101 protein-coding genes, 1 pseudogene and 1 riboswitch (2 of these 103 only partly in view) are annotated in these 114,982 nt (G+C 73.8%); of the genes and pseudogenes, 59 read left to right on the top strand and 43 right to left on the bottom strand.

The genetic code is table 11. The annotated features are described in order from the left end of the window. Positions 1-222: the 3' end of a tetratricopeptide repeat protein gene (locus tag GPA10_RS13465; protein ID WP_343040803.1), read on the top strand. It extends 2,643 nt beyond the left edge of the window; the window shows 222 of its 2,865 coding nt (coding positions 2,644-2,865); its start codon lies off the left edge, out of view; it ends in the stop codon at positions 220-222. Between the two features lie 6 nt (positions 223-228). Here GPA10_RS13465 and GPA10_RS13460 read toward each other — a convergent pair whose 3' ends face one another. Together GPA10_RS13460 and GPA10_RS13455 are read right to left on the bottom strand one after the other, a co-directional pair. Next, entirely contained in the window at positions 229-1,305 is a 1,077-nt protein-coding gene (locus GPA10_RS13460; protein ID WP_058852813.1) for a chitinase, read from the bottom strand. 75 nt (positions 1,306-1,380) lie between these two features. Next, positions 1,381-2,268: an MBL fold metallo-hydrolase gene (locus GPA10_RS13455; protein WP_157165704.1), complete on the bottom strand. Its 888-nt coding sequence runs from the start codon at positions 2,266-2,268 to the stop codon at positions 1,381-1,383. A gap of 171 nt (positions 2,269-2,439) precedes the next feature. Between GPA10_RS13455 and GPA10_RS42060 the strand changes: the two genes are divergently transcribed. The 14 genes from GPA10_RS42060 to GPA10_RS43680 all read left to right on the top strand — a co-directional run bounded on the left by GPA10_RS42060 (position 2,440) and on the right by GPA10_RS43680 (position 17,489). Then, positions 2,440-2,769 carry a hypothetical protein gene (locus tag GPA10_RS42060; RefSeq protein ID WP_157165703.1) on the top strand — a complete coding sequence of 110 codons (330 nt, stop codon included), beginning with the start codon at positions 2,440-2,442 and terminating at the stop codon, positions 2,767-2,769. Beyond that, a complete protein-coding gene (locus tag GPA10_RS13445; RefSeq protein WP_157165702.1) occupies positions 2,756-4,114 on the top strand; it encodes an amidase in 1,359 nt (452 codons plus the stop codon). Before GPA10_RS42060 ends, GPA10_RS13445 begins: the two co-directional genes overlap by 14 nt. A gap of 29 nt (positions 4,115-4,143) precedes the next feature. Next, positions 4,144-4,716, top strand: coding sequence for a TetR/AcrR family transcriptional regulator (locus GPA10_RS13440; protein WP_157165701.1), 573 nt, complete (start codon positions 4,144-4,146; stop codon positions 4,714-4,716). 457 nt (positions 4,717-5,173) lie between these two features. After that, positions 5,174-6,238 (top strand): tRNA (adenosine(37)-N6)-threonylcarbamoyltransferase complex transferase subunit TsaD, encoded by a 1,065-nt coding sequence (gene tsaD, locus GPA10_RS13435; protein WP_157165700.1) that lies wholly within the window; start codon positions 5,174-5,176, stop codon positions 6,236-6,238. After that, the gene (locus GPA10_RS13430; protein ID WP_157165699.1) at positions 6,238-6,810 is read left to right on the top strand and encodes a GNAT family N-acetyltransferase; all 573 of its coding nucleotides are present in this window, start codon (positions 6,238-6,240) and stop codon (positions 6,808-6,810) included. Before tsaD ends, GPA10_RS13430 begins: the two co-directional genes overlap by 1 nt. 51 nt (positions 6,811-6,861) lie before the next feature. Next, positions 6,862-9,522 (top strand): alanine--tRNA ligase, encoded by a 2,661-nt coding sequence (gene alaS, locus GPA10_RS13425; RefSeq protein ID WP_157165698.1) that lies wholly within the window; start codon positions 6,862-6,864, stop codon positions 9,520-9,522. Between the two features lie 90 nt (positions 9,523-9,612). After that, positions 9,613-9,791, top strand: a riboswitch (cobalamin riboswitch). A 372-nt stretch (positions 9,792-10,163) separates the two neighbouring features. Beyond that, on the top strand, positions 10,164-11,663 hold the full coding sequence (locus tag GPA10_RS13420) for a CoA-acylating methylmalonate-semialdehyde dehydrogenase (protein WP_157165697.1): 1,500 nt from the start codon (positions 10,164-10,166) through the stop codon (positions 11,661-11,663). 5 nt (positions 11,664-11,668) lie between these two features. Beyond that, positions 11,669-12,835 (top strand): acyl-CoA dehydrogenase family protein, encoded by a 1,167-nt coding sequence (locus GPA10_RS13415; protein ID WP_157165696.1) that lies wholly within the window; start codon positions 11,669-11,671, stop codon positions 12,833-12,835. Further along, positions 12,832-13,932: an enoyl-CoA hydratase/isomerase family protein gene (locus GPA10_RS13410; RefSeq protein ID WP_157165695.1), complete on the top strand. Its 1,101-nt coding sequence runs from the start codon at positions 12,832-12,834 to the stop codon at positions 13,930-13,932. The genes GPA10_RS13415 and GPA10_RS13410 overlap by 4 nt, the downstream gene beginning before the upstream one ends. Further along, positions 13,929-14,867 (top strand): 3-hydroxyisobutyrate dehydrogenase, encoded by a 939-nt coding sequence (gene mmsB / locus GPA10_RS13405; protein WP_343040777.1) that lies wholly within the window; start codon positions 13,929-13,931, stop codon positions 14,865-14,867. Before GPA10_RS13410 ends, mmsB begins: the two co-directional genes overlap by 4 nt. Beyond that, complete coding sequence (locus GPA10_RS13400) at positions 14,864-15,646, top strand: enoyl-CoA hydratase (RefSeq protein WP_157165694.1); 783 nt, start codon at positions 14,864-14,866, stop codon at positions 15,644-15,646. Before mmsB ends, GPA10_RS13400 begins: the two co-directional genes overlap by 4 nt. Positions 15,647-16,049: 403 nt before the next feature. After that, positions 16,050-16,220, top strand: a complete 171-nt coding sequence (locus tag GPA10_RS13395; protein ID WP_157165693.1) for a hypothetical protein — start codon at positions 16,050-16,052, stop codon at positions 16,218-16,220. Continuing rightward, on the top strand, positions 16,217-16,861 hold the full coding sequence (locus GPA10_RS13390) for a sigma-70 family RNA polymerase sigma factor (protein ID WP_058852824.1): 645 nt from the start codon (positions 16,217-16,219) through the stop codon (positions 16,859-16,861). The genes GPA10_RS13395 and GPA10_RS13390 overlap by 4 nt, the downstream gene beginning before the upstream one ends. A gap of 4 nt (positions 16,862-16,865) precedes the next feature. Beyond that, complete coding sequence (locus GPA10_RS43680; protein WP_157165692.1) at positions 16,866-17,489, top strand: hypothetical protein; 624 nt, start codon at positions 16,866-16,868, stop codon at positions 17,487-17,489. Between the two features lie 25 nt (positions 17,490-17,514). On the opposite strand, the gene GPA10_RS13380 is transcribed toward GPA10_RS43680, so the two are convergent. After that, entirely contained in the window at positions 17,515-20,529 is a 3,015-nt protein-coding gene (locus GPA10_RS13380; RefSeq protein ID WP_157165691.1) for an ABC transporter substrate-binding protein, read from the bottom strand. 255 nt (positions 20,530-20,784) lie between these two features. Between GPA10_RS13380 and GPA10_RS13375 the strand changes: the two genes are divergently transcribed. The 3 genes from GPA10_RS13375 (at position 20,785) to GPA10_RS13365 (ending at position 24,686) form a co-directional block, all read left to right on the top strand. Beyond that, complete coding sequence (locus GPA10_RS13375; RefSeq protein WP_157165690.1) at positions 20,785-23,499, top strand: glycosyl hydrolase family 65 domain-containing protein; 2,715 nt, start codon at positions 20,785-20,787, stop codon at positions 23,497-23,499. 26 nt (positions 23,500-23,525) lie between these two features. After that, a complete protein-coding gene (locus GPA10_RS13370; protein ID WP_157165689.1) occupies positions 23,526-24,299 on the top strand; it encodes a nucleoside/nucleotide kinase family protein in 774 nt (257 codons plus the stop codon). Positions 24,300-24,467: 168 nt separating this feature from the next. Further along, the gene (locus GPA10_RS13365; protein ID WP_157165688.1) at positions 24,468-24,686 is read left to right on the top strand and encodes a hypothetical protein; all 219 of its coding nucleotides are present in this window, start codon (positions 24,468-24,470) and stop codon (positions 24,684-24,686) included. Positions 24,687-24,716: 30 nt separating this feature from the next. Here the strand turns inward: GPA10_RS13365 and GPA10_RS13360 are convergent, their stop codons facing one another. Continuing rightward, complete coding sequence (locus tag GPA10_RS13360; RefSeq protein ID WP_058852830.1) at positions 24,717-25,130, bottom strand: hypothetical protein; 414 nt, start codon at positions 25,128-25,130, stop codon at positions 24,717-24,719. 156 nt (positions 25,131-25,286) lie between these two features. Beyond that, positions 25,287-25,535 (bottom strand): hypothetical protein, encoded by a 249-nt coding sequence (locus GPA10_RS13355; RefSeq protein ID WP_343040775.1) that lies wholly within the window; start codon positions 25,533-25,535, stop codon positions 25,287-25,289. A 419-nt stretch (positions 25,536-25,954) separates the two neighbouring features. Here GPA10_RS13355 and GPA10_RS42400 point away from each other — a divergent pair, with 419 nt between their 5' ends. Genes GPA10_RS42400 through GPA10_RS13330 form a run of 6 tightly spaced genes read left to right on the top strand, consistent with a single transcriptional unit; the run spans position 25,955 to position 29,958 of the window. Next, a complete protein-coding gene (locus tag GPA10_RS42400; protein WP_246259098.1) occupies positions 25,955-26,131 on the top strand; it encodes a hypothetical protein in 177 nt (58 codons plus the stop codon). Continuing rightward, positions 26,128-26,793 (top strand): MrpF/PhaF family protein, encoded by a 666-nt coding sequence (locus tag GPA10_RS43675; protein WP_343040773.1) that lies wholly within the window; start codon positions 26,128-26,130, stop codon positions 26,791-26,793. The genes GPA10_RS42400 and GPA10_RS43675 overlap by 4 nt, the downstream gene beginning before the upstream one ends. Then, the gene (locus GPA10_RS13345; RefSeq protein ID WP_343040771.1) at positions 26,786-27,061 is read left to right on the top strand and encodes a Na(+)/H(+) antiporter subunit B; all 276 of its coding nucleotides are present in this window, start codon (positions 26,786-26,788) and stop codon (positions 27,059-27,061) included. Before GPA10_RS43675 ends, GPA10_RS13345 begins: the two co-directional genes overlap by 8 nt. After that, positions 27,058-27,825 carry an MnhB domain-containing protein gene (locus GPA10_RS13340; RefSeq protein WP_343040770.1) on the top strand — a complete coding sequence of 256 codons (768 nt, stop codon included), beginning with the start codon at positions 27,058-27,060 and terminating at the stop codon, positions 27,823-27,825. Before GPA10_RS13345 ends, GPA10_RS13340 begins: the two co-directional genes overlap by 4 nt. 10 nt (positions 27,826-27,835) lie before the next feature. Continuing rightward, positions 27,836-28,183: a sodium:proton antiporter gene (locus GPA10_RS13335; RefSeq protein ID WP_157165687.1), complete on the top strand. Its 348-nt coding sequence runs from the start codon at positions 27,836-27,838 to the stop codon at positions 28,181-28,183. After that, a complete protein-coding gene (locus GPA10_RS13330; RefSeq protein ID WP_157165686.1) occupies positions 28,180-29,958 on the top strand; it encodes a complex I subunit 5 family protein in 1,779 nt (592 codons plus the stop codon). The genes GPA10_RS13335 and GPA10_RS13330 overlap by 4 nt, the downstream gene beginning before the upstream one ends. Before the next feature lie 261 nt (positions 29,959-30,219). On the opposite strand, the gene GPA10_RS13325 is transcribed toward GPA10_RS13330, so the two are convergent. Next, a complete protein-coding gene (locus GPA10_RS13325; protein WP_157165685.1) occupies positions 30,220-30,906 on the bottom strand; it encodes an HAD family hydrolase in 687 nt (228 codons plus the stop codon). 37 nt (positions 30,907-30,943) lie between these two features. On the opposite strand from GPA10_RS13325, the gene GPA10_RS13320 reads away from it, so the two are divergent. Then, positions 30,944-31,399 (top strand): GerW family sporulation protein, encoded by a 456-nt coding sequence (locus GPA10_RS13320; RefSeq protein WP_246259063.1) that lies wholly within the window; start codon positions 30,944-30,946, stop codon positions 31,397-31,399. 36 nt (positions 31,400-31,435) lie between these two features. On the opposite strand, the gene GPA10_RS13315 is transcribed toward GPA10_RS13320, so the two are convergent. Next, positions 31,436-31,918: an Lrp/AsnC family transcriptional regulator gene (locus tag GPA10_RS13315; RefSeq protein ID WP_157165822.1), complete on the bottom strand. Its 483-nt coding sequence runs from the start codon at positions 31,916-31,918 to the stop codon at positions 31,436-31,438. 174 nt (positions 31,919-32,092) lie between these two features. Here GPA10_RS13315 and GPA10_RS13310 point away from each other — a divergent pair, with 174 nt between their 5' ends. The 3 genes from GPA10_RS13310 to GPA10_RS13300 all read left to right on the top strand — a co-directional run bounded on the left by GPA10_RS13310 (position 32,093) and on the right by GPA10_RS13300 (position 35,811). Then, complete coding sequence (locus tag GPA10_RS13310) at positions 32,093-32,788, top strand: L,D-transpeptidase family protein (RefSeq protein ID WP_343040769.1); 696 nt, start codon at positions 32,093-32,095, stop codon at positions 32,786-32,788. Positions 32,789-33,064: 276 nt separating this feature from the next. Continuing rightward, positions 33,065-34,573 (top strand): FUSC family protein, encoded by a 1,509-nt coding sequence (locus GPA10_RS13305; RefSeq protein WP_157165684.1) that lies wholly within the window; start codon positions 33,065-33,067, stop codon positions 34,571-34,573. A gap of 149 nt (positions 34,574-34,722) precedes the next feature. Beyond that, a complete protein-coding gene (locus GPA10_RS13300; protein WP_157165683.1) occupies positions 34,723-35,811 on the top strand; it encodes a lactonase family protein in 1,089 nt (362 codons plus the stop codon). A 109-nt stretch (positions 35,812-35,920) separates the two neighbouring features. Here the strand turns inward: GPA10_RS13300 and GPA10_RS13295 are convergent, their stop codons facing one another. The 11 genes from GPA10_RS13295 to GPA10_RS13245 all read right to left on the bottom strand — a co-directional run bounded on the left by GPA10_RS13295 (position 35,921) and on the right by GPA10_RS13245 (position 46,505). Beyond that, the gene (locus GPA10_RS13295; protein ID WP_079087133.1) at positions 35,921-36,865 is read right to left on the bottom strand and encodes a sirohydrochlorin chelatase; all 945 of its coding nucleotides are present in this window, start codon (positions 36,863-36,865) and stop codon (positions 35,921-35,923) included. Positions 36,866-37,109: 244 nt separating this feature from the next. Further along, positions 37,110-38,087 (bottom strand): N-acetylglucosamine kinase, encoded by a 978-nt coding sequence (locus GPA10_RS13290; protein WP_241845685.1) that lies wholly within the window; start codon positions 38,085-38,087, stop codon positions 37,110-37,112. Further along, the gene (locus tag GPA10_RS13285) at positions 38,084-38,761 is read right to left on the bottom strand and encodes a uracil-DNA glycosylase (protein ID WP_058852842.1); all 678 of its coding nucleotides are present in this window, start codon (positions 38,759-38,761) and stop codon (positions 38,084-38,086) included. The genes GPA10_RS13290 and GPA10_RS13285 overlap by 4 nt, the downstream gene beginning before the upstream one ends. Positions 38,762-38,895: 134 nt before the next feature. Further along, complete coding sequence (locus GPA10_RS13280; protein ID WP_079087135.1) at positions 38,896-40,047, bottom strand: WD40/YVTN/BNR-like repeat-containing protein; 1,152 nt, start codon at positions 40,045-40,047, stop codon at positions 38,896-38,898. A gap of 58 nt (positions 40,048-40,105) precedes the next feature. Further along, the gene (gene mmuM, locus GPA10_RS13275; protein ID WP_157165681.1) at positions 40,106-41,044 is read right to left on the bottom strand and encodes a homocysteine S-methyltransferase; all 939 of its coding nucleotides are present in this window, start codon (positions 41,042-41,044) and stop codon (positions 40,106-40,108) included. A 297-nt stretch (positions 41,045-41,341) separates the two neighbouring features. Next, complete coding sequence (locus tag GPA10_RS13270; protein ID WP_058852845.1) at positions 41,342-41,641, bottom strand: hypothetical protein; 300 nt, start codon at positions 41,639-41,641, stop codon at positions 41,342-41,344. Further along, positions 41,638-42,039, bottom strand: a complete 402-nt coding sequence (locus tag GPA10_RS13265; protein WP_058852846.1) for an ArsR/SmtB family transcription factor — start codon at positions 42,037-42,039, stop codon at positions 41,638-41,640. Before GPA10_RS13265 ends, GPA10_RS13270 begins: the two co-directional genes overlap by 4 nt. 99 nt (positions 42,040-42,138) lie before the next feature. Continuing rightward, the gene (locus tag GPA10_RS13260) at positions 42,139-43,170 is read right to left on the bottom strand and encodes a hemolysin family protein (RefSeq protein ID WP_343040767.1); all 1,032 of its coding nucleotides are present in this window, start codon (positions 43,168-43,170) and stop codon (positions 42,139-42,141) included. Further along, positions 43,167-44,576 carry a hemolysin family protein gene (locus tag GPA10_RS13255; RefSeq protein WP_157165680.1) on the bottom strand — a complete coding sequence of 470 codons (1,410 nt, stop codon included), beginning with the start codon at positions 44,574-44,576 and terminating at the stop codon, positions 43,167-43,169. The genes GPA10_RS13260 and GPA10_RS13255 overlap by 4 nt, the downstream gene beginning before the upstream one ends. Before the next feature lie 261 nt (positions 44,577-44,837). Beyond that, the gene (locus tag GPA10_RS13250; RefSeq protein ID WP_343040766.1) at positions 44,838-45,818 is read right to left on the bottom strand and encodes a phosphotransferase family protein; all 981 of its coding nucleotides are present in this window, start codon (positions 45,816-45,818) and stop codon (positions 44,838-44,840) included. 111 nt (positions 45,819-45,929) lie between these two features. Further along, positions 45,930-46,505: a TerD family protein gene (locus GPA10_RS13245; protein ID WP_343040765.1), complete on the bottom strand. Its 576-nt coding sequence runs from the start codon at positions 46,503-46,505 to the stop codon at positions 45,930-45,932. Positions 46,506-46,787: 282 nt separating this feature from the next. On the opposite strand from GPA10_RS13245, the gene GPA10_RS13240 reads away from it, so the two are divergent. The 3 genes from GPA10_RS13240 (at position 46,788) to GPA10_RS13230 (ending at position 50,886) form a co-directional block, all read left to right on the top strand. Next, entirely contained in the window at positions 46,788-48,293 is a 1,506-nt protein-coding gene (locus tag GPA10_RS13240; RefSeq protein WP_157165679.1) for a hypothetical protein, read from the top strand. A 69-nt stretch (positions 48,294-48,362) separates the two neighbouring features. Then, positions 48,363-49,424 carry a caspase family protein gene (locus GPA10_RS13235; RefSeq protein ID WP_058847718.1) on the top strand — a complete coding sequence of 354 codons (1,062 nt, stop codon included), beginning with the start codon at positions 48,363-48,365 and terminating at the stop codon, positions 49,422-49,424. Continuing rightward, positions 49,411-50,886 carry a hypothetical protein gene (locus GPA10_RS13230; RefSeq protein ID WP_157165678.1) on the top strand — a complete coding sequence of 492 codons (1,476 nt, stop codon included), beginning with the start codon at positions 49,411-49,413 and terminating at the stop codon, positions 50,884-50,886. The genes GPA10_RS13235 and GPA10_RS13230 overlap by 14 nt, the downstream gene beginning before the upstream one ends. A 122-nt stretch (positions 50,887-51,008) precedes the next feature. On the opposite strand, the gene GPA10_RS13225 is transcribed toward GPA10_RS13230, so the two are convergent. The 4 genes from GPA10_RS13225 to GPA10_RS13210 form a co-directional block, all read right to left on the bottom strand. Further along, positions 51,009-51,230, bottom strand: coding sequence for a hypothetical protein (locus GPA10_RS13225; protein WP_157165677.1), 222 nt, complete (start codon positions 51,228-51,230; stop codon positions 51,009-51,011). 148 nt (positions 51,231-51,378) lie between these two features. Next, complete coding sequence (locus GPA10_RS13220; protein ID WP_157165676.1) at positions 51,379-52,230, bottom strand: AfsR/SARP family transcriptional regulator; 852 nt, start codon at positions 52,228-52,230, stop codon at positions 51,379-51,381. A gap of 113 nt (positions 52,231-52,343) precedes the next feature. Further along, entirely contained in the window at positions 52,344-55,196 is a 2,853-nt protein-coding gene (locus GPA10_RS13215) for a LuxR family transcriptional regulator (protein ID WP_058847722.1), read from the bottom strand. 169 nt (positions 55,197-55,365) lie between these two features. After that, positions 55,366-55,578: a hypothetical protein gene (locus GPA10_RS13210; protein WP_058847723.1), complete on the bottom strand. Its 213-nt coding sequence runs from the start codon at positions 55,576-55,578 to the stop codon at positions 55,366-55,368. A 540-nt stretch (positions 55,579-56,118) separates the two neighbouring features. Between GPA10_RS13210 and GPA10_RS13205 the strand changes: the two genes are divergently transcribed. The 5 genes and pseudogenes from GPA10_RS13205 (at position 56,119) to GPA10_RS13190 (ending at position 64,323) form a co-directional block, all read left to right on the top strand. Then, positions 56,119-59,367 carry an amidohydrolase family protein gene (locus GPA10_RS13205; RefSeq protein ID WP_425505738.1) on the top strand — a complete coding sequence of 1,083 codons (3,249 nt, stop codon included), beginning with the start codon at positions 56,119-56,121 and terminating at the stop codon, positions 59,365-59,367. A gap of 659 nt (positions 59,368-60,026) precedes the next feature. After that, positions 60,027-61,870 (top strand): annotated as a pseudogene (locus GPA10_RS43670) (prolyl oligopeptidase family serine peptidase). A 299-nt stretch (positions 61,871-62,169) separates the two neighbouring features. Beyond that, positions 62,170-62,445 (top strand): hypothetical protein, encoded by a 276-nt coding sequence (locus tag GPA10_RS42390; protein WP_246259062.1) that lies wholly within the window; start codon positions 62,170-62,172, stop codon positions 62,443-62,445. Beyond that, complete coding sequence (locus tag GPA10_RS13195) at positions 62,442-63,080, top strand: cytochrome P450 (protein ID WP_246259061.1); 639 nt, start codon at positions 62,442-62,444, stop codon at positions 63,078-63,080. Before GPA10_RS42390 ends, GPA10_RS13195 begins: the two co-directional genes overlap by 4 nt. Next, on the top strand, positions 63,073-64,323 hold the full coding sequence (locus GPA10_RS13190; RefSeq protein WP_157165674.1) for an MFS transporter: 1,251 nt from the start codon (positions 63,073-63,075) through the stop codon (positions 64,321-64,323). The genes GPA10_RS13195 and GPA10_RS13190 overlap by 8 nt, the downstream gene beginning before the upstream one ends. Before the next feature lie 33 nt (positions 64,324-64,356). Here GPA10_RS13190 and GPA10_RS13185 read toward each other — a convergent pair whose 3' ends face one another. Then, entirely contained in the window at positions 64,357-65,733 is a 1,377-nt protein-coding gene (locus tag GPA10_RS13185; protein ID WP_343040761.1) for an FAD-dependent oxidoreductase, read from the bottom strand. A 188-nt stretch (positions 65,734-65,921) separates the two neighbouring features. Further along, entirely contained in the window at positions 65,922-66,644 is a 723-nt protein-coding gene (locus GPA10_RS13180; protein WP_343040760.1) for a DUF305 domain-containing protein, read from the bottom strand. Positions 66,645-66,838: 194 nt separating this feature from the next. Between GPA10_RS13180 and GPA10_RS13175 the strand changes: the two genes are divergently transcribed. Next, complete coding sequence (locus tag GPA10_RS13175; protein ID WP_343040759.1) at positions 66,839-68,350, top strand: LVIVD repeat-containing protein; 1,512 nt, start codon at positions 66,839-66,841, stop codon at positions 68,348-68,350. A 76-nt stretch (positions 68,351-68,426) separates the two neighbouring features. On the opposite strand, the gene GPA10_RS13170 is transcribed toward GPA10_RS13175, so the two are convergent. Beyond that, a complete protein-coding gene (locus GPA10_RS13170; protein ID WP_157165672.1) occupies positions 68,427-69,113 on the bottom strand; it encodes a S1 family peptidase in 687 nt (228 codons plus the stop codon). 114 nt (positions 69,114-69,227) lie between these two features. Continuing rightward, complete coding sequence (locus GPA10_RS13165) at positions 69,228-72,098, bottom strand: hypothetical protein (RefSeq protein ID WP_157165671.1); 2,871 nt, start codon at positions 72,096-72,098, stop codon at positions 69,228-69,230. A gap of 192 nt (positions 72,099-72,290) precedes the next feature. On the opposite strand from GPA10_RS13165, the gene GPA10_RS13160 reads away from it, so the two are divergent. Continuing rightward, complete coding sequence (locus tag GPA10_RS13160) at positions 72,291-74,699, top strand: histidine kinase (RefSeq protein WP_157165670.1); 2,409 nt, start codon at positions 72,291-72,293, stop codon at positions 74,697-74,699. 326 nt (positions 74,700-75,025) lie between these two features. Further along, positions 75,026-75,694, top strand: a complete 669-nt coding sequence (locus tag GPA10_RS13155; RefSeq protein ID WP_157165669.1) for a response regulator transcription factor — start codon at positions 75,026-75,028, stop codon at positions 75,692-75,694. 72 nt (positions 75,695-75,766) lie between these two features. Here GPA10_RS13155 and GPA10_RS13150 read toward each other — a convergent pair whose 3' ends face one another. Then, complete coding sequence (locus GPA10_RS13150; RefSeq protein WP_058847737.1) at positions 75,767-77,332, bottom strand: alkaline phosphatase D family protein; 1,566 nt, start codon at positions 77,330-77,332, stop codon at positions 75,767-75,769. After that, positions 77,329-77,907 carry a phosphoesterase gene (locus tag GPA10_RS13145; protein WP_343040757.1) on the bottom strand — a complete coding sequence of 193 codons (579 nt, stop codon included), beginning with the start codon at positions 77,905-77,907 and terminating at the stop codon, positions 77,329-77,331. Before GPA10_RS13145 ends, GPA10_RS13150 begins: the two co-directional genes overlap by 4 nt. A 333-nt stretch (positions 77,908-78,240) precedes the next feature. Here GPA10_RS13145 and GPA10_RS13140 point away from each other — a divergent pair, with 333 nt between their 5' ends. From GPA10_RS13140 to GPA10_RS13130, 3 genes are all read left to right on the top strand, one after another. After that, on the top strand, positions 78,241-80,145 hold the full coding sequence (locus tag GPA10_RS13140) for a protein-arginine deiminase domain-containing protein (protein ID WP_157165812.1): 1,905 nt from the start codon (positions 78,241-78,243) through the stop codon (positions 80,143-80,145). Between the two features lie 273 nt (positions 80,146-80,418). Next, positions 80,419-81,063: a ClpP family protease gene (locus GPA10_RS13135; protein ID WP_058847740.1), complete on the top strand. Its 645-nt coding sequence runs from the start codon at positions 80,419-80,421 to the stop codon at positions 81,061-81,063. A 44-nt stretch (positions 81,064-81,107) separates the two neighbouring features. Continuing rightward, positions 81,108-81,713 (top strand): ClpP family protease, encoded by a 606-nt coding sequence (locus GPA10_RS13130; protein ID WP_157165811.1) that lies wholly within the window; start codon positions 81,108-81,110, stop codon positions 81,711-81,713. Here GPA10_RS13130 and GPA10_RS13125 read toward each other — a convergent pair. Both GPA10_RS13125 and GPA10_RS13120 read right to left on the bottom strand, forming a co-directional pair. Further along, positions 81,685-82,452: an NUDIX hydrolase gene (locus tag GPA10_RS13125; RefSeq protein ID WP_343040756.1), complete on the bottom strand. Its 768-nt coding sequence runs from the start codon at positions 82,450-82,452 to the stop codon at positions 81,685-81,687. The two genes, GPA10_RS13130 and GPA10_RS13125, sit on opposite strands and share 29 nt — an antisense overlap. A gap of 1 nt (position 82,453) precedes the next feature. After that, positions 82,454-82,906, bottom strand: a complete 453-nt coding sequence (locus GPA10_RS13120) for a helix-turn-helix domain-containing protein (protein WP_343040801.1) — start codon at positions 82,904-82,906, stop codon at positions 82,454-82,456. Between the two features lie 351 nt (positions 82,907-83,257). On the opposite strand from GPA10_RS13120, the gene GPA10_RS13115 reads away from it, so the two are divergent. Together GPA10_RS13115 and secD are read left to right on the top strand one after the other, a co-directional pair. Next, on the top strand, positions 83,258-83,686 hold the full coding sequence (locus GPA10_RS13115; RefSeq protein ID WP_157165668.1) for a hypothetical protein: 429 nt from the start codon (positions 83,258-83,260) through the stop codon (positions 83,684-83,686). 127 nt (positions 83,687-83,813) lie between these two features. Beyond that, positions 83,814-86,147 carry a protein translocase subunit SecD gene (gene secD, locus GPA10_RS13110; RefSeq protein WP_157165667.1) on the top strand — a complete coding sequence of 778 codons (2,334 nt, stop codon included), beginning with the start codon at positions 83,814-83,816 and terminating at the stop codon, positions 86,145-86,147. A gap of 304 nt (positions 86,148-86,451) precedes the next feature. Here secD and GPA10_RS13105 read toward each other — a convergent pair whose 3' ends face one another. Beyond that, positions 86,452-87,777, bottom strand: a complete 1,326-nt coding sequence (locus tag GPA10_RS13105) for a M64 family metallopeptidase (RefSeq protein WP_157165666.1) — start codon at positions 87,775-87,777, stop codon at positions 86,452-86,454. A gap of 287 nt (positions 87,778-88,064) precedes the next feature. Between GPA10_RS13105 and GPA10_RS13100 the strand changes: the two genes are divergently transcribed. After that, positions 88,065-89,456, top strand: a complete 1,392-nt coding sequence (locus GPA10_RS13100) for a helix-turn-helix domain-containing protein (RefSeq protein WP_343040755.1) — start codon at positions 88,065-88,067, stop codon at positions 89,454-89,456. Between the two features lie 101 nt (positions 89,457-89,557). Beyond that, the gene (locus GPA10_RS13095) at positions 89,558-90,562 is read left to right on the top strand and encodes an aldo/keto reductase (RefSeq protein WP_157165665.1); all 1,005 of its coding nucleotides are present in this window, start codon (positions 89,558-89,560) and stop codon (positions 90,560-90,562) included. A 61-nt stretch (positions 90,563-90,623) separates the two neighbouring features. Here the strand turns inward: GPA10_RS13095 and GPA10_RS13090 are convergent, their stop codons facing one another. The 3 genes from GPA10_RS13090 to GPA10_RS13080 form a co-directional block, all read right to left on the bottom strand. Continuing rightward, a complete protein-coding gene (locus tag GPA10_RS13090; RefSeq protein WP_157165664.1) occupies positions 90,624-91,097 on the bottom strand; it encodes a GNAT family N-acetyltransferase in 474 nt (157 codons plus the stop codon). Further along, complete coding sequence (locus GPA10_RS13085; protein ID WP_157165663.1) at positions 91,094-91,234, bottom strand: SAM-dependent methyltransferase; 141 nt, start codon at positions 91,232-91,234, stop codon at positions 91,094-91,096. Before GPA10_RS13085 ends, GPA10_RS13090 begins: the two co-directional genes overlap by 4 nt. 128 nt (positions 91,235-91,362) lie before the next feature. Continuing rightward, complete coding sequence (locus GPA10_RS13080) at positions 91,363-92,250, bottom strand: GntR family transcriptional regulator (RefSeq protein WP_157165662.1); 888 nt, start codon at positions 92,248-92,250, stop codon at positions 91,363-91,365. A 286-nt stretch (positions 92,251-92,536) separates the two neighbouring features. Here GPA10_RS13080 and GPA10_RS13075 point away from each other — a divergent pair, with 286 nt between their 5' ends. Further along, on the top strand, positions 92,537-93,172 hold the full coding sequence (locus GPA10_RS13075) for a GNAT family N-acetyltransferase (protein WP_157165661.1): 636 nt from the start codon (positions 92,537-92,539) through the stop codon (positions 93,170-93,172). Positions 93,173-93,379: 207 nt separating this feature from the next. Continuing rightward, positions 93,380-94,390, top strand: coding sequence for a cation diffusion facilitator family transporter (locus GPA10_RS13070; RefSeq protein ID WP_425505734.1), 1,011 nt, complete (start codon positions 93,380-93,382; stop codon positions 94,388-94,390). 47 nt (positions 94,391-94,437) lie between these two features. Here GPA10_RS13070 and GPA10_RS13065 read toward each other — a convergent pair whose 3' ends face one another. The 3 genes from GPA10_RS13065 to GPA10_RS13055 all read right to left on the bottom strand — a co-directional run bounded on the left by GPA10_RS13065 (position 94,438) and on the right by GPA10_RS13055 (position 96,836). After that, entirely contained in the window at positions 94,438-95,190 is a 753-nt protein-coding gene (locus GPA10_RS13065) for a LysE family transporter (protein ID WP_343040752.1), read from the bottom strand. Positions 95,191-95,398: 208 nt separating this feature from the next. Then, positions 95,399-96,091 carry a B3/B4 domain-containing protein gene (locus GPA10_RS13060; protein ID WP_343040751.1) on the bottom strand — a complete coding sequence of 231 codons (693 nt, stop codon included), beginning with the start codon at positions 96,089-96,091 and terminating at the stop codon, positions 95,399-95,401. 145 nt (positions 96,092-96,236) lie between these two features. After that, positions 96,237-96,836, bottom strand: a complete 600-nt coding sequence (locus tag GPA10_RS13055) for a LysE family translocator (RefSeq protein WP_157165660.1) — start codon at positions 96,834-96,836, stop codon at positions 96,237-96,239. Between the two features lie 238 nt (positions 96,837-97,074). Between GPA10_RS13055 and GPA10_RS13050 the strand changes: the two genes are divergently transcribed. Beyond that, positions 97,075-98,691: an aminotransferase-like domain-containing protein gene (locus GPA10_RS13050; protein WP_425505737.1), complete on the top strand. Its 1,617-nt coding sequence runs from the start codon at positions 97,075-97,077 to the stop codon at positions 98,689-98,691. 22 nt (positions 98,692-98,713) lie between these two features. Here GPA10_RS13050 and GPA10_RS13045 read toward each other — a convergent pair whose 3' ends face one another. Further along, positions 98,714-100,267 (bottom strand): bifunctional phosphatase PAP2/diacylglycerol kinase family protein, encoded by a 1,554-nt coding sequence (locus tag GPA10_RS13045; protein ID WP_157165659.1) that lies wholly within the window; start codon positions 100,265-100,267, stop codon positions 98,714-98,716. Positions 100,268-100,504: 237 nt separating this feature from the next. Further along, entirely contained in the window at positions 100,505-101,407 is a 903-nt protein-coding gene (locus GPA10_RS13040) for an NAD(P)-dependent oxidoreductase (RefSeq protein ID WP_343040800.1), read from the bottom strand. A gap of 195 nt (positions 101,408-101,602) precedes the next feature. Between GPA10_RS13040 and GPA10_RS13035 the strand changes: the two genes are divergently transcribed. The 6 genes from GPA10_RS13035 (at position 101,603) to GPA10_RS13010 (ending at position 108,170) form a co-directional block, all read left to right on the top strand. Further along, positions 101,603-102,163 (top strand): TetR/AcrR family transcriptional regulator, encoded by a 561-nt coding sequence (locus GPA10_RS13035; protein WP_157165803.1) that lies wholly within the window; start codon positions 101,603-101,605, stop codon positions 102,161-102,163. Between the two features lie 318 nt (positions 102,164-102,481). Then, positions 102,482-103,165, top strand: a complete 684-nt coding sequence (locus tag GPA10_RS13030; protein WP_058847755.1) for a helix-turn-helix transcriptional regulator — start codon at positions 102,482-102,484, stop codon at positions 103,163-103,165. 692 nt (positions 103,166-103,857) lie between these two features. Continuing rightward, positions 103,858-104,310, top strand: coding sequence for an NUDIX domain-containing protein (locus GPA10_RS13025; protein ID WP_063803550.1), 453 nt, complete (start codon positions 103,858-103,860; stop codon positions 104,308-104,310). Between the two features lie 520 nt (positions 104,311-104,830). Continuing rightward, positions 104,831-105,805: a helix-turn-helix transcriptional regulator gene (locus GPA10_RS13020; protein WP_157165657.1), complete on the top strand. Its 975-nt coding sequence runs from the start codon at positions 104,831-104,833 to the stop codon at positions 105,803-105,805. A 40-nt stretch (positions 105,806-105,845) separates the two neighbouring features. Beyond that, positions 105,846-106,712 (top strand): dioxygenase family protein, encoded by an 867-nt coding sequence (locus GPA10_RS13015; protein ID WP_079086305.1) that lies wholly within the window; start codon positions 105,846-105,848, stop codon positions 106,710-106,712. A 552-nt stretch (positions 106,713-107,264) separates the two neighbouring features. Next, positions 107,265-108,170: a glycoside hydrolase family 16 protein gene (locus GPA10_RS13010; RefSeq protein WP_058847757.1), complete on the top strand. Its 906-nt coding sequence runs from the start codon at positions 107,265-107,267 to the stop codon at positions 108,168-108,170. A 1-nt stretch (position 108,171) separates the two neighbouring features. Here GPA10_RS13010 and GPA10_RS13005 read toward each other — a convergent pair whose 3' ends face one another. The 4 genes from GPA10_RS13005 to GPA10_RS12990 form a co-directional block, all read right to left on the bottom strand. Further along, positions 108,172-108,399, bottom strand: coding sequence for a hypothetical protein (locus tag GPA10_RS13005; RefSeq protein WP_241844976.1), 228 nt, complete (start codon positions 108,397-108,399; stop codon positions 108,172-108,174). Positions 108,400-108,636: 237 nt separating this feature from the next. Further along, positions 108,637-109,038 (bottom strand): luciferase domain-containing protein, encoded by a 402-nt coding sequence (locus GPA10_RS41690; RefSeq protein ID WP_484600345.1) that lies wholly within the window; start codon positions 109,036-109,038, stop codon positions 108,637-108,639. Positions 109,039-109,398: 360 nt separating this feature from the next. Further along, positions 109,399-110,154: a chitinase gene (locus GPA10_RS12995; protein WP_157165656.1), complete on the bottom strand. Its 756-nt coding sequence runs from the start codon at positions 110,152-110,154 to the stop codon at positions 109,399-109,401. Between the two features lie 403 nt (positions 110,155-110,557). Then, positions 110,558-111,322 carry a calcium-binding protein gene (locus GPA10_RS12990; protein ID WP_157165655.1) on the bottom strand — a complete coding sequence of 255 codons (765 nt, stop codon included), beginning with the start codon at positions 111,320-111,322 and terminating at the stop codon, positions 110,558-110,560. A gap of 357 nt (positions 111,323-111,679) precedes the next feature. Here GPA10_RS12990 and GPA10_RS42385 point away from each other — a divergent pair, with 357 nt between their 5' ends. The 4 genes from GPA10_RS42385 to GPA10_RS12970 form a co-directional block, all read left to right on the top strand. Then, positions 111,680-113,842: a PP2C family protein-serine/threonine phosphatase gene (locus GPA10_RS42385; protein ID WP_343040748.1), complete on the top strand. Its 2,163-nt coding sequence runs from the start codon at positions 111,680-111,682 to the stop codon at positions 113,840-113,842. After that, on the top strand, positions 113,839-114,216 hold the full coding sequence (locus tag GPA10_RS12980; RefSeq protein WP_343040747.1) for an STAS domain-containing protein: 378 nt from the start codon (positions 113,839-113,841) through the stop codon (positions 114,214-114,216). Before GPA10_RS42385 ends, GPA10_RS12980 begins: the two co-directional genes overlap by 4 nt. Before the next feature lie 183 nt (positions 114,217-114,399). Further along, entirely contained in the window at positions 114,400-114,750 is a 351-nt protein-coding gene (locus GPA10_RS12975) for an STAS domain-containing protein (protein ID WP_157165654.1), read from the top strand. After that, positions 114,747-114,982 carry the 5' end (the start) of an ATP-binding protein gene (locus GPA10_RS12970; RefSeq protein WP_157165653.1) on the top strand. Its footprint extends 256 nt past the window's final position, so the window shows 236 of its 492 coding nt (coding positions 1-236); the start codon lies at positions 114,747-114,749; its stop codon lies off the right edge, out of view. The genes GPA10_RS12975 and GPA10_RS12970 overlap by 4 nt, the downstream gene beginning before the upstream one ends.

Genomic DNA, 114,982 nt, shown 5'->3' with positions numbered 1-114,982 from the left:
TGGTGGCTCGCACCGACGTCCGGCGAGCACGCGGACCAACTGGCGCAGGGCGTGGACACCCACGCCCTGCTGCTCACCGCCCTCGGCCGCACCGACGAGGCCACCGAGGCCCGCCGCCGTCTGCAGCGCTTCCGCTCCGGCGACCCGGCGCCCGGCGGCCCGACGGCGGGCGGCACTGGGGTGGCCTTCATGGGGGTGACGGGGGACCCGCCACCCCCATGAGGGGCGTCACCGTCCTTGCAGCGCCTTGACGTTGTCGCCGAACGTCCAGTTCCTCGAACCGTCCCAGTTGATGGACCAGGTCATCAGGCCCTTGAGGGCGCCGTTGTAGTTCCGCCAGGCCTGGCTCACGAGGCCGGGCGACATGTGGCCGCCGCCCGCGCCGGGCTGCGCGGGCAGTCCGGGAACCTGCTTGTCGTAGGGGACCTTGATGGTCGTGCCCTGGATGACCAGGCCCTTGTTGAGGCAGTCCGTCTGGGCGGTGAAGCCCTGGACGGTGCCCGCCGAGTAGGAGTCGCCGGAGCAGCCGTACATGCTGCCGTTGTAGTACTGCATGTTCAGCCACCACAGGCGGCCGTTGTCCGCGTACTTCTTGACGATGGGCAGGTACGCGCCCCAGATGGAGCCGTACACCACGCTGCCGCCGGTGACGTACGCGGTCTCCGGGGCCATCGTCAGACCGAAGTTGGGCGGCATCTTGGCGAGGACGCCGTCGATGATGCGGATGAGGTTGGTCTGCGACGGCGACAGCTGGTTGATGTTGCCGCTGCCGACGAGACCGGTCTCGATGTCGATGTCGATGCCGTCGAAGTTGTACTTCTTGAGGATCGGCACGACCGTCTCGACGAAGCGGTCCGCGACCTTGGCGGAGCTGAGGTCGATACCGGCCGCCGCGCCGCCGATGGACATCAGGATCGTGGCGCCGTCGGCCTTGGCCTGACACATCTCCTCGGGCGTGGAGACCTTCACCGTCGCGTCCATGCCGTCCTCCCAGAGGACGGTGCCGTCGGAACGGATCACGGGGAACGCCGCGTTGATGACGTTGTACCCGTGCTGCTTGATACGGGGATCGTTGATCTTGGTCCAACCGAACGGCGGGTGCACGCCGTTGGCGGCGCCGTCCCAGTTCTCCCAGTACCCCTGGAGCACCTTGCCCGCGGGTTTCGACTTCACCTCACAGGTGTCCGCCCGTGGAGCGGCGGGCGCTTTCGGCCCTGCCGCGTCCGGCACCGCGGCGGCGGGCAGCTGAGCCGCGAAGGCCAGCGCGAGGGCCGCTCCCAACAGACGTACCGTCCGACCGATCATCGCGTACTCCCTCGGGAGGCCTTGCTACGGATGGGAAGTGATGCGCCAAGACGGTAAGTAGGTATAGACCTTTCGTCAATAGGTCTGGGCCAATGCGGAGGTGAAGCGGAAGCTGTCACCCCGCGCGGTGACCCGGCCCGCGGTGGGTGCGGCGAAGTGGCTGCCGAGGAGCAGGGTTTCGGTGCCGGCCACCGAGCCGAGCAGGGCCCGCCGGGTCCGTTCGGCGCGTGCGGGGTCGATGTCCACGCAGGAGCCGATGCCGGGCCGGGCCAGCTGGACGGGGTGGTGGACGGCGTCGCCGGTGATCAGGGCGGTGCGGTCGTCGCCGCGCAGCTCGACGGCCACCTGTCCCGGGGTGTGGCCGGGGGCCGGCAGCAGGCGCAGGCCGGGCGCGACCTCGACCGGGCCCGACGCGACGTCCACCAGGTCGAGCAGGCCCGCGTCCCTGACCGGATGGACGGAGTCGCGGAACATCTGGCGCCGGGGCTCCTCCATGTCGGCGGCGGCCCAGTGGTCCCACTCCGTACGGGTCGTGAGATGCCGGGCGTTGGGGAAGGTGGGCACCCATGCGCCGCCCTCCGCGCGGGTGTTCCAGCCGACGTGGTCGGCGTGCAGATGCGTCAGGACGACCAGGTCGACCGACTCCGGCGGGAATCCGGCGTCGGTCAGCCGGGCGAGGTAGTCGGTGTCCAGGTCGTGCCAGGCCGGGTTGGCGCGGGGCTTGCCGTTGCCGATGCCGGTGTCGACGAGGACGCGGTGCCCGCCGGTCTCGATCGCGAAGCTGTGGCTGCTCAGGCGCAGCGTGCCCGCCTCGTCGGCGAAGTCGGGGTGCAGCCAGGGGGCGTCGGCGACGACCTCGGGGGTGGCGGCGGGCAGCAGCCAGGGGCCGGTCTCCGGCGGCAGGGGCACTTCGTCGACGCGGTGTGCGGTGATGCCGCCGAGCGTCCAGGTGGCAGAGGGCATGACGGGGCCTTTCAGGGCTGAGCCGGGGACGGGGCGGGGGAGCGGCCGAATAAAAGCTATTGCTTTGCGTTAAGTGACCTTAGGGGCTACGGTCATCTAACGCAAACGATTAGCTTTTATGTCGCCCGCCGAACAGCCCGCCCCTCGATCACCGAACCCGAGGACCCGCCCATGCCTCCCGAAGACCTCGCCCCCGAAGACCTCTCCTCCCAAGACCCCGAAGACCTCTCTTCCGAAGACCTCGCCCCTGAAGACGTCGCCCCCGACGAGCTCGCCCCTGACCAGGCCGCCCAGTGGGCGCGCCGCGCCGGACTCCCGCTGGAGCCCGGCCGCACGGACCTCGTGACCGCCACCGCGAACCACATCCACGCCGTCGTCTCCACCCTGCGGGAACTGGACTTCGGCGACGTCCCGCCCGCGTTCGACACCCCTCTCGTCCCGGTCGCCCCGCAGGCGCCGGGCACCCCGTCCGTCCCGGAGGCGCGCCATGAGGCCCTTTGAGCTGACCCTCGCCGACGCCGCCGCGGCGATCCGCGCGAAGGACCTGTCGCCCGTCGAGCTCACCGACTCCGTGCTGGCGCGCGCCGAGGAGGTCGAGGGGCGGCTGCACGCCTTCGTCGGCGTCCTGGCCGAACGGGCGCGCGCCGACGCGGCGCGCGCCGCACAGGAGATCGCGGCGGGCCGCTCGCGCGGACCGCTGCACGGCATTCCGATGGGCCTCAAGGACCTCGTCGACGTCAAGGGGCTGCCCACGACGGCGAGTTCGGCCGTCCGCGAGGGGCACGTCGCCGACGCGGACAGCACCGTCGCCACCCGGCTCGCGGACGCGGGCGCGGTGCTCCTCGGCAAGACCCACACCCACGAGTTCGCGTACGGCCTGACGACCCCGCAGTCCCGCAACGCCTGGGACACGGGCCGGGTCGCGGGCGGATCGAGCGGCGGCTCCGCGGTCGCCGTCGCGGCCGGTGCGGCCACCTTCGCGCTCGGCACGGACACCGGCGGCTCGATCCGGGTCCCCGCGTCCCTGAACGGCGTCGTCGGCCTCAAGCCGACCTACGGCCTGATACCCAGGGACGGCGTGACCTCGCTCTCGTGGTCCCTGGACCACGTCGGCCCCCTCGCCCGCACGGTCCGGGACGCGGACCTCGTCCTCGCCGCGCTGACCGGCCGTGGCGTCCCGTACGACTCCGACGGCGACCTGACCGGCCTGCGCGTCGGCGTCCCGCGCACCCACTACTTCGACCGGGTCGCCCCCGACGTCGAGGCCGCCGTACGGGAGGCGACCGAGCGGCTCCGCGACCTCGGCGCCGCACTCGTCGACGTGGAGATCCCGCTGACCCGCTACATCCAGGCGGTGCAGTGGGGCCTGATGATCCCGGAGGCCACCGCCTACCACGAGCGCACGCTCCGTACGACACCCGAGCTGTACGCCCCCGACGTGCGCGCGCTCCTGGAGGCGGGCGAACTCGTCCTCGCCGGGGACTACTTGCGCGCCCAGCGCGCCCGCACCCTGATGCGGCGCGCCTGGGCCCGGATGATGGAAGGGGTCGACGTCGTCGCGGCGCCCACCGTGCCGCTCACGGCCGCACGGGTGGACCAGCACTCCGTGCAGTGGGCCGACGGCTCCGTGGAGAGCGTGTCCGACAGCTATGTGCGGCTCTCCTCGCCCGCGAACATCACCGGCGCACCCGCCCTGACCGTGCCCGTCGGCCAGGACGGGGCGGGGCTGCCCATCGGCATGCAGCTGATCGGGCGCCCCCTGGAGGAGCGGACCGTGCTGCGGGTGGGCCGCGCGTACGAGGAGACGCGGACCGACGCGGGGCGGCTCGCCCCCGAGCCCCGTTGACGGCCCCGAGTCGGCGTTAAGGTGATCGAATGAGCCCGAAGCCCATGGCCCGACCCGGTGGGCGCAGCGCCCGCGTGCAGGCGTCCGTGCACGCCGCCGTGCGGGAGCTGGAGGCCGAGCAGGGCCGTGAGGCGCTGACGGTCCCGCTGGTCGCCGCGCGGGCGGGCGTGACCCCCTCCACGATCTACCGGCGCTGGGGCGACCTCCAGGAACTCCTGTCCGACGTCGCCGTGGAGCGGCTCAGACCCGACACGGAGCCCGCCGATCTCGGCGGGCTCCGCGCCGATCTGACGGCGTGGGCCGAGCAGTTCCTCGACGAGATGTCCTCCACCGCCGGGCGCGCCTACATCCGCGACGCGCTCCTCGGCGACCCGGACGGCGGCAACGCGGGGCAGTGCTCCGCCTACGCCGCCGCCCAGGTCGACCTCGTCCTCGACCGGGCCCGGGAGCGCGGCGAGAGCGGGTTCCCTGCGCGGGAGGCGGTCATGGACCACGTGGTCGCGCCGGTGATGTACCGGATCCTGTTCCGGCCCGACGGGTTGTCGGCGGAGTATGTCCGCCGCCTTGTGGCGTCGGCGCTCGACCGGTCCACCGGGCGGTGAGGTGGCGCCCCGTCAGGGGCGCGGGGAACTGCGCGGCCGGCCACGGAACAGCCGCGGACGCGTCTGCTCGGTCACTCGGCAGACGCGTCTGCGGCTTGTCGCGCGCTGAGCGCGCAGTTCCCCGCGCCCCTTACGGGGGGCGCGTACCGCCGCTCGGCCGCCGCCTCGCCGTCGACGGGGCGGCGGCACGGGCCGCCCCGGTTCGGCGGGGGGAGGGGACGGGGCCGAACGGCTGAGGCTTATTGCACATGGCTTGCAACTACTATGGATAGGCGGAAGGCCGCAAAGAATACGGAAAGTCGGCGGAGAGCCGAACGGTGCGGAGAGCGGAACGGCCTCGGAAGGCCGAACGGCCTCGGCAAGTCGAACGGCCTCGAAGTGTCGAACGGCCCGGCATGCCGAATGGCCTCGGAGGACCGAGAGCCGAACGGCGCCGGGAGAAACGGGAGAAACAGTCATGACCGCCCATCGGATCGTGCTCGGAATCGAGTCGTCCTGCGACGAGACGGGCGCGGGCCTCGTCCGGGACGGACAGCTGCTCGGGCACGCGGTGGCGTCCAGCATGGACGAGCACGCCCGCTTCGGCGGCGTCGTCCCCGAGATCGCGGCCCGCGCGCACGTGCACGCCCTCGGCCCGGTCGTCCGCACCGCCCTGGACCGCGCGGGTCTCGGCCTCGGCGACGTCGGCGCGGTCGCCGTCACCACCGGACCCGGCCTCTCCGGCGCCCTCCAGGTCGGCCTCGCGGGCGCCAAGGGACTCGCGTACGCCCTGGACGTGCCGCTGTACGGCGTGCACCACCTCGCCGGGCACGTCGCCGCCGACACCCTCGAACACGGCCCGCTGCCCGACCCCTGCGTGGTCCTCGTCGTCTCCGGCGGCCACACCTCCCTGCTCCTGGTCCGTGACCTGGCCCGCGATCCGATCGTCCACCTCGGCGACACCCTGGACGACGCGGCCGGCGAGTGCTTCGACAAGGTCGCCCGCGTCTTCGGCCTGCCCTACCCCGGCGGCCCCGCCGTCGACCGTGCCGCCCGCACCGGCTCCCCGGACGCCGTCTCCTTCCCGCGCCCGCTGACCGGGCCCCGCGACGACCCGTACGCCTTCTCCTTCTCCGGCCTGAAGACCGCCGCCGCCCGCTGGGCCGAGGGCCATGCCGAGGGGGCCCTGCCCGTGGCCGACGGCGCCGCCGCCCTCCAGGAGGCCGTGGCCGACGTCCTGACCCGCAAGGCCGTCGCCGCCTGCACCGCGCACGGTGTCGGCACCCTCGTCGTGGTCGGCGGGGTCGCCGCCAACTCCCGGGTGCGGGCCCTCGCCGAGGAGCGCTGCCGGGCCGCCGGGATCACCCTGCGGGTGCCGCCGCTCGGCCTGTGCACCGACAACGGCGCCATGATCGCCGCCGTCGGGGACCTGCTGGTGCGCGCGGGCGCCGAGCCCGCGCCCCTGGACGTGTCCATCGACCCCTCGGCGCCCCTGGAGCAGGCGGCGCTGCACCCGACCACCACGTTTGCGAGGGCCGCCTGATGACCACTGCCGTCCACCGCCTGCCGGGCCCCGGACTGCTCGACCACCGCGAGGGCATACGCGCCGTCTACGACGCGGCGTTCGCCGGACCGCCCTGGCACTCGGTCCCCGCCGACGCGGACGTCTATCTGGACCGCCTCGCGGGCGACGTGCACCGGTCCGGGTTCGCGTGCGCGGTGGCGCTCGACGGTGACCAGGTGCTCGGGTTCGCCACCTCCTGGACCTCCGACACACCGCTGCCCGGCAACCGCGCCTACCCCCGCGTCACCACCGCCCTCGGCGCCGTGCGCACCGGTGCGTGGCTGTGCGGCGGCCTGGAGGTCGACGAGCTCGCCGTCCTTCCCGGCGCGCACGGCCGCGGTCTCGGCCGTACGCTCCTCGAAGCGGTCACCCGCGACGCGCCCGAGGGCCGGAGCTGGCTGCTGACCTCCGTCCACGCCGACGCCACCGTCCGCTTCTACGAGCGGCTCGGCTGGCGGCAGGCCACCCGCCCCGCGCCGGACGGATACGGCACCGCCGTCTTCCTCGGCCCGCACCACCCCGCGCGGACCACCGCCGACCTGCCCCTGTAGCCGCCGCGGCTCTCCCCCCTCGCAGCCCTTCGAGACCGTCCGGAGCACCCCTTGCGCACCGCCGACATCCGCACCCGTTTCCTGGACTTCTTCGCCGAGCGCGGCCACACCGTCGTGCCCAGCGCCCCCCTTCCCACGCCCGACCCGACGCTGCTCTTCGTGAACGCGGGCATGGTGCCGTTCAAGCCGTATCTGACCGGGGAGGCGGCGCCCCCGTGGCCGCGGGCGACCAGCGTGCAGAAGTGCGTGCGCACCCTCGACATCGAGGAGGTCGGCAGGACGACCCGGCACGGCTCCTTCTTCCAGATGAACGGCAACTTCTCCTTCGGGGACTACTTCAAGGAAGACGCCGTCACCTTCGCCTGGGACCTGAGCACCCGCTCCGTCGCGGACGGCGGCTACGGACTCGACCCGGCGCGGATCTGGGTGACCGTGCACCACTCCGACGACGAGTCCCGCGCCCTGTGGCGGCGGATCGCCGGCCTGCCCGACGAGCGGATCGTGGCGCGCGGCGACGAGGACAACTTCTGGTCCATGGGCGTCCCCGGGCCGTGCGGTCCCTGCTCGGAGCTGTACTACGACCGGGGCCCCGCCCTCGGCCGCGCGGGCGGTCCCGCCGTCGACGAGGACCGGTACATGGAGTTCTGGAACCTCGTCTTCATGCAGTACGAGCGGGGCGCGGGCACCGGAAAGAGCGGCTACCCGATCCTCGGTGAACTCCCGCGCCGCAACATCGACACCGGCATGGGCCTGGAGCGCATGGCCACCCTCCTTCAGGGCGTCGACAACCTCTACGAGATCGACGAGACCCGGCCCGTCCTGGACCGCGCCGCCGCACTCGCGGGTGTCCGCTACGGCGCCGACCCGGCGGCCGACGTACGCCTGCGTGTCGTCGCCGACCACGTCCGCACCGCCTTGATGCTCCTCGCGGACGGCTCCGCCCCCGGCAACGAGGGCCGCGGCTACGTCCTGCGCCGCATCCTGCGCCGCGCCGTCCGCTCGATGCGCCAACTCGGCCACGAGGACCCCGCCCTGACCGATCTCCTCGCGGTCGCCCGCACCTGCATGGCGCCGAGTCACCCCGAGGTCGCCGAGGCCTTCGACCGCATCGCCGACCAGGCCGCAGGTGAGGAGGACGCCTTCCGCGCCACCCTCAAGCAGGGCACGACCGTCCTGGACACCGCCGTCACCCGGGTCAAGGCCGAAGGCCGCCGCCAACTGCCCGGGGCCCAGGCCTTCCTGCTGCACGACACCTACGGCTTCCCCATCGACCTCACCCTGGAGATGGCCGCCGAGCAGGGCGTCGAGGTCGACCGCGACGGGTTCACGGCCCTCATGCGCGAGCAGCGCGAACGGGCCCGCGCCGACGCCCGCGCCCGCAAGTCCGGCGGCGCGACCGACACCACCGCCCTGCGGTCCGTCCTGGACGAGCACGGGCCCACCGACTGGCGTGCCTGGGACACCCTGACCGCCGACGCCCGCGTGCTCGCCCTCCTCGGCGCCGCGGGCCCGGTGCCCGCCGCCCACGCCGGGGACATCGTCACCGCCGTCCTGGACCGCACCCCCTTCTACGCCGAGTCCGGCGGTCAGGACAGCGACGCCGGGCACCTCTCCGGCCCCTCCGTGGAGGCCGAGGTGCTCGACGTGCAGCGTCCGCTGCCCGGCCTCGTCGTCCACCAGGTGCGCGTCACCGCGGGCGAACTCGCCGTGGGCGACGCCGTGCACGCGGCCGTCGACCCCGAGTGGCGGCTGGGCGCCCGCCAGGCCCACTCCGGCACCCACGTCCTGCACGCCGCGCTGCGCGAGATCCTCGGTCCCACCGCCCTTCAGTCCGGCTCCTACAACCGCCCCGGCTACCTCCGTCTTGACTTCCCCTGGCGCGGCGGTCTGTCCGCCACCGTCCGCAGCGAGGTCGAGGAGGCGGCGAACCGCGCCCTGCGCCGCGACCTGCCCGTCGACGTACGCTGGATGACGCTGTCCGAGGCCAAGGAACTCGGCGCGCTCGCCCTGTTCGACGAGACGTACGGGGAGCAGGTGCGGGTCGTCGAGATCGGCGGCGCCTGGTCCCGCGAGCTGTGCGGCGGCACCCACGTCGCGCACGCCGCGCAGGTCGGCCTCGTCGCGCTGACCGCCGAGTCGTCCGTCGGCGCTGGTATGCGGCGCCTGGAGGCCGCGGTCGGCATCGAGGGCTTCGGCTACCTGGCCCGCGAACGCGACCTCGTCGCCCGAATCGCCGAGCAGGTGCAGGCCCCGCGCGCGGAACTCCCCGAGCGCGTCGCGGGCCTCCTCGACCGGCTCAAGGCCGCCGACCGCGAGAACCAGCGGCTGCGCCAGGCCGCGCTCGCGGGGCGCGCGGCCGACCTCGCCGCGCGGGCCACCGACGTGGCGGGCGCGCGGGTCGTCACCGCCACGACGGACGGCGACGCGGGCGCGGCCAGGACGCTGGCCCTTGAGGTCCGCGGCCGGCTCCCCGCGGACCGCCCCGGCGTGGCCGCCGTCGCCCTGACCACCGACAAGCCGGTCCTCGTCGTGGCCGTCAACAAGCCGGGCCGCGCCGCGGGCCTCACCGCGTCCGCCCTCGTCAAGCGGCTGCTCGGCGGCAGGGGCGGCGGCTCGGACGAGGTGGCGCAGGGCGGTGGCGTACCGACGGCACAGCTCGACGCGGCGCTGACGGGGCTCGCGGGGGCCGTACGGGAATCCCTCGGGGAGTAGCGCCCGCCACACGCGCGGAGACCTGACCGGAGCCTTGGGGAAACCGGGGCTCCGGCCAGGTGTGGACTTACTAGGAAGTCCAAGTATATCTTCGGTGGAGAAGCCCGCGGTGCAGGGAAGCCGGTGTGAGTCCGGCGCGGTCCCGCCACTGTGACCGGGGAGTGCGTTCTCGCGTGAGACAACGCCACTGACGGGGAAGCCCGTTGGGAAGGCGGGAGGGCGTGCGCCGATCCGGGAGTCAGGATACCGGCCGCGGGGTGTTCCGTGTTGTCCACGAGGATGGAGCAGACACGCATGGCCCCGGTGCGCACCCACGACCCCGGTGATCCCGCGATGCGAGCGGCAACCCCCGCTGTCTGACGGCGACTTCGCCGTTCGCGTCCCCTTCCTGTCCTGACGTACGGGCACGCCCACGCGTGCCGTGTCATGCCGTGTGCGCGTCGACGTCACGCCCTGTGCGCGTCGATGCACTCCGTGTGCGCGTCGACGTCACGCCGCGTCCGTGTCGACGTCACTCCGCGCGAGTGCCGCCGCGCGCCCGCGGCGTGTCGGCACCTGCCCGCGCATGCCCCCGTACGCCTCGACGGGCGGTCGGACGTGCCCGTCCTCGGAGACCGCACCTGACGAGAGAGCAGGCTTCCATGGTCCGTGAACTGACCCACTTCATCGGCGGCGAGCACACCCCGGGAACCTCGGGCGCGCTCGCCGACGTGTACGACCCCAACACCGGCGAGGTGCAGGCCCGCGTCCCGCTCGCGAGCCGCGCCGAGACCGAGGCGGCCGTCGCCGACGCGGCCGCGGCCCAGCACGAGTGGGGCGAGTGGAACCCGCAGCGCCGGGCCCGGGTCCTGCTCCGCTTCCTCCAGCTCGTCGACGGCGAACGCGACTCGCTCGCACGGCTGCTGTCGTCCGAGCACGGCAAGACCGTCGCCGACGCGCACGGCGACCTGCAGCGCGGCCTGGAGGTCGTGGAGTTCGCCGCGGGCATCCCGCACCTGCTCAAGGGCGAGTTCACGGACAACGCCGGAACCGGCATCGACGTGCACTCGCTGCGCCGCCCCGTCGGCGTCACCGCGGGCATCACCCCGTTCAACTTCCCCGCGATGATCCCGCTGTGGAAGGCCGCACCGGCCATCGCCTGCGGCAACGCCTTCATCCTCAAGCCCTCCGAACGCGACCCGTCCGTCCCGCTGCGGCTTGCCGAGCTCTTCCTGGAAGCGGGCCTGCCGCCCGGGATCCTGAACGTCGTCAACGGCGGCAAGGAAGCCGTCGACACTCTCTTGGAGGACCCGCGCGTCCAGGCGCTCGGCTTCGTCGGCTCGACCCCGGTCGCCGCGCACATCTACGCCACCGCCGCCGCCCACGGCAAGCGCGCCCAGTGCTTCGGCGGCGCCAAGAACCACATGATCGTGATGCCGGACGCCGACCTGGACCAGGCCGTGGACGCGCTGATCGGCGCCGGGTACGGCTCGGCGGGCGAGCGCTGCATGGCCATCTCCGTGGCCGTACCGGTCGGCGAGGCCACCGGCGACGCCCTCGTGGCCCGCCTCAAGGAACGTGTCGGCGCGCTGCGCATCGGCCGCTCCGACGACCCCGAGGCCGACTTCGGTCCCCTCGTCGGCCGCGAAGCCGTCGACCGCGTCCGCTCGTACGTCGACCTGGGCGTCGAGGAGGGCGCCGAACTCGTCGTGGACGGCCGGGGCTTCTCCCTGCCCGGACACGAGGGCGGATTCTTCGCCGGGGCCTCGCTCTTCGACCGCGTCACCCCCGACATGCGGATCCATCAGGAGGAGATCTTCGGCCCGGTCCTGTCCGTCGTCCGTGCCGCCGACTACGAGGAGGCGCTGCGGCTGCCCTCCGAGCACCCCTACGGCAACGGCGTCGCCCTGTTCACACGGGACGGCGACACCGCCCGCGACTTCACGCGCCGCGTCGACACCGGCATGATCGGCGTCAACGTCCCCATCCCGGTCCCCGTCGCGTACCACACCTTCGGCGGCTGGAAGCGCTCCGGTTTCGGCGACCTGAACCAGCACGGCCCGGACTCCATCCGCTTCTACACCCGCACCAAGACCGTCACCTCGCGCTGGCCCTCCGGGGCCAAGGAGGGCGCGAGCTTCACCATCCCGACGATGCGGTGAGCGGCATGACCAGCACACGTACGAACACCGGCACCCTGCTCACCGAGGACCAGCTCGCCATCGTCGAGACCACGCTCGACTTCGCCCAGGAACACCTCGCCCCGCACGCCCTCGCCTGGGACCAGGACAAGCACTTCCCCCTCGACGTCCTGCGCAAGGCCGCCGACCTCGGCCTCGGCGGCATGTACGTCGCCGAGGACGCGGGCGGCTCCGGGCTCACCCGTGCCGACGGCGTACTCGTCTTCGAGGCACTCGCCTCCGGCTGCCCGTCCATCGCCGGCTATCTGTCCATCCACAACATGGTCGCCTGGATGATCGACCGCTACGGCGACGAGAGTCAGCGCGCCCGCTGGCTGCACCCGCTGACCTCCATGGACCACCTCGGCAGCTACTGCCTCACCGAGCCCGGCGCGGGCTCGGACGCCGCCGCGCTCAGCACCCGCGCCGCACGCGACCGCGACACCTACGTCCTCAGCGGCGTCAAGCAGTTCATCTCCGGCGCGGGCGCGGCCCACGTGTACGTGGTGATGGCCAGGACCGGCGGGAGCGGGCCCGGCGGAATCTCCGCCTTCGTCGTCGAACGCGACGACCCCGGCCTCTCCTTCGGCCCGAACGAGCACAAGATGGGCTGGAACGCCCAGCCCACCCGGCAGGTCGTCCTCGACGAGGTGCGGGTGCCCGCCGACCGGCTGCTCGGCGCCGAGGGCGACGGCTTCCGCATCGCCATGAACGGCCTCAACGGCGGCCGCCTCGGCATCGCCGCCTGCTCCCTCGGCGGCGCCCGCAGCGCGCTCGACCGCAGCCTCACCCACCTCGCCGACCGCGAGGCGTTCGGCGCCCGGCTCCTGGACGCACAGGCCCTGCAGTTCCGGCTCGCCGACATGGCGACCGAACTGGCCGCCGCCCGCGCCCTGGTCCACCAGGCCGCCCGCGCCCTGGACGCGGGCGACGCGCAGGCGCCGCACCTGTGCGCCATGGCCAAACAGTTCGCCACCGACACCGGCCACTCGGTCGCCGACCGCGCCCTGCAACTCCACGGCGGCTACGGCTACCTCACCGAGTACGGCATCGAGAAGCTCGTCCGTGACCTGCGGGTCCACCGCATCCTGGAAGGAACGAACGAGATCATGCGCCTCATCGTGGCCCGCGGTCTGACGGGGGCACTGCGATGACCTCCCCACGGACCGCCACCGCGCCCCCAGACACCGACGACTGCGTGCTGCTGCGCACCGAGGGCCGCGCCGCGTACATCGTCCTCAACCGGCCGCGCGCCCTGAACGCCCTCACCCACGCCATGGTCCGCCGCATCGACTCGGCCCTGACCGCGTGGGAGACGGACCCCGCCGTGGAGGCCGTGGTCCTCACCGGCGCGGGGGAGCGCGGCCTGTGCGCGGGCGGTGACATCCGCGCCATCCACGACGACGCCCGCACCGGCGGGCGGGCCTCCGCGGACTTCTGGCGCGACGAGTACCGCCTCAACGCCCGTATCGCGCGCTATCCGAAGCCGTACGTGGCCGTGCTCGACGGCATCGTCATGGGCGGCGGCGTGGGCGTCTCGGCGCACGGCAGCGTCCGCGTCGTCACCGAACGCTCCCGGATCGCCCTGCCGGAGACGGGCATCGGCTTCGTCCCCGATGTCGGCTCCACCTACCTCCTCGGCCTCGCACCGGGCGAGCTCGGCACCCATCTCGCCCTCACCGGGCAGCAGGTGGGCGCCCACGACGCCCTGCTGTGCGGACTCGCCGACCACTTCGTGCCCGCCGAGCTGCTGCCGCGCCTGGTCGCGGACCTGGCGGCCGATCCGGTGCGCGAAGTCCTCGCCCGGTACGTGTCCGAGGCGCCCCCCGGCGTGCTCGCCGGGCAGCGGGAGTGGATCGACGCCTGCTATCCCGCGGAGCGGGTCGAGGACATCGTGGCCCGCCTCGCGTCGCACGGAGCGCGGGCCGCCGAGGAGACCGCGCGGACGCTGGGCACCAAGTCCCCGACGGCCCTGAAGGTGACACTGGCGGCCCTGCGGCGGGCCCGGCTGCTCGGGCCGCTGGAGCGGGTCCTCGAACAGGAGTACCGGGTGTCGTGTGCGGCCCTCGGCTCCGCCGACCTCGTGGAGGGCATCCGCGCCCAGGTCGTGGACAAGGACCGCACGCCCCGCTGGTCCCCGGCCACGCTCGCCGCCGTCACCGACGACGACGTCGCCCGCTACTTCGCCCCGCTCGGCCCGCGCGAACTCGCGCTCGCCGACGGCCACGCCGCACAGGAGGTGCCCTGGTGAGCTCCGTGATCGCCTTCGTCGGCCTCGGCCACATGGGCGGCCCCATGGCCGCCAACCTGGTCAAGGCGGGACACCGCGTCATCGGCCACGACCTGGTCCCCGACGCCCTGGAGGCCGCCGTGGCCGCCGGGGTCGAGGCCGCGCCGTCGGCCGCCGCGGCCGCCGCCGACGCGGACGTCGTCGTGACCATGCTGCCCGCGGGCCGGCATGTCCTCGCCCTCTACCAGGAGCAGGGCCTGCTCGCGGCGGCCCGGCCCGGCACGCTGTTCGTCGACTGCTCCACCATCGATGTCGCCGACGCCCGCGCGGCCCACCAGGCGACCGTGGCCGCGGGACACCGCGCCGTGGACGCGCCCGTCTCCGGCGGCGTGATGGGCGCCGAAGCGGCCACGCTCACCTTCATGGTGGGCGGCGACCCGACGGCCTTCGCGCAGGCCGAGCCGCTCCTGACGGCGATGGGCAAGAAGGCCGTGCACTGCGGTGCGGCGGGCGCCGGACAGGCCGCGAAGATCTGCAACAACATGATCCTCGGCGTCTCGATGATCGCCGTGAGCGAGGCGTTCGTCCTCGGCGAGAGCCTCGGCCTGTCCCACCAGGCGCTGTACGACGTGGCCTCCACCGCGTCCGGGCAGTGCTGGGCGCTGAGCGTCAACTGCCCGGTGCCGGGCCCCGTCCCAGGCTCGCCCGCCAACCGCGACTACCTCCCCGGCTTCGCCGCCCCTCTGATGGCTAAGGACCTGGGTCTGGCCGCGAACGCCGCGCGCGAGGGCGGCGTCGACGCCGAACTGGGCCTGCGCGCGGCGGCCCTGTACGCCGCCTTCGCCGAGGGCGGCGGCGCGGCCGAGGACTTCTCCGGGATCGTCCGCGCCATCAGGGAACGCTCCGGGCGGCGACCCGCCGCCGACACCCACGACAGGAAGGCGCGAAAGCGATGACGGACAGCCCGTACGAGACCATCCTCCTGGAGCGCAAGGGCCGCGTGGCCCTGCTCACCCTCAACCGCCCCAAGGCTCTCAACGCCCTCAACCTCCAGGTCATGAACGAGGTCGTGGCCGCCACCGAGGACCTGGACCGGGACCCGGAGGTCGGCTGCGTCGTCCTCACCGGTTCCGCGAAGGCGTTCGCGGCGGGCGCCGACATCAAGGAGATGTGTCCCCAGGGCTATCTGGACATGTACCTCAGTGACTGGTTCGCGGCGTGGGACCGGCTCGGCCGGGTGCGCACGCCGACGGTCGCCGCCGTGTCCGGCTACGCCCTCGGCGGCGGCTGCGAACTCGCCATGCTCTGCGACATCCTGCTCGCCTCCGACACCGCCGTCTTCGGCCAGCCCGAGATCAAACTCGGGGTGATCCCCGGCATCGGCGGCTCCCAGCGGCTGACCCGCGCGGTCGGCAAGGCCAAGGCGATGGAGCTGTGCCTGACGGGACGCACCATGGACGCGGTGGAGGCGGAGCGCGCGGGACTCGTCTCGCGTGTGGTCCCCGCCGGTGAACTCCTCGGTGAGGCGCTCGCGGTGGCCGACACCGTGGCGGGCATGTCCCTGCCGGTGGCGATGATGGCCAAGGAGTCGGTCGACAGGGCCTTCGAGACCACGCTCACCGAGGGTGTCCGCTTCGAACGCCGCCTGTTCCACGCGGTGTTCGCGACGGAGGACCAGAAGGAGGGCATGACGGCGTTCACGGAGAAGCGGGAGCCGCGCTTCAGGCACCGGTGAGGGAGGCGTCGACACGAGGATTTCCGCTGACGGCCGCCTGGTGTACGCATTACGGACGTTTGCCGGCACCAGGCGGCCCGGCCCGTCGCCGGGTCGATGTGACCTCCGTCACCTGTTCGATGTTCCCTCCGGGGTGTGGGTCGCCCCCTGTCGATGCGACGGTTGAACGTTACGGCTGCTCACGTACGGTGTCCGAACGGTAACTTAAGGGATTGGTCTACGCCTCTGCGTGGCGATGTGGTCACCTTGAGTCAGAAACTGATCGGGAACGGAGTGCACGTTTGACCCCCGCGATCCGAAATCCTGCCGTCGAGGACGCAGAGAGGTGTCCTTGAGCGTCAACCGCCCTACGCGCAGGGCGAGGTGACGCTGCGTGAGCAGGAGAGGACAGGTCCTCGGAACCGTGAACGATCTCTTGATGCTGCTGGCGGTCGCCACCGCCCTGCGCGTTTTCCTTCCCGACATCGGCATGGGCGTACGCCGGCTGCTGCGTGCCGGTGCCCGTGTCGGTGTCGCCGAACTGCTGCACACCTCCCCGCCCCCGCCCCGGGAGGAGGAGGGCCCGTCACGATGACAGCCTCCGAGGACAGCGACGCACAGCACACCCTTTCGACCTCCGTTGAGGACCTGAACGCCTTGCACGGCATCCACTACGAGATGCCGACGTCCCTGGACGCCTTCTTCCGCATGTACGCCAAGCCGCAACTGCGCTACGCGGCCACCGTGCTGGGCGACAAGAACGCGGCCCGGACCGTCGTGCACCGTCTCTACACCCACCTCGCCCTGAACTGGTCCGTGATCCTGCTCCAGGAGGGCGGCCCGGAGGCGTACGCCTGGCGCGCGCTGAAACTGCGCGTCGAGAGCCATCTGCGCATGAACCCCGGGCCCACCGCCGACGGACGCAGCACCGCGCCGGGCAACGCCCGAACCACGGCCGTCCACGAGGCGGTCCGCGCCACGCTCAACGCCATGCGCGCGCAACTGGCGGCCCTGGACTCGCCGCTCGGCCTCTACACCGCGATCGCCGCCCTGCCGGAACGCCAATTCGACGTCATCATCCTCCAGTACGTCCTCGGCTACCCCGCTCGGCGCGTCGCCAGCATCATGGGCATACACGCGAGCACCGTACGGGCGCACCGCCGCCAGGCGCGCAAGCGCATCGCCACGAAACTCGGCCTGGACCCGGACCTGGGTGACGACGAGGAGAAGGAGTAAGACCGTGCCGCGCACCATCGACGAGATCCTCCGCCGGGCCGCCGTCTCGGACGGCTTCGCCGACGAGGACCTGGACGACCTGCGACAGGAGGTCGTCCGTGACGTCACCGCCGTGCTGATGTTCGGCATCGGCCCCACCCCCGACGGCCAACTGCCCACTGCCCTCGCCCGAGCCGACGAGGATCTGCGGGCCCTGTCCACCGCCTTCCTCCACAGCGGCGACGCCGCCGCGCACCTGGCCAGGATCGCGGTCGTGCCCGACGACGCCGACGGCGCGCTGCGCTTCGGCTGTCTGCTCGACCTCGCCCGGCACCCGGAAGGCGCCCTGTGGTGGTGGCAGTTCGCCGCGGGCGCGGGCAACGCCACCGCCGCCTACTGCCTGCACCTGCTCCATCTGCGCCGCGGCGAGCTCCGCGACGCCGACCACTGGGCGCACCAGGCCCTCGACCTCGACGCCGACGTGCAACTGGCGCCGACGCCGTTCGTCCAGCGCCTGGCCGGCCACACCGAGGAACTGCGCAAGGCGGTCGACCGGCTGAAGGTCGACGTGGTCGACGGCGCCCAGTACCACCACCCCGACCAGCGCCTCGCGGCCCGGATCGAGGAGCTGGCCGACGCCGCCTGCTGACCCTGCCGCGCGGCGCGGGCCCCGCTCACCGGCGCCGTACGTACGCGTTCAGCGGTGACACCCCGTCCAGGTCGATCTGGAGCCCGCCGAGGGCCTTGGAGTAGAGCAGGGTGCGCGTCGGCACATAGACGGGTACGGCCGCCGCCTCCTCCATGAGGCGGCGGTCGACCGCCGACCACAGCCGGCCCGCGGACTCCACCGTCCCTGCGGCCCCCGCGGCCTTCATGGCGGTGTCCACGCCGGAGCTCTTCAACCGCGAGTAGTTCGACGTCGTCGGGTAGGAGAACGCGCCGTCGAAGTAGTCCGGCAGGAAGGAGGAGGCGACGGGCAGGCTGCCTCCCACCCCGATGCGGAACAGGTCGTACTTGCCCGCGCCCGCGTTGCCGTAGAACTTCGAGATGTCGGCCTGCTCGGTCTCGACCCGGAACCCGGCCCGCTCCAGGGCGGCCTCGACCACCTCGGCCCGGTCGGCGTCGGTGGGCGCCGCGTGCCCGAGCGTCAGCCGGTAGCCGACCTTGCCCGCCTCCTGGAGGAGCGACATCGCCTTGGCGGGGTCGCCGTGCGCGCCCGCCTCGTACAGATCGAAGGGGCGGGCGCCGCGCACACCCGGCGCCAGCAGGTTGTGGTGCACGGTGCCGCCCTCGTTGCTCGCCCTGAGGACGTCGTCGGAGGGCATGGCGGTGGCGATCGCCTGGCGCACCCTGCGGTCCTTAACCCGGCTCGTGTTGATGACGTAGGCCTGCACGAACGGGGAGGGGGCGGAGAGGCGCCGGGTGCTGTCCGGGACGCCGGCGAGGTCGTTCTTGCGGAGCGAACCGTTGAACGACATCACGGCCGCGTCAACTCCCGCCCCGGCCGTGCGCCGCGCGATCTGCTCCGTCATGACGTTGCTCTCGATGCGGTACGAGTCCGGGTAGGCGGTGCGCAGCGGGTCGGAGCCCGCGTCCCACTCGGGGTTGCGGGACAGGACGATGTCCTTGCCGGGCTTGCGGTCCCCGACCCGGTACGGGCCGGTGGCGGGCGGTGCCCCCGGGGCGGCACCGGTGCCGCCCGCGCCCGCGGGCACCGGTACGCCGCTTGGGCTCGCGAGGGCGACGTTGAAGTCCGGCCGGGCCCGGTCGAGACGGTAGACGACCGTGCGGTCGTCGGGGGCCGTGATGGCGCCGGGCGGCAGTGCGATCTGCTTGGTGCCGAGGTCGGCGGCGGTCTTGGGGCCCAGGATCCAGGTGTGCAGGGTCCGGTCACCGAGGACGAAGTCCTTGGCGAGGGTGCGTTCGACGGCGTGGACGAAGTCCTGCGCCCGGACGGGACGCCCGTCCTCGTACGTCACCCCGTCCTTGAGCGTGAACGTCCAGACCCGGCCGCCCTCGGAGGCGCGCCCGGCGTCCGTCGCCAGGTCGCCGACGAGCCTGACCGTGCCGTCGGGAAGCGTCTTGAGGCCCGTCAGGCTGCGGTACACCAGGCGGGCCATGATCCGGTCGGCGCCCGACCACATCTTTCCCGGGTCGGTGTCCGTCAGCTCGGTGGGTTCGAGGACGGTGACCTCGCCGCCCCTGCGGGCGCCGGTGACGGCGGGCGCGGGCCCCCGCGCGTCCTTCGCGGTGCCCGCGACCAGTGTCTCGGTCCTGGCCCGCGCGGCCACGGTGCCGGGCGCGCCGACGGGTTGGGCGCTGCTCGCACCGCCCTTCTCCTTCCCGCCTCCGCCGCCGTCCCCGTCGCCGCCTCCGCCTCCGCCGAACGCGTCGGTGAGGGTGAGCGCGGCGACCAGCGCCGCGGCGGTGACGGCGGCGCCTCCCGGGATCCACCAGGTGCGCCACAGGGGTCGTCGCGGTGGTGCGTGCGGGGGCGCCGTGGGCGCGGGCGGCGGAGCCGAAGGTCTGGGCGGGGGGAGGGGGTACGAGGTGGGGGGCCGGGGCGGGGTGCCGGCGCCGGTACCGAAGCCCGTGCCGGTCGCGGCCGAGGGCGCCGGGGAAAAGCCAGGGGAGCCCAGGGCGCCCGGGGCGGGGAACCCGGAGGTCGTGGGCGCGGGCCCGAAGGCCGCGGGCGCCGACAAATCGGGCTTCGACAAATCGGCCTTGGGCGAATCGGGCTCCGGCACACCAGGTTTCGACGGGCCGGGCTCCGGCAGGGCGTGCCGCGGCAGATCGTGCTCCGGCAGGGCCTGCCGCGGCAGGTCGGGGGCCGACGAGGACGGGCCGGGCACCGCCAGCGCTTCCAGGGCGATCCGTGCCTGCTCCGCGTCGGGCCTGTCGGCGGGCGGCTTCGCCAGCATGCGGCCCACGAGCTCGTCCCACGCGGGCGCGAGCTCCGGGCGCCGTACGGAGGGCCTGTCCGGGATCTCGTAGACGTGACAGTGCATCAGCGCGGCGGCCGACGGCGCGTCGAAGGGCGGGCTGCCGGTGAGCATCTCGTGGACCATGCAGCCGAGCGCGTACACATCGGTGCGCCCGTCGCCCGGAGCGCGCGTGAACCGCTCCGGGGCCATGTAGTGCAGCGTGCCGATGGGGGAGTCGGCGGTGCGGGTGAGATAGCCGCCGGCCCCGGTCGCCGCGTCGAGGAACTTGGCGATGCCGAAGTCGAGGACCTTCGCGGTCCCCTCGTCGGTGACCATCACGTTGGCCGGTTTGATGTCCCGGTGCACGATGCCCGCCCGGTGGGCGACGGCGAGCGCACGGCACACCTGCGCGGCTATGCGCGCCACGCGCCGGGGCGGCAGTCCGTGCCCGCCCGCGAGGAGTTCGGTCACCGTACGGCCGGAGAGCAGCGGCATCACGAGATACGGGATGTCCCCGTCCGTGCCGTGGTCGAAGACGGGCACGATGTACGAGCTGTCGAGCGCCGCCGCGGCCCGCCCCTCGCGGGCGAACAGCGCCAGCATGCGGTCGCGCTCCGCCGCCGACGTGTCCGGCGGCAGGCCGAGCAGCTTCACGGCCACCTCACGGTCCAGGCGCGCGTCCCTGGCCCGCCAGACCGCCCCCATGCCCCCCGCGCCGATCCGCTCCGTGAGCGCGTACCGACCGTCCAGGACTGTGCCCCGCATCCCCCACCCCACCGACCCCGACCAGGCGCGCCCCCGCGGGCGGCGAGGTCAATTTACCCGTGCCGCCGTCGACTTGGTGCACGGTCCCAAACCGGTCGTGGCGATCGTGGCGGACGGGGCAGGTGTGTCCGGGTACGGCCGCGTGGCGTAATTCCCACCTCTTTCCTTCGATACTTGAAAGTCATGTGCCGGTTATTGACGTGACTCGTTCACAAAATTTATGGTCCGTGGACCCTCACACCACGACGGAGAACAATGACGTACTCCTTGCCCGCCGCGCTGCTCGCCGGAGTGCTCGTCGCGGCGGTCCCACCGCCGGCCGCCTCCCAGGCAGGCGCCGCCTCCGCGGACCGCACCCCCACCGCCACCGAGTGCCGCAAGGGCGGCGGCTGGACGCTCGACAGCACCCGCGCCGACCCCGAGGACAGCCACCACGCCTACGTCGGCAACGGCTATCTGGGCCAGCGCGTGCCGCCGAACGGCACCGGCTACGACGCGAGCGGGGCCAAGACCGGCTGGCCGCTGTTCACGCCGCGCTACGACGGGTCCTTCGTGTCCGGCCTGTACGCGCACAACCAGCACACCGCAGAGAACCGGCAGGCCGTCGCCGCGCTGCCCACCTGGACGCCGCTCACCGTCACCACCGGCGGCGCGGACGGCGAGACCTTCAACTCTTCGACACCGCCGGGCCGTGTCTCCGCCTACCGCCAGAGCCTCATGATGCACTGCGGCATCGTCCGTACCAGCCTCACCTGGACCGCGTCCGACGGCCGCCGCACCGACCTCGCCTTCGACGTGCTCGCCGACCGCACCGACCCGCACGTGGGCGCCGTCCGCCTGACGATGCGACCGCACTGGAACGGCGCCGCGACCGTCACCGACCTCGTCGACGGGCGCGGCGCGCGGCGCGTGGCCCAGACCGGCGGCGGGGACCGGAACGGCCGCCACGGACCCGCCATGGACGTCGCGTTCCGCACCGACGGCACGAAGGTCGACGGCGCCGTCGCCTCCACCCTGCGCGCCGGACGCGGCGTGACCGGCGCCCGCGAGCACCGGGCGGGCCGGGCGGCGAAGCTCTCCAACCGGCAGTCGCTCACGCTGCCCGTACGCAGCGGACGGTCCTACGAGCTCACCAAGTACGTCGGCGTCGACACCGGCCTGACCTCCCGGTCCCCGCGCAGGGCCGCCACCGCCGCGGCACAGCGCGCCGCGGCCCGCGGCTGGGGCGCCCTCCTGCGGTCCCACACCGCCGCCTGGGCACGTCTGTGGCGCAGCGACATCGAGGTCCCCGGCCGCCGCGACATCCAGACCTGGCTGCGCTCCGCGCAGTACGGACTGCTCGCCAGTACCCGCGAGGGCGCCGCGAACAGCATCGCGCCCGCGGGCCTCACCAGCGACAACTACGCGGGCCTGGTGTTCTGGGACGCCGAGACGTGGATGTACCCCGGGCTCCTCGCGACCCGGCCCGCCCTCGCGAAGTCCGTGGTCGACTACCGTTACCGCACCCGCACGGCGGCCCGCGAGAACGCCCGCGACTTCGGGTACGAGGGCCTCTTCTACCCCTGGAACAGCGGCAGTTCCGGCGATCTCGCCAAGGAGTGCCACAGCGTGGACCCGCCGCACTGCCGCACCCAGATCCACCTCCAGTCCGACATCTCGCTGGCCACCTGGCAGTACTACCTCGCCACCAAGGACACCACGTGGCTGCGCGAACGCGGCTGGCCGGTGATGAAGGGCATCGCCGAGTTCTGGGCGGGCCGCGTCAGCCGCAACACCGACGGCAGCTACTCGATCAAGGACACCGCGGGACCCGACGAGTACAGCAACGGCGTCGACGACGCCGTGTTCACCAACGCGGGCGCCGTCACGTCCCTGCGCAACGCCACCCGCGCCGCACAGCTCCTCGGCGAGCGGGCACCCGCCGAGTGGAGCGCGATCGCCGAGAGGATCCGCATCCCGTACGACGCCGGACGCAAGGTCTTCGAGCAGTACGACGGCTACCGGGGCAGCCGGATAAAACAGGCCGACACGGTCCTGCTCATGTACCCGCTGGAGTGGCCCATGCCCGAGGGCGCCGGGGCCGCGACGCTCGACTACTACGCGGCACGCACCGACCCGGACGGACCGGCCATGACGGACTCCGTGCACGCCGTCGGCGCGGCGGGCATCGGCGAGCCGGGCTGCTCCACGTACACCTACATGGAGCGTTCGATTCGGCCGTTCGTCCGTGGCCCCTTCGCACAGTTCTCGGAGGCCCGCGGCGACAAGGCGGGCGCGGACGACCCGCTGTCGGGGTCCCCGGCGCACGACTTCCTCACCGGCAAGGGCGGCTTCCTCCAGACCTTCACCCACGGCCTCACCGGCATGCGACCGCGCGCGGACCGGCTGCGCCTCGACCCGATGCTGCCCCCGCAGCTCTCCGACGGCGTCACGCTGCGCGGCCTGGCCTGGCAGGGCCGCACGTACGACGTGGAGATCGGCGCCGAGCACACCACCGTCCGCCTCGCCTCCGGCGCGCCGATGACCCTCGACACCCCGCAGGGTGAGCAGACCGTCAGCGAGGGCTCACCCGCCGTCCTGAAGACCCGCCGGCCCGACCTCACCCCGACGGACAACAGGGCGCGCTGCAAGCCCGCCGAGGCGACATCGGAGGAGCCCGGCATGTACGCGGGCGCCGCGGTCGACGGCAACGCGGCCACCTCGTGGGTCCCCGACGCTGCCACCGGCACCCTGACCGCCGACCTCGGCAGGCCCGTACGGGTCCAGGAAGTCGCCCCGACGTGGACCGAGGTGAAGCCGGCGGCGTACAGGACGGAGGTGTCCCCCGACGGCCATCACTGGTACCCGGTGCGGTACGAGGAGACGCCGCGGCTCGTGCGGTACGCGCGGGTGACGGTGCACGGCGCGGCGGGCGCCGAGAAGCACCCGGGCATCGCGGAACTGGCGGTGCGCGAGGCCCCGTCGGGGTGAGTGCGCCCTACAGGTAGGTTGGGGCGATGACCAACGAACGGGGAGAAGTCCGCGACGCCCCACGGGGAGTCGTGCAGGAGTCGGCCTCCACCTGGCGCCAGCCGCTCCCGCCGCCGCTGTCGGCGGAGCGGGACGCGCTGGTCCAGGAGGTGGCCGGGCGCGTCCTCGCCCGCGGCGCCGCGGCGCCCGGCCCCGGCCGCCTCCTGGTCGGGGTCGACGGCTTCACGGCGGCGGGCAAGACCAGCTTCGGCCACGAACTGGCGCAGCGGATCAGCGCCACCGGGCGCCCCGTGCTGCGGGCGACCCTCGACGACTTCAAGAAGCCGTGGCGGGACCGGCACCTCTACGACCGGGAGAGCGGCGAGGGCTACTACCGCAACGCGTACGACTACGAGTCCGCCAAGCGACTCCTGCTCGACCCCTGCCGCTCCGAGGGCCCGGCCCGCTGCGCCCTGTGCGGCATCGACCCGCTCACCCAGGAGGACCACTCCGCGGACACCGTCCCCGTGCCCGCGGACGCCGTGCTGATCGTGGACGGCGTCTTCGCGTTCCGCCCGGAGATCAACGACTACTGGGACTTCCGCGTCTGGCTGGACGTCGACGGGGAGACGTCGGTGCGGCGGGGCGCCGCACGCGACCAGGACTGGGCGGGCTCCGACGCCGAGTCGATCCACCGCAACCGCTACCTGGTCGCCGAACGCATCTACCTCGACGAGGTCCGGCCGCTGCCGATGATGGACGTCGTCATCGACAACTCGGACTTCGCGCGGCCCCGCGTCGTCGGTCCTTGCGGCCGCTGAGGCTCCCGAGGCTCCCGCGGCCGCTGAGGCTCCCGAGGACCCGGACATCGACCCCGTACGAGGGACACCCCGCATACCCGGGGAGCGGTACGGGCAGCCATCTCGCCGCCCGTAAGCCCCCGGTGAGCACCTCGGGGGCCCAACTCCGCACGTGAACAAGGTGGTTCCATGCGCCGCACGCCGTCCCCACGCCGCTCCGTCGCCCTCGTCGTCGCCTCGCTCGCCGCTGTGACCGCGCTCGCCGCACCGGCCGCCGCCGGTGCCGTCGGGGCGGCACCGGCTTCGGTGGCGAGTCCGCTGCCGCCGCTGCCCGAGTCGCTGATCACCGAGGGGGTCACCGTCGAGGGCCCGCTCATCAACAACCTGGTGCTGCCCCTCGGCCGCTGACCGTCCACCGGCGCCGGGCCTGGCGGCGTGTCAGCGGTTCGACAAGCAGAGGTGGACGTCCTTCTCCTGGTCCCCGAAGGCCGAGCCCTCGTCGCTCACGGAGAACGCCGAGGCCAGGAAGGCGCGCATCCGGTCCACTCCCACATAGCCGCCCTGCACGTCGGCGGAGACCGGCCGGGACAGGGTGCCGGCCGAGCCGGGCGGGACGTCCTCGCCCGCCGCGGCGATGTCGAAGGTCTCGGTCCACACCGTGGCCTTCCCGCCGCCGTCTCCCGCCGTCGAACCGGACGCGCCGTCCGCGCCGCTCGCCCCGGCGGGGGCGTCCGCCGGAGCGCCCTGGGGGAAGGCCGTCCGCAGGAGGTCGAAGACCGCGGCCGCGTCCTCGGCGGAGCAGTCGCTGAGCTCCACCGTGACCGGTGCCGAGGACAGTTCCGTATCGCTCACCGCTCATCATTCCTTTCGTGGTGCGGGTACTCGTGGTGCGTGCGCTCGTGGTGCGCGCGGACACCGGGGTCCGCCCCCGGCCCAGCCGGTCGGAGCCGGTGAGCCGTGGGTGGGCCGGCCGGCGGCGGAGCGGAGCGCGCGCGTCCACGGCCGCGCCTAGTCCGCGGGCTCGTCCGGCACGGGACGGTCGGGTCCCGGACCGTGCGCGTGCGGGGCGCCGCGCCGTCCGGTGCCCGCCTCGTCCGTGTCGGGCACGTCGTCGTCGGTGTCCGGCGCGTTGCCCGTGGTCTCGGACTCGTCGTCCGGGTCCCAGGGGTCCTCGCCGTCCTGCGCCTGCTGATCGGGCAGGTCCCGCGGCACGGGCGGGCCGTCCTCACCGACGGACGGGGGGTTCTGCTCGCTCACGATGCTGCCTCCGTTCCTTCGCGTGGCCGTGGCCTTCGCCGGCGTACGTCTTCTCAGCGTGGCCTTCGTCGGCGTACGCCGCGCCTCGGTGGAGGCGGCTGCCTCCGGTCGCGGGGCGCAGGTACCCACGCCGTTCGCCGTGACACCTCCGACACCTTTGCCGCCTTTGACACCTGCGCTCCGATCACGGTGTACCGGCTGCCGTGATCCGGCCACACGAGGGTGCGCCGGTTGCGCGGGCGCCCCGCGGGTACCCGGCACGACCGGAGCCACGCGTCGAGCGTGGCGGGACCCGGGCGCAGTACGCCGGTGGTTTCATAACGGAAAGTCCGGCTAGTCACGTAGGTGACGTACGGGGCGGAGCGCGACAGTGCGGCAAGCGGAGTAGTGACTCCGCGCAGGGCGAGCGGAGGTGACGGGTGCGGCACACGGCTGCCACGGTGTTCGGGTTCGCCGCGTGGTGGCTGGCGCTCGGAGTCCTCTGGCTCCTCCTCGTCGGGCCCGTCGACGGCTTGGAGCTGGTGGTCGGTGCGGGTGTCGGCCTCCTCGGCGCGGTGGCCGCGCGGGCCGCACGGCACGCGGTGGACGACCGGTGAACGGCTGGCTGGCCGCCGCGGGCGTCCTCCTCGCGGGCGGAGTGGGGCCCACCGTGTGGGGCGTGGCCACGGGCCCTGTGCGACGTCGCGTCGTCGCCCAGAACACCGCCACGCTGCTGGTCTGCCTCGCCACGCTGCTCCTCGCGCAGGGGTACGCACGCCCCTCCTACGTGGATGTGGCGCTCGTGCTGGCGGTCCTCGGGCCCGTCGGCACCCTGGTGTACGCCCGGCTGCTCGCCGACGACCTCAGGGCGGAGCCCCCCTCGGGCCGCGCGGCCACCTGGGCGGCCGTCGCGCTCACCCCGCTCGTGGTGGTGCCGATGTGCGTGGCCGCGGGGCCGGGCAGGGCGGCGCTCAAGCTCCTGTTCATCGGAGGGCTGCTGGTGGCGGGCAACGTCGTGGCGGCGCGGGCGCTGCGGGGTGCGGGGCCCGCTGACGACGGGGGTGGCGCGGGTGGCGTCGGCGGCTCCGACGGTCCCGGCGGCTTCGGCGGTGCGGGTGGCGCCGACGGCGGGGGCGGCTTCGGCGGGGCGGGAGGCGTGGACGGCGGCGGCTCCGGCGGTGCGGGTGGCGCCGACGGCGGGGGCGGCTTCGGCGGGGCGGGAGGCGTGGACGGCCGGGGCGGCGAGGTGCGCGGTCCGGCGGGGGGCGTCCGTGGCTGACGCCCTCGTGGTGATCACGCTCGTGCTCGTAGCCGTCTCGGCGACCGCTGCGGTGGCCGTCCGGGACCCGGTGCGCCAGGCACTCGTCCTCTCCCTGCTCGGCCTGACCCTCGCCGCCCTCTTCACGGTGTTGCAGGCCCCCGACGTGGCCCTCTCCCAGATCGCGGTGGGCACGGCCCTGACACCCCTGCTGATCACCCTGGCGGTCCGCAAGGTGCGCAGGCGCCCGCACGAACGCGCCCGCGGGCCCCGGGGGCGGTCCGAGTGAGCCGCCGCCTGCGCGGGTGGGTCCTCGCCCTCGGCCTCGGGGGCCTGGGCGCGCTGCTCGTCGCCGCCTGCCTCGACCTCCCGGACTTCGGCGGCGAGCGGCACCCCTACGGCGACCGGGCGGTGCGCGCCGCGCTCTCCCGGCACACCGCCAACGTGGTGTCCTCCGTCAACTTCGACCTGCGGGCCTTCGACACCCTCGGCGAGGAGAGCATCCTGTTCGGCGCGGTGCTCGGCACGGTCGTCCTGCTGCGGCAGACCCGCGACGAACGGCAGGTGGAACCCGCCCCGGCCCGGGTCTCGCCGTCGGTGCGCCGCTACGCGCTCATCGCGCTGCCGCTCACCCTCGTGGTCGGCCTGTACGTCGTCGCCCACGGCCAGCTGAGCCCCGGCGGCGGCTTCCAGGGCGGCGTCGTGGCGGCCACCGCACTGCACCTGCTCTACATCGCCGTGGACTACCGTGCGCTGCGCCGGATCCGTCCCGTCCACCTCTACGCGGTCGTGGACGCCGCCGGGGAAGCGGCCTTCGTGGTGGTCGGCGCCGCCGCGCTGCTCGGCGGCTCCGCCTTCCTCGCCAACACCCTGCTGCCGTACGGCGAGTTCAACACCCTCGCCTCCGGCGGGACCGTGCCCCTCCTGAACGCGGCCATCGGCATGGAGGTCGCCGCCGCGGTGGTGGTCCTGCTCGCCGGATTCCTGGACCAGGCGGTGGAGATCGAGGACGGGCCGTCCGCCGGGCGGCCGACCACCGGAACCAGGGAGTGAATGCGTCGTGATGTCCGTCCTGCCGTACCTGGTCGCGGCGTGGATCTTCCTCGTGGGCTGCTACGGCCTCGCGACCAGCCGCAACCTCATCCACGCCGTGGGCTGCCTCGTTGTGTGCCAGTCGGCCACGTACGTCCTGCTCCTCGCCGTCGGCTACCGCGACGGCGGCACCGCACCCGTCCACTCCGACCTGGAACCGGGTTCCCGGCCCCTGGTGGACCCCGTCGTGCAGGCCCTCGCCCTCACCGACGTCGTCGTCGGCGCCACCGTCACCGCGCTGCTGCTCGCCCTGGTCGTCCAAGTCGCCAAGCGGCACGGCACGGTGGACCCCGACGAACTGTCCGAGCTGCGCGGATGAGCCGTCTGCTGCCGCTGATCGTGGCGCTGCCCCTGTTCGGGGCCGCCGTCCTCGTCGCCGCCGGGCGGGGACTGCCGCGGATCGGGGCCGAGATCCTGGGCTGCGTGTTCGCCGCGGCCACCGCGGGCCTGGCCCTCGGCGCCCTCGCCCTCTCGTCGTCGCCCGTCGTCACCTGGGTGGGCGGCTGGACGCCGCGCGACGGCACGAGCGTGGGCATCGTCCTGCGCGGCGACCGCATGGCACTCGGCCTCGCGGCGCTGGTGTCCCTCCTCGTCGTCGCCGTGCTCGCCTACTCGTGGCGTTACTTCGACGAGCCGCCCGTGCGGCAGGCCGGGACGTTCCCGGCCCTCGTGCTGCTCTTCGAAGCGGGCATGTGCGGCTTCGTCCTCACCGGCGACCTCTTCAACGCCTTCGTGTTCTTCGAGCTGATGAGCGTCATCGCCTACGCCCTGACGGGCTACCGGGTCGAGGAGGCCAAGGCCGTGCAGGGCGCGCTGACCTTCGGCGTCGTCAACTCCCTCGGCGCCTACGCGACGCTGATGGGCATCGCCCTGCTGTACGCGCGCACCGGGGAGCTGGGCATGGAGGCGATCGGCGCCCGGCTCGACGCGCGGGGCGGGCCCGACGCCCTGGTCCTCGCGGCGTTCGTGCTGATCCTCACGGGCCTGCTGGTGAAGGCCGCGGCGGTGCCCTTCCATTTCTGGCTGCCCGACGCCCACGCGGTGGCGCCCACCCCGGTGTGCATGCTGCTCTCGGGCGTGATGGTCGAACTCGGCGTGTACGGGGCGGGACGGGTGTACTGGACGGTGTTCGCGGGCCCCGGCGGGGTGCCTGCCGCCGACGCCGAACGGGCCCTGGTGGCCCTCGGCGCGGTGACGGCGGTCGTGGGGGCCGTGATGTGCTGGCAGCAGCGGCACGTGAAGCGCCTCCTCGCGTACTCGACGGTCGCCCACACGGGCCTCTTCCTCGTCGGCGTCGGGGTGCTCACACCGGAGTCGACGTCGGGCGTCGCCGTGTACGTCCTCGGACACGCGGGCGTGAAGGCCGCGCTGTTCGCCTGCGCGGGCATCCTGCTCGACCGCTACGGCAGCATCGACGAGCACGAACTGCACGGCCGCGCCGGTGAACTGCCCGCCGTCGCCGTCCTCTTCGTCGCCGGCGCCCTGGCCCTCGCCGGGCTGCCGCCGTTCGGCTCCGGCCTCGGCAAGGCGGTCACCGAGCACGCGGCGGGCATCCCGCTCACCGTGGTGTTCGTGCTGGTCTCGGCGGTGACCGGGGGAGCGCTGCTGCGCGTCGCCGCACGGGTCTTCGCCGGGGCCGGGCCGCGGCCCGCGGACGGTTCCGCGGACGGTTCCGCGTACGAGACCAGCGGCGAGCACGAGGAGCCGGAGACGCGGGGGCTGCTGCGCCGGGTCCCCGACACCATGCTCGCCGTGCCGTGCGCGCTGCTCGCCGCGTCCCTCGTGACCGGCCTCCTGCCGTCGCTCGCCGCCGGGGCCGCGCACGCCGCCGACCAGGCCCTGCCGCACGTCGCCGGGCCCACGCCCGCACCGCACTGGACCACGTCGGGCATCCTGCTCGGCCTCCTGCCCGCGGCCCTCGCCGTAGCCCTCGCCGCCACGGCCGTCCTGCGCCCGGCCCGCCCGGGAACGAGGGACCTCGCCGGGCCGCTGCGCCGCCTGCACTCCGGCCATGTCGGCGACTACGTGGCCTGGCTGCTCGTGGGGGCGGCGGTGCTGGGGGCGCTGGCGCTGCCGGGGGTGGTGGCGGGCTGAGGCACTTGGCGGTGCGGGGTGGGCGTGGCGTGCGACGCGTTGTGGTGCGGCGTGGCGTGGCGGGGTGCGGTGCGGCGTGGCGTGGCGTGGCGTGGTGCAGCGTGGCTATGTGCGGTGTGGCGGGGTGCGGTGCGGCGGGGTGCGGTGCGACGCGGCGAAGGCGTCGTTTCCCGCGTCGACGCCCCCGCTGCCGGCTCCGCGTCGCCGCTCCCGCTACCGGCCCCGCGTCGACGCCCCCGCCGCCGCCCAGGCCGGCGCCGCCTACGCCTCCGCGGCCAGCCAGTCCAGCGCGGCCTGTGCCGTGAACTCCTCCTGCCCGCCCCGGAACAGCAGGTCCGCCGAGGCGAAGGCCGGGTCGTCGGCCTGTGCGGCGACATAGGGAACGGCGACGCACCGCATGCCCGCGGCCCGTGCGGCGAGCGCGCCCGGCGCGGCGTCCTCCAGGACCACGCAGTCGGCGGGATCGGAGCCGAGGAGCGCGGCGGCCGCGAGGAACACGTCGGGCGCGGGCTTGCCGCGGGCGACCTCGTCGGCCGAGACGAGCGTGGTCAGGCGGGCGTCCAGGCCGGTGCCCGCGAGGATCGCCTCGATGGCCGCGCGCGAGGACCCGGACGCCACCGCCATCGGCACCCCCGCCTCGGCCAGCGCCTCCACGAACTTCGCCATCTGCGGGAAGACGCGGGTGGACGCGCCCGCGAGGGCCAGATAGCGCTGGTTCTTCTCCGCGAGCAGATCGGCGAGCGGCGCGCTCAGGCCGTACCGCTCCTTCCACTGCGCGACGGTCTCCTGGGTGGAGATGCCGACGTACGTCTCGTGGGCCGCCCACGTGAAGTCGGAGATGCCGTGCTCGGCGAGCAGTTGCCGACCCGCTTCGAAGTAGTTCGGCTCGCTGTCCACGAGCGTTCCGTCGAGATCGAAGATGACCGAGGTGTGGTTCAGGGTGCGCATGTGTCCAGCATGCCTGGCGGTGCCTATCGTGTGGGCCATGAGATCGCGTCGTGTGAAGAAGACCGGCCGCGCAGGGCAGTTGGCGCGGGGCCAGGAGATGCCGTGGGCCGGGACGCCCGCTGCCGAGGCCGCCGTCGCCCTGATGGAGCGCCTGACCGAGGAACTGGGGACCCGGTCGTCGACCGTCGTCCACGGCGAGCCCGTCACCGCCGGGGGCGTGACCGTCGTACCCGTCGCCGAGGTGGGCTTCGGCTTCGGCGGCGGCGCGGGGCCCGCGGCCTCAGCGGGCGGGGACGCGGGCGAGGAGACGGGTGCGGGCATCGTGGGCGGCGGCGTCCGGGCCCGGCCCCGCGGCTTCATCGAGATCAAGGACGGGACCGCCACGTACCGGCCGCTGCGCAGCCCCTGGTGGGATGCGGCCGTGCCGCTCGCCGCCTTCGCGGCGGGCGCCGCGCTCCCGGTCCTCCTGCGCCGCCTGACCCGCCACCGCTGAGACCGCGGGCCCCGCCCCCGAGGCGGGGGCCTTGCCTCACTTCTCCGCGGCCGCGGCCCGCCCCATCGACTCGACCAGCGGCAGCAGCCGGTGCGGAACCCGCTCGCGCAGAGCCATCTCGGTCCGGGTGCGCACCACCCCGGGCAGCTGGATCAGACGCTGGATGACGTCCTCCAGGTGGCCGTTGTCCCGGGCGACGACCCGGGTCAGGAGGTCGCCGCCGCCGGTCATGGAGAACGCCTCGACGATCTCCGGGACGGCCGCGAGCGCGTCGCCCACCTCGTCCAGATGCCCCTGGGTGACCTCGATGTGCACGAAGGCGAGCACGGGGTGGCCGAGGGCCGCGGGGGAGAGCCTCGGCCCCGTGCCCGTGATGACCCCCTCGCGCTCCAGGCGGTCGAGGCGGGCCTGGAGCGTGCCGCGGGCGACGCCCAGGATGCGCGCGTACTCCCGCACGCTGGTGCGCGGCTGCTCCAGGAGGAGCCGCAGGATGCGGGTGTCGAGTTCGTCGACGGCCATGGTGCGGGTCTCCCGGGTACGCGAGTCGATCACGGGTGACCGTACCAACGGCCAGGTACCGCCGCTGGACCGCTGTTACGCACCTGTTTCACTTCTCACTGCAACGAGTCGTCCACTTCCGCTGTCTAGCAGGCGAACAGTGACGTACGTCGACATATTGAGGAGTGGACCGCAGTGGGGGACATACGCAGACGAGGAATCGTCGCCCTGGGGATCACCGCGCTGGTGGCCCCGCTCACGGTGGCCCTGGGGAGCACCACCGCACAGGCCGCGTCGTGCTCGGCGGGGACGGGCCCGTACCAGAAGAAGGTCGAGAAGTTCCTCGGCCGCCCGGTGGACGGTCGGCAGTCGACCGCCGACTGCAAGGCGGTCAAGGCTTTCCAGACGAAGCACTCCATCACCCCGAACGCGGGCTATGCGGGAGCTGTGACCTGGGGCGTCATGGATCTCATGAACAAGCAGAAGGCGGCGGGCAGCAACCCGAACAAGGCGGGCAAGTGTCCCGTCAACAAGGGCCGTATCGCCTGTGTCGACCTGACCCGGCAGCTCAGCTGGATCCAGGACGGCAAGACCCTCAAGTACGGCCCGGTGCCGGTGCGCACCGGCCGCAACGGATACGAGACCCGCACCGGCCTGAAGAAGGTCTACTGGCGGGACATCGACCACGTGTCGAGCCTGTACCACGTGCCGATGCCCTACAGCCAGTTCTTCGACGGCGGCCAGGCCTTCCACTCGGTCGGCATCAGCGTCTGGGCCCCGCCCGGATCGCACGGCTGCGTGAACATGACCAAGACGGTCGCCAAGAAGTACTGGAGCATGCTCCGCAACGGCGACGACGTCTTCGTCTACGGCCGCAAGCCCGGGACCTGAGGTTCCGGCAGCTCCGGGCACTCCGGGAGATCCGCCCGGACCGACCCTGGGGACCCGGTGCGTCGACGTGGCCGTTGGCCCGACGACGCACCGGCCCCCGGGCCCCGGACTGGGCCAATGGCCCAGTCGTGCGAGCCCGGGTTGAGCCACCGGGCCTCTGAATGGTCTGATGGTTCTGTCGATGGCGCTGCGGGATCTCCGCGGCGCCTTATTCATGTGCGCACGCGTGTCCGCGTGGGGCCGTGACCGCCGGAACCGCAGAGGGGTGGCAACGCTTTGCTGAAGTCGATGTTCGTGGCTCCGGACCCGGGGCGGCTGCGGTTGCGCAGCGCCACCCGAGCCGTCCTCGGCATCTCGCTGGCGGTCGCGGTCTGCGCCCTGATCGGCCACACGCTGGTCGCGGCGATCATCGCCGGGCTCGCCGCGCTGCTCGCGCTCTTCACCGTCCTCGACACGACGGTCCGCGCCCAGGCGGTCACCACCGCGCTGCTGCCCGTCGTGGGCTTCCCCGTCCTCGCGCTCGCCGCGCTCCTGCACGACCACCCGGTGGCGCGCGACCTGACGTTCCTCGCGGTCATGGGGGCCGGTGTGTACGCGCGCCGCTGGGGGCCGCGGGGCCACTCCCTCGGTGTGTTCGCGTTCATGACCTTCTTCGCGGCACAGTTCCTGCACACGGAGTTCGCGCAACTGCCCGACCTCTACGGAGCGATCGGCGTCGCGCTGCTCGCGTCGTCCACGGTCCGCTTCGGGCTGTGGTGCTACGAGCGGCGCCTGCCGGCCCCGGTGGTGCCGGTGCTCGCCGCGCGCAGGGGGCTCGCGCGGGCCACGACCCGGCAGGCCGTCCAGGCGACCCTCGGCGGTGCCGTCGCCCTCGTCGTCGGCCACCAGCTCTCCGGGGACCGCTGGTACTGGGCCGTCGGCGCCACCTGGTGGATCTTTGTGAACACCGTGTCGCGCGGCGAGACCCTGGTCCGCGGCTTCCGCCGGGTCCTCGGCACGCTGATCGGCATCGCCGTGGGCGCCGCCGTGGTGCTGCCGCTGCACGGTGCCCTGGTGCCGACCGCCGTCCTCGTCGCCGTCTGCGTCTTCGGGATCTTCTACACCGCCGCCGTCTCGTACACGTGGATGATGCTGTCGGTGACCGTGATGGCGGGCGGCCTCTACGGCCTGCTCGGCGTCCTCGACCCGGGGCTGCTCGCGCTGCGGCTCCTGGAGACCGGGGCCGGTGCGCTCGGCGCGGTGCTCGCCGTGCTGCTCGTGCTGCCCGTCACCACCCACGACACGACGACCGCCTGGATCGAGCGAGCCGTGCGCACCGTGCACGCCTGCACCCGGGAGGCCGCGGCGCGCCTCTCCGGCTCGGCCACGGCGGACCCGGCCCCGCACGTCGCCGAGCTGGAGCTGACGCTCGCCCGGGTACGGCTCTCGCTCGCGCCCCTCGTGCACCCGCTCAGCCCGCTGCGCGCGCGGCGGGCCCGTGCGCACCAGGTCATCGCGCTGCTCGACGAGTGCGCGGAGCAGGCACGGAGCCTGACCGCCATCGCCGCCGACCCCGAGGCCGCCCACGACGACCGGCTCGCCGCCGCCTGCGCGCGGGTCGAAGCCGCCGTGGAAGCCCTGATCGCCTCCGAGGAGGCGCTGGTCGGTCCCGCCGCCCCCGCCGCCGTGAAGCACGCGGGCGTCACCGAACCCGCCCTCGCCCATATGCACCGCCTGGAGCACGCGCTGCTGGAACTCGCCGCACCGGTGCGCAGCGCGCCGCGCAGACGCCTCATCGGCGCCTGAGGCCCGGATCGGGAGCCCTGGGCCCGCCCGGGAGTCCGAGGCGCGGCCCCGGAGACCCAGGCCCGGCCCCGGAGATTTGAGGCCCGCCCCCGGAACCGGCGGCCCCGACCGCCTCCCAGTGGTCCAGACCAGCTGCTAGCGTCACCTCCATGGCGCCGCCAGGACGCGGCGCCCGAGGGGCGAACCGAGAGGGGAATGCAGTGGTCGGGCAGGAGCGGCGGGCGTACATCGGGTCCTTCACGCAGGCGGGAGGGCCGGGCATCGTCACCGCGGCGTTCGACGCCGGGTCCGGCGCGCTGACCGTCCTGGGGGCGTCGGACGCCGTCGCCGACCCCTCGTACCTGGCGCTCTCGGCGGACGGCGGCACCCTCTACGCGGTGAGCGAGAGCGCCGAGGGAGCTGTCGCCGCGTTCCGTACGGCGGGCGACACCGTGCGTCCGCTCGGCGCGCCGGTGTCCGTGCGGGCCGCGGGGCCCACCCACCTCGCCGTGCACGAGGGCCTCGTCCACACCGCGAACTACGGCTCCGGCAGCGTCACCAGCGTGCCCGTCGCCGACGACGGAAGCCTGGCCGCCGCGGCGGCGGGCGTGGTGGAGCACCAGGGGTCAGGGCCGGACACGGACCGCCAGGAAGGCCCGCACGCCCACCAGGTGCTGCCCGACCCGAGCGGCCGCTGGATCCTGAGCGTCGATCTCGGCACCGACTCCGTGCGGGTCTGCGCGCCGGGCGACGCCGGGCTCACCGTGCGGCACGAGGTCGCGCTGCGGCCCGGCACCGGGCCGCGGCACCTCGCCTTCCACCCCGGCGGCCGCTTCGCGTACGTCCTGAACGAGCTCACGCCCACCCTCACCGTGTGCTCCTGGGACCCTGACGGCGGCACGCTCCGGCCGCTCGCCGAGACGTCCGTGCTCTCCGGGGAGCCCGACGGCGACGCCTACCCCTCGGAGGTGGTCGTCGCACCCGACGGCCGCTTCCTGTGGACGGCGACCCGCGGCGTGGACGTCATCTCCGTGTTCGCCCTGGACGACGCGGGCGCCACCGCCCGTCTGACGGCCTCCGTGGACTGCGGCGGCGCCTGGCCCCGTGACCTGGCCGTCGACCCCTCAGGGCGCTTCCTGTACGCCGCCAACGAGCGATCCGGGGACGTCACCTGGTTCGCCGTGGACGAGGACAGCGGGCTGCCCCGGATCGCCGGGGCGATCGGGGTCCCGGCGGCGAGCTGCGTGGTCTTCGCCTGAGCGCGCGGCGGCCGGCGCCCGCGCACCTGCGCGCGAGAGCCCGCCCCGGATCCGGAGCGGGCCCTCTCACATCGCGCGGTGGTGCCGTGGTGCGTCCGGCCCGCGTGCGTCAGCGCACCGGCACCCCGGAGGGCTGCGGCGGCGTGATGCCGAGCGCCGTCGTGTACTTCGACAGGGCCAGCTTGCCGATCGCCGGGTAGGCGCCGAGCGGCTCGGCGACGGCGCAGCCCGCCTCCTTCGCTGCCGTCTCAAGCAGGCTCGCGTCGATCTCGGGGCCGATCAGGTACGGGGCGAGGGCCAGCTGGGCCGAGCCCGAGCCGCGCAGCTGCTCCGCGATCGCGGCGACCGAGCCGTCCTCGTCCAGGGCGGCGGCCATCACCGGCACCGCGAGGCGGGCGGCGAGCAGCATGCCGGTGATCCCGGCGGCCTGCACGGCCTCGTCGCCGCCGACCGTGGCGAGGACGATGCCGTCCGCCGCGGTCGCGACCGTGAACAGTCGGGCCCGGTCCGCGCGGGACAGACCCGCCTCGGACAGGCGCACGTGCAGCGCCTCGGCGAGCAGCGGGTGCGGGCCGAGGACGTCGGTCAGCTCGGCCGCGGCGCGGCTGTCCATCACGGCCTGCCGGATGCGGCGCATCAGCGCGTTGTCGGGGCCCGCGAGCAGGGGCACCACGACGGCGACGGGACCCTCGGGGCGGCGGGCGTCCTCGACGCCGGCGGCCAGCGCCTGCTCGTAGCGCGCGGTGCGCTCGGCGGCGGTGCGCGCGAGCACGGCCTGCAGCGTGGGGAACTCGGCCGACGGGCCGGCGTCGGCGTCCGTCCCGTCGACGTAGCCGATCCTGGCGTCGAGGCCGGGCAGCTCGGAGCGGGCGATGGAGGCGACTTCCTCGGCGAGGCCGCGCGTGCCGGTGCTGGGGACGCCCGGCACGGCGAGGACGAGCGCCGGCGCGCCCTCGGGAGCCGCGACGGGCTCCGGGCGGCGGTGCCGGCCCGGCTGACGGGGGCGCGGCATTCGTACGGGCAGGCCCGATGCGGGCCCAGTGGGGGAGCTCATGGCGCCGCATGCTACTGGCTTGCGGGGCTCCGCTGTTCGGGGAGGGTGCAGGTCAGCGGTATTAGTCCGCTTTGTCGGGTGGGTGGGGAGAGGGCCCTGCGGCGCGAGGTGATTTGTGTGTTTGGTGTGGTCGTACGTGACGTGCGAAGCGGGCGGAATCCGTGCTTCGGTGCGCGGTGCTCCGGGCGCCCCGGGGGTCGTACGCCGGTGCGCGCGACCGCCCCGCCCCCCGTCGGGTGCCGGGTCACTCCGCCACGTACAGCAGGCGCGGGTCCCGGGGCAGCGCAAGGGTGTTCGCCGCGAGGTCGGTGGCGATGCGGACGGCGCCGTCGAGGGGGTCGCCGGCGGCCGGGACGCGGCGGGCGTGCGGGAGACGTTCCGTCAGGCGGGCCTCCAGCGGCTCCATGAGCGGGGCGCCGAGTTTCAACAGGCCGCCGGTCAGGGAGATATCGCAGGCCCCGCCGGGCGGGCAGGCCGCGACCGCCGTGTCCGCGATGTGTCCGGCGGCCTCCCGCAGGACACCGGCGGCCACGGGGTCGCCGTCCGCCGCGCACCGCCCCACCTCGGGTGCGAACGAGGCGAGCACGGCGGGCCGGTCCGCCCGCGGATACACCTGCGCGGGCAGGTCCGCCAGCGGGCCGCCGAATACCTTCTCGGCGCGGGCGCGCAGCGCGGCCGAGCCGCCGCGGCGCCCGTCGAGGTCCCGCATCGCCGCCTCCAGGCCGGCCCGGCCGATCCAGGCGCCGCTGCCGCAGTCGCCGAGCAGATGGCCCCACCCGTCGACCCGCCGCCAGCCCGTCAGATCGGTGCCCATGGCGATCAGGCCGGTGCCCGCGGCGACGACGGCGCCGGGCCGCGCGCCGAGGGCGCCCGCGTAGCCGGTCACGGCGTCGGCGGCGAGCGCCACCCGCCGCACCCCGAACACCTCGGCGAGCGCGCCGGGCAACCGGGCGCGCAGGTCGTCGCCGAGCGTCGCGAGGCCGGCCGCACCGACGGCCGCCGCGACGATCCGCCCGCCGCCCGTCGCGCCCAGCAACTGCCGGACCATGGGCGCGAGTTGCTCCATCATGTGGCTGGCGTCGATGCCGTCGGCTCCGGTGCGCACCGGAGCCTGCGACCGTACCGGAGCGCACGGCGGCAGGGCGCCGTCCGCCCCGCCGAGGACGGCCCGCAGCCCAGAACCGCCGGAGTCCACACCGAGGACGAGCGCCCGCTCCGTCACGGCAGCCGCCAGTCCACCGGCTCGGCGCCCTGCCGCGCCAGCAGGTCGTTGACGCGGCTGAACGGCCGCGACCCGAAGAAGCCGCGGTCCGCCGACATGGGCGAGGGGTGCGAGGACTCCACCGACGGCAGCTCGCCGAGCAGCGGCCGCAGATTCCGGGCGTCGCGGCCCCACAGGATCGACACCATCGGCCGGCCGCGCGCGGCGAGCGCCCTGATCGCCTGTTCGGTGACCTGCTCCCAGCCCTTGCCGCGGTGCGCCGCGGGCTTCCGCGGGGCGGTCGTGAGCGCCCTGTTGAGCAGCAGCACGCCCTGCCGTGTCCACGGCGTCAGATCGCCGTTCGACGGCTGGGGCAGGCCCAGGTCGCTGTTCAGCTCGCGATAGATGTTGATCAGGCTGCCGGGCAGCGGTCTGACGTCGGGCGCCACCGAGAAGGACAGACCGACCGCGTGCCCGGGTGTGGGGTACGGGTCCTGTCCGACGATCAGCACGCGCACCTCGTCGAACGGCTGCTGGAAGGCGCGCAGCACATTCGCTCCGGACGGCAGATAGGTGCGGCCCGCGGCGATCTCCGCGCGCAGGAAGTCACCCATGGAGGCGATCTGTTCGGCCACCGGCTCCAGGGCCTTGGCCCAGCCGGCTTCGACGATTTCATGCAAAGGTCGTGGTGCCACGGAGCGTCACTCTACTGCCGTACGCACCGCGCCGATCAACCGATGGCCGAACCCCTTCACCGGACGGGCCGCCCGGCCCTTCACCGGACGGGCCGCCCGGAGCGGCACGGGTCACTCCGGGACGGCGGTACGGGTCACTCCAGGACGGCGGCGCGCACGCACAGGACATCCGGCAGGTGTGAGGTCAGTTGCTCCCAGGTGTCGCCGTCGTCCGCGGAGGCGTACACCTCGCCGTTGCGGTTGCCGAAGTAGATGCCCGCCGGGTCCGCGCCGTCCGTGCACATGGCGTCCCGGAGCACCACTCCGAAGTGGTCGCCCTGGGGCAGGCCTTCGGTGAGCGGCTCCCAGCTCTTGCCCGCGTCCGCCGTGCGGTAGACGCGACAGCGCCGGTCGGCGGGGACGCGGTCCGCGTCGGCGGTGATCGGGAACACGTACGCCGTGTCGCCCCGGTGCGGGTGGGCGACCGCCGCGAAGCCGAAGTCCGATGGCAGACCCTCGCCGATATCCGTCCAGTGGGCGCCGGAGTCGTCGCTGCGGTACACCCCCCAGTGGTTCTGAAGATACAGGCGGTCCGGGTCCGCCGCGTCCCTGGTGACCTTGTGCACGCACTGGCCGAGCTCCGGGTCCGGATCCGGCATGAACACCGCGGAGACGCCGGAGTTGGAGGGCCGCCAGCTCGCGCCGCCGTCCTCGGTGCGGAACACGCCCGCCGCGGACACGGCCACCGTGACGGCGGCCGGGTCGCGGGCGTCGGTGAGGATGGTGTGCAGCCCCTCGCCGCCGCCTCCCGGCTGCCACTGCGAGCGCGACGGGTGCTCCCAGAGCGGGCGGACGAGCGTGAAGCTCTCGCCGCGGTCCTCGGAGCGGTACAGCGCGGCGGGCTCCGTGCCCGCGTACACCACGTCGGGTTCCGCGGCGGCCGGGTGGAGCTGCCACACCCGCTCCAGGGAGGCGCCGGTGTCCTTCGGGAACTTCACCGCGGGTTTGCGCGGCTCCGTCCAGGTCCGCCCCAGGTCGTCGGAGTGGAACACCGACGGCCCCCAGTGCGCGCTGTCGCCGCCGACGAGGAGGCGGGGGGCCGGGCCGCGGGTGTCGATGGCGACCGAATAGATCGCCTGCGCGTTGAAGTACGGACCGTCGTCGAACTGCCACGTGCCGTGCGTGCGGCGGGCGACGAACAGGCCTTTTCGGGTTCCCACGGTGAGCAGGACATCAGCCATGGCTTGCACCTTTCGGACGACTCGGACGGCGCTGTCTCGAATACGGCTCAGTCTGCACCCAGCCACTGACAACGACCCTCCTGAACCGCGTCCGCGCAGGTCAGGGCGCAGGTCAGGGCGCAGGTCAGCCGTGCAGCTCGCGGGCGAGGTCGGCGATCGCCCCGGGCCGCACCCGGCAGCAGCCGCCGACGAGCCGTGCCCCCTCGGCGCGCAGGGCGGCCAGCCGCCGCGGATCGAAGCGGTCCGGGCCCCGCCAGGAGCGGGACGCGTCGTCCCACGTCTCGCCCGAGTTGGGATAGACCACGACGGGCCTGCCCGTGACGCGGGCGGCCAGGGGGACGGCGGCTTCCGCGTCACGCGGGTCGCAGCAGTTCACTCCCACCGCGACGACCTCGTCGGCCTCGGCGGCGAGCGCGAACGCCTCGGTGAGCGGCTGACCGGCACGGGTGCGGGAGCCGGCCACGGTGTACGACAGCCAGACGGGCACACCGAGGCCGCGCGCCGCCCGCAGCAGGGCACGGGCCTCGTCGGTGTCGGGCACGGTCTCCAGGGCGAGGACGTCGGGCGCCGCGTCGGACAGGATCTCCAGGCGGGGCCGGTGGAAGCGCTCCAGGTCGGCCACCGACAGGCCGTAGCGGCCGCGGTACTCGGAGCCGTCGGCGAGCATCGCCCCGTACGGACCCGCCGACGCAGCGACCCACAGGGGGCGGTCCGCGTCCGTCGCCGCCGCGGCCTCGCGGGCGAGGGTGACGCTCAGCCGCAGCAGCTCCGCCGTGCTGACCACGTCGACGCCGTGGCGTGCGAAGCCCTCGAACGTGGCCTGGTAGCTCGCCGTGGTCACGACGTCGGCGCCCGCCTCGTAGTACGTCCGGTGCGCCGCCCGTACCGCGTCGGGCTCCTCGGCGAGCAGCCGCGCCGACCACAGGGAGTCGGACAGGTCGTGGCCCGCGGCCTCCAACTGGTTGGACAGGCCGCCGTCGAGGACCAGGGCGCCGCGGGCGAGGGCCGCGGCGAACCCGTCGCCCCCGCCGGTCCCCGACCCGGGGCTCGCCACGTCGTTCATACTCCTGACGGTAGCCGAGACGCGGTGAGCGGGAACTGACGGGCGGCCTGCCGACCCTCGCCGTCCGGCGTGGACACCGGCGGCTCCGCCGTCGCGCACACGTCCTGCGGTCGCCACGTCCCGCGCTCGGGGGCGGCGGGCACGGAAGCGGCACCCCGACGGAGGCTTCGCCGCCGACGGGGTCGCGCCGCTCAGCGGCGCGCGGTCCCTGGCCTGCGCGGTGCCTCAGGAAGATGCTGGTCCGCCCAGGTACGGCCGGGAGTTGCCGCTCCCGGCCGTACCTGGGTGGAGGGCGTGCTACTCGATCTCGCGCATCATCTTCTCCATCGAGCCGACGGAGCGGCGGGTCTGCGCCAGCTCCTCCCGGGTCTGCTGCAACTCCTCCAGGGAGCGCTTGTGCAGCGCGACATTGTCCTCCAGCAACTGTCCGTACCGCAGGGCGAGTTCTCTGTACTGCTCCTCGCGGGCCGCGAGCATCCGGGCCCGCCAGGTGGCGGCGAGCTGCCAGACGAACACGATCGCCAGCAGGAAGAACCCGGCGGCGCCGACGCCGCCGACCCACTCCGCGTCGGCGAGCGTCACCTGTTGTCCGTTCACTTCATGACCTCTTTGTCCTCGGCACCGTCGGCCATCGGCCGGTCCCCGGCGTCCTCGTCTTCCTCCGGCCCGACCCGCTTGACCGTGAGCGTCTCGACGGCGGACGCGACGGTGTCCGGCGTCAACTCGTAGAGGAACGGGGCGACGTGGAAGTACTTGACCGTCCTGCCGTCCGCCGCCGTCTCCAGGGACCCGATGACGAGCCCGACGGCCTCCAGGCGCTGCAGATGCATGTGCAGCAGCGGTCGCCCCATCCCGATCTCGCGGGCCAGCGCGCTGACGTAGTTCCGACGGGCCGTCAGCGCCGCGACGATCCGCATGCGGTGCGGATTGCCCAGCGCCGTCAGGACCTTCAGAAGCTGGTCACCGGTCGGTCCCTGATGCGGGACCTCGGCCATCGCCGCCCCTCTCCCTCATACCTGTCAGATAAGGCTGACAGCGGCACGGAAGACCTGTCAAAGGTTCCTGACACATCTCAGGGTCGGATGGGGGACATCTCAGGGGCGCTCCGGGGAGGCCTCGGTCCTGAGGTAGCGGGCGAGGAGGTCGTCCAGGGTGACCATGCCGGTCAGACGGCCCGAGTCGTCGCAGACCAGGGCGAGCGAGGCCCGCCGGTGGCGCAGTTGCTCGACCGCGTGGGCGAGCGTGGTGTCCGCCGGGAGTTCGGGCAGCGGGCGGGCCAGGTCCCGGGCGCTGGTGCCGCGGCCCCGGGCGCGGGCCACCAGGGCGTCCCGGGCGTGCACGGAGCCGAGTACGGTGCCGCCGTCGCGGACGAGCAGCCGGGTGCGGTCGTGCTCGGCCGCCGTGCGCAGGACCTCGTCGGAGCACGCGTCCGCCTCGACGCCGACGATGTCCGTGGCCGGGGTCTGGAGGTCGCCCACCGGCGTGAGCGGCTCGGTGAGGGAGCGGGTGATCAGCTCGGAGTCGTCCTCGCTGATCAGGCCGAGGCGCCGGGACTCGGCGACGAGATGGGTGAGCTGCTCGCGGTTGTGCACGGAGGCCAGCTCGTCGCGCGGCTCGACCCGGCACAGGCGCACCAGGCCGTTGCTCATCCGGTTGAGTACCCCGATGAGCGGCCGTACGACGGCCACCGTCGCACGGAAGGCCGGGGTGAGCAGCATCGCGGACCGCTCCGGGTGGGCGATGGCCCACGACTTGGGCGCCATCTCGCCGAGCACCATGTGCAGGAACACCACGACGATCATCGCGACGGCGAAGGAGACGCCGTAGCTCAGACCGGTCGGCAGGCCCAGGCGGTGCAGCAGCGGGTCGAGTTCGTGGGAGATGGCGGGCTTGGAGAGGGAGCCCAGGCCGAGGGTGCAGACGGTGATGCCGAGTTGGGCGCCCGCCAGCATCAGGGACAGCTCCCGCATACCGGCGAGGACCGCCTTGGCGCCGCGCCTGCCCTCGGCCGCCGCCTTCTCCACGCGGTGGCGGCGGGCGGCGACGAGGGCGAACTCGGCGGCGACGAAGAAGCCGCTGCCGATCAGGAGCAGGACGGTGACGAACACCGCAAGGGGGAAACTCACGAGCGGTCCTCGTCTCCTTCGGCCCGCGCGTCCTCCCGACGGGCCCGCCCGTCGTCTCCGTGGGCTCGCGCGCCCGGGTGCCGCTCCGCGTCCGGCAGCAGCTCCAGGCGCACCCGCGCGGGCACGTGCCGGTCCAGGGCGCACACGTCGATGGCCACCCGGGCCGTGCCGGAGCCGTCGGCCGGGCGCAGCGTGAGGCGGTCGCCGACGGCGGGGAAGCGGCCGAGCCGGTCCACGACGAGGCCCGCCACGGTGTCGTAGTCGTCCTCCTCGGGCAGGTGGATGCCGGTGGCGCCGGCCACTTCGTCCAGGCGCCGGCCCGCGTCCACCAGCCAGCCGCCGCCGTCGCGCACGGCGACCCGCACCACTTCGTCGCTCTCGTCGGCGATGTCGCCGACGAGCTCCTCGGCGATGTCCTCGTACGTGACGATGCCCGCGACCCCGCCGTGCTCGTCGAGGACGACGGCGAACTCGTCGTCGCGCGCCCGCATCTGCCGGACGGCCCCCGGCAGCTCCAGCGTGTCGGGGAGCAGCAAGGGCGGCCGGGCGAGGGCGGCGGCGGTGACGTCCGGCAGGTCGTGCCCGCCCGTCCGCATCAGCTCGCGTACGCCGAGGACGCCGGTGACGTCGTCGGGGTGGTCGCCGAGCACCGGGTAGTTGGAGTGGCCGTGCCGGGCGATGAGGCCGACGGCTTCGGCGACGCTCGCGTCCTCGCGTACGAAGACGGTGTCGACGCGCGGCACCATCACCTCGTCCAGGGTGCGGTCGGAGAACTCCAGGGCGTGGCCGAGGAGGTCGGCGGTGTCCTTGGGCAGCTCGCCGCGTTCGTGGGACTCGCCGATGAGGTGGCCGAGCTCCTCCAGGGACGCGCCGTGGTGCAGCTCCTCCACGGGCTCGATGCCCACGCGGCGGAGCAGCCGGTTCGCGGCCCCGTCGAAGATGCGCACCACCGGGCCGACGACCTTCAGATAGGCGAGCGTGGAGGCGGCGAGGGACATGGCGAGGCGTTCGGGCACGGCGATGGCGAGGTTCTTCGGCGCCAGCTCGCCGAGGACCATCTGGATCACGGTGGCGAGGACGAAGGCGAGCACGACCGAGACGCCGGTGACGGCGCCCGCGGGCAGGCCGATGCCGGTCAGGACCGGCTTGAGCAGCGTGGACACGGACGGCTCCGCAAGGAAGCCGACGACGAGTCCGGTGACCGTGATCCCGAGCTGGGCCCCGGAGAGCATGAAGGAGAGCCGCTCCAGGACCTTCAGGGCGCGGTCGGCGCGCCGGTCGCCCGCCTCGGCCGCACGGGCGAGCGCGAGGCGGTCCGCGGAGACGTAGGCGAATTCCTGGGCGACGAAATAGCCGGTGCCCGCGGTCAGGACGAGAACGGCGAGCAGGCCGAGCACGGCACTCATCGGACACCACCCCGCCGGGTGCCGGGTCCCGCCGTCCCGGCTCGGCGCGCGGTTCCGGCCGGGGCGGCCGGGCGGCTGCTGCCGGCCGGAGAGCAACGGTGTGGTCGGTGTGGTCGGGGACAGTGCCCCGGGGGGTCCGGGTCCGTCGGGGAGGCGGACAAAGGGTGGCTCCTCGTGCATCGTCTGTGCCGATGCAACGATTCTGATCCCGCCCGAGTTCCCCCGCTACCGCTACCGCTACCGCTACCGCTACCGCTACCGCTACCGCAGCGGCGTCTGCCGCTGCCCCAGGACGTCGGGCGGTTCCTCCAGTTCCTCGTACAGCTCCGCCAGCGCGGTGTGGTCGTCGGCGGTGCCGGTGTGCGGTCCGGCGAACCAGTCCGTGTACTCGGCGATCTCGGAGAGCCGCCAGTCGAGCGCGAAGAGGTCGATCATCGCGGGGTCGGGGCGGAGCAGGTCGCCCGCGCCCGCGGCGAGCAGGTCGGGGTGGTCGCGTTCGCGGGGCGCGAGGGCCAGGGACTCCCAGTCGACCAGCTTCAGGCCACCGGACGTCAGGACCTGGTTGGCGTGGTGCGGCTCGCCGTGCGTCGGCACCCAGGTGTCGTGCCGGGACCGCGCGACATCAGCGAGCTCCAGATAGCGGCTGCTCCAGCGCTCGATCGCGTCCCCGCGCGCGGCGAGCGCGCGCCGCGCCCGCTCCGCCAGCGGCCCGGACGTCCAGGGGCGTGCGGTGCGCTCGCGCAGCTCGCCGGCGAAGCCGGGGCCGATCAGCGGCGCCCAGGCGCGCAGCCCGGCGGGCGGCACGGCGTGGTGCAGCGCGGCCAGCGCCGCCACGACCTTGCGCACGTGGGCGGGCGCGCCCGCCTGCTCCTGGGTCGGCGTCCGGCCCTCTAGCCAGGGCGTCACGGAGAGCGACCCGGCCCCGTCCTCCCGGCCCTCCCCGCCCTTCACGTCCACCGTGAAGCGCCCGGACCGGGTGGGCAGCGGCGCGCACACCACGTCCACGCCCGCGGCCGCCAGCGCGGCGGCCCCCGCGTACGCGGCCTCCAGTGAATCCCCGGTGTGCCGGCGCCCCGGCCGGTCGAGGGTCACGAACAGGGTCGTGGTGCCGTCGGACACCCGCCAGTGGTACGCGCCGAACCCCCAGGGCAGATGGGTGGCCTCGGTGGCCGCGGGCAGCCAGTGCGCGGCGACGGTCCGCGCGATCGCCGTGTCGTCGATGAAGGAGGGGCGGGAGAGCACGGGACTTCCTTCCGGGGCGGGTGTGCCGGGGCGGGGCGGACATGCGAGGACCGGCTCAGCCGATGGTGGATGAGCCGGTCCGGTGGCCGGTGGTACGGCGCGCGACGGGTGTCAGACGTTGACGCCGAAGTCCGAGGCGATGCCGCGCAGGCCGCTGGCGTAGCCCTGGCCGACGGCGCGGAACTTCCACTCGGCGCCGTGCCGGTAGAGCTCGCCGAAGACCATCGCGGTCTCGGTGGAGGCGTCCTCGGAGAGGTCGTAGCGGGCGATCTCCTGGTTGTCGGCCTGGTTGACCACGCGGATGAACGCGTTGCGGACCTGGCCGAAGCTCTGCCCGCGGTTCTCCGCGTCGTGGATGGAGACCGGGAACACGATCTTCGTGATGTTGGCCGGGACACCGGCGAGGTTCACCTTGACGGCTTCGTCGTCGCCCTCGCCCTCACCGGTGAGGTTGTCACCGGTGTGCTCGACGGAGCCGTCGGGGCTCGTGAGGTTGTTGTAGAAGATGAAGTGCTGGTCGTCGACGACCTTCCCGGACTCACCGACCAGCAGGGCCGACGCGTCCAGGTCGTAGTCGGTGCCCGTCGTGGTCCGCACGTCCCAGCCGAGGCCCACCAGTACGGCCGTCAGACCCGGCGCCTCCTTGCTCAGCGAAACGTTGCCGCCCTTGGACAGGGAAACTCCCACTGCACACCCTCCGTTGCCGTCGCGTTCTGTTCGCCATGCGTTGTGCTGTTGCGTCCTGCTGAAGTGTGACCTACGCGTGCGCGTGCGTCGCGTACGCGTCGTCCTCGGCAAGGACGCGGACCGCGGCCCCCCGGTTGCCTTCCTTGGGGTAATCCCCGGGACCGCCCCCGGGGACGCGGGGCGCGCCGGGGTTCTACGGTGGCCCGGCCAGGAGCGGCAGGAGTCGGGGGACTTCTGCGAGGGGGGCTCCTGCCGAGCGGCTATCAGGCCGGAGGTCCGGACATGCATTCTTCCCGCAGGCGCTGCATCCACAGCGGAACGAGCGGACGGCTCGCCTCGACCAGCACCGACGACATCGACGCCCTCGTGGCGGGGCTCAAGGACCGGCCGCGGGTCGTCCTGCACTTCCACGGCGGACTCATCGACGACCAGCTGGGGTTCGCGACCGCCGAGCGGCTGGCACCGGTGTACGAGGACGCGGGGGCCGAGCCCGTGTTCTTCGTGTGGAGCAGCGGCCTCCTGGAGACCCTGGCGGGCAACCTGCCCCGCATCATCGAGGAGAGCGTCTTCCAGACCCTCCTGAGCCGCGTCACCCGCTACGCCGCGGGGCTGGTCCTCCAGCGGCCCGGTCAGCGCACGGCCGGCTCGCTGTCCGCGCCGCCCGCGAAGGCCGTCGCCGCCGAACTGGCCCTGCTGCGCACCGGACAGGAACCGTACGCCCGCCATCCCGTGCCCGCGGAGGTGCCGCCGCTCGGCGACGGCGAACGCGTCCGCATCACCGCCGAACTGTCGGCGGACTCCGAACTCGCCGACCGCAACCGGGAGATCGTGGGCTCGGTCCTGCGTTCGGCACCCGGGACGACCGCCGCGCGTGACATCGACGGGGGGCGCGCGGCGGTCGCCACACTCATGTCACCGGACGTGGTGGCCGAACTCGCCGCGGAGGCGGAGGCGGGCGGCAACCGCCGGGCCCTGGTGACCTCCGCGCTCCTCGTGCGCAAGACGGTGCGGGTGATCGGCGCCGTCGTGAGGCGGTTCCGCGACCGCACCGACCACGGGCTCTACCCGACCGTCGTCGAGGAGATCCTCCGGGAGTTCTACCTGGCCAACGTGGGCGCCGCCATCTGGGACGCCATGAAGCGGCAGACGGCCGACACCTTCGCCGAGGCCCCGGAGGTGCGGGCCGGGCGCTACTTCCTCGACCGCTTCAGCGCGCTCCTCGCGTCCGGCACCCGGCCCCAGGTGACCGTCGTCGGGCACAGCGCGGGCGCCGTCTTCATCGGCAATCTCCTCGACGACCTCGCCCGCAGGCGCGCCGCCGCCGACGACCCGCTGCCCGCCGACTTCCGCGTCCGCGACGTCGTGCTCCTCGCGCCCGCCTGCACGGTGTCCCACCTGGTGCCCGCCGTCCGGCAGCAGAGCGACCTCTTCGACCGGCTGCGGATGTTCACCATGACCGACGAGGCCGAGCGCGACGACCAGCTCCTTCCGGTGCTGTACCCGCGCTCGCTCCTCTACTTCATCTCCGGCGTCCTGGAGCGCGGCCCCGAGGGGCGGTCCGCGCTCGCCCCGATCGCCGGGATGCAGCACTGGTACACGAGCAAAGGCGCCTTCGGTGAGCGGGACTCCGCCGACCTGCGGGCCTTCCTCGGGTCCGACGCGCGGCGCACCGTCTGGTCGCCCGTCGAGGGCGGCGAACCCGGGCTGAACTCGGGCGCCCGCTCGCACATCGCGTTCGACCACGACCCCGCGACGCTGGCCAGTCTCGCCCGGATGCTCGCCGACTGACGGGGTCGGCACGGACGGACCCGCGCGGCCGCACCCGGCCGCCGCCGGGCCCACAAAGGGGGAAGCCCGATGAACGACCTGCACTACGCCGTGGTCGTCGGCATCAACCGCTATCCGGCGATCACCGACCTGCAAGGCGCCCGTGGCGACGCGACCCGGTTCCGCGACTGGCTCGTGGACCCGGCGGGCGGCGGCGTCCCGGAGGCGAACGTCGCGCTCGTCACCGCCACCGAGCACGACGAGAGCAAAGCCGACGTCCTGAGCGCCGTCCCGACCCGCGAGAACGTCAACCAGGCCCTGTACCGGACCAACACGGCCGTCCGCGCCGCTGTCGAGGGCGACGCGGCCGCCTGGGCCGACACCCGTCTGTACGTCTTCCTCGCGGGACACGGCATCGCCCCGTTCGGCGGCGACGCCGCGCTGCTCATGGCCAACGCCGCGCTCGACCTGCTCGGCAACCACATCGCCGTGCGCCCGTACCTGGCGTGGTACGAGTCCGCGTCGCCGTTCCACGAGATCGTGATCTTCGCGGACTGCTGCCGGACCCGCTTCGGCGGTGTCGCCGCCTTCGGGCCGCCGTTCACCGACACGACGGAGGCCCCCGACAAGGTGGAGTGCTTCGTCGGCTACGCGTCGGCGCTCGGCGACCCGGCCTACGAACAGCAGGAGTCCGCGCCGGACCGGTCCCGCGGCCACTTCACCTCGGCCCTCCTGGAAGGACTGCGCGGGGCGGGCGGCGGCACCGTCACGCCCGAGGGCCGGGTGACGTCCGACAGCCTCGCGCCCTACGTGCGTCAGCACGTACTCGACCGCACCCGGAACGAACCGGTGCCCCAGGAGGCCCGGTTCCTGCGCGAGACCAGCACGCCGATCGTCCTCGCCGAGGGGCTGCGGGGCGTCGGGTCGTATCCGGTGACGCTGCGCTTCCCGGCGGGGTTCAGGGGCCGGGTGGAGCTGCGGGGGCGCGGCATCACCGGTCCGCGCTGGGTGACGATCGAGGGCGCGGACCATGTGGAGTCGCTCGTGCCCGGGTTCTACAAGGCGGTGCCCGAGAGCGTCATGGCGCCGGACTTCACGGACGGCGGATTCTTCGAGGTCATGACCGGGGGTGGCAGCGTTGTCCAGTTCTGAGCAGCGGCGGGAACAGCGGGAGCAGGCGGCACGGCCGGAGCCGCAAGAGGAGCAGGAGCGGTCCGAGCGGCGGGAGGAAGTGCCGTTCGTCGTCATCCCGGACACCCCGTCGGTCCTCATCACCGTGACCGACGAGACGCTGCACGAGGTCGCGCACGGCATGGGCACCATCGAGACGACCGTGGCGCCCGGCATCTACCGCATCGAGCAGCGCTTCGCGGGCGCGGTGAGCTCGCGCTTCGTCGAGGTCGGCGAGGACGCCCGCACCGAGCGCCTCGCGCTGCCCCGCATCGCGGCGCCCGAACCTGTCGAGCGGACGGTCACCGCGCAGGCGGCACACCGCGAGGCCGCGCTGCGGTGGAGCAGGAAGTCCACCCACCGGCGGGGCGAGCCCTCGCTGATGGTGCTCCTGCGCACCCTGCGGCGCGGCTGGCGGCTCGACCCGTACGCCCTGGAGGTCACCGCCGCGGACGGCGGGGCCGTGGACGGCGGCGAGGACGGCTGGCAGGTGGACCCGCAGCAGGGCTGGGCCGCCTGGAGCGGCCGGGTGCAGCCGGGCGGCTACCGGCTGCGGCGGCGCGGGCCCGCCGGCGACGGTCTGCCGCTGGCCCAGGCGCTGTGGGTGTCGCGGGGCTGGAGCACGCTCGTGTTCGTCAGCAGCGGTCCGCACGGTCCGCAGCCGCAGCACGCGACGGTGGAGATGACTCCGCTCGGCACCGGCTGGAGCCCGGCGGACGAAACGCTGAGCCTCGCCCGCGAGGCGGCGTTCTCCGGTCTGCGCCAGGGCCTGGACCTGACGTCGGACCAGCAGCTGTTCCCGATGCTGGACTCGGAGCGGATCGACCCGTTCCTCGGCATCGTGGGCGCGCACGCCATGCTGCTCGACCACCGTCCCGACCTGCGCCGCGTGGACGAACTCGTCCGCCGCCTCGCACCCCATGTGCCCGGCCACCCGGACGTCGCCGCCCTGCGCACCCTCCTGGAAGGGCCGTCCGCGCAGGTCGCGTCGCCGCCGATGCTGGCCGCCTCCTGCCGGCTCCTCATCCGGGCGGACGGCACCGACCCCGGAGTGATCAAGGACGGTTCGCCGGCGGAGCAGGCCGCCGAGCACCTGGTGGGCCGCGGGGTGTGGACGACCTGGCTGGAGGAGGAGCGGCGGCCGGTGTCGGCGGACCGCGGGGGGCCCGGTACGTGGGGCGCGGGGGAGCACACGTCCGGGTCCCGGCCGCCGGTCGCCGACGCCGCGAGCCGCGTCCAGGCCTACGTACGCGAGATCGCGGACCTGACGGGCAAGCCCGTGGGCGAGGTCCTGCGGGACGTGTCGCGGGACGAGCTGTGCCGCAGGACCGGGCTGCCGCACAAGCCGGTCGAGCGGGCCATCGAGCAACTGCGGAAGGCGGAGGCGGAGCCGGAGCCGGGCCCAGGGCGGGAGCCGTGGGAGCCGGAGCGCGCGCCGGAGTGAGAGCGCCCCGGGGCCGGGAGGAACGGGGGTTCGCCCGGCCCGCGGGGACCGGGGCCGTCGCGAGCCCCGTCGGGGCCGTCCCGGGCTCCAGGAAACGAGGGCAAGTCCCCGGAGTACCAGGACTACCAGGGGAAGGCGGAGGGGCCGGGCGGCTCGGGGGAGCCCGGCCCCTCCTCGACGTGCACGGGCGGCCTCTTCGACGTGCGCGGCGGCGGCCCCTCGACGTGCACGGGTGGCCGTGCGGGCCCGCACGAGAGGCGGGCCCGCGAACGTTCCTCGGGCACCCCGTCCAGGGCGTGAGCGATCGCTGAGGTGGTGGCCGCGACAGCCAGCGCGTCGCTCAACCAGGGGAGTTCCCCCTTCTCCCCGCATCCTGGACGGGGCACGTCCCATCGTGACGGGCGGGCGTCACCGCAGCGTCACGCCTTCCGGGGGCGTAAATGCATACCGTGCCGTATTGGCGCACACCCTGTCGCACCAGCCCACACCCCGTCACACCAGCGCGTGCCGCAGCATCGCCGAGAACTGGCCCGACGGCTCCACGCCCAGCTCCCCGAGCAGCAGTTCGCGGAACGTCTCGTACTGCCGTACCGCCTCCGTCAGATTGTGCTCGGCGAGGTGCACGGACACGACGGCGCGGTGGGCGCTCTCGCGCAGCGGGTCGACGCGGGTGCTCTCCAGGGCGGCCTCCAGGGCGGGCGCGTACTGGCCGCGGGCGAGGAGCCGGGCCGACAGGGCCTCCAGGGCGTGCAGCCGTAGCTGATGCAGCCGCTCCCGCTCGAAGGCCACCCAGTCCTGCTGCCACCCGGGCAGCAGCTCCCGGCCCCCCAGCAGGACCTGGTAGATCGTCAGCATCCGGGAACGCCCCGCCGGAGACGGGTCGGCGGCCAGGACCTGGCGCGCGGCCAGGGTGAGGTCCGCCACGTCCACGCGCACCCTGCCGCTGAGCGAGAGCGTCCCGTCGCGCGCGTCCGTGATCGCCGAACCCGCGCCGTTCAGACGCCACATGGCGGTGCGCAGGCTGGCGCGGGCGCGCGTCTCGGTGACGTCGGGCCACAGCGTGCCGGCGAGTGCGGAGCGCGTCGCGGCACCGCACAGCGCGAGCCGCGCGAGCATCTGCTGGCCGCTCGCGGGCACTTCCAGCTGCTCGGCGGCGCGGGCGTCGAGACAGCCGGGGTTGTCCGGGCAGTCGGCCGAGCAGCGCCCCCGCGCGCCCGCGCCGCCGGGACCCGGTGGTCCGCAGGCGGTCTCGGCGCTCTCCCTGGTCAGAAGAAAACCACCGAGCAGCCGCAGCCGCAGCACCGGCCGTTCGTCGCCGGCCGTGCCCTGGATGATGCAGACCATCGGGCCACCTCCCGTGGGCTCCCGCGTTCGCCCTGCCCCTACCGGCACGAAGGTAGGCGCGGCGCGGCCCGTGCGCCTCGGGGGCCGTACCGGGGTTTTCCCCGGGTGCCCGCTCAGCCCGCGGACGGCGCCGACGGGGACCCGGTGTGCGGTCCGAGGCGCCGCACTAGGCCGATCCGGGAGCTGATGCCGAGCTTCGCGTAGGTGTGGCCCAGGTGGTACTCGATGGTCTTGACGCTCAGCGCGAGCGTGGTGGCGATCTGGCGGTTGGTGAGTCCCTGCGCGGCGAGGCGCGCCACCGCGAGTTCCTGCGGGGTGAGCGCCCCGTCCAGGCCCTCGTCACCGGCGTGCCGGTCCCGCTCGTCGGCCGGCAGGTCAGGGGCGGCACGGCCGCAGGCGGTCAGCTCCCGTACGCACCGCGCCCGGTAGGGCTGCGCGCCGAGCGCCGTCATCGTCGTGTACGCGGCCTGCAACTGGGCGATCGCCAGGGACCTGCGGCCGATGCGGCGCAGGAACGCGCCGTGGTCGAGTTCGACGCGGGCCCGCGCGAACGGCAGCGGCGCCTGCGCCGCGTGGTCCTGCGCCCGCGCGAACGCGGCCTGCGCGCGCTGCGTGTGGCGCCGCGCCGCGGCCAGGTTGCCCCGGACCCGCGCGGCCGCCGCGAGCGAGGCGTGCCGGCCGCGCGTCCGCGCCCGCTCCTCGAACGGGGCGAGCACCTCCTCCGCCTCGTCGAGCTCGCCCAGCTGCACCAGCGCGTCGACGAGCAGCGGCTGCCAGTCCACCACGCCCGGCTCGTTCACCCCGTCCTGCTCGGCGAACCGCAGCAGCGGACGCACCGCCTCCACGACCTCCCGCGGCTCGCCGCGGGCGTCGGCCAGGCACCCGCGGGCGCGCACCGCGTACGCGAAGGCGACGGGCGTCTCGGCGCCGCCGGGCACGTCGAGGGCGGTCCGCAGATGCTCCGCCGCTCGCTCCCAGACGCCGCGCGCGGCCAGGATCTGGGCGGCCACGCCGTGCGTGACCGGCTTCAGCCACGACTGGTCGGTGTCGTCGGCGATGGAGGCGGCCGACTCGGCGTGGATCAGCGCCTCGTCCCACTCGCCGAGCCGGTGCAGCGTCTGGGCAAGGGCGGAGGCGGAGAGCAGCCGCAGCGGCACCGTCGTCGTCCGGCAGTTGGCGACGGCGCCGAGGAGGTCACGGCGCGCGCCGTGCAGATCGTCCGACCACAGCCGCAACTGCCCCCGGGCGAGCAGCAGATCGATGCTCTTCAGCGGCACGACCATCGGGTCGGGCAGGCCGGCCGCGAGCGCGATGCCGTCCTTGGCCCGGCCGCTGAGGCCGAGGGCGATGAGGTGGTTGAAGCGCAGCATGCGGCTCGGGCCCTGCGCGGTGGACAGGCGCTGCGCGCGCTCCGCCCACTGCGCGGCAACCGCCGCGCGCCCGCACATCACGGCGGCGTAGCTCAACTGCTCGGCGGCGCGCGCCGCGAGGGACGGGTCCTGCTCCCGGTCGCACTGCTCCCAGGCGTCCACGAGCAGCGTCCAGGCCTCATCCGTACGGCCCTGCACCCGCGCCACATAGCCGCGTACGTAGCCGCGCAGCGCCGGGTCGGAGCAGTCGGGGAGGCCGCCCGCGAGCTCCGCCGCCTCCTGGACCCGGCCGTCGAGCAGCAGCGCCTCCACGGCCTCGACGGCGAGGCGGTCCCGCTCGCGGGGGCTCGTGGCCGCGCGGGACGCGTGCCGCAGATGGGTGCCCGCGACGGCCCACTGGCCGGTGGCGGCCTCCCGGCGCGCGCAGGCGGCGAGGGCGTCGGCGAGCTGCTCGTCGGGTCCGGTGGCGGCGAGCACGCGGTGGCGCAGCCGGGTGTATTCGTCGTCGACCAGTTCGGCGGCCCGGGTGTGCAGGGCGGCGCGCTGGGCGGGCCCGATGTCCTGATAGACGGCCGCGTGCACCAGCGGATGCGGGAAGGCGACCTCGGGTGCCACCCCCGCGGGCGTCTCGCGCAGCAGACCGGCCCGCACGGCCCGTTCGAGTGCGGGCAGCGGCTGCGCCACGCGGGCCAGCCGGGCGGCGCTGCCGAGCCGGCAGCCGATCCCGAGCACGCTCACCGCCTGCACCAGGCGCTGGGTGCTCGGACCGCACCCGGCGAGGTTGGCGAGGACCAGCATGGCGTACGAGCGCGGCGCGGGCAGCGGCGTCGTCACGTCGAGCAGCACGGCGGACGGCACCTGGTCCAGCAGGGCGCGGGCGTGCAGCGGGTTGCCGTGGGTGTGGTCGTGCAGCCGCAGCGACGCGGAGTGGGGCAGCCGGGCCACGCCGAGGCGGGTGCTGAGCGCGGACAGCTCGCCGGGGGTCAGCCCGTCCAGGGCGAGACGGCGGGTGCGGGCGTCGGTGAGCAGCCTGCGCAGGCCGTCGGGCAGCTCGGGCACCTGCGGGTCGCGCAGCGCGACGATCGCGAGGACCCGGTCGTGGCGCAGCCGGCGCAGCGCGAACGTGAGCGCGTTCAGGGACTCGGGGTCCGCCCAGTGCGCGTCGTCGACGACCAGGACCACGGGGCCCTTGCCCTGCACCTCGCTCAGCAGGTCGAGCAGGCCGAAGCCGGCGGCGAGCGGCGGCAGGTTCGCGTGCAGCGACTGCGGTATCCGCACCAGCCCGGCCAGGGTCTCCGGCACCGGCAGCGGGCTCTGCCCGACGAGCTGGGCGAGCACCCCGCACGGCAGCGCGCTCTCGTTCTCCTCACCGCTCGCGTGCAGCACACAGGTGCCGTGCACCGAGTCGAGGAACCGGCGCACGAGCGCCGTCTTGCCGATCCCGCCGGGCCCTTCGAGCAGGACGAGGCGGGGTGTGCCCGTGCACACGTCCGCGAAGTCCTGCTGCAAGGACGCCAGTTCACGGGCGCGGCCGCAGAAGGCGTCGCCGGGCGCGGCGGAGTGGAAGAGGTCGTGCGGTGCGTCCTCCGGTGTCATCGCTGCCCCCGCGCGTCGGCACCCGCCGCGGGTGACCGGAATGAGACGGTGACCCGTGCCGGACGCATGGAACCTGGCCAGGACACCACGATGCTGGGCGACCAGCGCTCCGCACAAGGCGAATTCCGCCCTCCGCCCGCGCTTGTCGGCCGCCGTGGCGCATTCGGGGTCAGGGCGGCGTGCGGTCGGCGCCCGGCGGCTCCGGGCGCGAGGGCTCCGGGCGCGGATCCACTTCCGGGCCCGCGGCGTCCGCGAGCGCCGGTTCGAGCAACGAGAGCAACTCCAGCCAGCCGTGGAACGGCCGGGGGCTCGCGCAGCTCTCGGACGCGACGCTCCCGCACACGTGATCCTGTTCGCGGTACACCTCGATGACGTAGCGCACAACGCCTCCCGGGGGGCCGGCCCAGGGCGTGAGCCGTGTCGCGTGACGATGCCCACCAGCGTAGGAGCGGCGTCCCCGGCGCCGCGTCGGTGCGGCACCTAGGGAAGTCCCTAGGGTGGGGGAGCAGTTGCCGCCGCGACCACGGTGACCGGGGCGCAGGCGGTGTTGCCGGGTGCCGCGCGGTGCGCGAGTGTTCCTGCCATGGACCGTGACCACGACCACGCCCCTGACTCCCTCCCGTCCCGTCGCCCCGACTCCGGGGCCGCAGCGCCCGCCGCGTCGTCCGGGCCCTCCACGCCGTCCACACCGCCTGCGCCGTCCACACCGCCTGTGTCGTCCGTGCCTGCCGCGCCTACCGCGCCTACCGCGCCCGCCGGGCCCGCCGGGCTCGCCGTGTCGTCCGCGCCTGCTGCGCCGTCCGTGCCCGCCGTACGGTCTGTGCCTGACGTACGGTCTGTGCCCGGCGTAGCATCTCCGCCCGACGCACGGTCTGCTTCTGCCGCACCGCCCGTGCCTGCCGCACCGCCCGCCGGGCCGCCCGTGCCCGCCGGGCCGTCCGCGCCCTCCGCGCCGTTGGAGTCGTCCGCCCTCCTGCCGCGGCTGTCGCGCCGTCAGCTCCTCGTCGCCGCGGGCGCTGCGGGTGCCGCGGGCGCCGCCGGTGCGGCCGGCGCGGTGACGGCGACGGCCGCACCGGCCGCCGCCGCGGCGCGGGAACCCGCGGCGGTGCCGCTGTCCTTCACTGCGGCGACCAACGGCTCGGCGACCCTCTCGCCCGCCGGTGACCGCCTGATCGCCGAGGTGCAGCACGTCCTGTGGTCCACGGGGCGCAAGGGCGGCACGGCGAAGCCGCTCACGGAGCCGGGCCTGGAACCCAACCGGCCGGTGTACGCGCCCGACGGCCGTCTCGTCGCGTTCTGCGCCTACAAGGGCGGCGGCTTCCACATCTGGACCATGCGCCCGGACGGCTCCGACGTACGGCAGCGCACCGAAGGCCCCTGGGACGACCGCGGCCCCGCCTGGTCGCCCGACGGCACCCGCCTCGCCTACGCCTCCGAACGCGGCGGCGACCCGGTGCAGGGCAGCCCCTACCGCATCCACGTCCTCGACCTGCGCACCGGCGAACAGACCCGGGTGACGGGACTGCCCGGCCAGGAAGGGCCGCTGCAGGACGGCCCCTGGGAGGACTTCGACCCGGCCTTCACCCCGGACGGCAGACGGATCCTGTTCGTCCGGGCGAAGGTGGTCACGACGGCCACCGGCCAGGCCCTGGAGGCCCGCACCGTCGCCGCCGTCCCCGCCGACGGCGCGGGCCCGGTCGCGGTGGAGCACACTGAGACCGAGAAGGCCCAGGTCATGACGCCCGCCCCGGCCCCCGACGGCCGCCGCGTCGCCTATCTGCGGACCACCCCCGCGCCGACGGCGTCCTGCACGCTCGTCGTCGACGGCAGACGCGTCGACGTCGCGGGGGACGTCGCGCCGGTGCCGCCGCGCTGGACGAAGGACGGCGAGCTGCTGCTCACGGTCGACGGCCGCTTCACCCTCGTACGCCCCGACGACCCCGGCCGGCGCACCGAGCTGCCCTTCACCGGCGTGCTGACCGTCGACCGGCCCCGCTACCGGGTCAAGGAGTACGACCTCGGCCTCGCGGAGGGCCGGGTGCGGCCGGTCCGCGGTATCCACCTGCCCGCCCTGTCCCCGGACGGCAGCCGGGTCGCCTTCGCCGCCCTCAACACGCTGTGGCTCGCCGACACGTCCGGCGGCGGGGCCCCGCGGCGACTGCGCGGCGCGCAGCCCACCGGCTACCTCCTCGGGCCGAGCTGGGCCCGCGACGGCCGTTCCCTGGTGTACGCCGACGACCGGGACGGGCTGCTCGGCGTCTACCGCCGCGACATCGCCACCGGCAAGGAGACCGCGCTCGCGACGGGCGGCCGCGTGCACCCGGCCGTCTCGCCCGACGGCGAACGGCTCGCCTGTCTGGACATGACGGGACGGCTCGTCGTACGGGACCTCGCCGCGGGCACCGAACGCGTCCTCGCCGACCCGATGGGCGGCGGCGGGCTGCCCGGACGGCCGAGCTGGTCGCCCGACGGCACCCGCATCGCGCTGTGCGACCGCAACCGACTGAACCTGCGCTTCCGCGAGGGCTACAACCTCATCCGCGTCGTCGACGCCACCACCGGCGCCGCCCGGCTGCACGCCGTCGCACCGCACACCTCCGTCGCCGACCGCTACGACTCCGGACCCGTCTGGTCGCCGGACGGCCGCTGGATGGCCGTGGTCGTCGAGTCGGCGCTGTGCGTGCTGCCCGTCGCGCCCGACGGCTCCCCGCGCGGAGACCTGCGCACCCTCACCACGGAACCGGCCGACCACCCCTCCTGGTCGGGCGACTCCCGGACGCTCCTGTACCTGTCGGGTGCCCGGCTGCGCCTCATCGGCGTCGACGGCGGCTCCGCCCGCACCGTGCGCATCCCCCTCGACCAGCGCAGGCCCGCGCCCGCCGACACGGTCGTGCACGCGGGACGGCTGTGGGACGGCACCGGGGACACCGTCAGGGAGGACGTCGACATCGTCGTGCGCGGCGGCCGCGTCGCCGCCGTCGAACCCCACCGCGCCGCCCGCAGGGGCGGCCGCCGGCACATCGACGCCTCCGGCCGCACGGTCCTGCCGGGGCTGTGGGACACCCACACCCACCCCTGGCAGAGCACCTACGGCGGCCGCCAGACCGCGGGCCAGCTCACGTACGGGATCACCACAGCCGTCTCCCTCGGCGGCTTCGCCTACGAGCAGGCCCGCATCCGGGAGGCCGTCGCCACCGGGCAGCTCGCCGGGCCCCGCCTGCTGAGCACCGGCGAGCTCCTCGACGGCAGCCGCGTCGCGTACAGCATGGGCCGCGCGCACCGCACCCGCGCGGGTCTGCGCCGCTCCCTGGAGCGGGCCGAGCGGCTCGACTGGGACTTCGTCAAGACGTATGTGCGGGCGCCCGGATGGGTGATGGAGGAAGCGGCCCGGTTCGCCCACGAACGCCTCGGTGTGCGCGCGGGCAGCCACTTCCTGTCCCCCGGCATCCAGACGGGGCAAGACCTGACGACCCATCTGCAGGCAACGCAGCGCGCCGAGTTCGGACACGCCACGACCGCGTCCGGGCGTTCCTACGAAGACGTCCTGGAGATCTACAGCGCGCGGGGCGCACGCTTCGCGATGATCGCCACGCCGTTCACGTCCTCGCCGCTCCTGGGAGCCGACCCGGCACTCGCCGACGACCCCCGGGTCACGGCCGTGATGCCGCCGTGGGACGCCGCCCAGGTGCGCAAGGGGGCGGGCGAGCCCCCGACCCCGGACCAACTGGCCACGCTGCGCCGGGAGACCGACGTCTACCGGCGCATCCTCGCCGCGGGCGGCCTCGTCGCACTCGGCACGGACCAGCCCCTGGTGCCGGTCGGCCTGTCCCTGCACCTCGGCCTGCGCGCCCTGCACCGCGGCGGTCTCTCCCCGGTCGAGGCGCTGCGCACCGCGACCGTGCTGCCCGCACGCCTCTTCGGCCTCGCGGACGACCTGGGCACCGTGCAGCCCGGCAGGATCGCCGACCTCACGGTGGTGGACGGCGACCCGTTCACCGACTTCGCCACCCTGGTCCGCACGGTGTCGGTGCTGCGCGGCGGCGTCCCCTACGACACCGCCGACCTCGTGTCGGCGTTCCCGGCCCCACCGAGGCACGAGCGCGGGGGCGGCGACTGGCTGGAGGTGGGGAGGCTGATGCGGCGGGACGGGTGCTGTGATCCCGGGGTGTAGCGCCCGGGGGTTCGGGCCGGGGGTGTGGGCCCGGTGCGGGCCGGGCGCCGGGCCAGACGCAGCGGCTGGGGTTGCGTGGCCAATGTGGCGACGACCAGCCTGAGTGAAACTCCGCAGCCTCTCAAGCCTTCTTCCCCGAACAGTAATAGCAATGCGACACCCATCGGCCCCACCATCCGCACCGGACCTCCACCCCCGCCCGAATAGCGCCAACCACCACACCGCGCCGCCCAGAGTCACCATCACCCCTTCGGGAAAGGTTCTCGACAGCGTCAGGATTCAGCCACGCGGTGGCAGAATCAGTCCCTCTCTTTTCGGATATGGAACTGTGCGGGGATCTCCGCAGGCCACGGCCGTCGGTGACGCCTGCCAGCGTCGGGCCGGTCCTGGGGGAGGCCGGTATCGGCGACCCGCTGCCCGAGCGGAACGAGGGCAGGGTATTACGGGTGTCCCCGTCCTTTTGGCCAATCGTTCGTCAAGCATTCTGTTGGTCGATGTGCCGCCATAAAATAGCGCCTGGTCTATTTTTGATGAGAGCAGAGGCGCGAGCGGAACGGTCGCATCTCGTGCGGCGATGTGGCATGGCAAGCGGCATTTATGGCGCGGCGGCATAAGCCCTCGGCCGACTCGCGGCCATCGCCACACCCGGTGAATGGTAAATGATGAATTCCGGTGCGCCGACGGGGGAAGAGTTTGTGTCGAACGCTGTCCAGGCGCCCGGTTTCGCCACGCTGCACCCCGGCCGCGCGGTCGAGACGCAGCGTGTCGACGGCCGGCTGCAGGTGGTCGCCTGGGACATGGTCGCGGACCGGCGGCGGGTCCTGACGACCCGGCCCGACGGCGTGGACATGAGCGAGATCGAGCCGGACGGCAGCCACATCTGGTGGTTCGACACCGACGGGACGGGCGAGGGCCTCTGGCGCCGGCAGCCGTTCACCGCGGGACCGGCGCCCTCGGCGCTCAGGGGTGTGCCACGCGGCCGCGCCTACGGGGTCGCCTTCGACCGCACCGGCTCGCTGGCGGCGATCGGCGTGGGCGTCCGGGGCACGTCGCGATGCTACGTGGGAGCACCGGGCGGCCCGGGGCGCCTGGTGGGCCGCGCCCCCGGTTTCCTGAGCTTGGTCGACATGACCCCGGACGGCCGGCTGCTCGCCCTGGCCGGGGAGCCCGGCGGAGCCGACGCGGTCGTCCTGTGGCCGTCCGCGGGTGCCGGAGCCCTCCGGCTGCCCGGCGGGCCGAAGGAGAGGCTCTGGCCCATGGAGTTCCAGCCGGACCCCTACGGCGAGCCCGAGCTCCTCCTGGTGGTCGAACGCGCCGACGAGTACACCGTGGCGACCTGGCGCCCCGCCAGGGACCCTCGCCCCCGCCCCCTGGCCGGCTTGTCGTTCGGCTCGGAGATCTCCGCCCGCTGGCACGGCACCGGCCGGGGCGTCCTCATCCAGCACGAGCACGCCGGGCGCAGCCGCCTCGTCGTGGCGGAGCCCGGCCGCGCCCGGGTCACGGACGTCCCCGTGCCCGGCGGCAGCTTCCACGACCTGTCGCCTGCGCCGGACGGCACCCTGCACTGCGTATGGAGCAGCGAGTCGGTGCCGCCTCGCACCCTGCTCCTCAGGCCCGGCGCGTCCGGCACGGCGGCGGGACCGGCAGTCACCCCTCCGAACGGCCCGCGCCGCACCGAGTGGTGGACACCCAGGCGGTACGGGCGCATCCACAGCTTCGTCACCACACCCCCCGGCACCGGCCCGTGGCCCACGCTGTTCCTGGTGCACGGCGGCCCCGCGGCCCACGACCGCGACAGTCACGACCCGCGGATCGACCTGCTCATCCGTGCCGGCTGCGCGGTGGTCCGCACCAACTACCGGGGCTCCACCGGCTACGGGGCACGCTGGCAGCACGACTGGGGCAACCGGGTCGGCCTGGCACAGATCGAGGACCTGGCCGCGGTGCGCGCCGCGCTCGTCGTCGAGGGTGTGGCGGACGCGGACCGCACCGGCCTGTGCGGTTTCTCCTGGGGCGGCTATCTGGCTCTGCTCGCCTCGGCGCACAGCCGGAGCTGTGGTCGCTGGGCATGGCGGCCCATCCGATCGCCGACTACGTGGCGGCCCACCACGCGACGACCCCCGCCCTGCGCGCCGTCGACCGGGAGCTCTTCGGCGGCGGCCCGGACGAGGTCCCCGAGCGGTACCGCGCCGCCTGCCCGCTGACGTACGTGGCACGGGTACGGGCCCCGGTGCTGCTCGTCGCGTCGCCCACCGACGACCGCTGCCCTCCGGAACAGGTGGAGCGGTACGCCGGGGAACTCCGGAGCCTGGCGGTGCGACACGAGGTGGTCTGGGTCGACGGCGGCCACCGGGGCCGCCGCAGCGCGGACCACGCACTGGTGCTCACCACCATGCTCCGGTTCCTCGAGAGCGCTTGGCAGCCGGCTCCCCCTCCCGACCGCCCGGCCGTGTCCCACGGCCGGGTGCCCGACGAGTCCCGGGAAGGAGGTGAGGAACGATGAGGCGACGCAGCGTTCAGAACGACCCGATCAGCACCCCGGAGCGCGACCGTGGCGCGGTGGTCACCGCGTTCACGATCAACATCACGAAGGCCGCCCGGTCAAGCCGTCCCAGGCTCGGCCGAAGGCCGCCGAGGAGAAGTGAGCCCTGCTGCTCCGGGGCTTGGCGTGTGTCCCGGAGCAGTACCGGGCACCGGAAGGCGGGCCACCCCCGGACGCCCGCCGCTGTTCGGCAGCCCCACAACGGAAGTGACCACTCATGCGTATCGTTCTGGTGCAAATGCCGTGGGGGGGCGCTCGACATGCCGTCACTCGCGCTCGGCATCCTGCACACCGCCGCCGCCGAGCGCGGCCATGACGTCGAGGTGCGCTACGCCAACCTGGACTTCGCCGACTGGGCGGCGGAGCGGGCCGGGTTCGGCCTGGACGCCTACACCTACTTCTCCGAGAAGTCGTACTTCCAAGGGGCGGGCGATTCGGCTTCCCCCCGGAGGACCGGCACTCCCACCGCGCGTGGTCGACGGCGATCCTCACCCACGGCGGCGACACCTCCTTCGAGGAGGCGACGACGGAGATGAACGACTATCTGCGGGAGCTGATGGCGGCCCGCAGGGCCGCACCGAAGGACGACATCCTCACCGAACTGGTGCGCGCCTGCGACCGGAGGGAGCTCACCGGGCAGGAGGTCTTCTCCATGGTCTTCCTGCTCCTGATCGGCGGACACGAGACCACCGTCAACCTGCTCGGCACCGCGACTCTCGCCCTGCTGCACCACCCCGACCAGCTCGCCTGGCTGCGCGCCCACCCGGAGGCGATGCCCATGGCCGTGGACGAGTTCCTGCGCTACGAGTCACCGGTGAGCATGGCCACCTTGCGGTTCACCAAGGAGCCGGTGACCGTCGACGGCGTGGAGATCCCGGCGGACGAGCTGGTTCTGGTGTCCCTCGGCGCGGCCAACCGCGACCCGGACCGCTTCCCCGAGCCCGACCGGCTGATCCTGGAGCGGAACGACCCCGGCCATCTGGCGTTCGGCCAGGGACCGCACCGGTGCCTGGGCGCGTTCCTCGGCAAGCTGGAGAGCGAGGTCGCCCTCTGCGGACTGCTCGACCGCTTCCCGCACATCGAGCCGGCCGCCGACGAGAAGACCCTGCCCTGGCGGAACACCATCATGCTGCGGGGCCTGGAGTCGCTGCCGGTGTCGGTGCATGGCTGACCACACCAGGACCTCCCGGCCGCGGGGCCGCTGCCGGCTCCGGATCAGCCTGCTCCCGCTGCGCTTCCGCGGCTACCGGCTGCTGATCGTCGGGCAGGGGACCTCGGAGTTCGGCAACGCCTTCCAGATCGTCGCGCTCCCGCTGCTTGTCCACTCGCACGCGGGCGACGCCCGTGTACTCGGCCTGGTGGTCGCCTCGTACGGGGCGTGCCGGCTCGCTGCCACCCCCCTCGGCGGGGTGCTCGCCGACCGCTTCGGCGCCTGGCGGGTGATGCTGGCCGCCGACATCGGCCGCCTCCTCGCCACCGGGGCCCTGGCCGTGGTGGCCGCCTGCCGGATCGAGAGCTTCCACCTGATCGGTGTCCTCACCGGTCTGGTCGGCGTGGGCGCGGGTCTGTTCCTGCCCGCCGCCTGGGCCGTCACACCGAGCCTCCTGCCCCAGGAGGAGCTGCACGCGGGCAACTCCCTCAACCAGACGGTCAACTTCGCCGCAGGCCTGATCGGCCCGGGTGTGGCCGGCCTCACGGTCGCCTGGCTGAGTCCGGCCGTGGCGTTCACCGTCGACGCACTGACCTTCGCCGCCTCGGCGGTCGCCCTGCTGATGATCGGCCGAGGGCCCTGCGTCGTCCCGGCGAAGGACGTCGCCGAACGCGCCCGCGTCCCGCGGAACCTCACCGGGCTCCTCCGCGAGTCCCGGCTGCTGCGTATCGTGCTCATGGTCACCTTGGCCGCGAACCTCACCATGGGCGGCATGACACGGGTGGCGCTGCCGTCCCTCGCCACGCACGACCTCGGCACCGGCGCAGTCGGCCTCGGCGGCCTGCTCGCCGCGTTCACCGGCGGCGCGTTGCTGGGCGGGCTGGTCTCCGCGGGCCTCGGCGACCCGCGCTCCCGCGGTCGCCCGGCCGTGCTCTGCGGCATGCTCATGGGGGTGGCCGTCGGCCTGGTGCCGTTCACCGGGCTGTGGGGCGCGGTGCTGATGCTGTGCGTCGCGGGGGGCGCCAGTACGGTTCTCAACGTCCTGATCATCACCGGGCTCCAGCAGAACACCCCGCCCGCGCTGCTCGCCCGGGTCATGGCAGCGCTCACCTTCTGCGGCCTCGCTGTCTTCCCGCTGTCGGTGGTCGCGGTGGGCGCCGTGGTCGACGCCTGCGGGAGCCGGGTCGTCTTCGTCGCCACCGGGCTCTCCATGCTCGGCGCCTTCGGATACGCCCTGACACGGGGGGAGTTGCGGGCGATGTGAGGGAGTTCCTCCACGTCCTCACCCGCCGGTCCGTCACTCCGCCGTGCCGTACGCCCCGCCCCGCGCCGCCGACAGGAGCCCCGGCCAGTCCGGGATCTTCACCGGGCCGCGCCCGAGGGACCGCCCGAGATCCGCCTCGGCCCGTTCGATCGCCAGCCACCCCGGCCACTCGACCGGCTGCGTTCCGGCGGCCCGCAGCGCGGTGAGCGGATCGCCGGGCACGTCCCGCAGGGCGAGGGCGGGGGCGTCGGCGAGCAAGGACAGGGCCGTCTCCTTGGCACAGGGACGGTTGGTGCCGATGACGCCGGTCGGGCCGCGCTTGATCCAGCCCGCCACGTACTCGCCGGGCGAGACGGCGCCCTCGCGAAGGACCCGGCCCGCCGCGTGCGGCACCGTGCCCGTGCCGCCGTCGAAGGGCAGCCCGTCCAGGGGCACCCCGCGGTAGCCGACGGACCTGAGGACGAGCTGGCCGCGGATGTCCTCGTACGTCCCGGAGCCGGTCACCGAGCCCGATCCGGCGGGCAGCGTCCGCTCGAAGCGCACCCCGCCCGCCCGGCCCACCGCGTCGAGCACGGCCACCGGCCGCAGGAAGAACCGCAGCCGGATGCGCCGCGCGAGGCCGCGCTCGGGCCTGCCCGCCCAGCCGCGCAGGACCTCCACGTTGCGGCGCCCGGCCGCGGGCAGGCCCGAGGGGTCGAGGTAGGCGGGGTCGAGGGCGAGCTCGGCCGGGTCGACCAGGATCTCGGTGTCCGGGAGCGAGCCCAGCTCCCGCAGTTCCTTGGTGGTGAACCGCGCCTGCGAGGGGCCGCGCCGGCCCACCATGTGCACCTCCCGCACCCGGCTGCGGGCGAGCACGTCGAGCGCCTCGTGCGGAATGTCGGTCGGCAGGAGTTCGGCGGCACCGCGGGCCAGCATCCGGGCGACGTCCACCGCGACGTTCCCGACGCCGATGACCACCGCCGACTCCACCCCGCGCACGAACCGGTCGGGCGGCCCCGCGCCGTGGACGGGGACATCGGGGTGGGCGCTGTACCAGGACACGAACTCGGTGGCGGACCAGCTCCCCGGCAGATCCTCGCCGGGCACCCCGAGGCGCCGGTCGGTCGCGGCGCCCACGCAGTACACCACCGCGTGGTACATGCCGAGCAGCCGCCCCGGCGACAGGGCACGGGGGCCGATCTCGACCCCGCCGAAGAACCGGACGCGCTCGTGCTCAAGGACCGCGCGCAGATTGTTCTGGAGGGATTTGATCTTCTCGTGGTCCGGGGCGACGCCGTACCGCACCAGGCCGTAGGGGCACGGCAGCCGGTCGAGCACATCGACCCGCAGCCCCGGCACGGCGTCCTGCTGGAGAAGGCTCTGTGCGGTGTAGACCCCGCTCGGGCCCGAACCCACGACGGCGACCTGCACGGTGGCACTCCTTCCGCGAGGTGTCCCCGGGGATTCCGCGAGATCCCCCGGGGGGTGCCTGAAGGTGTGGTGATGCCTGCCTGAAAGTCAGCATCGCACCACTGTGCGTCCAGGGGGAGGCGTGCCGCAGCGCGTGTTGGCGGGCGCGGGGGCCGCGGTCCGCGCCGGGCGGGCGGCCCCGGCCGCGGTCAGCCCATCGCGCGCATCCGGTCGATCTCGCTCGTCTGCTGCGCCACGACGTCGTTGGCCATCTCCTCGACCAGGACGTTGTTGCCCTCGGAGAGGGCGTCGGACGCCATCGTCACCGCCCCGCCGTGGTGGGTGATCATCAGTTTCAGGAAGAGCTCGTCGAAGGCCTCGCCGCGGGCCGCCCGCAACTGCTTCAGCTGGGCCGGTGTGGCCATGCCCGGCATGCCCGCGTGGTCGTGCTGCCCGTGTCCCTCGTTCCCGGCCCTTCGCTCGCCCTTCTTCCCCTGGGCCTTCAGCCAGCGCTCCATCGCGCCGACCTCCGGTTTCTGCGCGGCGGTGATGCGGTCCGCGAGGCGTTTCACCTTCGTGGACTTCGCGCGCGCGGGTACGAGGGCCGTCATCTCCAGGGCTTGGCCGTGGTGCGGGATCATCTTCTCGACGTACTCGAAATCGGCCGAGTTGGGGCTGCCGTCGTCGGTTCTCTGCTGCTGTGCGTCCTTCGCGGACAGCGTGGCCGCCGTCTCGCCCGGTTTCCCCGGCACGATCACCGAAGGCCCCGCCGAGGGTGCCGACCCGGCCTCGCCGCCGGAGCCGGAGCCCGCACCGGAGCTCGACCCCGAGTCGCAGGCGCCCAGCGTGAGGACGGCGACCGCGAGGGACACCGTCACGGCCCCGGCGCGGCGGACGGACGTACGGCTTGCGGGAATGCGGCGGTGGGACACGGTGACCTCCTGTGACGCGTGGGGCGGTTGAGTCCGGTCTGGTGCAAGGTGCGCACGGTGCGTACGCGGCGGGCATCAGTCATCAGTCATGTTCCATACGACCCTGTTTCCGATCTGTTGATCTGTACATGAAAGGCACGATACTGCGGGTGTCCGTGCACCGTTCGTCCTTGAACGGCACTAGGGAGGACACAGTGACCCTGTTGAACGAACCCCGAACACGGCGCAGACGGTGGGGAGTCGCGGCGGCCGCGGCCGGGCTGCTCGCCGCGCTGCTCACGGCGGCGCCCGCCGCGGCGACCCCGGACCCGGGCGACGCCCCCAAGGCCCCCAAGAAGGTCTCCAAGAGCGACGCGGCCGAGACCAGGAAGTCCATAGCCGACGGCAGGATCCCCGCGCCGGACGAGATCGTCCACTCCGACAACATCCAACACCTGGCCAACATCCCCAAGGACGCGCTGTCCGACACCAACTCGGACCTCGCCTTCCAGGGCAAGTACGCCTTCGCGGGCAACTACGACGGCTTCCGCATCTTCGACATCAGCAACCCGAAGAAGCCGAGGACGGTCTCGCAGGTGCTGTGCCCCGGATCGCAGAACGACGTCTCGGTCTCCGGCGACCTGCTGTTCCTGTCGACGGACTCCTCGCGCAGCGACAGCTCCTGCTCCAGCACCACCCAGCCCGCCACGGAGAAGTCCTCCTGGGAGGGCATGAAGGTCTTCGACATCAGCGACAAGAGGAACCCGCGCTACGTCGCCGCCGTCGAGACCGCCTGCGGCTCGCACACCCACACGCTGGTCCCCGAGCGCCGCGACGTGTACGTGTACGTCTCCTCGTACGCGCCGAACTCCGCGTTCCCCGACTGCCGGCCGCCGCACGACGGGATCTCCGTCATCAAGGTGCCGCGCGAGGCCCCGCACAAGGCCGCGGTCGTCGGCTTCCCGGTCCTGTTCCCGGGCGAGGGCCCGGACGGCGGCGGCAACCCGGGCGGGCCCACCAACCCGGGTGTCTCCAAGACCACCGGCTGCCACGACATCACCGTGCTGCCCTCCAAGGACCTCGCGGCGGGCGCCTGCATGGGTGACGGCATCCTGTTCTCCATCAAGGACCCCGAGAACCCGAAGGTCGTCGACCGTGTGCAGGACAACGTGAACTTCGCGTTCTGGCACTCGGCGACCTTCAACCAGCGTGCCGACAAGGTCGTGTTCACCGACGAGCTCGGCGGTGGCGGGGGTGCCACCTGCAACGCCGAGATCGGCCCGAACCGCGGCGCCGACGGCATCTACGAGATCAGGGGCAAGGGCACCAAGTCCAAGCTGGTCTTCAAGAGCTACTACAAGATCCCGCGCCACCAGGCGGACACCGAGAACTGCGTGGCCCACAACGGCTCGCTGATCCCCGTCAAGGGCAAGGACCTCATGGTCCAGGCCTGGTACCAGGGCGGCGTCTCCGTCTGGGACTTCACCGACTCCGCCAGGCCCAGGGAGATCGCGTACTTCGAGCGCGGTCCGATCTCCGCCGACAAGCTCGTCGGCGGCGGCTCCTGGTCGGCGTACTACTACAACGGACACATCTACTCGAACGACATGGTCAAGGGCTTCGACGTGCTGAAGCTCAACGACAAGCGCACCAAGCCCGCGGAGCGGGTCCGGCTGCGTGAGCTCAACGTCCAGACGCAGCCGGAGTACTTCGGCGGGCACCACTGACCGACACTGGGGGTTCTTGCTCCCTCGGGGCCGTCCGGCAGCAGCCGGGCGGCCCCATGGCCGTCCGCCGTCGGCGTCAGTAACCGACCCGCAGCCCGTGTGCGGCGAGGACCGGCGCCACCGGCTGGTGATAGGTCGTGCCGCCGTTCCGGCAGTTGCCGCTGCCGCCGACGGCGATGCCGAGCGCCGCGTTGCCGCCGAAGGCCGGAGCGCCCGCGTCGCCCGGCTCCAGGCACAGGGTCGAGCGGAACAGACCGTGCACGACGCCCTCGGGGTGGGTGACGGAGACGTTCACCGCCTGCACGGTGCCGCAGCGGTGGCCCGACGCGCTGCCCACCTGACACACCCGCTGCCCGACCGTGGGCTGTGCCGCCCGGTCGATCCGGTGGCTCTGCCCGCCCGCGGAGACCTCGCTCGGGTAGGAGTAGTCCGGATTGGTGTAGCGGACGAGCGCGTAGTCGCTGCCGGGGAACCGGGACACCTCGGTCTCGCCGACGGGCACGGTCAGGCCCGGGTCGGCGAACCACCGGGTTCCGCGACCGCCGCAGTGACCGGGCAGGAGGCCGTAGAAGCGGCTGCCGTCGGTCGCGTTGAAGGCCACCGAACAGCGGGCGTTGCCGGGGGCGAAGAGCCGGTCGCCGCCGCGCAGGAGACCCTGTTCCGCCCGGTCCGCGGGGGCGGCGCCCGCAGCCGGGGCGGCCGCGAGGGTGAGCGCGGCCAGCGCGGTGGTGAGGGTCTGGAGCAGGATCGTACGAAGCCTCATGACGCGTCCTGAAGGAAGAGAGGGAAGAGAGAGGGAAGGATGGGGGAGGCGGGGCCGCTCGACATTGTGGCCCAGCCCTCCCCGCGGCGCGCCGCCCCCGCAACTACCGTTACATCAGGTGCCCTTGACGCCGAAGGTCACCGTGCGCGCCGCCGGTGCGTGCGCGTGGTTGAACGCCCGTATCAGAACCGTGTGCCCCCCGGACCGCAGCCGCGCCGTCGCCGTCAGCCGCCCGGTGGCCGGATCGAAGCGGTGCGGGATCCGCGCCCCGTCCACCTCGACGGTGATCCGTTCCGCGCGCACACCGGACACCGCGTCCCTGACACGCGCCGAGATCCGCACCTCCGGGCCACTGGCCGCGGCGCCCGCGGCGGGCAGCACCCGGTCGATCACCGGGGCGAGAGCGGGCTGCCTGCCGGGACGGCCGCCCGGACGGGGGCGGCGCTGGACGCGGGAGACGGACGGCGGTACGGGCTCGGCGCCGAGCAGGGCGTCGAAGACGAGCGGCAGATCGACGCCCGGACGGACCGCGTCCCCGGCGGTGACGGTGAACTCCACGCCCACCCGGCCCCGCGCGGGAACCCGCACCCGCGCCCGCCGCGGCGTCACCGACCAGCCGCCGAAGGCCCGCGCGGTGACCGTCACGCTCTCCGGGCCGCCGTTGAAGTTGTAGACGTCGAGCGTCATGCGCGTGGCGGCCCCGAGCCGCTGGCCGAGCGGGGGTTCGGCGTCCCCGTCCGCCTTGCCGGGCGCGGCGTTCGCCGCTGCCCAGCGCTGGCTGAGGACGATGTGCTCCGCGGCCGAGAACGGACGGCGCCGCACCGGAGCGTCGTGTGCCGCGGGCCGGGGGCCTCGCGGCGGCGGCGCGTCGGTGACGAGGTACAGCGGGTCCCGGGACGCGGCGACCCGGACCGTGCCGCGCGCCGAGCGGGGCGGGGTGCCGCGTGCCGCACCCATGATGTCGTACACCCGCGTCGTCCCGTCCGGCACCGGCACGTCGACGTCCCGCGGCTTCGGCGCGCACACGACCGTCACCGTCCGCCCGGCGCCGTCGCCGAACACGAACCCCGCAGCGCGCGGCAGCAGTTCCGGCAGCGACCCGGCATGGTTCGCCTCACCGAGGAGCCCGGTCAGGGCCGCGTACGCGCTGAACGCGGGCAGCGGCTGGAAGTCACGGCTGAACAGCGCGAACGACACGCCCTCGTCGGTGCACGGCGGCCCGCAGAACCAGAACTGCCGGTCCGTGCCCGCCGCGAGGCTCTCCACCGTCGACAGGACGAGATAGCGGGCCTGCGTGCGCTGCATCGCTGGGGAGAGGTCCGTGCCGTGCCCGGCAGGCAGGAACGTGCCCGACTCCGTCATCCACAGCGGAGTCGCCGCCCCGAACCGCTCCCGCAGCTCCCGCTGGTCGTCCGCCGACGACGGGAACTCGGGGTCGGTGTCGTCGAGCGGCGGATAGCCGTGGAAGCTCCACACGTCCGCGTACCGCGCCACGTCGTTCTGCAGCATCAGCTCCTGGAACACGCCCTCCTGCGCGATCCCGGGAAGCACCACCGGCGGCCCGCCCGGTTCGTCCGCGATGCCGAGCGCCGCCGCCTTGACGTACGCGGCGTGCTGGTCGCCGGTGCTCGCGGTGGTGTCCACGTCGGGCTCGTTGGACAGCTGGAGCGCGTCCGCCGTGACCCGTCTGCCCCGCCCCGCCAGGTGCCGGGCGTAGCGGTACGCGTCCCGCAGATCGGCGGGAAGCGGCACCGATGTCGGTGTCATCGCCCAGGCGGGCGGCGCCGAGACGACTTCGAGGACCTTGAGGCCGTGCTCGTGGAAGACGTCGACGACCGCTTCGTGCAGATGGCTGTCGAACGGGCCGCTGGGGCGGCGCTGGGCGGCGGGCCAGGCACTGCCGTCGCGTACGTGGCCCACGCCCATGGCGGCGGTCGCCGCCGCGAGTGCGGGCAGCAGGGGCGGCGGCACCAGGGCGTGGGTGGCGACGTTCACACCGAAGCGGTTGGCGGCGCCGCGGACGGCCCGGCGCGCGGGCAGGTGCGCGAAGTGCCCGACGACCCGGTCGTCGGGCCCCGGGCTCAGGGCGGCGACCACCCGGTGGTTGCCGGGCGCGAGGACCGGCAGCGGGGCGTCCGCGCCCCGGGCGCCGGCCGGGACGCGCACGGCCCCCGACGCCACCTCCCGGGCGAAGTAGTCGTGGACGCGGTACGTCACCGTCAGGGCCCGCGGCGCCGCCGCGTTCAGCCCGAGGCGCAGCGCCGCCCGGTCGTCGCCCCGGTAGTGCCCGAGGTTGCCGGGCGGCCCCGCGAGCCGCACGGACGTGAGCGCCACGGGGACGGGTGTGAGCGTGAACTCGTCGAGGAGGAAGCGGTATCCGGTGCGCTCGTCCAGGACGGTGGGCCCGTCCACGGTGAACGTGAGCGTGTTGGCGCCCCGGCGCAGTTCGACGTCGCCGAGGGTGACGCGCGACAGGTCGCCCCAGGCCTTCGGGGACTCGTACCAGTACGGCTGGGAGCGGGAGACGGGCCGCGCGGGGCCGTCGTTGACGGTGATCCTGACGTACGAGCCGGTCTCCTCGACGTGCGGCTGCTCCACCGGCACCGTGGCGACCGCCCGCAGCAGATACGGTCCCGCCGCCGGGACGTCCACGGTGTACGTGGCGTACCAGCCGCCGTGCGGGGGCGGCGGTTTCGCGGTGGCGAGAGCGAGGAGCCTGCCGCCTCTCGCCCGCGGGTCGCGGGCCGTGGGAATCGTGGTGCGGGCGGTCTGCTCGCCCTGCACGGTGATGTCGGAGGTGCCGTTCCGCGAGGTGGCCGCGGCAGTGTCCTCGTGCGGGGTGGTCGCGGAGGTGTCGCCCTGCGGGGGTGCGCCGGTGGTGCGGCGGTTGCCGGGTGGCGCGGTCCTCGCGGTGGCGGCCGTGGCCGTCAGGGCGAGCCCCGCGGCGAGGCCGCCCGCGACGGCTGTGCGTCGGTCGATGCTCATGGGTCCAGCACACCGTGGCCAGGACCCGGGCACGTCCTGCGCGGGCAGGGCCTTGTCCCCGGCCACGGGGTCCATCGCGCCTCCACCTGAGGGTGGAGGGCGCCGCCGGTGCCGGAACGAACGCCGCCGGTGGGGAACGCCGTCGGGAGGGGAGGACCGCCGGTTGGACGACGCCGCCGGTAGGGTCGGGGCGTGGGACGGGGAGCGGTGCGCGCGGGGCCGGGCGCGGCGGGCGCGCCGACGGGCGCATCGACGCGTGGGGGCCTTGGCGGCGCCGACGCGGTGGTGCCCGCGGTGCTGTTGGCGGGACAGTTCCTCGTCGTGTTCCTCTCGGGGGCGTTCACGGACGGGACGCCCGTGTTCACGTTCACGGGGGCGCCTTGGGAGCCCGGAGCTCCGGGGGCGGGCGACGGGGGCGGCGCCGGCGATGCGAGTGGTGCGGGCGGCGCAAGTGGTGCGGGCTCTGCGACTGGCGCGGGCGGCGCCAGCGAGGTGGGTGGCGCGGCCGGATGGCAGGCGCTGCTCGGCGTCCTTGCGGTGGCCGTGGTCGCGGTCGTCCTGACGGGGCGCCGCAGGGCGCCGGGGCCGGTGTTCGCCGTCGCCCTCGCCGCCGACGGCGTCACGGAGGCGCTGCTGCCGCAGACCGTGGTGACGCCCGCGCCTGCCTGCGCGCTGTGGATCGCCCTGTACTCCCTGGCCTCGCACGACGCCGCGCGCCGCGCGCTCGGCGCCGCCGTCCTCGCCACCGCCGTCCTGCCGCTGCGCGGCGTCCCGCTGCCCGGCATCGACGACCCGGCGCCGGGGCCGCTGCCCGACGACCTCCTCGCGGGCGCCCTGCTGCACCTGGCGATCGTGCTCGGCGGACGCCTGCGCCACCACCGCACCGCCCGCCGCGCCCGGCTCCTCGGCCGCCTCGCCGCGGTTGAGCGCGAACGCGCTGCCGCTGTCGCCGCCGAGCGCGAACGTCTCGCCCGCGATCTGCACGACGCCGTGGGCCACCATCTGACCGGCGTCGCGGTGCAGAGTGCCGCCGCCCACCGCCTGGCCGCCACCCGGCCCGAACTGGCCGCCCCCGCCCTGGCCGCCGCCGCGGCGACCGGCCGGGGCGTCCTCACGGCTCTGGGCCGCGTGGTGTCCGTCGTGTCCGTCACGTCGGCTGCGCCTGTCACGTCTGCCTCGTTGGGTGTGTCTGCCGCGTCTGCCGCGTCTGCCGCGTCTGCCGCGTCTGCCGCGTCTGCCGCTTCCACCGTGTCCGCCGCTTCCACCGCGTCCGTCACGTCCGTCACGTCCGTCACCTCCGCCTCGTCCGTCGCGGGTGACGAAACCTCCAGGACCCCGCCCGACACATCCGTCCCGCACCTGTGTGCCGGCCTGGAACGCCTCGGCTTCCCCGTCACCCTCACCACCGAGGGCCGCCCCCGCGCACTGCCGGGCGAGACCTCAGTGGCCGCGTACCGCATCGTGCAGGAGTCCCTGACGAACGCGATGCGGTACGCGGCCGGCGCACCCGTCGCGGTGCGCCTGCGCCACGATCCCTACGGGGAAGGGGAGTTGCGGATCACTGTGGTCAACGGGCGACCGCCGGGGGAGGCCGGGGCGGCGGTCCCGGGCGCGCCCTTGGGCACGGGCCGGGGGCTCGCGGGAATGCGGGAGCGGGCCGACCAGGTGGGCGGACGGCTGGCCGCGGGGCCGACGGGCGACGGGGGCTGGGCCGTCGAGGCGTCCCTGCCGGTTCCCGGACCGGGCCCGCGGACCCGGGCCAGGCTCGCGGACGCGGCGGTGTTCGCGCTCTGCGTGGCGGTGCCCCTGCTGCTGTCCACCGCCGTGCCGCACGCCCTGTTCCCGGACCCGACGCCCCGTCATCTCGCGCTGCTCACCGCTCTGTTGCTGTTCCACGCGGCACCGCTCCTCCTCCGTCGGCGCGCGCCCGCCGCCGTCCTGGCCGCGCTGCTCGTGACGACGCTCGGCTGGTCGGCCGCCTGCTCCGTGGGGCTGCTCGACTTCGACTGGCTGGGTCCGCTCGCCTTCGCGTGGACCGCGGAGTTGATCGCCCTGTACGCGGTCGGGGCGTACGGGCCGGCCCGCGTGACGTGGCCCGCGCCGGTGGCGGTCGGCCTGGCGGGCGGCCTGGCGGTGGGGTTCGCGGTGGCGGGCGACCCCGCGGAGTCGGCGGGCCCCGGCGCGACGGTGCTGCTCGCCGCCCTCGGACTCGCCGCGGTGCCCTGGCTGCTGCCCGTGTGGGCCCTCGGCCTGCTCGCCCGTGCCCGGCGCGGCGAGGGCGGCCCCTGGGAGCGGCGGCTGCTCGACGCCGTCGCCGCGCGGGTCGGCGAGGCCGTGACGGGCGAGCGGCGGCGCGTCGCGACGGGCCTGCACGCGACGGTCGTCGCCCGCACGGTGACACTGGTACGCCGCGCGGAGGCGGGCCTCGCCCCGTCCGCCGACCCGGGGAAGGCCCTCGCCGCGACCACGGACGCGGCACGCGCGGCGCTCGCGGGGCTGCGGGAGCTCCTGGACGCCCTGGAGGACCCGGGGGAGGCGGCGCCGATCACCTCGCCCGGACACGTGACCAGCGCCTCCCCTCTGAGAGGGGCGGACGCGTGAAAGAGCAGGACGCATGAGAGGAGCGCGGCGCAGCCCTGGAGACCGGGCACGTGCACGGAGCGCGGCGCATCCCCGGAGACGGACACATGACGGGGGGCGGAGCGGACGTATGGCGGGGCGGGTCTCTGGACGGGGGCGGGACGGACGTATGACGGGGGCGGGAATCCAGACGGGGACGGACGGACGCATGACGGGGGCTGGGCGGACACATGACGGAGGCGGAGCGGACGCATGGCAGAGGTGGGACGGACTCAGGACGGGGAGGGCACGGGCGCATGAATGGGGCGGACGTATGAACGAGGCGGACGCATGAACGGGGCGGGCGCATGACCACACGGGTGCTCGTCGTGGACGACCAGGCCGTGGTCCGCGCCGGTTTCGCGGCGGTCATCGAGGACGAGCCGGACCTGACCGTGGCGGGCCAGGCGGCGGACGGCGGCGAAGCCGTCGAACTGGCGCGCGCGAGCCGCCCGGACGTGGTCCTCATGGACATCCGCATGCCCGGCATGGACGGCCTCACGGCGACGCGCCTGCTGACGGCGGCGGACCCGCCCGTCCGCGTCCTGGTCCTCACCACGTACCGCCGCGACGAGTACGTGTTCAGCGCGCTGCGCGGCGGCGCCTCCGGATTCCTGCTCAAGGACTGCGACCCGCAGGAACTGGTCGACGCCATCCGTACGGTGGCCGCGGGCGAGGCGCTCCTCGCCGCCGAGGTCACCCGGCGCCTCATCGACGCCTTCGCCACCGGCGCCGTCGCCCCGCGGGCCCGCCCCGACGGCCGCCTCGACGCCCTGACCGGCCGCGAGCGTGACGTCCTGCGCGAGGTCGCACGCGGCCTCAGCAACACCGAGATCGCCGCGACCCTGGGCATCGGCCGCGCCACGGTCAAGTCCCACATGAACGCCCTGCTCGCCAAGTTGTCCCTGCGGGACCGCGCCCAGGCGATCATCTTCGCGTACGAGGTGGGGATCGCGCGACCGGGAGAACACCGGTGAGGGGCGGGCCGGGAGCAGCCGGGCGGGTCCCGGCCGGGGCGGCAGGGACCCGGCCGGGACCGGAGCCGGGCGTCAGTCCCTGCGGTACTGCGCGGCCGACCCCTTGGTCCCCTCGTCCTCGTACGAGCCGGCCTTGCCGCGGTCCACGTGGAACTTCGTCAGCGTGGTCACGGGGGACCGCGGGTCGCGGCGGTCGCCGACGACGCGCATGTGGGTGGTGAAGCGCCGGGGCGTCACCTCGTACACGTCGTAGCCGTACCGGTTGCCCTCGAAGTACTTCAGGTGCGGGTTGGCCTTGCCCATGAGGGGGCCGTTGGCGGCGTTCCACTCGGGGGAGTAGGCGCCGGAGGTCACCGAGTGGGCGGTGAACTCCGTGCCGATCAGCGGCGATCCGGGCTGGTCGAAGTCGGTGCGGATGTCGTCGACGAACGCCGAGTGCCAGTCGCCGGTGATGACGACCAGGTCCTCGAGGCCGCTCTGGTGGACGTGCCCGAGGACCTCCTTGCGCTCGGCGAGGAAGCCGTCCCACTGGTCGGTGAACATGTACGAGCCGCCCGGCCTGCCCCGCAGCTGGCTCAGCATGATCGAGTTGGCCCACACGTGCCAGGAGTCCGGGGCGCGGTCGACGGTGCGCTTGAGCCAGGCCTTCTGCTCGGCGCCGAGGATCGTGCCGTCGGGCAGGTTCTGCGCGGAGCGGTACGAGCGCAGATCGAGGATGCTCAGTTCGAGCAGGTCGCCCCAGCGGCGCACGCGGTGGATCTCGGGGTCGGGCAGGGCCATGCCGCCGAAGGAGTCGCGGTGCGGCATGTGCTCGAACCACGCCTGGTAGGCGGCCGCGCGGCGGCGCATGAAGGGGGCGCCGCCCCCGGTGCCGCTGTAGTCGTTCACGACCTCGTGGTCGTCCCAGGTCAGGAACCACGGATGGGCGGCGTGCGCCTCGCGCAGCGACTTGTCGCCCTTGTACAGGGCGTGCCGCTTGCGGTAGTCGGCGAGGGTGAGGATCTCCGGCCCGTCGTGGTCGCGTACGTGCTTCTCCGGTACGCCGCCGACCTGGCCGTGCTCGTAGATGTAGTCGCCGAGGTGGATGACGAAGTCCACGTTCTCGCGGGCGATGCCCCGGTGCGCCGCGTAGAAGCCGTCGTGGAAGGCCTGGCAGTTGGCGGCGGCGAAGGTGACCTTGGAGACCCGGCCGCGCGGCGCGGTCCTCGTACGGCCGACGCGGCTTGTCCTGCCGAGCGCCTTGAACGCGTACCAGTAGTGACGTCCGGGCGCGAGACCGCTCACCGGTACGTGCACGCTGTGGCCGAGCGTCGCCGACGCGGGCGCGGTGCCGCGGGCGACGACGTGCCGCAGCCGGGAGTCCCTGGCCACCACCCAGTCGACTTCCACGACTTCGGGGAGTCTCTGCTCGGCGGCGAGGGGTTCCGGCGCGAGTCTGGTCCACAGGAGCACCGAGTGCGGCTGCGGATCACCGGAGGCCACCCCGAGCGTGAACGGCGCCGGATCGTACTCGGCGCCGAGGCGCTCGGCGGCCTCACGGGCCTGCGCCGGGGTGAGGCCCGCGGCCAGCGGCCAGGCGAGGTTCAGCGCGCCGGCGGCCGCGGCGGCCTTCAGCAGATCACGGCGGTTGACGGTCATCGGTGGCCTCCGTCGGCGCTGAGGGTGAGGGAGAGGGCGTCCGCGTAGCCGTCGTTGGAGGTGCCGCCGCCGCTGCGCGTGAAGACGAGGAGGAGCCGCGCCGAGCGGGCGGTGGGCGGCACCGCGGCCTCGGCGGTGCGCTCCACGAGGCCCGTGCGGCCCTCCCGGTCCCCGGCGCCGACCGGGCCGAGGACGCTGAGAGCGACCGGTGTGCCCTCGGCGTCGCGGAACTCCACGGAGAACCTGGCGCCGTCCTCCTGCCCGGCGTAGCCCCCGAGCCAGGCGGACAGGGTGTAGCGCACCCGCCCCGCGTCGACGGCCCGGCGCCCGGTCCGGCCGGTCCTCGGCAGGGAGACGTCCTGGACCAGGGCGGTGCGCGCGCTGTTGCCGCCCGAGAAGAAGCGGCTGCCGCGCCGGGCCGGGCCGGGGTCCGAGGGCGTCGGGTAGCCGCCGCCCAGGCTGTAGGCGATGAGCGCCGGGGCGCCCTGGGCGACCTGCCAGCCGCGGACCTCCGTGACGGGGTCGGCGGTGCCGCCCGCCCCGCTCTCCGCGTCGCCGTTGACGACCAGATTCACGCACGCCTCCTGTGATCGTTGGGTTGAGCGCGGTCAGCCCACCAGCCGCGTGTGAACCAGGAGAAGCATTCCGGCGAATTCTGCTACGTCCGCACCCGCGTCCGCTCCCGTCACGGCGCTGGGGCCCGGCCGAGTTGTCCCGTACGCCTGCCGTCCCGTACGCGGCCTGTGATCCTGGACAAATCCCGACGCCCTGACAACCTCCCCGGTCCCCCGTGCCTCCTTATGGTCAACGGCCCTCGCCGACTGACTGACCACCTGACCGGAGGGCCGGGGACAAGGAGGGGAACTGTGCGTACGCACAGATGGAGAAACACCGCGCTCGCGACCGGCATGGCCGGGGTGCTCGCCGCCACGGGGGCCACGGCCATGGCCGACACCAGCACCCCGGCGGCGCCCCGAGTGCCCGACCTGCGCGCCGACGTGAACCGTGACGGACACGTCGACGTCGAGGGCGCCAGCGACACGGCGGGCGAGAACACCTGGACGGCGCGGCGCGGCGCGATCGTGCTGCCGAACGTCGACGACGACGCGAAGCGCTGTCCGGTCAAGGACGCCCGCGGCAGACCCCTGTCGGACGCGAAGCTGGCCCGGTGCAACGACGCGTCCGACACCAAGGTCAACGGCGCGCGCGACGCCGCCGACCTGGCCCGCCTGAAGACCGTGCCGCTGACGGAGACCTCCGCCACGAGCCACGGCACCGTCAAGGCGATCGGCCCCGGCGCCAAGAAGGCCCACCTGTTCGTCAGGCGCGACGGGCGGTGGTCCCTGCTGCGGCCCACCGACCGGCTCTCCGCCTCCGAGCTGCGCGCCGGTGTCGAACTGGGCGTCGAGGCCACGGACGTGGTGCGCGACGCGCGCAAGTGGAACGGCGAGATCAAGGTCCGGTTCACGGTCACCGGCGGCGGCACGTCCCGCTCCGACGACGTCGTACTGCGCACCGCCCCCGTCCTCACCCACCACCACCTCCAGCGTGCCGAGGAAGTCCTCGTCACCAAGGTGAAGGGCGCCGGTGCCTACGGCCGCGACCAGCGCAAGTTCGTCAAGGAGCTGGCCAGGCAGGTGAAGGACGCCGGCATCGGCAAGCCGCTGACGACCTTCACGAAGTACGGCGACCCGTGGGCGCAGGACTTCGTCGAGCCCGCCTACGCGAGCATGCCCGGCACCGGCGGCAAGCCGCGCACCATGCGGGTCATGATCCGCTCCGCGCAGCCCGACCGGGAGGCGGGCCGCGAGCTGTTCGAGAAGCTGCGCGGCCCGGACGTGGGTGTGGTGCAGGTCGGCAAGCCGACGGCGAACGAGGAGTGGACGCTCAACTCCATGGGCAACCTGGAGACCATCCCGCCGTACACCCTGAACGGCAGGAGCTACCCGGCGGGCCGCGTCATCCAGGGCTACCGCGCCGACTCGGGCTCCAAGCCCGCCAAGTCGATGCGTACGTTCCTGTCCTCGCAGGGAGTGCAGGCGCCGCTGCTGCTCGACACGTCGTGGCTGTCGGTCGGGCACGTGGACGAGTTCGTCCAGTTCCTGCCCGCCGACACCGAGCGCGGCTGGCGCGTCGGCGTCGCCGACCCCGCCGCGGGCGTGGAGCTCCTCCGCAAGGCCAAGAGGGACGGGCACGGCGGGACGAAGATGTTCTCCGTCCCGCGCGGCAGCGACATCCCCGCGCCCAAGGAGACCATCGACCAGGTCCTCGCCAAGGCCTCGTTCCACGCCGACAACAAGGTGGCGGCCGAACGCATCAAGGCGAACCTGGACGTCCTCAAGCGCGAGACCGGCGTCACCGACGCGGAGATAGTGCGGGTGCCCGGCCTGTACACGCGGGACTCCGACGAGCGCGCGGACCTCAGCGGCAGCCGCAAGCTGCGCCGCATGGGACCGGACGTCCTTCAGGAGTTCAGCCAGCTGCGCGACGCCGACCGGGCCCGCGGCGGCCGGGACGCCGCGGACGGACCCGCGAGCGGCGCCGCCGCCGTCCGGCCGAACAGCGCCTATGTGCCCGGCGCGGTCAACGGCGTCCTGCTGAGCCCGACCCGCTATCTGGCACCCAAGCAGTGGGGTCCTGTCATCGGTGGCCGGGACGTCTTCACCGAGGCGGTGAACTCCGTGTACGCGAAGGCGGGGTTCACCACGACCTACATCGACGACTGGTACACGTACCACCTCGGCATGGGTGAGGTGCACTGCGGTACCAACACGCTGCGGGACGCCCGTGCGCCGTGGTGGCCCACGGCGTAGCCGCTGCCTTCGTCGGCGGGACCGGTACGCCAGGACGGGTACCGGCCCCGCCTCTTCCCGGAGCCTCGGCCTCCGCCGCTGCTCCGGGCCTGCGCCCCGCCTCCGCTCCGCGCCCGTGACCCGTCTCTGCTCCGGGCCCGCGCCCCGCCTCTGCCCTGGGCGAATCTGCCGCAAGCCGAGAAACCGGCTCCGGCGCCGCCGGGCGGCCCACAGTGGACCGGGCGGACCGCACGAGCGGTCCCGCCGTTCGCTCCACGACGAGGAGGCCGTGCCATGACACCGCCGCACACCGCCTGGGCGCCGCCGCGCGCCGCCGACGGGGACACCCCCGTCACCCGCTTCGACGACCAGCTCGCCTCCCATCTGCTCGGCCAGCGCATCGTGTTCCTCGGCACCCAGGTCGACGAGGTCTCCGCGAACCGGATCTGCGCCCAGCTCCTGCTGCTGTCCGCGGAGGACCCCCGTACCGACATCAGCCTCTACATCAACAGCCCCGGCGGCTCGGTGCACGCAGGTCTCGCCATCTACGACACGATGCAGCTGATCCCCAACGACGTGGCCACGCTCGCGATGGGGTTCGCCGCGAGCATGGGCCAGTTCCTGCTGACCGTCGGCACCCCGGGCAAGCGGCACGCGCTGCCGAACGCGCGCATCATGATGCACCAGCCGTCGGCGGGCGTCGGCGGCACCACCGCGGACATCGCGATCCAGGCGGAGAACCTGGAGTTCACCAAGCGGTCCATCGAGCGGCTCACCGCCGAGCACACCGGGCAGACCCCGGAGACCATCGCGCGTGACGGCGACAGGGACCGCTGGTTCACCGCCGCGCAGGCCAAGGAGTACGGCATGGTCGACCACGTGGTCGCGTCCCTGCCCGACGTCCGGCCCGCCGCGTCCAAGCGACGGATGGGGCTGTAGAGATGAGCCCGTACACGAGGGACACGAGTCACTACTCGATGGACATGAGCCAGTACACGATTCCGACCGTCGTCGAGCGCACCCCGCAGGGTGAGCGCGCCTACGACGTCTACAGCCGGCTGCTGTCCGAGCGGATCATCTTCCTCGGCACCGAGATCGACGACGGCGTCGCCAACGTCGTCATCGCCCAGCTCCTCCACCTGGAGTCGTCCGCGCCGGAACACGAGATCGCCCTGTACATCAACTCGCCCGGCGGCTCCGTCACTTCCCTGATGGCCATCTACGACACCATGACCTTCGTCGGCGCGCCCATCTCGACGTTCTGCGTCGGCCAGGCCGCGTCGACCGCGGCGGTGCTGCTCGCGGGCGGCGACCCCGGGCGGCGGTTCGTCCTCGAACACGCCCGGGTCCTGCTCGGACAGCCGGCGAGCGGCGGGCAGCAGGGGACCGTGTCGGACCTGAGCCTGCACGCCAAGGAGATGGTGCGCATCCGCAGCCAGGTGGAGGAGGTCCTCGCCCGCCACACCCACCACGACGTGGCGACGCTGCGGGCCGACACCGACCGCGACAAGGTGTTCACCGCGCACGAGGCGGTCGCGTACGGGCTCGCCGACGAGGTCGTCAGCCGCCGTCGCGCGACGCTCGGCTGAGGCCCACGCCTGCCGCGAACCGGGCGACGACCGGCTCCAGACAGCCCGCGTGGTCGGCGCCCGCGCCGCCGAGGCGTGCGAGCCCCGCCGGGGAGCCGACGAACGCGATCCGGTCCAGCTCCGGTTCGCGGCCCCGTGCCTCCTCGGCGGACGCGAGGTCCGCGAACCGCCCGCGCAGGTGCGCCGGAGGCCGGGCCGGGGCGAGGAACAGGACGCCCGCGCTCCCGTACGGGCCGCGCGCCACGCCCCACAGGGTGAGGTCCTCGGGGAGCTGAGTGACACCGGTCTCCTCGGCCAGCTCCCGGGTGGCGTTGCGGCGCAGCGCGGCCAGGTCGAGAGGCACGCCCTCCGGTGGCGGTTCGACGGCGCCGCCCGGCAGCTGCCAGCGGCCGGGCGCCGCCGTCGACGCGGCCATCCGTCCCACGAGCAGCCGCCCGTCCGGGGTCGGCTGGAGCACGTCGGTGTAGAGGGACGCCACGCACGCGGTCGCGCCGGGGACACGGCGCAGGCCGTAGCGGCGGTACGTCGTCCTGACCCAGGTGAGCACGAGACCGCGCGAACCGTCCTCGGCCAGCCCCGCACACGCCGCCACCGGGCCGTCGAAGAGGGACGGCCCGGCCCGGACCGCCTCGTCCCAGATCCGGTCCATGGCCGCCCGCTCCCGGGGCGGCACCGGCGGGGCGGTGGCCTCGACGAGGTGGATGCGGCGTACGTGGAGGAGTTGGTCCGTGCTCGGCACCCTAGGCGGCGAGCCGCAGCTGCGCCTGGTGCGGGCCGCCGCCCCGGCCCGTGGCGGCGCGGGACGACGCGAGGGGCGCGGCGGCGAGGGGAGTGGTGACTGTCGACACCGCGCGCCCGCGCACCGGCGCCGCACCACCGCGGGCGCGCGGGCGGCGCAGGGCGAGCAGCAGGTCGCCGTGGGCGAGGGCCAGCAGGTCGGCGAGGTCGAGGCCGAGCGCGGCGGCCGCCGCGGCGAGCACCTCGGATGACGCCTCCTTGCGGCCGCGCTCGACCTCGGAGAGATACGGCACCGAGATCCGCGCGGCGTCCGCGACGTCCTTCAGCGTCCGCTCCTGGGCCTGGCGTTCACGCCGCAGGACGTTCCCGACGAGATCGCGCCAGAGAGGCTGTCTGGGCGCGGATCCGGGCGCTGCGGCGGGGGCCGCGGCCCGCGGGGCCGGGCGCAGGGGGATGACGCGGGCGGCCCGGCCTCCCGTGGGCGGGAGGTCCGCGGGCTCGGCCCCGGCAGGCTTCGAATTCGTCGCGTGGCTGCTCACGGCTTCAGAGTAGGAGCGGTGATCTCCGTGCGGTCGGCGTTCTGCCGACGGCGTAGCGCGTTCTGCCGACGGCGTAGCGTGTTCCGCCGACGGCACAGGGCGTTCTGCCGACGGCGAAGCGGCCCCCATGCCGCTTCCTTCGGGGAGGCCCCCGAGGCTCGACCCTCTGGCCGGGGAACCCAGCGGACCACCCCGCACGTTGAAGCGATTGGCGCACCGGCGCCCTCCGTCGAGCGACGGCACACCGACCCGACCAGGAGGCCCCGCGTGCAGCAGCGCACCCGGTCGGCGCGCCTGGCCGCGTCCCTGCTGTCGGCGGTCGTCGCCGTCCTCGCGTTCGCCGTGCCCTCCCGCGCGTCGACCGTGGCCACCGCCGGTCCCGCGGCGGCCCGCGCCTGGGTGGCCGCGGCGCCCGACGCCACCGCGGGGTCCCCGGGCCGCCAGCGCCCGGCGGCCCACGGCCCGCACCCCTCGTACGGCAAGGACGGCCCCCGCGCGGTCCACGCGACTGCCGCGCACCTGCACCACCTCCAGATCCCGCACCCACCGGGCCCCGGCACCGCGGGCGGCGGCACGCACGACGTGCCGCACCGTGCCCTCGGCGGCCCCGACGCCCGGCTCCACCCCGCCACGCCGCCCACACGGTTCGCGGACGCCGCACCCGAGCCGCGCGGGCCCCCGTCCCGACGGAGCTGACACCACCCACCGGACGCCGCGGACCAGTACGCGCCGTCCGCCTTCGTCATGCCTTCGTCATGCCTTCTTCGAGGAACTTCCCCAGTGGAACTTCCTCCGTGGAACTTCGTGGATGTGGAGAACCCCCATGCCCCGCGCACCCCTGTGGCGGGCGCTCGTCGCGCTCGTCGCCGTCGCCGCCTCGCTGTACATCGCCCTCACGCAGTCGCCCCGCCTGGGGCTAGACCTGCGGGGCGGCACGCAGATCGTCCTGGAGACCAAGGACTCACCCACCGTCGAGGCCGACGCCGACGCCACCCGCAGAGCCGTCGAGGTCCTGCGGCAGCGCGTCGACGCCCTCGGCGTGTCCGAACCGAGCCTCGCGCAGGCCGGCGACCGGAGGATCATCGTGGAGCTGCCGGGGGTGCGGGACCCCCGGGAGGCCTCCGAAGTGATCGGCCGCACCGCGCAGCTGACGGTGCACCCGGTGGCGGCCGAGACCGACCGCAAGGGCCCCGCACGGCCCGCGCCCGACGGCTCCCGCACCCTGCCCGACCCCGACCGCCCCGGCGGGCACCTGGAGCTCGGGCCGACCGTGCTCACCGGCGACGGCGTCAAGAACGCCGAGGCCGCCCTCGACCAGCAGTCCATGAACGGCTGGTACGTGACGCTCGACTTCCGCGGCAAGGCGGGCGGCGACTGGGCCGACGTGACCGGCAAGGCGGCGTGCGCACCGCAGGGTTCGCCCGAGCGGCGGGTGGCCATCGTGCTCGACGGCAAGGTCATCTCGGCGCCCGGCGTGAACGCCGACGTGGCGTGCGGGACCGGCATCACGGGCGGCACCACCCAGATCACCGGCGGCTTCGACGAGGACGAGGCCCGCGACCTGGCGGCGCTCGTCAAGGGCGGCGCCCTGCCCGTGCCCGTCGACGTCGTCGAGCAGCGCACCGTCGGCCCGACGCTCGGCGCCGACGCCATCGCCGCGAGCACCCAGGCCGCCCTCATCGGCCTGGCCCTGACCGCGCTGTTCATCACCGTCGTCTACCGCCTCCTCGGCGCCCTCGCGACCGTCGCGCTCGGGCTGTACGGGCTCATGTCGTACGCGGCCCTGGTGGCGATCGGCGCCACGCTGACGCTGCCCGGCCTCGCCGGGTTCGTCCTCGCGATCGGTATGGCGGTCGACGCCAACGTCCTTGTCTTCGAACGCGCCCGGGAGGAGTACCTCGGCACGCGCGGCACCGGCAGCCTCCCCAAGTCCCTGCACACGGGCTTCGCCAAGGCCTGGAGCGCCGTGATCGACTCCAACGTCACCACGCTGCTCGCCGCGGGCCTGCTCTTCACCTTCGCCACCGGACCCGTGAAGGGCTTCGGCGTGACGCTGTCCATCGGCGTCCTGGTGTCGATGGTCTCCGCGTTCGTCGTCTCACGGGTGCTCGCCGAGACCGCGGTGCGCCGCGGCTTCGTGCGCCGCCGCCCCCGCCTCACCGGACTCGCCGCCACCGGCCGGGTCCGCGCCCTGCTCGCGCGCCGCGAACCCCGCATCGTGCAGCACCGGCGCCGCTGGCTCGGCGCGAGCGCGCTGCTCGTCGCCGTCGCCGTCGCGGGCATCGTCGTGCGCGGGCTCGACCTGGGCGTGGAGTTCACCGGCGGGCGTCTCGTCGAGTACTCCACCAGCAAGCAGGTGGACGCCGACACGGCCCGCGAGGCCGTCGCCGACGCCGGGTTCCCGCGCGCGGTGGTGCAGGAGTCCGGCGCGGGCGACATCAGCGTCCGCACCGGTGAACTGAGCGACGCCGAACAGCACAGGATCAAGGAGACGCTCGCCGAGCACGGCGGCGGCCGGGTCGAGGTCGAACGCGACGAACGGATCGGCCCGAGCCTCGGGGACGAACTGCGGCAGAAGGCGCTGATCGCCCTCGGCATCGCCGTGGCCGCCCAGCTGATCTATCTGACGGTGCGGTTCCGCTGGACCTTCGCCTCCGCCGCCGTCGTCGCCCTGGTGCACGACGTGCTCCTGGTGGTGGGCCTGTTCGCGTGGCTCGGCAAGACGGTCGACAGCGTCTTCCTCGCCGCCGTCCTCACCGTGGTCGGCTACTCGGTCAACGACACGGTCGTCGTCTTCGACCGCGTCCGGGAGGCACGCCGCCGCGACCCGCGGGCGGCGCTCGCGGCGACCGCCAACACGGCCGTCGTGCGGACCCTGCCGCGCACCGTGAACACGGGCATGGGCGCCCTGTTCGTGCTCGGCGCGCTCGCCGTGCTCGGCGGCGACTCGCTCGCGGACTTCTCCGTGGCGCTCATCGCGGGCGTCGTCCTCGGCGTCCTGTCGACGGTGTCGGTCGCCGTACCCGTCGCGGTCCTCCTGGAACACCGCAAGCCCGCGCCGCCGCGCGGCCCCGCAGGCGGGGAGCGCGGCAGGAGGACACCGGGCACGAGCCCGCTGGAGGCGCGGCGGCAGCGGGGTACGGGAGCGGTCGTCTGACGCCCGACCGGCTGCGGCGCGCTCGTCCGACGCCCGGCACGCTGCACGGCTGAGCCCGGTCGTCGCTGTCCGGCGTCCGGTCGCCCGGCACCCGGCTGCGCGTGCACGGCTGAGCCCGGTCGTCCGCTGTCCGGCTGTCCGGCTGTCCGGCGTCCGGTCGCCCGGCACCCGGCTGCGCGACTCCTGGGCGTCCGCCGTCCGATCCGGCCGCCACCCACCGGTTCCGACAAGCCGGCGTCCCCGCCCGGTCCGGGGCGGGGACGCCGGCACCGGCGCGGTGGCCGACGCGGTTCCTACGCTCGCGTCAGCGCGCGACGCGCCAGGTCAGCGACCCGCTGAGCAGCTTGCGCAGCTCCGGGTCGCGCACCGCGCGCGTCGGGTCCGTGGCCCGCACGGTGACTTTGTGCGTGCGGCCGTCCGCCGGTACGCCGAGGGTCCTCGGGGTGACGGACCGCGCGTCGGCGCCCTTCTTCACGGACTTCCCGTCGACGGACCAGCGCAGCCGGACGCCCTCGGCCGCCTGCACCTTCAGCTTCTGCCCCCGGCGCACCTCGGTGGCCGTGGGCGTGAGCGCCGACACGACGGAGGCGTGCCGGTGGAAGCCCGCGATCATGGCTTCCCTGCCGGGCGAGTTGAACTCCCGGCCGAGCGTGCGCATGATCGAGTTGTCCGTGGGCCGGTACAGGCCGCGCGGGTAGTAGCCGCCGCCCTCGTACGCGCCGACCGTGCCGCCGTCGGGCGAGGACTGGCCGATCCAGCGGTACCACTTCTTCTTCTGCGCGGTGAGCTGCGCGGCGGTGAGCTTGCTGGTGTTGGACTCCCACGGCTCGGCACCGGTGTACGTGCCGTACTCGTCGTACCAGTACTCGTCCGCGAGCTTGCCCAGCGAGTGCCCCGTCTCGTGCACGACGACCTGCGAGGACTGCGCGTGGTCGGAGGAGGCGGTGGCGATGCCGTCGTAGCCGGACGGCGAGGTGATGTCGTTGTAGCCCGCGCCGCCGTACTTCGTGGAGTTCGACAGGACGATCACCAGGTCGGGGTCGGCGGCCCTCTTCGCGTACGCCTCCACCTTGTTGGTGTCGACGCACAGCAGCCGCTCGATGCCGTCGCAGTAGAACGCCGAGCCGAGCGCGGTGTCCTTGCGGACGGTGCTGGTCGGGTCGCCCGAGACACCCGACTGGCGCGAGTGCGCGTCCACCGCCCACACGTTGAAGAGGTTCTTGTACGAGGCGGACGGCTGGACGGCGGAGACCTCCGCCCACTTCTTCCGCACGTCGGCGTGGAAGTCCTCCTGCTGGGCCGCGGTGTAGCCGTCGCCGATGAAGACGACGTCGGCCTTGGCGCTCGTGGGGCCGTTCTGCACGATCGGCACCACGGTCCCGTCGTCGGCGACGGCCTCGCGCTCCCGGTCCGAGAGCGGTTCGGGGGCCGGCACCTCGGTGTGCCGGGGGTGGCCGCCGGGGCCCGTGAAGTACTCGACGTGCTGGGTGGGCCGGTCGTCGGACCGGGTGGGGCCGGGTTCCGCGGTGGCGCCCGCCGTGGCGGCGAGCGTCGCCGACAGGGCGATGCCCGCGGCTGCGGCGATCTTCAGCGGTGTACGTCTGGCTATGCCGGACTTGCGTCTGCGCATGGTGGGGGTCCTTCCGAAAGCCGCCGTGTAAATGGCGAGTTAAGCCCGCTTAAGGCGTCGCTCAACGTAGAGGCTCCGGGGGGTGCGAGGCAATGGTGAGGCACAAGGTGCCTCTGGGACAGCGGAGTTCACGCCAGCGGCGCACGCCCGTGCGAACGGCGCTCCAGAGCGGCGACGCGCCCCCTGTCGGCCGTCGCACGGGCTGCGGGCGTGGGAATTCCCGTCGGCATCTATGCAGCACCGCCGTCATCGACTTAGCTCGGGACCTGACCCAGGGAAGGGGAGAGGTGGCGGAGAACAATCCCGGGGGCGCGCGTCCCGACGGGGCGGTGGACCCGGCCGACATCGGCCGCCGTGTGCTGCGGCTGCGGACCGAAAGAGGACTCACCCAGCGGCAGGTGGCCGAGCCCGCCTACACGGCCGCGTACGTGTCCACGCTCGAGTCCGGCAAGGTGCGGCCCTCCGAGGCGGCGCTGCGCCACCTCGCGGGCAGGCTCGGCGTCGACTACGGGGAACTGCTCACGGGCCGGCCCGCCCGTCTCGCCACGGACCTGCGCCTGCGCCTGACCGACGCACGGCGGGCCCTCGCCACCGGCGCCCCCGAGGACGCCGCCGCCCTCTTCCGCACGCTGCACGAGGAGGCGGTCGCGCACGGACTGACCGAGGAGCAGGCCACGGCCCTCCAGGGACTCGGCGACTGCCTGCTCGAATCCGGCGAACTCACCGACGCCCGCGACTGCTTCGCCGCCGTCGAGGGCCTCCTCGCCGACCAGCCCCTGCCCCGCCGCGTCCCCGCCATCCGGGGCCGCGCCACCGCCCATCTGCTCACCGGCGAACTGCGCTACTCCTGCTACCTCCTGGAGTCCACCCTCGACGAGCTGAACGCGGCCGGACTGCACGACCCCGACGCCCTGCTGCTCCTCTACACCGCGTCCATCGCCCCGTACATGGACATGGGAGCGCACGCCCGCGCCGCCCACGCCGCCGAACTCGCCCTCGCCCTCGCCCCGAGCGTCAGCGATCCGGCCCTGGTCGCCCACATGCACCGCGGCGTCGCCCGCACCCTGATCGCCGAGGGCCGCACCGCGGAGGCCGACACCTCCCTGGCCAAGGCCCAGGAGCTCTACCGGCACCTGCACATCCGCACCGAACTCGCCCACTGCCACTGGATGCGCGGCTACGTCAGCGCCCAGGACGGGGACCTGGAGCGCGCCGAGAGCGAGCTGCGCACGGCCCGCGACATGCTCGCCTCCAAACGTGCCGCGCTCTTCACCGGGCAGGTCGAGGTCGAACTCGCCGACGTGCTGCGGCGGCGCGGCAAGGCCGAGGAGGCGGAGGCCCTCCTGCGGCCCCTGCTCACCTCGGGCGAGGCCACCGGCGCCCTGGGCGCCGAGCGCGGCGCCGTGCACGCGGGCGGCGCGCACCGGCTTCTCGGTCTCATCGCCGAGGAGCGCGGCGACACCGAGGGCGCCGAGGAGCACTACTGCGCGGCCCTGTCCCTCCTGGAGCGCTCCAGCGCGGCGGGCGACGTGGCGGACCTGTGCCGCCTCCTCGGCGACCTGCTGCGCCGCACCGGCCGGGTGGAGGCCGCCATGGACGCCTACCGCACGGGCCTCGGCCACCGAGCGGCCCCGGGCACCACGACCCTCGGCCCGGCCCCGGCGACCCCGCCGATGTGAGGCACACGGACGGGAAAGCACCCGAACGCCCTTGCCTTCGCGTGCGCTTCAACGCCTAGCGTCTGGCGCTGTCGCACCGACCGACCGCGAGGGAGAGCACCATGAAGCACGTCGAACTCGGCCGCACGGGGGAGAAGGTCAGCCAGATCGGGCTCGGCTGCATGCTGATGGGCACGACGACGGACGAGGCGACGTCGGTCGCCGTGCTCGACCGCTTCACCGAGGCGGGCGGCACGTTCCTGGACACCGCGAACTGCTATGCCTGGTGGTCGCGTCCGGACAGCGACGGCGGCGAGAGCGAGTCCCTGCTCGGCCGCTGGCTGGCCGCCGGGAAGCAGCGGGACCGCGTGTTCCTCGCGACCAAGGCGACGGCCCTGCCCCTGAACGCGGACGAGGCGCGGCTCGCCGACGGCAGCGCCGACTGGGACCGGGTGCGGTTCGACGGAGCCGGGGCAAAGACCCTGCACACGTCGATCGACGACAGCCTCCGCAGGCTCGGCACCGACCACGTCGACCTCTACTACGTCCACGTCGACGACAGGGCCACCCCCCTGGAGGAGACCCTGGAGGCGCTCGCGGAGATCGTGCGGGCGGGCAAGGCCCGGTACATCGGCTGGTCCAACGTCCGCACCTGGCGCGTGGAGCGCGTTCGCGGCCTGTGCGAACGCCACGGCTGGCCCGCCCCGGTCGCCCTCCAGCAGCAGCACTCGTATCTGCGCCCGCGCACCGGACTCGACGCGGCCGGCGTGGTGGACACCGACCAGCTCGACTATCTGCGCGCCCACGACGACCTCGCTCTCGTCGCCTACTCGCCGATCCTGCGCGGCATCTACGACGACGAGGCCAAGCGCCGCGGCCACTGGATGATGGAGCGGTACGCGGGTCCCGACGCCGAGGCCCGCCTCGCCGCGCTCGCGGAGGTGGCCGCCGAAGTGGGGGCGACGCCCAACCAGGTGGTCCTCGCCTGGCTCCTGCACCAGACGTCTCCCCGGACCGTGCCCCTGGTCGGCCCGCGCACCCTGGAACAGTACGAGGCCGCCCTGCCCGCGCTCAGCGTCACGCTCTCAGCGGACCAGCTGGCCCGGCTGGACACCGCGGGAGTGTGAGACGGGTCCGCGGTCCTGGACACCGCGGGAGTGTGAGACGGGTCCGAGGGCGGTGGGCGGTTCAGCCGACGGGCCGGCGGTAGACCTGCCGCGAACCGCCCTCCGGCCCCGGCTCGGCGGCCTCGGCCGGGCTGAACCCCAGGTTCTCGTAGAAGACGCGTGCGCCGCTGCTCACGGCTCCCGGATGATCGGCCCCGAAGGTGATCACCTCGATGCTGCCGGGGCCACGGACGAACACCCGCGTCGCCTCGTCCATCAGTGCGCGGCCGACCCCCTTGCCGCGCAGCCGTCCCGAGACCACGAGCCAGTGGACGTGATGGACGGGGGGCCGCGCACCGAACAGCAGTCCGCCGACGACCTCCGCCGCTCCCGCCCGCTCCTCGACGGCGACGAGCGCCAGCTCCCGGTGTATGTGGTCGTCCAGGGCACGGTGGAACCCGGGGTCGTCGACCATCGGGCCGAACCAGTGCTCGACCTCGGCGGCGAGGCCGAGAAGACCGGGGACGTCCTGCTTGCGGGCGGTCCTGACGATCATCCGGCCCGTCCTACGGTGCGCCCGGGGACGCGGGCGACGACGCCCACGTGGACGGTGCCGTGCGAGAACATCAGCCGGCTGCCGGGCGGCAGGGCGTCGGGCAGGGTGCGCACAAGGGCGTACGGATCCTCCGTCATGGGTGACTCCCGTGCGTGTCTGGCCCGGAGCGGGCCGGGGGGCGCGGTGCCGCGGCGGTGCGGGGCGCGGTGGCGTGGAGGATCACGATTATGCCAGCGCGCGGAAGCGGGCCGCCGGGGCCGCCCGTTCACGGCTCCCGGTGATCCGGTGCGGCCTGTCCGTCCGTCCGGCCGGGAACCTGCCCGTCCGTCTCCTGTACGTCGCCCAGGGTGGCCGCGGCCACGGGGTCGCCGCAGGTGAAGTCGCCGGGCGGGATGCCGGGGTGGTGGCCGGGCGCGGCGTCGGACGCCGCCGGGCCGAGGGTGAGACGGGAGACGATGCGGTAGCGGTCGCCGCGGTACAGGGAGTGGACGTACTCCACGGGTCGGCCCGACGTGTCCGTGGTGAGGCGTTCGAAGAGCAGGGCGGGGGAGAGGTCGGGCACGTCAAGGTGGCGGGCCTCGGAGCGGGTGACGACGGTCGGCTCGATCGTCTGCGTCGCCTCGTGCACCCGTACGTTGTGCCGCTCGCGCAGGTGCGCGTACAGGTCACCGGTCTCCAGTTCCCGCGCGGACAGGGCCGGCACGAGGTCGGCCCGCAGGTGCAGGTGCTCGACGGCCATCGGGGTGCCGTCGACGAGCCGCAGCCGCGCCACGTACACGATCCGCCCGGCCGGCGACATCCGCAGCCTGCGGCCCACGCGGGCCCCGGCGGGCACCGTGGTGAACTCCAGGAGCCTGCTCGACCAGGCGCCCGCGGCCTGGGGCGCGGTCAGCGTGGCCCGCTCGGAGACGAGCTCCTGGGTGATCTTCGCGGGGGCGACGAACATGCCGCGCCCGTGCTGGCGCACGAGCAGGCCCGCGGCGACGAGTTCGTCGACCGCGGCCCGCAACGTCGGCCGGGACACACCGAGGTGGGCGCAGAGGGCACGCTCGGACGGGATGCCGTCCCCGGCACCGCGTGACTCGATCAGTTCCAGCACGTAGTCGCGCACCCGCTCCCGTTTGAGCATGGTCCCCGGTGCGTCGGTCTCCATGCCGCCCTCTCCGTCACGTCGTCGTTCCCGCTGCCTCGTCGCCCAGCTGGTCAAGTGAAGTGTAGCCAGAGGAGTCGGACGCGCGTACGGACAACTACGGGCGAGTAACGGCGAGTTGAGGATTTCGCGGGCGCACGGCGAGGCCTGTGGAACCTCCGGTCCCGTGCCACCTCCGTGCACCGACAAGTGGTTACATGACCAGTCGAGACAACTGGTAAATCCGGAGGGACACCGGACCGGCACGGCCATCCCGCGCCGCCGAGGCCCCCTCTGCTGAGATGACCGCATGACGACACAGCAGCCCGCACCGTCCGCCCCCGCCCTCGCCGCCTCCGGGCCAGGCCCTGTCACCCTGCGCGTGCCCGCGGCGGCCGGGCAGCCCGCCATGCTGCTGCGTCCCTGGTCGGACGGTGACGCGGAGGCGCTGATCGACGTGTACCGAGATCCCGTGCTGCGGCGGTGGACCCGTGTACCGGTCGAAGGCCCCGCGGACGCCGCCCGCTGGCTGGCCGCGCGGCACGAGGGGTGGGTGACGGGGAAGTATCTCAGCTTCGCCGCTGTGGAGGAGCCCCCGCACGGTAAGGGCGGCGAGGCGTCGAGGATCGTCGCCACCGTCGCCCTGAAGGGGCCGCTCACCTCCACCGGTGTCGGCGAGGTCGGCTACTGGACGGCGGCGGGGGCGCGCGGCCGAGGTGTCGCGTCGCGTGCCCTGGGCGCTCTCACGGACTGGGCGTTCGTGACGTTCGGCGGCGGCGGACTGCATTGGCTGCATCTGCTGCACCAGGTCGACAACGCTGCGTCGTGCCGTGTCGCGGAGAAGGCCGGCTACGGCCTGAACGCGGTCCTGCCGGTCCGGCCGCCGTTCCCCGTGCCGGGGCATCTGCACGTCCGGCGCCGGGTGACGCCGAGTGACGCCCGATAGCGGTGCGGCCGAAAGGGAAGACGGAAAACGTCGGTAATCGGCCGTTCTCGTGGGCGACGCGAGTGTCGATTACCGCCGATTCGGAGCGGTCTCGCCGGACTTCATTTCCGGCATTGAAAACGGTCACCGATGCAGCCTTTGCGGGCGGCGCCGGATTGCGCTTGACTGCCGCGCGTCGGATGCCGCTATTGCTGGGGGGAATTTCCTGTGGGGCACGTGGGGCACGCTCACTCGCACCATGACCATGGCCACCGGGCAGGTGGCCACGGGGGACACAGTCACGGTGTCTCCGTCGACGCCGACCGGCGCTGGCTTTCGCTGGCGCTCGTATTGATTGGCGTTTTCATTTCGGTGGAGACCGTGATTGCCTTCGCGGCCGGTTCCCTCGCACTGCTCTCCGACGCCGTCCATATGCTCACGGACGCTTTCTCCATCATCCTCGCCCTGATCGCGATGCGGCTCGCCCAACGGCCCGCCAAGGGCACCTATACCTTCGGGCTCAAGCGCGTCGAGATACTGTCGGCGCAGGCCAACGGCCTCACCCTGCTGCTCGCGGCGGTCTGGCTCGGGTACGAGGCCGTGGTGCGGCTCCTGCACCCGCCGGAGGTCACCGGCTGGATGGTCCTCGCCACCGCCCTCACCGGTGTCGCCGTCAACCTCGGGGCGACCTGGTGCCTGTCCAGGGCCAACCGGGCCTCGCTGAACATCGAGGGCGCCTACCAGCACATCCTCAACGACCTGTTCGCGTTCATCGGCACCGCCGTGGCCGGCGTCGTCGTCATGACCACGGGCTTCGCCCGCGCCGACACCATCGCCACGCTGTTCGTCGTCGCCCTCATGGTCAAGGCGGGCTGCGGGCTGCTCCGCGACTCGGGCCGCATCCTGCTCGAAGCCGCGCCCGCGGGCCTCGACCCCGACGCCATAGGCGACCGCCTCGCCGCGTCGCCCGACGTCGCCGAGGTCCACGACCTGCACATCTGGACCATCACCTCCGGTGAACCCGCCCTGTCCGCCCACGTCATGGTCCACCCCGGCGGTGACTGCCACGCCGTACGCCGCGACCTCGACCGCCTCCTCGCCGACACGTACGGCCTCACGCACACCACCCTCCAGATCGACCACGAGGACCACACCCCCCACCCGGCCGCGGCCACGGTGTCCCCCCACTGCGCGGGCGACCACGGCCCGCGCCACCGCAGCGAGCCGCACGCGCACTGACCCGCGGGACGAGGGCGGCTCGGTGTGCGCGCGCTGGTCCCTTCGGCTCACCCCGCCGACGTCACCATGTGGACGGCCAGCCCCACCGTCAGGGCGCCGGAGACCAGAGCCGTCCCCAGCCGGCCGCGGCGGCCGGTGAGGGCGCGGCCCAGGAGCGCCCCGCCCCCGGCGAGCAGCAGTTGCCAGCCGGCGGACGCCGCGAAGGCAGCCAGGGTGAACACCGCCTGCCCGAGGCGGTCGGGCCGCACGTCGGTGCGGCTGCCCACGACGAGCGCGGCGAAGTAGATGACGGTGGTGGGGTTGAGCAGCGTGATGCCGAGGAGGCTGACGTAGGCGCGGGCGGGTGACGGCGCGTCCGGCGTCGCCTCGGCTCCGGGGTCCGGCGTCACCCCGGCTCGGGGGTCCGGCGGTACCTGTACGCCGATGTCCGGCGGTACCTGTACTCCGACGTCCGGCGACACCTGTACTCCGACGTCCGGCGGTGAGGCCGACCCGGCCCCCGCCCCGCGGTACCGCGCGAACGCCTTCGCCGCCGAGTGTGCCGCCAGCGCGACGAGCACGCAGGCGGAGACCCAGCGCAGCGGTCCGACGAGTGGTGTGACGGCAGCCGCGGCCGTGGTGCCCGCGACCACGGCGAGCAGGGCGTACAGGCCGTCGGCCGTCGCCACCCCGAGCGCCGCCGACACGCCGGTCCGCAGCGAGGTGCGGGCGGTGAGCGCCACCAGATGGGCCGCGACCGCGCCCACCGGTACGGCGATCCCGTACCCGGCGAGGAGCCCCGCGACCAGATGCCCGGTCACCGGCGGCGGAGCACGTGCCTCCGCGGTCGGCCGCGCTGCTGCTCGCCCCGCGCCGGGCGGGCGGCGTCGGCGTACGGCAGCGTGGCGGGAACGAGAACGGTGGCGAGGCGCATGCCCCGAGCGTGTTGCCCGCAGGCCGGTCCGGGCAACCGGATTTCCGCGCGCAGGCGGACGGGCGACCCCGACACGCCCCGCCGGGGAGCGGAGGTCAGTACGTGAACCGGGGTGCCGTCGCCGAGAGGACCGCCGTCACGGGGGCGACACCCCAGCCGGCGCGCAACTCGTCCGCGAGCGCCCCGATCAGCTTCGCGACGTCCGCGGGAGCGGAGTCGTGCAGGGCCTCCACGACGATCAGGACGTCCGATGTGGTGTCGCGGACGGCCGAGTGGCCGCTCTGCCGGTTGGTCCAGCGCCGCGCGTGCGCCCTGCGGCTGTCGTCGGCGAAGACGACCTCCCGCGGCGCGGGCCGCTCCACCTCGCCGGAGAACGTCTCGTAGGCCTCGTCCCCGTCGGCGTACCGGACTTCGAGGTTCCCCTCGATGCGGGACATGTCGAAGACGCCCACCGGGATGCCGTACGCGAGGGACGCGGCGTTGCACAGGTCGATCAGGGGGTGGATGCGCGGCAGGACACCCTCCTTGCGGAAGCGGCGCAGCAGGGACTCCGAGGCGCAGCGGTACTGCGTCGGCTTCAGGCCCATGGAGGCGAACGCCCGCCGCCAGGCCCGTACTTCGGGCAGGGAGCTCTCCGGCGTCCCGGCGAGACGCTCGGCGGCCGTGGCGGCGAACCCGGCCACGGCCCGGTCGACCGACGCGTCACGGGTGATGCCCCGGGTGGAGATCACCCCGGGGACGAGGTGGGGGAAGTCCTGCCAGAGGTCGTTCGCATGCTGGAAGTGCACGGTGTTTCCGATCAGGAGGGGGTCGGGGGGGGGCCGGGGGGTCGATGAGATCAATGGAATCGATGGAGACACTGGGGCCGGTGGTGGAAGAGGAGGCGGACGCGGGGTGCGCGGGGGCAGTGAACAGGTGAAGTGAGAGGCGTCGTCAGAGGAGGGCGAGTTTCGCGCCGAGCGCGGCGAACGCGCCCGCGAAGACGCGCCGCAGCCAGGCCAGAACCCGGGGCCTGCCGACGACGTGGTCGCGTACGGCCGCCGCGAACACCCCGTAGAGGATGAACACGCCCAGGGTCATCAGCATGAAGTACACGCTGAGTTCGGTCATGCGCAGAGGGGCGTGGGGGTCGCCCTGGTCGACGAACTGCGGCAGGAACGCGAAGAAGAACAGTGTCAGCTTCGGGTTGAGCAGATTGATCAGCACCGCCGACAGGATCACGTCACCGGCCGAGCGTGGCGGACCGTCCTCCTCTGCCACCAGGGCGCTCTTGTCGCGCAGCGTCCTCCACGCCATGAAGAGGAGGTACGCCACGCCCAGGTACTTGAGCGTCTGGAACGCGACCGCGCCGGCGTGCAGGAGCGCGGCGAGTCCGGTGATCGCGGCCAGCATGTGCGGGACGATGCCGATGCTGCAGCCCACCGCCGCTACCACTCCGGCGCGGGTGCCCCGCGAGAGCCCGGCGGCGACGGTGAACAGCACTCCGGTTCCCGGCGTCACGGTGAGCACGAACGAGGTCAGCAGGAACTCCATGCCTTGACTCTGGCGCCACAATGGTTCCATGAACAGGTCCAATGGATCTCTTTCCGACCGGTCCATAACGCGTCCCGGACCGGAAACGCGCCCAGGGCTGGCGGGGAAGGGGGCCGTGGCCGCGTCCGACTTCCTTCAGCTGAACCCCGCCGAGGCCCCCCGGGGCGGCCTGTCGGACTGGCTGGCGCGGGAGATCCGGCGCGCGGTCGCCGAGGGGCTGCTGCCCGCGGGGAGCAGGCTGCCCGCGACGCGCGTCCTGGCGGGCGAACTCGGCGTGTCACGCGGTGTGGTGACGGAGGCCTATCGGCGCCTGACCGAGGACGGCCACGTCGCCGGGCGCGGCAGGGCCGGAACGATCGTCCAGGCGACGCCCCCGACGCATGTCGCGTCGTTCCGCGAACAGATCCAGATCCGCGCCACCGCACACACAGCACCTGCTGCATCCGGTGCATCCGGTGCATCCGGTGTGCCTGCTGCACCTGCTGCACCTGCTGCGTCCGGTGTGCCCGGCGCGTCCGGTGTGCCCGGCACTCCCGCTACGCCCGGCACCCCAGGCGTGTCCGCCGCATCCGCCGCATCCGCCGCGCCCGCCGGACCCACCGCGCGAGCCGCATACGCCGAACCCACAGGACCTCACGCAGCCGCCGAACACCGCACCTCAGGCCCACCCGAAGCCCCCGGCACACCCCCCGCACCCAGCACCCCCGGCGAACTGCCGCCCCCGGCCGCCCTCTTCGCCGTCCCGCCCGGCACGGGTGTCTTCGACGCGCTGCGGGCCGCCCCCGCCCGCATCGACCTCTCGCCGGGCCTCCCCGACCTCGCCTCGTTCCCGCGCACCGCCTGGCTGCGGGCGGAGCGGACGGTGCTCGCCGGGCTCGAACCCGCGGACTTCGGGTACGGGGACCCGCGGGGCACCCCGGCCCTGCGCCGCGCCGTCGCGCGCTGGCTCGCCCTGAACCGAGGGATCGCCGCCGACCCCGACGAGGTCCTCGTCGTCGCGGGCACCGCCCAGGCCCTCGGGCTGCTCGCCCTGGTGCTCAGGGACGAAGGGGTCACCCGTGTCGCCTTGGAGGACCCCTGTTCCCTGGGCATCCGGCAGCATCTGCACAACTCCGGCCTCGACGCGCCGCCCGTGCCCGTCGACGCGCGGGGCGTCCGCGTCGACGCGCTGCGCGCCACGGGTGCCCGCGTCGCGCTGCTCACCCCCGCCCACCAGTTTCCGACCGGAGTGGTCCTCGACGGCGCACGGCGCCGCGAACTGGGCGACTGGGCGCGGGCCGGCGGCCTGATCATCGAGGACGACTACGACGCCGAACACCGCTACGACCGGCCGCCGGTGCCCGCGCTGCGCGCCACCCTCAGCGACCACGTGGCCTACGCGGGCAGCGTGTCCAAGCTGCTCGCGCCGGCGCTCCGGGTGGGCTGGCTCCTCGCGCCCCGCCGGTACCGCGACGCGCTGGTCGACGCCAAACGCTTCGCCGACCTCGGCAACGCGGCGCTGCCCCAGCTCGTCCTGGCCCGGCTGATGGAGTCCGGCGCCCTCGAACGGCACCTGCGGTTCCTGCGCCGACGCCACCGCGCCCGGCGCGACGCCATGATCGCGGCCATCGCGGAGTCGATGCCGGATGCGGTCGTCCACGGAGCCGCCGCGGGCCTGCACCTGATGGTGACACTGCCGCCCGGCCGTGACGACACCGCCCTGGCCGCGGCGGCGCTGGAGCGCGGCGTCAAGGTGCAGCCGCTGTCCTGGCACACCCAGCGGCCGGGGCTGCCCGGACTCGTCCTCGGCTACGCGGCGAGCACCCCCACGGCGGCACGGGAGGGAGTGGCCGTCCTCGGCGACCTGCTCCGCTGACCGGGCCGCCGCGGGGCCGGGCTCACCGGTGGTCCAGCGTCGGCCGCTCCTCCAGCGGCCGGTACACCGTCAGCGCCTCCAGGAGCTTGTCGACGCGCAGCGCCGTGGGCGCGTCCCGCACCTCACCGTCGTACGCCATCTGCGTCCCCTCGGGCAGGCCCGTCACGACGAGGCGCCGGGAGTGCGCCGACGCGTACAGGCGGGTCCTGGCGAGCCCGCCGGCCAGGGCGGTGGCGAGCAGGCGGGTGCGGGCGAAGCGACCGCCGTGGGCGATCCGCACGTCGAGCAGGCCGTCGGCGAGGTCGTGCCTGCGCACCGGGGCGATGCCCACGTTGCGGTAGGCGCCGTTGCCCGCGAACAGCAGCCACATCGCGCGGCGCCGGCCGTTCACGACGGCGCGCAAGGGCTCGCTCGTACGCAGGACGCGGCCGACGGACAGCAGGGTGGCGGCCGGTCCGCCGATCCGCGGCGACCAGTGCTCCCGCAGCCGGACGAGTTCCGGATAGGAGCCGAGGCTGAAGGTGTTGAGGAAGTAGGCGGGCCGCGCGTCCGCGGGCGCGGGGGCGAGGGGCGTGGCCACCGGCGAGACCCGGCCGACGTCCACGCGGACGGCGGTGCCGCGCGCGACGGCCGCGCAGGCCTCGGTGACGGTCTCCGCGCCGAGGTCGGCCGCGAAGTGGTTGAAGGTGCCGCCGGGCAGCACGAGCAGCGGCACGTCGTACTCCAGGGCGGGCTCCACGGCCGCGTTGACGGTGCCGTCGCCGCCGCAGATGCCGAGGACGCCGCCGCAGCGGGCCGCGTCGCGCGCCGCCTCCGCGATCACGTCGGGCAGCGGCCCCGCGTCGGGCTCATAGATGATCACTTCGGCGCGCGGCAGGGCGATCTTCAACTGCCGCACGGGGTCGGCGAGTTGCGGCTGCGCGCCGGATGAGGGGTTGACGACCACGTACAGGCCCTCGCCCTCGGGCAGCGCGGGGGCGTCGACCCGGGGCCGGGCCGGGGGCGGCAGCTGCGAACGTGAGGGGACGAGTCCGCGTACGGCGAAGGCGGCACCGGCGCCGAGGCTCGCGCCGACCAGGACATCGCTCGGATAGTGCACTCCCGTGTAGACGCGCGAGAAGGCGACCGACGCGGCGACGGGCGCGATCGCGGTGCCCCAGCGGCGCGACTCCAGGGCGGCGCCCACCGTGAACGCCACGGCGGACGCGGCGTGCCCGGACGGGAACGAACTGGTCACCGGCTGGCGCGCCAGATGCCGTATCACCGGCACCGTGTCGAGCGCCGGACGCGAGCGCCGCACCGCCCGCTTGCCGAGGGTGTTGACGGTCGCCGAGGCCAGGGCCAGCGAGGCCGCGCCGCGCACGGCGGCCCGCCGCTCCCGGGTGCCGCCGACCGCCCACATGCCCGCGGCGATGCCGAACCACAGCAGTCCGTGGTTGGCGCTCCGGCTCAGCCGGGGCAGCACGGGTTCGGCGCCCGGCCACGAGCGGGACGCGACCTTGTCGAACGCGGTGTGATCCAGCGTGCGCAGCAGGCGCCGGAGGTTTCCGGGGGCCCCGGGGGAGTGATCGCTCATGCCCCCGTTATACGCGTACGCCCGCCTCCGATGTGCCCCGGGGAGCCGGGTCCTCCCGGTTCGCGGCCGAAGCGCCTCGACCGTGAACCGGGACGTCACCCACCGGTCCCGGCGGGTTCAGTGCCCCGTCGGCGGGCCGCGCCGTGAAGACGCGCTCCAGGAGGCCGTTCAGGGTCGCCCGGTCCGCGGCGTCGAGCGTGGGGTGCCCGTGCCGCGGGGCGGCACGCCGTCGCCGGGTCACGCGTCGGGTTCCCGCCCCGCCCGGCCGAGCGCGTCGGTGCGGGCCTCGACGGCCCGCAGGACCGCCACCATGTCCAGGCCGCCGTGGCCGAGGCGCACGGTGTCGGCGAACAGGGCGTGGCACACGTCGAGGAGCGGCGAGGCCACGCCCGAGGCCCGTGCCGCCTCCGTGACGAGCCGGTTGTTCATGAGGACGTCGAGCGCCGCGGCCTGGACGGCGAAGTCGCCGGACAGCAGCTTGGGCGCCTTCATCCGGGAGACGTCGCTCGCCATCGGACCCGCGTCGAGCACGTCCAGGAACAGCTTCGTGTCCAGGCCCTGGCGCTCGGCGAAGTGGAAGGACTCCGCGAGCCCGGTGACCGTGGTGATCAGGAACAGGTTCACCGCGAGCTTCATCAGGAGCGCCCCCGGCACCTCGCCGCACAGGAACGTCTCCCGGCACATGACGTCCACGAGGGGCCGCACCCGGGCCACGTCGGCCGCGTCGCCCGCCACCATCCCCACCAGGCGCCCCGTCTCGGCGGGCACCCGCGACCCCGACACCGGCGCCTCCACATAGGCCCCGCCCGCCGCCCGTACGTCGGCCCCGAGGCCGCGCGAGTAGCCGGGGGACGTCGTCCCCATGTGGACGACCGTGCGCCCCGCCACGCGCGTCGCGAAGGCGGGCGTGCCCCGGCCGGTCGCGGCGTCGATCGCGGCGCCGTCGGCCAGCATCAGGACGACCACGGGGGCCGCCGCGAACACTTCGTCGACGCTCGCGGCCTGCCGCGCCCCGGCCGCGCGCAGCGGATCGCACCGGGCCGCGGTGCGGTTCCAGACCGTCAACCCGGCGCCGGAGCGCGCGAGGCGGAGAGCCATCGGCTGCCCCATGACGCCCAGACCCACGAACCCCACGTCCACCACGCACCCCCGTCCCGCGCGGCCGCGGCCGTTCCACCGGGCCGTCGACTCCGCGATTATGACGAGTGTCATAGTAGCGGTGAGGGCGGCGCGCGGCACAGGGGTCCGCACGGGCGCGCACCGCGTGCGCCGCAGGGAGGAGGCCGCGACGTGGCGGCGGCAGGTGAGGTGCCGGGGCGCGGGCCGCGGGAGCGGATGGTCTTCAGCGCGGCCCAGTTGATCCGCAGGGGCGGGGTCGGTGCCACCGGCATGCGGGACGTCGCGGCACACGCGCGGGCGCCGCGCGGCTCGCTCCAGCACTACTTCCCCGGCGGCAAGGAGGAGTTGGTCGCCGAGGCCGTGGAGTGGGCGGGCCGGTACGCGGCGCGGCGCGTCGGGCGTTTCGTCGCGGGGCTGCCCGAGCCGAAGCCGAGCGCCCTGTTCGCCGCGATGGTGCGTCAGTGGACGGACGAGTTCGCGGCGCAGGGGGCCACGGCCGGCTGCCCGGTGGCGGCGGCGGTGGTCGACTGCGCGGACGCCGGCGAGGCCGCCCGGACGGCCGCGGCGGCGGCGTTCGCCGCCTGGGCCGCGCCGGTGTCCCGGGCGCTCACGGACATGGGCGTGCCGTCCGCCCGCGCCGACGCGCTCGCGACGCTGATGATGGGCGCGGTGGAGGGCGCCCTCCTGATCGCCCGCGCCGAACGGGACACCCGCGCCCTGACGGTGGTGGCGCACGAGCTCGGGCCGCTCCTGGACGCGGCGGTGGAGCGCCGCTGAGCGGCCCCCGGCGGGCGTGGGTGGCGCCTGTGGACGTGTGCCCGGTGACCTGCGCAGGGGTGGCGGCAGGTTGAGGGGGGCGAGGGCTCGGCCGCGCCGCCCGGAGGTGTCCGGGCTCCGGCGCCGCCCAACGGACCGGCGGGCGCCGCGCCTTGACACCATGTGCTGACGGAGCGTGAGTTCGCCCCGGCACGACCGGAATCCGAACACTGTACGGACGGGTCTGTGTCAACGATTGAGGACGACGCTGGCCGGGGACGGTCCTGGCGGATACCCTACGGGCGCCCAACGAGTTCCGTGGCCCATGGAGATCTTCAGGTGAACCCAGCCGACCACCAACCGGCGCCCGGACACGAGATCGCCCGTCTCCTCGACGACGTCGACGCCTACGCCGTCCGGCTCGGCACCTCGCGCGCCCGCCTGCTGGACGTCGGCCTCATCTCTCTCGCGACCGGCATCGAGCCCGAACGCGTACGCGGACTGCTCGCGGGCGAACCCCCGGAGGAGGAGCCGCGGGAGAAGAACGCGCGCGAACTCTTCCGCAAGGCCCTGTTCAAGGAGCGGCTGCGCTTCTTGCAGCGGACCCGGCTCAAGGAGACGTTCGCGGGCAGGGAGCCGTACGGGCTGAGGGAGATCTCGCGTGCGACGGGCATCTCCGCGCAACACGTGTCGAACCTGCTCAACGGGGAGCGCGGCGCCAACCACGACCACGCGGCCCGCCTGGAAGTCTTCTTCCGGGTCCCGGAGGGCTTCTGTTCCCGCACCGAGGGCGCGGCCCTGATCGCGTATCTGCGCCGGCTGGTCAACGAGGATCTGCCGAAGCTGGCGACGCGGGCGGTGCTCCAGGAACTGGGGGCGCCCTCGGCCGCCTTGAGCGGCACGGCCGACGTGGCGCAGATCGACACTCTGCGGGACCTCCTGCCGGCTCTCGACGAGCTGGTCAAGGTGATCCAGGGAAAGCAATCAGGAGAGGCCCGCGAGGGGGGTCGGGACCGCTCGTGAGAGTGGTGCGCTACGCGCGTTGTGGTGCATGAAAGGGGCTGATCCGGGCCGTCCGTGGGTTCATTCGCACCCTATGCCCATGACATGCGTCGTTCTCAATCGTTGACACCGCCTGTGATAGTGCATCAGGATCTGTCTCACGCCAGAGCCGGGGGGCAGGTCGACTCTGACGGCGGAACGTTAACCTGCCCGGATGTTCCATTCGTCCGTATGACCTGTTGGCGGGTTCCCGCGTGGGGGCGGGGGACACTCGGCATGCAGTCATCGGTCCTGCTCAGACCCCGGTCGGTGAGACTGCCGTGCCACAGCAGAGACGGGCTCGCCCGCCCGGCTGCCGAGGTGTTCCCGGGGATTGGTCGGCCCCTGCGAATGGAACGAGCGTTTCGTCAGGTGATGCCAGGACCGTCGCGGCCCGCGCAACAGGGCCGCGACGGGGCGGGGAGGAGCGAGGCTAGAGGTGGCGACATTTTTCGGCACCGCGCGCTCCTTGGTGGTGCGGCCCATGGAAAGACAGTGGCCGGAGTCCTCTTCGAGGCGCGGGGGCGCCTCGATCGGGAGGACGACGGCGCTGGGGGGAGCGAGCGACGCCCGTGCTCGTTCCCACTGGGCGGGGGTGGGGACCCCGCTCGCCGAGCCGCCCGATCCTGATGAGCCGTGCTCACCTCAAGACGGGGCTAATTCAGGAAGATGCCATGGATGCTACTGCTACGTCCCTCGCCGCCTCGGCAGGGGCCATCATCGCCGATGAGCACGGCGATGTACTGATGGTGAACCCGATGTACACGGCCTACTGGAATCTGCCCGGGGGGCATGTCGAGGCGGGGGAGAGCCCGAGCGCCGCCTGCGCCCGGGAGATTCAGGCGGAACTCGGTCTGGACGTCGAGATGGGGGACCTGCTCGTGGTCGCCTGGGTCGACTCCGACGGCTGGATGCCGCGTGTCTACTACATCTTCGATGCCGGGGAGATCAGTGCCGAACAGCGGCAGGCGATCACCCTGCGGGAGGACGGCGCGGGGGAGTACCGCTTCGCGTCCCCGGAGCGGATCGACGCGTCGCTCATTCCTCCCTTCGTCAAGCCCATGTGGGACGCCGCTCTCACCGCCAGGAAGGACAAGCGGCTGGTGTGCCTCGAAGTGGAGGTGTGAACAGCTTGACCGCTCGTCCCGCATGACCGGATGAGCGAAGTGCGTGTGCGGCCACGACAGAGGTGACGAACGAGAAGCACGGGAGAGATCCGAGCCGACCGGTCCCTGTCCCGAGGCCGCCCGCGCACGACACCCAGGAGCCGCCGCCCGTATCGGGCGGCGGCTCCCCGCTGTCGAGCGGCAGCCGTACCGCGCCTGTCCCGCGCCTGTCCCGCGCGCCTGTCCCGCGCCCGGTTCGTCCGGTCGGCAGGCGGCGCCGGCGGACTCCGTGGTCATCAACTCCGGTACGTGTCCTTCGCATATGCCAAACGGCGGGATCCTGTCGACAGGACGAACCGTCGGCCGCTCACCGCCCCGCCGGTGGCCTCATGCACCGCCCAACTTGGCCAAAGAACCCATAGGTGGGCTTCCGCTTCCATGCCATCGTTGAGCCATCAAATGGTCTGGACCTGACAACCGGTGACGGTGCCCGCCCGATCGGTGGCGCGCCGTGAACGGGATCGGCGAGGGGAGCCTACGCATGCGCGGGACGACGGTCATGCCCGGTACGAACAAGAGGAACGGCAGTGAAGCGGGCTCGGGAGGACTGCCGATCCACCGCCTCGAGGTGCCCATGCCCAACACGCTGCCCTTCGCCATCGGCACCTTCGACACCATCGGCCCGATGTCCCGGGCCTCCTTTCCGCACCGGCACACGTTCCACGAGATCGTGTACGTCACCGGGGGCACCGGCAGCCATGTCGTCGACATGAACCGGTTCACCCTGCGCCCGCCCCATCTGTGCTTCATCGCGCCGGGGCAGGTGCACTACTGGGACGGGGTCAGGGGCCTGGAGGGCTGCGTCATCGTGTTCACGGACGACTTCCTGCTGGAACACCCCACCGACCGCTCGCTGTTGCGCCGCCTCGGCCGCAGGCCCTGGCTGGAGCTGCCGGACCGGGAAGCGGCCTGGGCGGCGCGGCTCGTCTCCGAGATGGACCACGAGTACCGCACCGGGGCGGAGGGCTTCGGCGGCGTCCTGCGGGCGCTGCTCCACATCCTCGTGGTGCGCGCGGCCCGTCTGCCGGCGCCGGGGCGGCTGCTCCGCAAGGCCGCGCAGGTGCCCGGGTCCGTCGCCCGCCCCGCGTCGATGGCGACCCGGTTCGTGGCCCTGGTGAGCACACCTCAGACGCTGTCGTGGTCGGTGCGCGAGTGCGCCGGACACCTGGGGGTGTCGGTGAGCTATCTGAACGAGGCGGTGAAGTCCGCGATGGGCCGCACCCCCGGCGAGCTGCTCCGCGAGGCCCGCGTGCACGAGGCCAAACGGCTGCTTGCCTGCACGGAGTTGACCGTGCGTCAGATAGCGGACCGGGTGGGGTTCAACGACCCCGCGTACTTCTGCCGCTTCTTCCGGCGCGAGACCGGGACGACCCCCGGCGACTTCCGTCGCGGCGGTGGCGATATTCACCACGACCACCGCATTGCGTCCATCGCTCACCCCGGGCCCGCCGCATAGCTTCTTAGCCGATCCCCACCCCCCGCACCCAGGAGGAGCGATGGACGGCGACACGAACGTCAACGGTCACGGCACGGAACCCGCCGACCCGTCGGCCGAGGACACCCGCAGGGGTCCGAGCCGCAAAACGGTGCTCCGGGCCGCCCTGGCCGTCGGCGCCGCGGTACCGGTGGCGATGATCGGCGTGCCGGCCCTGGCCCGCACCAACGTCGAGACCGGCCAGGAACCGGAGCTCACCCCGGAGTGCGACGACGGCGACGACCCGACGCCGCCGCAGATGGAGGGCCCCTACTTCAAGCCGAACTCCCCGCAGCGCGCCTCGCTCATCGAGTCCGGCACGACGGGCACCCGGCTCACCGTGTCCGGCTACGTCTTCGGCCGCGCCTGCAAGCCGATCCCGAAGGTGCTGCTCGACTTCTGGCAGGCCGACACGCGCGGCAACTACGACAACGTCGGCTTCAAGATGCGCGGGCACCAGTACACCGACGCCAACGGCGCGTTCAAGCTCACCACGATCTTCCCCGGCCTCTACCCGGGCCGCACCCGCCACCTGCACGTCAAGGTCCAGGCGCCGGGACGCCCGATCCTCACCACGCAGCTCTACTTCCCGAACGAGCCCCGCAACAACACCGACTCGCTGTTCGACCCGCGGCTGCTCATGAACGTACGGGACATCGGCAACACCAAGGAAGCCGTCTTCGACTTCGTCCTGAACGTGCCGCAGACCCCCGGCCCGACCGACCCCCCGACCCAGCCGCCGGGCGGCACCACCTGGGCCGCGGGCACCGGCTACAACGTCGGTGACCGGGTCACCTACGGCGGCGTCTCCTACGTCTGCCTCCAGGCCCACACGGCCCAGCAGGGCTGGGAGCCGTCGTCGGCGGCGTCGCTGTGGCGCGCGGTCTGAACCCGCCCGCACCGACTCCACCGCGCAGCGACCACTGACCCGGCGCCCCGGGGCGGAGCGGCGGTCCGGACGGACGTACCCGGACCGCCGCGTCCGCCGGAGCCGGCAAGCCGGACGAGACGGCGGTCCGGGAGGCGAGCGGCCATGTCCTCATCGGTCGCGCCGCCTTCCGGCTGGTCGTGCTCGCCCAGGGCCGGCACGCACGGCGCCGCGATCTCGCCGAGGTGGGGGAAGACGGGCGGATCCGCGACGTCGTGCGTGCAGGTCGTGAACCAGGCGGTGGGGCGGCCCGCAGCTGCCGTGCCGCCTCACCGCCTGGTTTCGAGCCCGGGGTCCGCGTTCCGGCGCAGGGCGTGGGCAGTGGGCTCGTGGAAGGTGCCGGGGCCCCGGAGCCGGCTGCGGTGATCCCGGGCGGCCGGGGCCCATGTGGAGTCACCCGTGAAGGTGAGAGACGCAGGGGAATGGCGATCACCTCTCCCGTACGGCGAGGATGCCGAGTCCTGCGGCGGCGCACGGCGCCGCACCACCGTCGGACGGGAGGAAGACACCGCGATGGGCACACACGCGGCTCCACGCACCCGCAGACCCACACTGTTCGCCGCCCTCGGCGCGACCCTGCTGGGGGCGCTGCTCGGCATCCCGCGGGCCGACGGGGCCCCGCGCCCGGCCGATGCCTGCCGCACCGCGGACACGGCTCTGCCGCGTGGTGACTGCGGCCCGTTCTGGCAGGTCCTCGCCGAGGACTTCGACGGTGACCGGGTGCCGCTCGGCTCGTTCAGCGACTGCGACCACCACGTCGACACGTCCGCCGCGTACTGCGCCGGGCTGCGCGGTGCGTACCGCGACCACTGGTGGGCGTATCCGACCGGATGGCCCGACACCGCGGGCGACCGCGGCCGTTCCGTGGTGGGCGTCTACCACCCGGAGGACACGGTGAGCGTCGGGCCTGCGGCGAACGGCGACGGCCGGATGCGCATACGGATGTGGCGGCCCGACGACGGCGGGCCCGTGCACGCGGCGGCCGTCGTACCGCGTGCCGTGATGCAGATGAAGTACGGCAAGTACAGCGCGCGCATCAAGGTCACCGATGCCTCGCCCGGCTACAAGTCGGCCTGGCTGCACTACGGCGGCGGCTGCGAGATGGACCATCCGGAGGGCGAGTGGACGGGCTCCCTCAGCGCCTTCCACCATCCGTGCGGCGGTGGTGAGCAGGGCTCGTACCACGGCGCCGACGACTGGACCGAGTGGCACACGGTGTCGACGGAGTGGACTCCCGGGCAGGTCCGCTTCTTCGTCGACGGGCGTCAGGTCGGCCACGACACGCGCGACGTGCCGAACCGGCCCCTGTCCTGGGTCCTGCAGAACGAGAGCGCCCTGGAGGGCCCGACGGCCGCGCCGGGCAGCAGCGCGCAGTTGGAGGTCACCTGGGTCGCGGCGTACGCGTACGGCTGGAAGTGACTCAGCCCCAGCGGTATCCGTCGCCGAAGAGGAGGGTGTGCTCCAGGACGTCCTCCAGCGGGTCGTCGATCTGGCCGGTGTTGATCAGAGCCACGACCGGACCGGTGTGCGAGCCGCTGTGGTGGGTCTCGTCGGCGTGCGCGGCGCCGGCGGACAGGGTGAACGGCACCGCGCACACCGCCGCCGCCAGCGCCGTACGGATGGTCTGACGTTTCCAACTGCTCTTCATCGCCCGCTCCTTGATCCTCGCTCCGACGAGTGCTCTACAGCCGAGTGCGGCACGGCGCTCTCCGTGGCCAACAGCCGAGCAGATCAAAAGGTCACCGGTGATCATACGAACGGGGAATCACCCGGTCCGGTGACTCGGGAACCGTCGCACCGGAGGCGGACGCGACGGCGTGGGCGGGCCGGATGGCGTGAAGTCGATGCTCCGTCCGTGGGCCGGGGGCGAGGCCCCGGCCCACTTTCAGTGGCCGTGCGGGATCAGCCGCCCGACCGCGGCGAGGAAGCCGCGGCGCTCCACGGCGGGTGGTCCGGCGGGCGCCGGGATCTTGGGTACCGGGCGGCGCAGGGCGGCCGGTTCCCAGTCGCAGGGCGGGGCCGGGCGCTGGGCGAACGTGCCGCCCCGGCCCGCCCTGAGCGCCGCCGCGCAGGCGTCGTCGTGGGCCTTGAGCCCGACGCTGACGAGCGTGAGCAGAAGCGCCACGTCGACGTCGCAGTCGAGCAGCACGGTGATCCAGGAGGCGCCGGGGCGCATGCGGATCGCCGTGCTGTCGGCCAGCTGCGGGCGCAGCCGGTCGACGGTCGCCCGCGTCAGGCACACGTCGGCCGCGGCCTCGGAGTGGAAGTGGACGAGTTCGTAAGCCATGGTTTCGGGCGCCCCGGCGATGCCGAAGGAGCGTCCGACAGCGCACCGAGGGGCGCCGCTTACCAGGTTCGGCCACGACGCAAGTGCGGTCATGGCGCGTTGTGCCGCGGTCATGGGGCCATCGTCGCGCGGATTTCACCCGTCCAACTACCCCTGTTCACGTGTCGATTGATGCCGAACCCGGTTTTGGCCACACCATCTCAAATGACGATCTGCCAGGCCACCCCGCTCCCCACGAGGACACGCCCTGTCGTGAGGTCTCCGCGAGGCCTCCGTGAAGCGCGGAGGTGCGCAGGTGAGGCAGGTTACAGAGACCGGCCCGCGGGCCGCGGGGGCGTGCGTCCCGAGCCGCGCGCCCCGTCAGCAGCTCAGATTGTTGCCCGGGGTGACACCGAGCGCCTGCGTGAACTGCTTGTACTTGTCGATGCGGCTCTGCACCTGGCCCGGATTGCCGCCGTTGCACTCCAGGCTGCCGTTGATGGAGCGGATGGTCTCGCCGAAGCCGCGGCCGTCGACCATGGCGTCGTGCGGCGTCATGGTGCCGGGGCCCTTCTGGGTGTTCCAGTACCACAGGCCGGTCTTCCAGGCGACGGCCGAGTCCTTCTGCACCAGGTCGGGGTTGTTCAGCAGGTCGATGCCCAGGGCGTCGCCCGCGGCCTTGTAGTTGAAGTTCCAGCTCAGCTGGATCGGGCCGCGGCCGTAGTACTTGTCGTGTCCCGCGGGGCAGCCGTAGGGCTGGGTCCGGTCGCAGTAGTGCGGGTAGTTCGCGGTGTTCTGCTCCACGACGTGGACCAGGCCGCCGGTCTCGTGGCTGACGTTGGCGAGGAAGGCCGCGGCCTCCTGCTTGCGCACGGTGTCGCTGCCCGTCTGGGCGAAGCCGGGGTACGCGCCGAGCGCCGCCATGAGGCCGCCGTACGTGTAGAACGAATTCCGGTTCGGGAACATCTGGTTGAACTGGGACTCACTGACGACGAAGGCCGCGGCTGCCTTCCCGGACGCCGTCGTGGCCGGGCTTTCGGACTTCGCCGCCTTCTCTGCCGACGCCGGTGCGGCGAGGGTCAGCAGCGCGGCCGTGGAAACGGCGGCGGTCACAAGGCCGAGTACGCGAGATCGCATGGCTCACTCCATGGGGGGACGCCGAGGAATCGGCGGTGCGAGGTGCTGGGTGGGGGGGCGGTCCGCGCGCCGGAGACGCGGGCCGTGAGGGGCCGGACGGTGGGTGTGGGCACGCCTGTGCCCGCCGGCCAATGAGATTCCGCTTCGTTGGACTAGACCATACCGATCGCCGTGTTCGCGTCAAGAGTGTCGAACGGAGTCCGCTGCGACGGGTGTTGTGACGTACGGGGCGAGGTGCGGGGTGATGTACGGGGCGAGGTACAGGGTGACGTGCGTGGTGGCGTGCGCCGAGGGGAGTGCGCCGCCGGAGAGCGGAAGCGGCGCCGGTCGGTGCCCGAAGGCCCGGCCGGCGCCGTGTCGTGCGAGGAGGGCTGCTGCCCTTGTCGCTGATTCAGCCCGTGGTTCAGCGCACGTCGACGGCGTCGCCGCTCGCGTTGACACCGGAGGTCGTGGAGTTCTCGGCGAAGGCCCAGCGGTAGCTGCCGTCGACGGAAGCCTTGACCGTGGTCTTCAGGTTGCCTTTGTTGTCACTCTTCACCGTCTTCACGGCGGCGTAGGACAAGGCGCCCTTCTTCTTGAACTCCAGCTTCACGGACTGGTTGGTGTAGCCCGCGTACTTGTAGGTCTCCCAGTTGGCGCGGGTCAGCGCACCGGTGACGGTGAGCGTCTTGCCCTTCTTGATGGGCTCGGGCGAGGCGTTCACGGTGAGCTTGGACTGGCGCAGCACCTTCAGCTTGCCGGACTTCTCCGCCCACTTGATGTCGTCGTCCTTCGCCGTCACGGTGGAGTCGACGTACCACGTGCCGGCCGGGCTGTTGTCGTAGAAGTCCGTGTCCGGGTCGATGGTGAACTTCGCGGTGCACGTCGACGTCGACGCCGTGCCGGCCACCGTGCACGTCACGTTGCCCGTCGGGAGGGCGATGGCGGAGTTGGGGCCGTACAGCGTGATGTCGGCGCTCTTGATGCCCGAGTCGTCCGAAGCCGTCACGGAGACGGAGAAGGTCTTGCCGGCGGTGGTGCCGAGCACGACCGGCTTGCCGCCGTTCGCGACGACCTTGTCGATCGTGACGTCCTCGGTCGGGGCGGCGAGGGCGACGGGAGCGGCGAAGCCCGCGACGGCCACGGCCAGGGCCGAGCCGAGAACGGCGATGCGGGTGCGGTGGTGCATGAATCCCCCCACGGGATGACGCCGGGGCGGCAGCGCCGCCCGGCAAGTGATGTGAACGCGATGACCTTACGTCTTCACGAAGTCTCCATCGTTGTGTTGATCGCCACGTGTGTCGCGTACAACCCTTTGCCCTGGTCCTGTGCTTGCTCTCGAAGAGGGGTTCGATACTTCATCCGAATAGTTGATTCCGGTGGCGCCGTGCCTGGTGAACGCCGCGAAGCCCGCCGTACGCGTTGTGCGGAGCCGTCATCAGGAGGATCGTCGGGCGTGCACGGCGCATGCGCGCGGGGCCGGTCCGGCCGGCCCGGCGCGGCGGGCGCGGAGACTGTCCGTACAGGGGAGAGGGTGAGGGGATCCGTGTCGGGAGGCACGGCGTTCCGGCATGTGAGGCGAGCCACCAGCATCCCGTCCGGGCAGCGCACCGCGCAGGCGGTGAACGCGGCCCTGCAGTCCGCGCCCTGGCCCCTCCTGCTCGCGGGCGCCGACGGGCGCGTCCGGTGGGCCAACCCCGCGGCGAGGGCCCTGCTCCCCGGCGTGTCGGCCGGCGCCGAACTGGCCCGGCACGCACCGCCGTGGCTCGCGGAGGCGCACGCCCGCCGCGACCGTGAGGCGGCGGGGAACGTGGCGGGCCGGGCCCTGCGCGCCGAGGCCTCCGGGGTCGCCGCGGGCGAGCGGGACGAGGTGCTGTGGTGGCTGCGCGACGACACCGGCCAGGGTTCCGTGCGCCGTGCGCTGCGCACGGAACGGGAGCGGGCCCACTTCCTCGCCGACGCGTCGCGTCGGCTGTCCGGCTCCCTCGACCCGCGCGGATGCAGGGCGACTGCGGCACTGCTCGCCGCCCGGCACCTCGCGGACGCCGTCGTGGTGGTCGGTGCCGCCCGGGGCGCGAGGCTGCCCTTCGCCGCCGCCGTGCGCGACGGCGAGGTCACCCACGGGCGGCTCGCGGGCGACGCCGCCGAGGTACCCGGCCTCGCGGAGGCGCTGGAGGGATTTCCGCCCGTGCCCTCGCGCTGGCTGGACCCGGGGGCGCTGCCGGAGTGGCTGGCGCCGGGGTTCTTCGGGGCGGCGGCCGGTGGGGCGGGCGGAGGCGCCGGTCGGGGTGGTTCGGCTGGGGTGGGCGATACCGCCGGTGGCAGTGGTGCGGCCGGGGTCGGCGGGGTCGCCCGTGGCAGTAGTGCGGCCGGGGTCGGTGAAGTCGCCGGTGGCAGCGGGGCCGTCGGGACCGGCGAGGGCGCTGGGACTGGCGAGGGCGCTGGGTCCGGTGACAGCACCGGGACCCGTGACGGCACCGGGATCTGTGACGGCACCGGGGCCGACGAGGGCGCCGGGTCCGGAGACGGCACCGGGTCCCGTGACGGCACCGGGGCCGACGAGGGCAGCGGGTCCGGAGACGGCACCGGGATCTGTGACGGCACCGGGACCGGCGGTGGCACCGGGACCCGCGACAGCACCGGGGCCGAGGAGGGCACCGGGACCGGAGACAGCACCGGGTCCCGTGACGACACCGGGACCGACGAGGGCACCGGGATCTGTGACGGCACCGGGACCCGTGACAGCACCGGGACCCGCGACCGCACCGGAGCCATGATGGTCGTGTCCCTGCCGGGCGGCGGCGGACCCGTCGGCGCCCTCGTCCTGCTGCGCGCGGCAGGCGCGGAACCCTTCAGCGAGGACGAAGAAACCTTCGCTCGCGTCTTCGCCGCGCGTGCGGGCGCCGCCCTGGACACCGCGAGGCTCCGCACCGAACACGCGGCCGTGGCCGAACTGCTCACGCAGGACGTGCTCCCGCCCGAGCTGCGGCGCATCGACGGCGTCGAGTACGCGGGCGGGCACCGTGCCGCGCACGGTGAACTCGAGGTGGGCGGCGACTTCTTCGACATCAGCCCCGCGGCCGAGGACGGCGGGGAGACCCACGTGGTCCTCGGCGACGTGTGCGGCAAGGGCCTGGAGGCCGCCGTCCTCACCGGCAAGATCCGCAGCACCCTGCGCGCCCTGCACCTCGTCGAACCCGACCACCGAAGGCTGCTGCGGGTACTGAACTCCGCCCTGCTCAGCACCCGGCACAGCCGCTTCGCCACCCTCGTCCTCGCCTCCGTGAGCCGCCGCGGCGACACCGTCGCGCTCCGCCTCACCAGCGCGGGCCATCCGCCGCCCCTCATCGTCCGGCTCGACGGCAGCGTCGACGCCGCTCCGACGCACGGCACCCTGGTCGGCGCCCTGCCGGAGGTGACCGCGGACACCCACCGCACCACGCTGCGCCCCGGCGAGGCCTGCCTGCTGTACTCGGACGGTGTCACCGAGGCCAGGGGCGGACCGCTCGGCACCGAGCAGTTCGGCGAGGAACGGCTGCGCGCGGCCCTCTCCGAGTACGCGGGGAAGCCACCGGAGGCCATGGCCGAGCGGGTGCAGATACTCGTCGCCGAATGGCTCGGCGGGCGCCGGCACGACGACATGGCCCTGATGGTCATCGCCGCGCCCCGTACCGGCGGTGACGGTCGGCGGCCGGGAGCGGACCGGTGACGCAGAGCCCGCCCGACGTGCTCACGGCGCACCTCTGCGACGACGACCCGCCGCACCGGTTGACCGTCCGCCTCCGCGGGCTCCTCGACCACACCGTGGCGCACGAACTCGCCGCCCTCGTGGTCCTCGTCTCCGAGGCGCTCGCCGACCGGCCCGACGTGTCCGAACTGGTGCTGTGCTGCGCGGACGTGACGCAGTGCGACCTGTGCGGCATCTCCACGCTGATCTCCGTAAGACGGCGGGCCGACGCCTACGGAGCGCGGCTCATCCTGCGGGAGCGGCCCGCCCGCGTCGACCGCCTGCTCGTCCGCACGGGCACGGCGGCCTACCTGGGCGCGCTGCGCGAGTCCGAGCCGACCGTACGGCAGCCCTGATCGAAGAAGGGCAGCTCCGACCGGAGAAGGGTAGCTCCGACCGGAGAAGGGCAGCTCCGACCGGAGAAGGAGCAGCCCTGACCGGTTATACGGAAGGGCCCATACCGCCAGACATGAATTCGAGGCCTCCCCCATGGGGGGATGGTCGGGGTACGGAGGGCCCGGTGGGTCGACACTGTGCCAATGCAGTGGACGCAGGGTGACGCGGCGGCCCAGTGCTCGGTGGAGGTTCACGTCGACGACCGGCGTGGTGTGTGCGTGGTGGCCGTGGTCGGCGAGATGGATGTCGAGTACGAGCCGGACATCGAACTTGCTCTGGAGACAAGGCCTTTGAAGCTCCGCCTGGTACTGGACGTGACGAGACTGGAGTTCGCGGACTCCACGATGCTCAACATCCTCATCCGGACGCGTCGCAGACACGACATGCGGCTCCTCGGCCCGATCCCCAAACAGCTGCGCGAGCTGCTGCGGGTGACCGGGACCCTCGGGCACTTCCAGATCTGCGGCTCCCTGGAGGAGGCGTGCGCGCCATGACGCACTTCCCGGACGTGGCAGCGCGCGCCGCTGCCCACGGAGTCACCGACGCCTGCTCGCTGTGTGTCCGGGGGGCGGTCCGGGAAGACTGGCTGCCCGTACCCGGGGACAGGCCCGCGCTCCTGGTCGTGGAGGCGGCGGACTCCTGCATCGGGGCGGCCCGCCGGGCGGCCCACGCCTTCGCGGCCGTCCGCTGCCCCGCCGTCGACGCCACCGACGTCGCCCTCGTCGT

It is taken from the genome of Streptomyces typhae (genome assembly GCF_009755605.1).
Classification (GTDB): domain Bacteria; phylum Actinomycetota; class Actinomycetes; order Streptomycetales; family Streptomycetaceae; genus Streptomyces; species Streptomyces typhae.
The sequence above is the reverse complement of the archived record's forward strand: the minus strand, read 5'-3'. Positions and strand labels throughout refer to the sequence as shown.

Excerpts from the sequence above, each read along its gene's own strand:
- GPA10_RS13005 (WP_241844976.1), bottom strand. The coding sequence starts at position 108,399 with ATGAAGAGCAGTTGGAAACGTCAGACCATCCGTACGGCGCTGGCGGCG.
- GPA10_RS13035 (WP_157165803.1), top strand. The coding sequence starts at position 101,603 with ATGGTCTTCAGCGCGGCCCAGTTGATCCGCAGGGGCGGGGTCGGTGCC.
- GPA10_RS13235 (WP_058847718.1), top strand. The coding sequence starts at position 48,363 with ATGAACGACCTGCACTACGCCGTGGTCGTCGGCATCAACCGCTATCCG.
- GPA10_RS13010 (WP_058847757.1), top strand. The coding sequence starts at position 107,265 with ATGGGCACACACGCGGCTCCACGCACCCGCAGACCCACACTGTTCGCC.
- GPA10_RS13240 (WP_157165679.1), top strand. The coding sequence starts at position 46,788 with ATGCATTCTTCCCGCAGGCGCTGCATCCACAGCGGAACGAGCGGACGG.
- GPA10_RS13190 (WP_157165674.1), top strand. The coding sequence starts at position 63,073 with ATGGCTGACCACACCAGGACCTCCCGGCCGCGGGGCCGCTGCCGGCTC.
- GPA10_RS12975 (WP_157165654.1), top strand. The coding sequence starts at position 114,400 with ATGCAGTGGACGCAGGGTGACGCGGCGGCCCAGTGCTCGGTGGAGGTT.
- GPA10_RS13315 (WP_157165822.1), bottom strand. The coding sequence starts at position 31,918 with ATGGCCGTCGACGAACTCGACACCCGCATCCTGCGGCTCCTCCTGGAG.
- GPA10_RS13220 (WP_157165676.1), bottom strand. The coding sequence starts at position 52,230 with ATGGTCTGCATCATCCAGGGCACGGCCGGCGACGAACGGCCGGTGCTG.
- GPA10_RS13365 (WP_157165688.1), top strand. The coding sequence starts at position 24,468 with ATGCGCCGCACGCCGTCCCCACGCCGCTCCGTCGCCCTCGTCGTCGCC.
- GPA10_RS13075 (WP_157165661.1), top strand. The coding sequence starts at position 92,537 with ATGACGACACAGCAGCCCGCACCGTCCGCCCCCGCCCTCGCCGCCTCC.
- tsaD (WP_157165700.1), top strand. The coding sequence starts at position 5,174 with ATGACCGCCCATCGGATCGTGCTCGGAATCGAGTCGTCCTGCGACGAG.
- GPA10_RS12990 (WP_157165655.1), bottom strand. The coding sequence starts at position 111,322 with ATGCACCACCGCACCCGCATCGCCGTTCTCGGCTCGGCCCTGGCCGTG.
- GPA10_RS13265 (WP_058852846.1), bottom strand. The coding sequence starts at position 42,039 with ATGGCCGAGGTCCCGCATCAGGGACCGACCGGTGACCAGCTTCTGAAG.
- GPA10_RS13090 (WP_157165664.1), bottom strand. The coding sequence starts at position 91,097 with ATGATCGTCAGGACCGCCCGCAAGCAGGACGTCCCCGGTCTTCTCGGC.
- GPA10_RS13320 (WP_246259063.1), top strand. The coding sequence starts at position 30,944 with ATGAGATCGCGTCGTGTGAAGAAGACCGGCCGCGCAGGGCAGTTGGCG.
- GPA10_RS13460 (WP_058852813.1), bottom strand. The coding sequence starts at position 1,305 with ATGATCGGTCGGACGGTACGTCTGTTGGGAGCGGCCCTCGCGCTGGCC.
- GPA10_RS41690 (WP_484600345.1), bottom strand. The coding sequence starts at position 109,038 with ATGGCTTACGAACTCGTCCACTTCCACTCCGAGGCCGCGGCCGACGTG.
- GPA10_RS13330 (WP_157165686.1), top strand. The coding sequence starts at position 28,180 with ATGAGCCGTCTGCTGCCGCTGATCGTGGCGCTGCCCCTGTTCGGGGCC.
- secD (WP_157165667.1), top strand. The coding sequence starts at position 83,814 with ATGCCCCGCGCACCCCTGTGGCGGGCGCTCGTCGCGCTCGTCGCCGTC.
- GPA10_RS13370 (WP_157165689.1), top strand. The coding sequence starts at position 23,526 with ATGACCAACGAACGGGGAGAAGTCCGCGACGCCCCACGGGGAGTCGTG.
- GPA10_RS42390 (WP_246259062.1), top strand. The coding sequence starts at position 62,170 with ATGCCGTCACTCGCGCTCGGCATCCTGCACACCGCCGCCGCCGAGCGC.
- GPA10_RS13020 (WP_157165657.1), top strand. The coding sequence starts at position 104,831 with ATGCGCGGGACGACGGTCATGCCCGGTACGAACAAGAGGAACGGCAGT.
- GPA10_RS13165 (WP_157165671.1), bottom strand. The coding sequence starts at position 72,098 with ATGAGCATCGACCGACGCACAGCCGTCGCGGGCGGCCTCGCCGCGGGG.
- GPA10_RS13440 (WP_157165701.1), top strand. The coding sequence starts at position 4,144 with ATGAGCCCGAAGCCCATGGCCCGACCCGGTGGGCGCAGCGCCCGCGTG.
- GPA10_RS13255 (WP_157165680.1), bottom strand. The coding sequence starts at position 44,576 with ATGAGTGCCGTGCTCGGCCTGCTCGCCGTTCTCGTCCTGACCGCGGGC.
- GPA10_RS13155 (WP_157165669.1), top strand. The coding sequence starts at position 75,026 with ATGACCACACGGGTGCTCGTCGTGGACGACCAGGCCGTGGTCCGCGCC.
- GPA10_RS13095 (WP_157165665.1), top strand. The coding sequence starts at position 89,558 with ATGAAGCACGTCGAACTCGGCCGCACGGGGGAGAAGGTCAGCCAGATC.
- GPA10_RS13045 (WP_157165659.1), bottom strand. The coding sequence starts at position 100,267 with ATGAGCGATCACTCCCCCGGGGCCCCCGGAAACCTCCGGCGCCTGCTG.
- GPA10_RS13140 (WP_157165812.1), top strand. The coding sequence starts at position 78,241 with ATGGCCGGGGTGCTCGCCGCCACGGGGGCCACGGCCATGGCCGACACC.
- GPA10_RS13410 (WP_157165695.1), top strand. The coding sequence starts at position 12,832 with ATGACCTCCCCACGGACCGCCACCGCGCCCCCAGACACCGACGACTGC.
- GPA10_RS13375 (WP_157165690.1), top strand. The coding sequence starts at position 20,785 with ATGACGTACTCCTTGCCCGCCGCGCTGCTCGCCGGAGTGCTCGTCGCG.
- GPA10_RS13150 (WP_058847737.1), bottom strand. The coding sequence starts at position 77,332 with ATGACCGTCAACCGCCGTGATCTGCTGAAGGCCGCCGCGGCCGCCGGC.
- GPA10_RS13325 (WP_157165685.1), bottom strand. The coding sequence starts at position 30,906 with ATGCGCACCCTGAACCACACCTCGGTCATCTTCGATCTCGACGGAACG.
- GPA10_RS12995 (WP_157165656.1), bottom strand. The coding sequence starts at position 110,154 with ATGCGATCTCGCGTACTCGGCCTTGTGACCGCCGCCGTTTCCACGGCC.
- GPA10_RS13080 (WP_157165662.1), bottom strand. The coding sequence starts at position 92,250 with ATGGAGACCGACGCACCGGGGACCATGCTCAAACGGGAGCGGGTGCGC.
- GPA10_RS13430 (WP_157165699.1), top strand. The coding sequence starts at position 6,238 with ATGACCACTGCCGTCCACCGCCTGCCGGGCCCCGGACTGCTCGACCAC.
- GPA10_RS13105 (WP_157165666.1), bottom strand. The coding sequence starts at position 87,777 with ATGCGCAGACGCAAGTCCGGCATAGCCAGACGTACACCGCTGAAGATC.
- GPA10_RS13445 (WP_157165702.1), top strand. The coding sequence starts at position 2,756 with ATGAGGCCCTTTGAGCTGACCCTCGCCGACGCCGCCGCGGCGATCCGC.
- GPA10_RS13390 (WP_058852824.1), top strand. The coding sequence starts at position 16,217 with ATGACAGCCTCCGAGGACAGCGACGCACAGCACACCCTTTCGACCTCC.
- GPA10_RS13025 (WP_063803550.1), top strand. The coding sequence starts at position 103,858 with ATGGATGCTACTGCTACGTCCCTCGCCGCCTCGGCAGGGGCCATCATC.
- GPA10_RS13195 (WP_246259061.1), top strand. The coding sequence starts at position 62,442 with ATGAACGACTATCTGCGGGAGCTGATGGCGGCCCGCAGGGCCGCACCG.
- GPA10_RS13380 (WP_157165691.1), bottom strand. The coding sequence starts at position 20,529 with ATGCGGGGCACAGTCCTGGACGGTCGGTACGCGCTCACGGAGCGGATC.
- GPA10_RS13300 (WP_157165683.1), top strand. The coding sequence starts at position 34,723 with ATGGCGCCGCCAGGACGCGGCGCCCGAGGGGCGAACCGAGAGGGGAAT.
- GPA10_RS13295 (WP_079087133.1), bottom strand. The coding sequence starts at position 36,865 with ATGAGCTCCCCCACTGGGCCCGCATCGGGCCTGCCCGTACGAATGCCG.
- GPA10_RS13415 (WP_157165696.1), top strand. The coding sequence starts at position 11,669 with ATGACCAGCACACGTACGAACACCGGCACCCTGCTCACCGAGGACCAG.
- GPA10_RS13335 (WP_157165687.1), top strand. The coding sequence starts at position 27,836 with ATGTCCGTCCTGCCGTACCTGGTCGCGGCGTGGATCTTCCTCGTGGGC.
- GPA10_RS13455 (WP_157165704.1), bottom strand. The coding sequence starts at position 2,268 with ATGCCCTCTGCCACCTGGACGCTCGGCGGCATCACCGCACACCGCGTC.
- GPA10_RS13215 (WP_058847722.1), bottom strand. The coding sequence starts at position 55,196 with ATGACACCGGAGGACGCACCGCACGACCTCTTCCACTCCGCCGCGCCC.
- GPA10_RS13135 (WP_058847740.1), top strand. The coding sequence starts at position 80,419 with ATGACACCGCCGCACACCGCCTGGGCGCCGCCGCGCGCCGCCGACGGG.
- GPA10_RS13085 (WP_157165663.1), bottom strand. The coding sequence starts at position 91,234 with ATGACGGAGGATCCGTACGCCCTTGTGCGCACCCTGCCCGACGCCCTG.
- GPA10_RS13170 (WP_157165672.1), bottom strand. The coding sequence starts at position 69,113 with ATGAGGCTTCGTACGATCCTGCTCCAGACCCTCACCACCGCGCTGGCC.
- GPA10_RS13055 (WP_157165660.1), bottom strand. The coding sequence starts at position 96,836 with ATGGAGTTCCTGCTGACCTCGTTCGTGCTCACCGTGACGCCGGGAACC.
- GPA10_RS13015 (WP_079086305.1), top strand. The coding sequence starts at position 105,846 with ATGGACGGCGACACGAACGTCAACGGTCACGGCACGGAACCCGCCGAC.
- mmuM (WP_157165681.1), bottom strand. The coding sequence starts at position 41,044 with ATGAACGACGTGGCGAGCCCCGGGTCGGGGACCGGCGGGGGCGACGGG.
- GPA10_RS13130 (WP_157165811.1), top strand. The coding sequence starts at position 81,108 with ATGAGCCAGTACACGATTCCGACCGTCGTCGAGCGCACCCCGCAGGGT.
- GPA10_RS13400 (WP_157165694.1), top strand. The coding sequence starts at position 14,864 with ATGACGGACAGCCCGTACGAGACCATCCTCCTGGAGCGCAAGGGCCGC.
- GPA10_RS13420 (WP_157165697.1), top strand. The coding sequence starts at position 10,164 with ATGGTCCGTGAACTGACCCACTTCATCGGCGGCGAGCACACCCCGGGA.
- GPA10_RS42060 (WP_157165703.1), top strand. The coding sequence starts at position 2,440 with ATGCCTCCCGAAGACCTCGCCCCCGAAGACCTCTCCTCCCAAGACCCC.